The following is a 113,851-nucleotide window of genomic DNA, read 5'->3' on the forward strand; positions in this document are numbered from 1 at the left end:
AGCGGAATTTCAAGGAACTGCGCCGCCCTGATGCAATCCAAGAGGATGTATTGAGGAGCCGCCGGATTGCCGGTGAACAGAATGTCCGGATCGCGCACTGCAATAGGCAACACCGTGCGAAGCGTGATGTCGAGATCATAGTCGCGCGCCATATCGCGATACCGCCCAATTGCCAGATAGGAATAAGGCGAGCGGAAGCTGAAATAGAGGTCTGCTTTTAGTGTCATAATCACCACTATACACAGACGTCACTCCAGCGAAAGCTGGAGTCTAGGGCCGCACACCGAAACGCCTGGCGCTTGAGATCCCAGCTTTCGCTGGGATGACGATACTATCTAAAGAAACACTGCGTCCCGGCATACAGCATCGAAACCGCGCCCTTATCCACGAAACCGCCCATCGCATCGCTGAGCGAAAATTCCTCGCCCAAGGTGCTGCCTTCGATGGGTGCATAACCGGCGACATTGGCCAGCTCATCGGCGGGCATCCCAATTGCGGCGTCTGCGTCGACCTGGATCTTGCCTGCCTCACCCTCAGGCGGCGTGCCGACGTTCCAGCCGACAAGAGCGCCCTCTTGGAAGTTCACGTTAAGCTCTCCCGGATAGCTGGTGATCTCCATCGGCCCTGCTCCGCATTCTTCGATGGTGCCGCGTTCTACAGGTTCGCCGAGCACCTTGGTAAGCAAGCCTTCAACCTCGTTGCGGCCGGCAGCGAAGAAAAAGCTCTCTGATCCTGCAACAAGCCCCTCACCGTGGAGCGCGACGAGGCCCTCGCCCGCGGTATCGACAGGAACATCGCCCGACATACGGTCCGCAGGCGACGGGACCTGTCCACTGTCGCAGGAGCCGAGAGCGAGGATGGCAAGGCCAGTAACAAACGGTCGGCGAAAATTTTCCATCAACATCATTTGAAGCAGACTTTGCCTGCGTCCATGGCTTGCACTTCTTGCCCACCTCCTGAGTCAGAGACGCTGAACGCAAACCCGCCAACGGTTGAGTATTCCGCGCCGAGAGGAGATATGCCACTACGAACAACAAGATGTGAGTTTTCTAAGACATCAAACGATGTTCCTATGCCAACGCCTTCGGCGGTCGCATACTTAGGTTCTCCTCCCAATCCCACTACCCAACCAACGAAGGCCCCGCGCATTATATTCACGGTAAGCCCACCAGAATACTCGACGAGCGTTAGAGTGCCGGGTTCACACGCAGGCTGTTCAAAAACAGCGTTTGGTTCACCTAAAAGCGCACCAAGACCTTCTAGGACCTCAGCTTCTTCGGCACCAAAATTAAAGGTAGTTTGCGCTTCGTCATTAAGACTAAGCCCATCCCCATTGAGCATAATAGCGATATTGTCAGAAATTGGCTTAGCCTCGATAGTCTCATCATTCGCGCCGTTTTCCGAAGCTTCACCGCCGCATGACGCGAGCAAACCGGCCAGAACAAGAGTACCAATTTTCCGCATAAAACTCAGCCCTTTTTGAGGTGACGCCGCCCAAGCAGTTCCGCGATTTGCACCGCGTTCAGTGCTGCGCCTTTGCGAAGGTTATCGGACACGCACCACAGCGCAAGCCCGTTCTCAACTGTTGCATCTTCGCGCACCCGGCTGATGTAGGTGGCGCTGTCGCCTGCCGCCTCGACCGGGGTGACGTAGCCTTCGTCCTCTCGCTTATCGATCAGCATGATGCCGGGGGCCTCGCGCAGGATTTCCTGGGCCTGCTCGGCTGAGATTTCCTTCTCGAACTCGATGTTCACCGCCTCTGCGTGACCGACAAACACCGGCACGCGCACGCATGTGGCGGTGAGCTTGATCTTGGGGTCGAGGATCTTCTTTGTTTCGACTGTCATCTTCCACTCTTCCTTAGTGAAACCATCATCGAGGAAGACGTCGATATGCGGGATGACATTAAAGGCGATCTGCTTGGTGAACTTTGCAGGTTCGACCGGGTCACCGACGAAGATGGCGCGCGACTGTTCGAACAACTCGTCCATCCCCGCTTTGCCTGCGCCAGAGACTGATTGATAGGTGGAGACGACGACGCGCTTGATTGTCGCAGCATCGTGCAAGGGCTTTAGCGCCACCACAAGCTGAGCGGTGGAGCAGTTGGGGTTCGCGATGATGTTCTTGGCAATGTAGCCATCAATCGCATCCGGGTTCACCTCAGGCACGATGAGCGGCACGTCTGGGTCCATGCGGTAAAGCGAGGAATTGTCGATCACCACGCACCCAGCAGCCGCTGCCTTAGGCGCGTATTCCTTCGCAGGACCGGAGCCTGCCGCGAACAATGCAATATCCCAGCCAGCCCAGTCGAAATGTTCGATATTGCGGCATTTGAGCATTTTTCCGCTGTCGCCATATTCAACCTCGGTGCCGTGGCTGCGCGAGGATGCAACCGCTGCGATTTCGTCTGCGGGAAATTCGCGTTCGGCCATGATCTGCATCACTTCGCGGCCAACATTTCCGGTCGCGCCCACGACTGCTACACGGTAGCCCATTGGTGGTATTCCTTCGGTTCAGTCTTAAAGGTGAGAATTCATGGCAGCCGATACACAGGTTTGGCGGCAAAAGGCCAAATATTTCGACTTTCAGGGGCACCAGATTGCCTATTGGACAGGTGAGAATACGTCTGCACGCCCTTTGTTGCTGGTGCATGGCTATCCGACCTGTGCATGGGATTGGGCTGGAGTGTGGGAAACACTGGGTGCCGATCATCGGTTAATCGCTTGCGATATGCTGGGTTTCGGGCTCTCGGATAAGCCTCGTTCTGGGTATTCGATCCACAAACAGGCCGACATTCAAGAGGTATTGTTGGCGCATCTCGGCGTGGGCGAATTTGACGCTCTCGTGCATGACTACGGCGTGTCGGTGGGTCAGGAATTGCTCGCCCGCCAGCAGGACGGATCGGGCGCTGGGGGCTTAGGCAAATGCGTGTTCCTCAACGGCGGCATTTTTCCCGATCAGCACCGCCCCGTACTCATGCAGAAAATCGGTGTGTCGCCTCTTGGATTCCTGCTCGGCCTGCTCATTAGCCGGAACAGCTTCGGAAAAAGCTTCTCTCAAGTTTTCGGCCCGGCCACCAAACCTAGCGCGCAGGAGCTAGACAAATTTTGGAGCTTCATCAGCCACAACTCTGGCAACCGCATCATGCACAAGCTGCTCCACTACATCGCGGATCGGCGCACGCATAAGGCGCGCTGGGAAACGGCTCTGCGCGGTGCTGAGGGCAAGATAGGCCTTATCAACGGCGCGCTTGATCCGGTCTCTGGCAAGCACGCTTACGACAAATGGCGCGAAGTGGTGCCGGGGGCGCTGCATCATTTGCTGCCAACGATTGGTCACTACCCGCAAGTCGAAGCGCCCGATGAGGTGGCGGCTAAGGCGCTGGAGTGGCTCAATACACCCTAACCGTCATCCTGAACTTGTTTCAGGATAACAGCGGCATAGCACCAAGGTTAGAGGGTTATCCCGAAACGAGTTCGGGATGACGCTTTCTACTCCGGCGGCGTCACCCCGTGCGCCTCAAGGAAGCGGAAAATTGAATTCCACATATGCGGTGAAATCTGCTCACCTGACACACGGTGGGTGTAGCCGGGATAGAGCATCATCTCGAAGGGCACATTGTTCTCTTGCATCACGCTGATGAGTTCAGACGAGTTTTCAAACACCACATTGTCATCCGCCATGCCGTGGATGAGCAGCAGCGGATCCGCAATTTTGGTCGCATTTGGGATAGCACTGGCGGTCTCGTATGCCTCAGGCACTTCGCGCGGGTCGCCCATAAAACGCTCTGTGTAGTGCGTGTCGTAAAGCTCCCACTTCGTCACCGGCGCGCCGGAAATGCCTGCTGCGTAAAGCCCCGGATCGGCCTGAAGCTGCTTCAACGTCATGTATCCGCCATAGGACCAGCCATAGAGCGCAAGTTTGTCCCCATCGACAAATGGAAGCGTTTTCAGGAACTCAGCGCCGGTCTTTTGATCAACCACTTCAACCCCGCCCATTGCGCGGTAGATCGGTTGCTCAAAATCCACGCCGCGATTGGCGGTGCCCCGGTTGTCGAGCGCGAAATAGATGTAGCCCTTGTCGACCACAGCCTGCGCGAGCGCCCCGCCCCAGCCTTTGTCGACGATCTGCGGCCCGGGCCCTGAATAGTGGTAGTAGAAAACAGGATATTTCTTGCCGGGCTCCATCTCCGGCTTGAGCATCATGTAGTGAAGCTCGGTCCCGTCTTCCGCCGGGATCGTGCCATATTCCGGCATCGTGTGGCCCAGCAAAAACGGCGTGTAAGGATGGTCCTCACCCAGAGCATTTTCCTCGACCCAAGTGAGACGCTGGCCCAGATCGCCTGCAAGATAGCTTTGCGGAGGCTGGTCAGGCGCGGAACGGCTTACCAGCATTAGCGAGCCCGTCGGGTCCATGCTGGCGGTGTTGGTAAAGTCAGTCTCGGTCAAGCGCTTTGGCTGTGAGGGGCCGGATAGGCTCGCCGAATAGACCTGCTCGGTGAGGACGCCCTCAACGGCGGTGAAGAAGAGCTGGTCTTTGTCCTGATTGATCCCAACGAGCTTTGTCACCGGCTCCTTTAGGCTGGTGAGCTGCATCCAATCGCTGCCATCGAAGCGGTAGAAATTGCCATACCCATCGCGCTCCGACCACCACAGGAGAGAGCCGTTCTTAAGGAAGCGGTAGTTGTCGGAAAGGTTGATCCAATAATTCTCGCGCGCGGCGTTTTCCGTGAACCAAATCTCGCTCTCACCTGTCGCGGGGTCGACCTTGAGCATATCGAGCACGGTCTGCTCGCGGTTCTGGCGCTGGACGTAGAGATTGCCATCTGGCCCCCAATCGACCCGCGCGATGTATATGTCGGTCTCTTCGCCAAGGTCCACATTCACGCGGTTCCCGCCGTCAGGGTTCATCACGTAGAGTTCAACGATTGCGTTGTCTGAGCCCGCAACCGGATAGCGCTGGTCAAATACTTGCGTCCCCGTTGCGCCGATGGCTGCGCGCGTGACGATCCCCACGGGGCTTTCATCAGTGCGCTGCACGGCGAGGCGGGTGTCATCGCCCTTCCACCAATAGCCGGTGAGGCGGCTCATCTCTTCTTGCGCGACAAACTCCGCCTCGCCCCAGCGGATGGTGTCATCCTCCTTGGGAGTAATCGGCGCAGCCTCCCCGCCCACTTCACCGACCCATAATTGCCGGTCGCGGATAAAGGATACGTAGCCCGCGCGAGGGGAAAGCTTGGGGTTGAGTTCGCTCGCCTCAGTGTCGGTCAGGCGCTGCACTTCACCGCCGAGTTTTGCGAAGTATAAATCCCCATCAATCGGCACCAACACGCCAGAGGCATCGCTTGCCCATTGGTAGGTGATGATGCCCTTGAGGTTCCCCACCCGCGCTCGCTCGCGCTGCATCTTCTCGTCTTCGGAAAGCTCCCGGCCTGTGCCGATCGCTTCTGAATCGACCAGCATCGTCCACTGGCGCGTCGTCAGGTCAAAGCCCCAAAGATCATAGCGCGCAGCATCTTCAGCCCGGTTCCTAAGCAGTGTGAGATACCGCCCGTCAGGCGAAAACTGCACACCGCGAGGAGATGAGCCATTCAGCGACGGCGAAGCAAAGACGCGCTCAAAAGTAAGCTCTGTGGTTTCGGTCATGTCAGTTTGGGCCGTGGCTGTAGTGGAAAGGAGTGCGGCAGCGGCTGCGGCAAGAAGTAAGCGCATTCGATAAGTTTCCTCGTCATTGCGACCCCGGACTTGATCCGGGGGTGGCAATCCAGAGCGGATTGCACGACGGCGCTGGATTGCCGCGTCGCTGACGCTCCTCGCAATGACGACGGCGAAAGGCAAGAGGCCCCAATGAAAAAGGGCGGCCCGCAATGGGCCGCCCTTTCAAAAACCTTGTAGGTTCGCTCTTATTTCTTCGGAGCGTTTTCCCGGCGTTCCGCGATACGCGCACGCTTACCGGTGCGGCCACGCAGATAGTAAAGCTTCGCACGGCGCACGACGCCGCGGCGCACCACAGTGATGCTGTCAACGATTGGCGCATACAGCGGGAACACACGCTCCACACCTTCGCCAAAGCTCATTTTGCGCACGGTGAAGTTGGAGCCCATGCCGCGATTTGAACGCGCGATGACCACACCTTCAAAGTTCTGAATACGCTCGCGTTGGCCCTCTTTCACCTTCACGCCGACACGAACGGTGTCGCCTGCGCGAAATGAGGGAATTTCTTTTTCAACCTTGCTGATTTCTTCAGCTTCGATTTGCTGGATCAGGTTCACTGGTCCGTTTCCTTTTTCTTTCGCCGCGCGCCAGAGGCAGACAGGACTGGATCGCCACGATAGCGTTCCCATAAGTCCGGCCTGCGTAACCGAGTGATTTCTTGCGCTTTGGCGTCTCGCCAAGCTGCAACCTTCGCATGATCCCCCGATCGCAGCACTTGCGGGATCGTGCGCCCTTCCCATTCTTGAGGTCGGGTATAGTGGGGATACTCAAGCAGGCCGTCCTCAAACGACTCTTCAGTCCCACTAGAAGCCGCGCCCATTACGCCGGGAAGCAGCCGAATGCAAGCATCAAGTATGGTGATCGCGGCTGTTTCGCCGCCTGAAAGGACGATGTCGGCAAGGCACACTTCCTCGATTTGCGGGCGAGCCTCGAACAGGCGCTCGTCAAAGCCTTCAAACCGGCCGCACAAAATGGTGACACCGGGGCCTGCCGCGAGCTCGCGAATGCGGGTTTGGGTGATGGGTTTTCCGCGAGGGGTCATGGCGAGGACGGGCACGGAAACATCCTCCCCTACCGGGGGAGGTGGCCGCCGCAGGCGGTCGGAGGGGGCGTTTACCTCACCCTGCCCCTCCACCACGCTTCGCGCGGTCCCCCTCCCCGGTCCGGGGAGGATTGAGTCCAAAGCCCGCGCCATCACATCGGCCTTAAGCACCATCCCCGCCCCGCCACCTGCGGGCGTGTCATCGACCTTGCGATGTTTGTCGATGGCAAAGTCGCGAGGGTTAACCGTCTCAAGCGACCAATCGCCGCGCTCAAGCGCCTTGCCTGCAAGGCTCACGCCGAGGGGGCCGGGAAACATCTCCGGGTAAAGAGTGAGGATGGTGGCAGCGAAGGTCATTCAAATGTTCCAACCGCTAACTGATCTTTCCTTTGCTGCCGTCGCTTACACCACCAAGCAATGAGCAGAACCAGAGGCCAAGAACACAAAACAGTAAGCGTGAAACCCAACCAGAACTCTGCAATCGTTAAGACATCAATCAGCGTTTCTCTCGGCTCCCCAAGCCACGCGAATATAACCATGAACTCTAGCGTCACCAATACGGTGATCGCAGAGAGCGACTGAAGCCAAGGCCGCTCGATTGGCCAGAAAAGTGACCAAACGAGGACGCCAATACCGGCAAGAAATGCATTCACCACCCAACCAGCGAAGGCGAGGGGCTCGGAGAAGAATTCAGTCGTGAAGAAGACTAACTCCAATTCACCCCATCCTTCGCCCGCGTATCCACGTTAAGCTCAAACACGTCAGGCCGCGAATAATGCCCGTCGGTATCAAGGCTGGTGAGCCCCTGCCCGCGCTCTGACAGGTCGAGCTCGGCGTGCAAAATCTCCTCGCCCTCGCCCGCCTGCGCCAAAACCCGCGCATCGGGCGCGATAATCATCGAACCACCGCGATTGAGCGCCTCGCCCTCAATCGCCTCGAACAGCTCCTTAGCCTCCGCAGAACCACCGACACGCTCCAGCCCATCGAACAGGTCATCGCGGTGCTGTACCAGCCCTGCGGCGAGGACAAAGCACCGCCCCTCCATCGCATAGTGCCGCGAGGCAATCGCATATTCCTCGCGCACTGTGGGCCACGCGGCGACATGTACCGCCTCGCCCAGATTGTGCATCGCGGCGCGCGCCAGCGGCATCCAGTGCTCCCAGCAGATGAGGTTGCCCACATTGCCCCATTCCGCCTCATGCACGCCCAAGGTCGAACCATCGCCGCGCATCCAGATCAGCCGCTCGCCATGGGTTGGCACCAGCTTGCGGTGGTCCAAGGGCGGCAGGCCGGGGCGGAAGAGCAATTGGTTGTTGTAAAGGCTCGAGCGAAGCCGCTCATGCGCGCCGATGGAGATGCAAGCCCCGCTCTCATCGCACAGCTCCTGCAACGGCAGCAGCCGCTCATCCCCCGGCACTATGGCGTTGTCGAGCATAATCTGGTGACACGCCTGCGTCCCCGGATGGTCCCACAGCGCTGCACCCGGAGCCTCATCGAGCCACAGCGGATAGCCGCCCAGAAACGTCTCTCCAAAGGCCACAAACTGCGCCCCCGCTTCAATCGCCTCGCGCGACAAACGGGCCGCCTTCTCAATACCGCCGGTGAAATCGAGCGGAATGGGAGCGGCTTGGCAAATGGCGACCTTAAGTGTGGTCATTAATTTTCGTCCGTTTTAATTTGATTGGCTCGCTGACGCTCTAGCTTGCGTGAGTAGGTGTATGCTGCAGGGAAACCAGCAAACGCAGACATGGCCAAGGCACCTAATACAAAGGGGACCCAGCTTTCACCCTCTTTAGAAGTGCTTAAGAACGAAGGGAACGCATACAATGAGCCAGCAATTATCGCTGCGATAACTGACCGAATGCCGACGCTAAGACCGCTTACCCAGCGATCCATAATGAACGCGAAAAGGATCGCCACCATTCCGACCAAAGCCAACGCTACGAGTATCGCGAAGAGAACAATTAGGATCATTGTTTAGCTCGTAGTGGCAAGGACTAACCCCCGCAACCACCACAGCCGCCACCACCGCAGCCACTGCCGCCGCCATCGTTGCTGTCGCCCGCGTAACCGCCGTCTCCGCCAGACCCTGCGGTTCGCGCGGCGTGCACGGGCTCCCAAGGTGTACCGACAAGCACTCCGGTTCCGAACAAAGCAACCGCAAAGCCCGCTTCACTGGCTTGCGGGGCGCGCTTCAAACGGTTGCCTTCTTCCTCAAGCGCCTTCACCACTTTCTGACCGGAAATGGTGCGTTTGTTGCCTGTGAAAAAGCGGATCAAACCAAACACAAAGGTGACAGCCAAAAGCACGATCAGGAGGCCAGTGGGCTCGCCTGCGGCCTCTCCTGCCTGTTGGCGATAAATGCCGATGACGAACAACAATGCGTAAGGCAGCGCGGAAAGAAAACGCAGCCGCAGCCGCTCTGATGCGTCCATCATAAGCCCGCGCCGGATAAGCCGCGCCTCGACCCGGTCGGCCTGCGCATTGATGGTCTTGCGCGCCTCGGACGGAGTGAAATCACCCACTTTGGCGAGGACCGCCTGTTCGGCATCGCCATCAGGCTCGTCCCTGCGGCGCACGTTCAGCCTGCCCGTTGCTCCTTCGCGAAGAGAGCCTTTGGCAAAGAGGGAAGAGAGCACCGCTACGCTCAAACGATCCGCGCCGCCGGTCAGAACCGCAACTTCCTCCAAGTCTTCAGTCTCGCCGCGTTTGCCTTGGGGCCGCAAATTGGCCGGGATCCACAGGCCTGCCGCAATGCAGGTCGCGAGCATAACGCCGTAGAAAACAAGAAAGTCGCTGCCAGAATAAGAGCTGAAAATTTCCATCAGAACATTCCTCCGATCAGCACTGTAATCGCGATGCCGAGAACGATCCATCCAAAAGCGCCCAAAATGGCTATCCGCCTGTCTAACACCATGACATCTTTGGGATTAACGCGGACGGCCAGCGGGTCTCTGCCAAATCGCCTTCCGGCACCGGGCCAGATATCGGCAGGCGGTTGCTCGCCGAATGCTTCTTCGTAAGAGCGCAAAGTGTCAGCATATTGGTCGTAATACCGGGTGCGCTCGACCTGCCCTCCTGCGGTGGGCCCGTGGTGGAGGTCCATGCCTAGCACATTGGGGCAAAACTCGCCCCAATAATCGCGGCTAAAAGTGAGGTGCAGGTGCCAGACTTGGTCCACCGCGTCGGACGGCGTGACTTCGTGGGCCACGGTGCAGGCGAGATAACAGAAGCGCTTGTATTCGGTGATGACCCGCTCGGCAAAGGCAGGTGCCCAGCGATTTTCGCGAGCAAGGCGCGCGGCAAAGGTGAAGTCGGCATCGGCCGGGCCAATGCGATAACCTTCGACGCGGTGCCAAAGGTCGGGGTCTGTCAATGCGCTCATGAGGCGCTATTGGTCGGCGAAATCCCCGGCGATGACAAGTCTTTGTGCGTCCCATTCGATCACGGCCTGCTTGGTCATGGGGACCATAATGGTCTTCATGCCCTTCGCTGGCGGGGGATCGAGGACGATTTCAATGATATCGGTCGCGCCGTAGTTCTGGACCGCAGCCACCGTGCCGATCACCCGGCCTTCGTCAGTGTGCGCGGCAAGGCCGATCAGGTCGGCGTGGTAATATTCGTCCTGCTCAAGCTGCGGGAGTTCCTCACGCGGTACGCTAAGCGTGGTGCCGCGCAGTTTTTCCGCGGCCCCGCGCCCCAGCACCTCAGCAAAGCGCGCAACCGCCCCACCCTTGTTGTCGGAGCGGATTTTTGTGAGGGTAAGTTCGCCTGAATTGAATGACTTGTGGGCTTTAAGGGCATCAAGCCCCTCGCCAAGCAATTTGAGGCGAACCTCACCCGCAACTCCATGCGCGCCGGTAACGGCGGCGAGGACAATGGGTTCGCCTGAACTCATGGACAAAACTCCGTTCGCCCTGAGCCTGTCGAAGGGCGCGCGCGATGGCTCGCCTGTGCTTCGACAAGCTCAGCACGAACGGTATTCATCATGGGAAGCTTAGTCTTCCGACTTTTCTTCAGCGGGTGCCTCTTCAGCGGGCGCTTCTTCGGCTGGGGCTTCCGCAGGAGCCTCTGCGACCTCTTCTTCTGGCGCTGCTTCTTCCGCAGGTGCTTCGGCTGCCGCTTCTTCAGCGGCTTTCGCTGCTTCTTCGGCTTCTTTCAGCTTCTCAGCCTTCTCTTCAGCGCGCTCTACGGCTTTCTCGCCGGGCTTGCCTTTGTTGGGGTTCTCGCGCGCTTCACGCTCAAGAATGCCTGCTTTGTCGAGGAAGCGGTGCACACGGTCCGAAGGCTTCGCGCCAACCGAAAGCCAGTGACGCGCACGGTCTTCGTCGAGCTTTACGCGCTCAGGATTGTCCTTTGCGAGCAGGGGGTTGTAGGTGCCGATTTGCTCAAGATACTTACCGTCGCGCGGTGAACGCGAGTCAGAGACGACGATGCGGTAGTAAGGGCGCTTTTTAGCCCCGCCGCGCGAAAGACGGATTGCAACTGCCATTAGAGATTACCTTTCAAGTGTAACTGTCTGTATTTCTAAAGTTCGTAAGCTATTTCTTCTTGGGACCACTAAGGCCGGGAAGACCGGGAGGAAGGCCTCCCATTCCGCCGCCGGGACCACCCATGCCGGGAGGGAGACCGCCCATACCGGGAGGCATGCCGCCACCGCCGCCAGGACCCCCACCACCAAACATGGCAGCAAGGCTTTTCAGGCCGCCCATTTTCTTCAATTGCTTCATCGCTTTGGACATCTCCTGATGCATTTTCAGGAGCTTGTTCACGGTCTGCACATCGGTGCCAGAACCCGCCGCAACACGCTTTTTGCGCTTGGCGTTCATCAGACCTGGCGAGGCTCGTTCTTTGGCCGTCATCGAACCAATGATCGCATCCATATGGACCAGCACCTTGTCGTCCATATTGGACGCCGCGAGGGCTTGTTTGGCCTTTTTCATACCCGGCATCATGCCAGCGAGCATCCCAAGACCGCCCATATTCTGCATTTGCTTCAATTGCATACGCAGATCGTTGAGGTCGAATTTGCCCTTCTCGAAGTTCTCAGCAAGCTGAGCGGCTTCTTCCTCTTTGATCGTTGCCGCCGCCTTTTCGACAAGACTGACAACGTCGCCCATGCCAAGGATACGGTCGGCGACCGAGGCTGGGCGGAAGGTTTCAATCGCGTCGAGCTTTTCGCCTGTCCCAGCAAATTTGATCGGCTTGCCGGTCACAGCGCGCATCGAAAGCGCTGCACCGCCGCGTGCATCGCCGTCCATCCGGGTGAGCACCACGCCGGTAAGCGGGACTTCGCCGGAGAAGCTCTGCGCGACGTTCACCGCGTCTTGTCCGGTGAGGCTGTCGACGACGAGCAGCACTTCGGTGGGCGCTGAGACTTGGCTCACCGCCTTCATTTCGGCCATCAGGGCTTCGTCAACGTGGAGGCGCCCTGCGGTGTCGAGCAGGAGAACGTCGAAGTTCTGGAGCTTGGCGGCTCCCATGGCGCGCCGTGCGATATCAACCGGCTGCTGGCCCTCGACAATTGGCAGGGTCGCGACATCAACCTGTTCGCCCAGAACTTTGAGCTGTTCCTGTGCGGCGGGACGGTTCACGTCCAATGAGGCCATCATGGCCTTCTTGCCGTGCCGTTCGCGGATCAGCTTGCCGAGTTTTGCGGTTGTGGTGGTTTTACCAGAGCCCTGTAGCCCGACCATCATAATGACGACCGGAGGCGCTGCGTTGAAGTTCAGCTCTTCGCCAGCGCCAACCTCATCGCCCTCGCCTGTGAGCATTGCGACAAGTTCATCATGGACGATCTTGACGACTTGCTGCCCCGGAGTGACCGATTTGAGGACTTCAGAGCCCACGGCCTTCTCAGTGACCGCATCAATGAACCGCCGCGCAACCGGAAGCGCCACGTCGGCTTCAAGCAAAGCCACACGCACTTCGCGCATCGCATCGCGGACGTCTTGCTCTTTCAGCGCGCCGCGGCCTTTAAGTTTATCGAATACTCCGCCGAGACGGTCGGATAGGTTATCAAACATTGTTTATACTTCCGACGTTGTAGGCCGCTTGTTTTTTGTGGTCGCGATGCCGAACCGAAAAAGTGGTGCCCACTTTTTCTGACATCACTCCGAGGCCTTTGAGCTTGTCAAAGACGCCGCCTAAGCGATCGGACAGATTGTCAAACATCTTCAACTACTCCTCTCAGACAACATAATGCCGCCTGATAAACGCGAAAAACGCCGGCGGACGAAACCTCGTCGGCCAGCGTGCGGAAATCCTCGACGGATAACCGGCTTTGTATATCTCGAAACGCTGCGCCATGGATTGCCGCGTCGCTTCGCTCCTCGCAATGACGAGGAAGGGAGGCATCGGCTTGTATTTTTCGTCTGGGTGTCGGCGAAAATCGTTCGGATTTGTGACCCGGCGCGCAGCGACCTTAAGGGTCGTGAGCACCGGAAGCCCAAAGCCGGGCGATTTGCAGCCCACCCGGGCGGAAAAGACAAGTCGATGGTGGAGCCTAGCGGGATCGAACCGCTGACCTCAACACTGCCAGTGTTGCGCTCTCCCAGCTGAGCTAAGGCCCCATTTCATCGTCATGTTGGCCCTGTTGCCAAGGCCGACCCCTCGCTTTCGCCCAATTGGGCGTCGCTAGGGAGCGCTCCATTAAGACCGCCCCCTGCGAAACGCAAGAGCAAAATCAGCTATCGTCGCTGCTGTCGTCGTCTTTGGCCGGCTTCACGCCAAGATCATCGTCGCCGCCAAGATCAACGTCGTTATCCGCAGATGCTTCAGCGTCGTCGATGTTCTCGATGTCTTTGAGTTCATCATCTTCATCATCAGCCGCAAGATCGGTGTCTGCTTCGCCAGCCTTTGCCTTTTCAGGGTCATCAATTGGGATCGGCTGTTTGGATTTCAGCACAGGCTCTGGATACCATTTATGGCCATTGGGGCTGGTCACGGGGTTGTCATTGCCAAGATCATAGAAGCGTTCGCCAGTTTCCGGGCATGTGCGCTTGGTTCCCCATTCGGGTTTGGGCATTGGGTCTAGTCCTTATCTGGTCCTGCACATCAAGTCAGGGAGCAAACATGAGAGGGTCAGTTGGGTTCGGGATGTACCGGAATCAAGAGCTCGCTCCAGTGCATTCGAATTTGATTGGCGCGCGCCTTGCCATAGCCCTTGGCCGCTGTCAAAGACCTGCCCCAATATGACTGCCCACACATTTACATCTTCCGCCCCTTTGACCGGCCGTTTGCGCGTGCCAGGCGATAAGTCGATCAGCCACCGTTCTTTGATGTTTGCAGGCGTTGCGGTCGGCGAAAGCCGCATCACGGGGCTGCTCGAAGGCGAAGACGTGCTCGCGACGGCTGCGGCCATGCGGCAATTGGGCGCGCACATAGAGCGGCAAGAAAACGGCGCAGACAGTCCCACATGGGTAGTTCACGGCGCTGGCCTTGGCAGCCTGGTGGAGCCGCGCCAAGCGCTTGATATGGGCAATTCCGGCACATCGACCCGGCTGATGATGGGACTGCTTGCCAGTCACCGGCTCACAGCGACGTTCGTGGGAGACGCGAGCCTTTCAGGCCGGCCGATGGACCGTGTGATCACGCCTTTGAGCCAGATGGGGGCTTCGTTTGAGGCGTCCTCAGGGGGCACTCTTCCCCTGATGCTGAAAGGCGCATTTCCAGCAGTGCCCATCACCTATCACCTTCCTGTGGCGAGCGCTCAGGTAAAAAGTGCGGTGCTGCTTGCAGGCCTCAACACTCCCGGCATCACCCGCGTGATCGAGCCTGTCGCCACGCGAGACCACACAGAGCGCATGCTGACAGGGTTCGGTGCCCAGCTCGAGGTGGGCGAAGAGAACGGCGAGCGCGTTATTGCCATCCACGGCGAGGCGGACCTCAAGCCGGTGGATGTGGAAGTGCCCGGTGATCCCTCCTCCGCCGCATTCTTCCTTGTCGCTGCCAGCATTGTGCCGGGAAGCGATCTTGTGATCGAGAACGTCGGCCTTAACCCGACGCGCGCCGGGATCGTTACCGTGCTGGGGCAAATGGGCGCGGACATCGAGGAATTGAACCTGCGCGAAGTTGGCGGCGAGCCTGTCGCAGACCTGCGCGTGTGCCATGCCCCCCTCACCGGCATTGAGGTCGATCCGGCAATCGTCCCAAGCATGGTGGATGAATTTCCCGCGCTCTTCGTCGCCGCTGCCTTCGCGCAGGGCACAACGGTATGCACCGGCCTTGAAGAGCTGCGCGTCAAGGAAAGCGACCGCATCGCTGTAATGGCCGCAGCCCTCACTGCCGTTGGAGCCCGTATCGCGGAGCAAGAGGACGGCCTCACCATCCACGGCACTGGCGGAGAGCCGCTGCGAGGCACCTCCAATGCGCGTGTCAAAACGCATCTCGACCACCGCATCGCAATGAGCATGGCAATCGCAGGCCTTGCTAGCAAAGACGGCGTTGAGGTGGACGACACCGCGCCGATTGCGACAAGTTTCCCTACTTTCATGGAATTGCTGAAGAGCGCGGCAGGGTGCGCCTGACAGAGACCGGTCATCCTGAACTTGTTTCAGGATACCCCTTGCCGCTAAGTACCGCCCCAAGGAGATGGTTATCCTGAAACAAGTTCAGGATGACGATGAACGCAAATGACCACCCCGCTCGACCTCTACTCCCTTGTCGGCTTCGTCGGCACCGCCTGCATCATTGGTGCCTACGCCTATCTGACATGGGTGGACACGCCCAACCCCTATATCCTTCACGGCACGAACCTGACAGGCGCAGCGCTGCTTACGATTAGCCTCTTGGTTCACACCAATTGGCCAAGCCTTGTGCTCGAAGGGTTCTGGGCAGCGATTGCGCTATTTGGATTGGCGAAGGCCCTGAAGGCCAGAGCTCACAAAGAAAGAAAGGCGGCATCATGATCATCGCCGTCGATGGCCCCACAGCGTCTGGCAAAGGCACAATCGCAAAGCGTCTCGCTGCGCATTTGGGCGTGCCGTACCTTGATACCGGACTTCTTTACCGCGCCGTCGGAAGACAAGTGGCGATCAATGGCGGGGACCCGGACAACGCCGAAGATGCGCTTGCCGCTTGCACGTTTCCCGACAGCTTGCTCGGCGACGAAGTTTTGCGAACAGAAGAAACCGGCAGCCTAGCAAGCCGAGCCTCGGTCCACCCTGCCGTGCGCGAGGCTTTGTTCAAACGTCAGCGCGCCTTTGCTGAGCAGCCCGGAGGCGCGGTCCTTGACGGACGCGATATCGGGACAGTCATTGCGCCTGATGCGGACATCAAACTCTTCATCACCGCAAGCGTGCAATCGCGTGCGCGACGGCGCTGGCTTGAAATGGTTGAGAAGAAACTCGACCACGAAGAGGAAATCCCGCTCGCCGAGATCGAGAAGGATGTGGTCGCAAGAGACGCCCGCGATATCAATCGCAAGGATGCCCCGCTCAAAGCCGCACCAGACGCGATGGTCATAGACACCACCGCCTTTGACCGGGATGCTGCTTTTGAGATGGTGCTCGGTGCAGTTAAACAAGCCCTCTCCGGCAGGTAATTTCTCTTGCCTTTGAGGCGAGTTTCTCCTAGGCGCGCGGCCGTTCCGGACATCTTTATGGGTGAAAAGAACCTTTGCGGAATGCATTCGGCTCCGCAGAGAGATCGGCCTCTTGCCCGCAAGGCCAGCGCAATGGTGCGTCAGGCGGCGGTAAAGACCTCCGGAAAAACCGGTGGCCGGTAACAAACATAACCTGAAGGATTAGCCAAGACTTATGGCAACCTCACCAAACCCAACGCGCGACGATTTCGAAGCGCTTCTTAACGAACAACTCGGCGGCGCCGGCGATCAGGGCTTTGAAGGCCGCGTGGTCATGGGCACGATCACTGCAATCGAAGCAGGTCACGCCGTTATCGACGTAGGTCTTAAATCTGAAGGCCGCGTCAATCTCAAAGAATTCTCGCGCGGCGAAGACGACCACGGCCTTGTAGTGGGCGGTGAAGTCGAAGTGTACGTCGACCGCGTTGAAAACGCAGACGGCGAAGCCATGCTGAGCCGCGACCGCGCCCGCCGCGAGGCGGCTTGGGACAAGCTCGAAAACGAGTTTGGCGAAGGCAAGCGCGTCGAAGGCCGCATCTTTGGCCGAGTCAAAGGCGGCTTTACTGTCGACCTCGACGGCGCTGTTGCGTTTCTTCCCGGCTCACAAGTCGACATTCGCCCTGTGCGCGACGTCAACCCGCTGATGGAAGTGCCGCAGCCTTTCCAAATCCTCAAAATGGACCGCCGCCGCGGCAACATCGTCGTCTCGCGCCGCGCCGTTCTGGAAGAGACTCGCGCCGAACAACGCAGCGAGCTTATCAACGATCTGGCTGAAGGTCAGGTTATCGAGGGCGTCGTCAAGAACATCACCGATTACGGTGCCTTCGTTGACCTTGGCGGCATCGACGGCCTCCTCCACGTCACCGACATGAGCTATAAGCGCGTCAATCACCCCAGCGAAGTGATCGCCATCGGCGACACCGTGAAGGTGCAAATTGTTCGGATCAATGCCGATACACAGCGCATCAGCCTTGGCATGAAGCAGCTTGAAAGCGATCCTTGGGACGGCGTGGCTGCGAAATACCCAATCGGTATGAAACTCACCGGTCACGTCACCAACATCACCGAATATGGCGCATTTGTTGAGCTTGAAGCCGGTATCGAGGGTCTTGTCCACGTCTCTGAAATGAGCTGGACCAAGAAAAACGTACACCCCGGCAAGATCGTCAGCACTTCTCAGGAAGTCGATGTGATGGTTCTCGAAGTCGACAGCGAGAAGCGCCGTATTTCGCTTGGCCTCAAGCAGGCTCAAGGCAATCCATGGGAGGACTTTGCAGAGAAATTCCCAGTGGGCGCGGAAGTCACCGGCGAAGTCAAGAACGCGACCGAGTTCGGCCTCTTCATCGGCCTCGACGGCGATGTGGACGGCATGGTTCACATGTCAGATATCGCATGGGGCATCTCAGGCGAAGACGCACTGGCGCTTCACCGCAAGGGCGAAGAAGTCAAAGCGGTTGTTCTCGACGTTGACGTTGAGAAAGAACGCATCAGCCTCGGCATGAAGCAACTTGAAAAAGGCGCTCCGACCGAAGCAGGCGCAGCCGCTGCTGGTTCGCTTCGCAAGGGTCAAACCGTCACTGTCAACGTGCTCGAAGTGCGCGATGGCGGCCTCGAGGTGCAAGTTGGCGACGACGGTGCAACCGGCTTCATCAAGCGCTCTGACCTTGGCCGCGACCGCGACGAGCAGCGTCCTGACCGCTTCCAAGTTGGCAGCAAGATCGACGCGATGGTCACCGGTTTTGACCGCAGCAAGAAGCCAAACTTCTCGATCAAGGCGCGTCAAATCGCTGAAGAGAAAGAGGCAGTGCAGCAGTTCGGTTCATCCGATTCAGGTGCATCGCTCGGCGATATCCTTGGCGAAGCGCTCAAGGGCAAAGAAGACTAAATCTTCCGCCAGAAAGGCAAACAAAAAAGGCCCGCTCGCGAACATCGCAGGCGGGCCTTTTCTATTGGAGTCAGGGCGTTTAGGGTGCCTCTCAAGAGAAGGATCCCTGCCCCATGTTAGAAGTCCACCAATTCCCCTGCCTCTCCGACAACTACGGATTTCTGCTCCATGATAGCGAAAGCGGCGAGACGGCAGCGATAGATACACCCGATGCCAAGGAGTACCTCAAGCAAGCGCAGGCTAAGGGCTGGACGATCACGCATATCTGGAACACCCACTGGCATCCCGATCACGCGGGCGGGAACGGCGAGATTGTGGAGGCGACGGGAGCAAAGGTCATTGCGCCGCAAGAGGTCGAGAAGCTTTCAGAAATCGGCAATGTGGTTGCGCATGGCGATACCGTCACGCTGGGCGCGCATACCGCTGATGTAATCGACGTCTCGGGCCACACCAATGGCCACATCGCTTTCCATCTGCCCGACAGCGGCATCGCCTTCGTTGGTGACAGCGTCTTTGCGCTGGGCTGTGGGCGGATGTTTGAAGGCGAGCCCAAACAGTTCTGGGATAGTCTTGAACGGATCAAGGCGCTTCCCGGCGATACGATCCTTTATTGCGCTCATGAATATACGCAGGCGAATGCGAAGTTTGCTTTGCATGCGGATCCCGACAATGCCGAACTTCAGGCCTACACCGCTGAGATTGACGACAAACGATCACGCGGCGAGCCGACGGTGCCCACCGTCTTAAAGCGCGAGTTGACCACCAATCCATTCTTAAGAGCCGACGATCCTGCCTTGCAAGCCCGCTGGGGCGGCGATGCACCGCATGAAACCTTTGCCGCGATCCGCGCGGGTAAGGACAACTTCTAACCCTCATGCAGGCCCTACGCGTTGCAGAGCTCTCACCGGACCTTTCCGGGGTCCGTCTGGTCGACATGCCAGAACCCGCACGCGCGCCTGGCGAAGTGCTGGTGCGGGTGCACGCAGCTTCGCTGAACTTCCCCGATCTCCTCATGACCAAGGGAGAGTACCAGTTTAAACCCGAGGTTCCTTTCACCAGCGGGCTTGAGATGGCGGGCGTGGTAATCGAAGCGGATGCAGACAGCGGTTTTGTTCCGGGCGACAAAGTGATCGGCGGCAAAAAAACAGACGCCTTTGCCGAGGTCGCCAGCATCCCTGCACGCGGGCTCTCTCCGCTCCCTGATGGTCTTAGCTTTGCACAAGGCGCGGCAATGGGGGCGGCTTATCAAACCGCTTACACCGGGCTTGCCGAACTCGGCGGCGTGACCGCGGGGCAATGGGTTCTCGTGCACGGGGCGAGCGGGGGCGTTGGTCTGGCCGCTTGCGATGTAGCGAAAGCCATGGGTGCGCGCGTGATCGCTGCGACAGGCATTTCGGCCAAGAGCGAGGCAATTGAGGCCGCCGCCAACCCGGACGCTGTTATCACCGCCGAGGGGCGCTTCCGGGAGCAGGTCAGCGCACTAACGGACGGTAAGCTGTGCGACATAGTGTTCGATCCTGTAGGCGGCGATATATTCGACGAATCGACACGCTGCGTGAGCTTTAACGGCAAACTTATGGTGGTTGGCTTCACCAGTGGCCGGATCGCTGAGTTTGCCACCAACATCCCGCTTATCAAGGGTTTCAGCATTGTTGGCCTTCGCGCTGGCGAATATGCGAGGCGCTTTCCTGAACGGGGTAAGGCTATCAATGAAGCGATCGCCGCATTGGCCACGTCGGGAAGGATCAATCCCACAATCGACCGCACCCTTCCCCTGTCGCGCTGGCGAGAAGGTTTCGATGCAATGGCAGCGCGCCAACTCGTGGGTAAAGTCGTGTTCGAACCGGGCAACTGACACGAAAAAGGCGGCCATCAAGGCCGCCCTTTTTCGTGTCAGCTCTGATGCACAATCAAAGCGATCCGATAACCTCATCAGCCAAAGCCTTGTCGGCCTCTGCGCTGTGTTTGTCGGCAATCAACGTGCGAGACGCTTTAGCAGCGGCATCGACGGCTGCTGTGCGAACCCCGGCAACTGCGTCACGCTCGGCTGCGGCAATCTTGTCTTCCGCCATACGTTTGCGGCGCGCAACCATGGCCTCGCTGTCCGCTTCAGCCTTCGCGAGGATAGCATCTGCCTCGCGCTGAGCGCCTTCCATCATTGCTTCGGCGTCTTTTTCGGCGCCTGCAATTTTCGCGGCATATTCATCACGCAGCGTTTCCGCCTGAGCCCGAAGGTTTTTGGCTTCATCGAGCTGGCTTTTGATTTCTTCGATCTTGGTGTCGAGCCCTCCGGTGAGGAGACCCGGAACCTTCTTCCAAATGAAAACACCGATCAGGATAAGCATCGCAAGCGACACCCACTGATAGGAATCCACACCAAAGGCAGAAGGGCCGTCAGCCAAAAGAAGGAATGGGAGATTAGCCATGGGCCAAAGCTTTCTTCACAGCCGACCGCGCCGAACGCTTGTCGATCTTTGTGCCTGCAAGACGAGAGACGATGTCCTGCGTAGCTTCAAGAGCCACATCCTCGATCTCCGCCATAGCGCTGGTGCGCGCTGCATCAATCTCGGCCTCTGCCTTCTCAAGCTTGGTGTCGAGACGTTTTTGCGCCGCCGCCAGCTTCTTGTCAGATGCGGCTGCCGCTTTGGCCTTGGCCTCTGCGATCAGTGTTTGCGCGCTAGCACGGTTTGCGTTTTCACGCTCGCGCCATGCCTCTTCTTGTTCGTCAGCTGCATCACGCGCTGCTTGAGCAGCCGCAAGGTCATCTGAAATCTGCTTATCGCGCAGACCAACGGTTTCCATCACCTTGGGGACCATGCCCCGGCCGATGAGGAAGAAAGTGATGCCGAAGAAAACCAAAGTCCAGAAGACTTGGCTAGACCAGGTATCAAGCAGTTGAGCTATTTGAGGCATAGGAGATGTCTCAGAACGAAGAGGAAATCAGGATGGGTTGCGCCCTACCAAGCGAACTTGGCAGGGCGTAAACCAATTAGGCAGCCGGGTTGGCGAAGATCAGGATCATCGCAACAACAAACGCCAGCAGGCCGAGAAGTTCGGCAGCCGCAAAGCCGATGAAGAGGCGGCCTTGTTGACCGTCTGCTGCACCCGGATTGCGAAGCGCGCTCTCAAGGAACGAGCCAAAAACATTGCCCACACCGATGGCGGCCATACCGGCACCAATAGCTGCGAGACCTGCACCGATAAGGGCTGCTGAAACAGGATCCATTTTAAAAACTCCTTGGAAAAATCAAAATTCGAAAAAAATCAAAAATTTGCAAAAATCAAATTGGATGAAAGCGTATTGAAAACCTTAGTGCAGATGCTCTGCGTCATTGATGTAAAGCGACGTGAGCAGCGCAAAAACATATGCCTGAATGCCAGCCACCAAGATCTCAAGCGCGCTGATCGCGATCATCAAGAGGAAGCTCGGCGCGGCAACCAGAAGGCTGGTGCCGATGCCGCCGTTCATACCGTCGATGACGAAGCTGGAGAGCACTTTCAAAAGGACGTGGCCTGCCATCATCGCAACGAACAAGCGAAGCGCGAGGCTGAATGGGCGGATGAGGAATGAGAACAGCTCGATCACGAAGATCGCCGGGATCATCACCGCAGGTGTTCCGTGCGGGACAAACAGCGTGAAGAATTTAATGCCGTGCTTCCAAAAACCAACGATCAGAACAATCGAGAAACTGATCGCGGCGAGCACGCCGGTGACGGTGAAATGGCTGGTGAATGTGTAAGCATGAACGCTTGGGATAATGCCAACGGGCACGAGGCCAAGGAGGTTTGCAAACAAGATGAACATAAACAGGCTAAAGACATATGGGACATATTTGCGCCCCTCTTTGCCGATGTTCGCCTCGAGCATATCGTCGATAAAGCCGGTGAAGCTTTCCACCGCCATCTGCCATCGTCCGGGTACAAGCTCACGCTTCATGCCAACGAACACAAAGGCCCAGATGAGCACAACAGTGATAGCCATCCACAAAGCGGAATTGGTGAACGCGATATTGAAGCCAGCGATTTCCCAGGCTTCTGAACCGAACATCGGCTCAACCTGAAACTGCTTCATCGGATCGACTTTGGCTTCCCCATTCAGGTCTGCTTCGCCTGCCACGATCTCTGGTATCCCTAAAACTGTCAAAACGCTTGAGCGGGACTAATTCTTGTCCGGTTCACTCTCGCCGCTTTGCGTGTTTGCTGCGCGAATTATGTTCCTGAAAGCAACGCCGATCCCAAGGAAAAGCCCTACCAACAGACCCCATGGCAATGTGTCGAAGACCCAATCAAAGAGCCATCCCATCACACTGCCGCCAAAGACCCCGCCAAGAAGATTAGCCAGAGCCCGGTTGCCGCTGCGATAATTCGCATCGACCCCTTTGACTTTAGGCTGGGTGCGTTCCTCTTCGCGGCTCTGGGCGGCCTTTAGCCGCGCTTCGAGCGCATCAATTCGCGCATCCTCAACGATGGGTTTCCGGGCGGGTTTCTCTTCGCTCATGCTGACTTCCTAAAAGGCATGCAACGCCCTAAGCAAAGAAAGGTGCCCGCCAAGGGCGTGTGCCCCCTAGAAGAGGGCGATTCTTGAGTCAATGGTGCACTGCGAGAGTTTCCGCAAAGCTATCCAATCAACAGCGCAAATTTAGGGACAAATCGGCAAACGGTCGGGCGCAGCGGCGCTGCGGGTTTTCCACGAGCCATCGGGCGCCTGATACTTCTCGCCCGGCACAGTGCGCGCAATTGCCTGGCACCCTGCTGTGGTCGCATATTGCTCCACGGTCGCATTATTGGACTGCGCTTTTTGTGTGTAGACGGCGCGGCGTTTGATGTTGATATTGTTGACGAGGCTCTGAAGCGCAGGGGTCGCAGAGCCCACAACCCCAAGATAACCGTCAATCTGCTCGCCCACGGTGCCATTGGCCCGGGCAGCAGCATAGGCTGGGTCGCGCTGTGCCGCAGCGGGGCTTGCCATGCCGGTAAAAGCGGCAGCGGCGGCAACAGCGGTCAGCGTGAATTTGCGGATCATGTTCATTTCATTTCCTCCAATCTTCCAACGCGCACCAACTGGCAAAGCTTCAGAAGATATCTGCATTCTCATCAATAGTGTTCTCGGCGTCTTCCGCCAATCTATAAAGCACTTCGGCTTGGATATTGATATTGAGCTCAATCACGATCGGCTCTTCCGGAGCGGCCACGTTGATACACCCGGCAACTGCTAAAAAGCCAAGGCCTGCAAGCCCTGCATTCCATATCCTTCGATCCATTTTCGCTCCCCGACCGATTGTGCGCTTTTCTCTCGCATTCCCGCCCACGGAGGTCAATTTCGCATGTGTCATAGCTGGTCATCGCTTTCTGGAGGTTGAACGACAGGTTCATTGCGGCGTTCAGCTTCGCCGGGAATCGGGTCTTCGCTTGGGCCAGGCGGCGCGGGAGCATCGACGGGCTGGAACGCCCCAATCCCGAGCCGTTGGCGGACATCTTCGCGGTCGAATATGCTGGGGTCGAAAAAGCCGCGCACCACGTGGGCCAGTTGATAGAAATTTTCAGAGCGCACATTGATTTTGAAACGGATCGGCAATTCTGCAAGCTGACGGGTAATGAAGTTTTGGCTGGTGCCCTCGCCCTGTCTCACGCCGTCAATATTGAATTTGGTGACAATCTCGCCTGCCAGATTGCCGTTTAGCTCGATGCTCATCTGATTGTAATCGAGCGAACGCAGGGTCTGAAACGCGTAGTTGGCCACTGTGCCAAGGTCTTCATAACTCAGCTCGCCGACATAAGATACATTGCCCCCCGGTGGGCGCGAGATCAGCAGACCGCCTTGGATCGTGCCGTTGCCCTGTTCATCGAAGATGATCGGAATGGTCCCATCAAACTTGCCCTTAGCACCAAGGTTGGTGAGCTCCATCTGCGTCACAAACGTCGCTGCATCGAGGCCAATAATTTCGAAGATATAGTTTTGCCCCTGCCCGCCGCCGTAATCGAGAACCACCGGCCGCAGAACCAATTCCCCGCCCATGAATGGCCAGCGTCCGTCTTCCAGGGTGATTAACGTCCCGTCGGTGACCGAATAAACAATCCGCCCTCCAAGCGCCTCAATCCCCGGATTGACCGAGACGATAGTGGCCACTTGCGAAGGCGCGGTGGTCAAGCCCAGCAGGTCTGTAAACTCTATTGTCCCTGCAACCCCGCGCACTGGGCCAAAGGCCGCAGCCAAATCAAAGCTTTCGGTTGAGAAAGTGCCTGAGCTGTCCAGCCTGTCTCCTTCCCATTCAATCCTGCCTTCACCTGTGATCACCCCGTCAGCAAAAGCAATAAGTCCCACTGTGAGAGGGGTGAGGTCATCGGGCTGGAACCCATCATCAAAGCGCAATCCGGGAACAGCGATGTCAGCCTGGCCTTTGCCGGACGCAAGATCATGCCGAATTGTTACATCTGTCACCAGGCGTCCGGACTGCGGATTGGTGAGTGAGGTCTCGGCCTGGATGAGCCCATCTGCCAGTGAAAGTGTAGCGCCTTCTGCACGAAGCGGCTCAAACCGCGCCTCAGCGATGATTGCAGGGTCGATGCGTTCAGTGAGGGTGAAACCGCCCTCCGTTACCGTCAGCACATTATCCGTAAAGCTCCACTGCCCGTTCAAATCCGACAGGTCGAGCGGCACAATCTCGAGCGCCGCCGATGCGTCTGCGAAACTGCCGCCGATCCCGTCCTCAAAATTGGCATCCAATACCTCCGCAGAAAACCGGACAGCATTGTCATTCGCGCCGATCTGCGCAGTGAGCGCTTCCAGTCTTGAGGCACCGGGATAGCGTAAAACCGCGCTATTGGCTGCGACCAGAATGGGGCTCTCACCCAAGCTCCCGGCAAGCGCCACATCGCGAAGCTCGGCGGCAATTTCCAGAGCGTCGCCATACCGCACAATCGCCCCGCCTGTACCAGGGCAAACCGACAGCGTCTGGGGCGCAAGCGCAAAATTATACGCCTCTAGTCCCGCAATCTTTGCATCAAGGCACTGCGTCCCAAGCGTTAGCCCGCCGCGGGCGGAATACTGCCCCTCAATCGGCAATTCGAGACTGCGCAGGTTCCCTCCGGGAATCGCACCGCCAGCCCGCATGATGCCATTGAAGCGAACTCGCCCAGACGCATCGCTTCGAGCCTCCAGCCGGGGAAGCCCAATCACATCGTTCCCATCACGAAACTCCGCCATCGTCATCCGAGCCGAAATGCCGCCGCTTGGCGCCGGTTGGAGCCGCGCATTGATCCTTGGCAGGTCAGCGCCTCCTGTGAAAATATTGCCAGTGAGCCCCTGGGCTTGCTGGGTGCCTTGCGTGTTATAGCTCAGCCGCGACAACGCGATCAGTGTGTCCCCGCCCGCGTCGCGCAGCCTCGCCTCTGGAATGACAATCCTGATGCTGCCGCCTGCGGAGCGAACCAGCACATCGCCTGCCAGCACGCTGCCTTTAGCGGCGCTGACAAGCCCCGTCTCCAACTTACGCAGCAATGCCGCCACAAATGTGCCGTCGCTTGCCTCTTGAGCTTGCTTAAGCGCCCCGCCGCCGCTCATCAGCGCGCTAAGGTCAACACCTGCACCGGTAATCCGCGATGACCACTCGCTGCGGGCAAAGCCGTCCGTGCTTCGCAAAGTGCCCTCAGCGCCGATGCTCGCTGCATTGACGAAAGCGGTTCTAAGCGCATCGCCTGTGAGATCATGCCGCACACTAAGCTCGCCGCCAAAAGCCCAAGCAATATTCGCGCTGCCGCCCAGATTTGCGAGCCCCGCATCACCTGCCGCCAACGTCTTGGCCGAGACCGCAAGATCGCCTTCGACTGAGCCAAAATCGTCCCCCAGTGTGAGTTTGGTGCCAATGTCTGCCGCCTCGATCCGGTTGCCTTTGCAATCCGCGCCGCGAATGCGGACCGGACCATCGAAACCAAGGCGGCCATCGGAGGTGGTCAGATCTCCGTAAAGCGTAGCCTCCTCCGCGCCGCAATCATCAAGACCAACTCCCGGTGCGGTCGCGGCCAATTTGCCCGCAAAGCCATCATCAAGACGTCCTGCACCTTCGATTTTGGCACCAATCACGCCGTAGTCACTTTCAATGCGGGCACGCCCATCGACGATTTGCAGGTTCAGCGCAGGCAGTCCGGCAGGTTCGTCGCTTTCGGCAAACAAAAGCGGGTCGAGACTGCCGAAACTGAGTTGTCCGTCCCTGAAGGAACCGTACAATCGGGCGCCTTCAAGTTCGACCCTTCCAATCTCTGGCGGCCCGTAAGTGTACGATATCGCAAGCGTTACCCGCTTGGCGGTAAAGTCTGGCAGCGCGGGATCGCCCACCACCAGATCGGTGATCACCTGACGCCGCGTGCCGATGCTCTCGATGGCATAGGTCGCCTCAAGCCCGTTCTGCGCAAGCGTGTCGTCGATGAGGTTGCCAGCGATCTGCTCCCGGCCCGCCCAGGCAAGCCCCGCAGCCAGCGCAATCAACAGCGCCACCACAATGCTGATCCGCCAACGCCAGCGCTCAGGCCACAGCCTTAGCCGGCTCGCGCCTCCCAAATCGGGCAGATCGGTTTCCGGCTTTACCTTGGACATCAGCTTCCTACCTTGCGCGTCTAGCGTTCAAAGGCAATGATGCAAGCGGTGAAAACTAAAGCTGGATGCGACTATTGCCCCATTCTGATGACGGATTTGACTTTGGTGCCGCCCAAAATGGCGGTGCAAGCGTCACGTCTGATGCTTCCAAATCTGATGCCACTAAATCTGAATGTGGCAAACACGCAGGCGCAGGGCACCGTGAGCGTTTGCGAGAGCGGCTGCTGAAAGGCGGGGCAGAGGCTCTGGCCGATTATGAAGTGCTCGAATTTCTCCTTTTTGCTGCGATTAAACAAGGCGATACCAAACCGATTGCCAAGGCGCTCTTGGCGGAATTTGGATCGCTTTCCGGCGTCTTGAACGCCGATGCTGGCGCGCTCCAACGCACCAAAGGCGTCGGCAAAACCAGCGCGGCGGCTCTAAAAAGCGTTGCCCTTGCCGCGCGGCGCATGGCGCGCAGTGAGCTGAGCGAAAAACCGGTGCTCAGCTCTTGGCAAACGCTCATCGACTATCTCTCCATCGACATGGCCCATCTAAAGGTTGAGCGGGTCCGCGTGCTTTATCTCGACACCAAGAACCGGCTGATTGATGACCACCATGTTGGTGATGGTTCCATTGACGAGGCGGCGATCCACCCACGCGAAGTTATTCGGCGAGCTATGGATGTGGGCGCTGCTGCGCTCATCCTTGTTCACAACCACCCCTCGGGCAATCCTGAGCCAAGCCGCGCCGACATTCAGATCACTCAGAAAATCGCTGAGGCTGGCAGACTGCTCGGCGTAACTTTGCACGATCATATCATTGTCGGGCGAGAGGGGCATGTGAGCCTGCGGGCAAAGGGTCTAATCTAGACACCCGGTGCTGGACTTAAGGAACAGTGCTGTCCCTTAACCTCCAACACCCAGCTGCATAACCCATTGATCTTCAACAACCTTCATGTTGGACGCAAGGAACACTTCCGCGCGCATACGCCAAAATTTTCCCCAAACCGGATTGGGCAATCCTCCTTCAGCGTTCCTCCTTAGGCAGGCCGCCTCATCTCCACTGCGCAAAATACGAGCGATGGGATGATGAAGCCATTTCCCCTAGTAGGAAAGCGACACGTTAGCCCTCTCTGCCAGTGATTAGCCGCACACCGGAATGTTTGGCAAAGAAGCTCCACGCCCAGTTCACAATCACTGTCACCTGATTGCGCGCGCCTGTCAGGAAGCCGACATGGACAACGCCCCACAGCCACCACGCGGCCGCGCCCGACATCTTGATGAAACCGAAATCCGCGACCGCTGATTTGCGGCCAACCGTCGCAAGGCTCCCTTGGTGTTTGTAGGCAAAAGGTCCGGGGCATGCTTTGCCCAGCAATTCGGCCTCAATCACGCGGCTGACATACGCGCCCGCTTGTTTGGCCGCAGGTGCGAGCCCTGGGACGGGATTGCCATCCCACGCCGTGCTGCCCGCAGTGTCGCCAATGGCAAAAATGTTTGCGAACGGGGCACCATTTGCGCTGATCACACGGCACTGAGCGTCAACCTCAGCGCGCCCTGCCCGGTCGGATTTGGCACCCAGCCATTTGGCCGCAGGAGACGCCTCGACGCCCGCTGCCCAAAGGACAGTTTCAGTTCCAAGAATGATGTCATCGTCAATGCGAACATGCGTCGCGGCGATTTCGGTCACACGCCCGCCGGTGCGGATTTCCACGCCGAGGCTTTCCAGCGATTCGGCCGCTTTGGCGGACAATTCTTCTGGAAACGCAGGAAGGATGCGGTCACCTGACTGCACCAGAATCACGCGGGCCGAAGCCGGGTCGATTGTTCGGAATTCACGTTCGACGCTCACCTTGGCAAGCTCTGCGATTGCACCGGCAAGCTCCACCCCTGTGGGGCCCGCGCCTACGATCACAAAGGTGAGCAGCCGCTTGATCCGCTCCTCATCGCCTGACGCCTCCGCTTCCTCAAACGCATTGAGGATGGATGCGCGCACTGCAACGCCGTCTTCGATGGTCTTAAGACCCGGAGCAAATGCGCCCCATTCGTCTTTTCCGAAATAGCTGTGCGTTGCGCCGGTGGCGATAACGAGGCGGTCATATCGGAGCTCTTGTCCGTCCCCATAGCTGAGCGTGCGGGCCTCTGCATCAATGCCGCTCACCTCGCCTTTAAGCACGCGCACATTTCCATCGCCTTTGAACAGCGAGCGGATCGGGGCTGCGATATCAGCGGGGTTCAACGTGGCGGTCGCAATTTGATAGAGCAGCGGCTGGAACAGGTGATAATTGCGCTTATCGATCAAGGTGATGCGCACAGGCAGGCGCTTGAGACGCGCAACAGCTGCGAGCCCGCCAAATCCGGCTCCGACCACAACCACATGCGGCCAGCGTTCAGGGATTTCAGAATAATCGCGGTCGAACAGAATATTCTTCTCAAGCCAGCTGAGAATTGCGCGGTCGGCAGAGAGCACCCCTGCGCCCTTCGATTCGTAAATCGCAAGGAACAGGAACGGGAACAGCGTCACATTGGGATGTGCGCCTGCAATCATAAAGGCCGCGATCAAGAAGAACAGGCTATAGGAGACGATCACCGCGCCAAAACCGGTGAAGAAGAACACAGCTGAAATGATCGCCAGCCAATCGGGGAACCCAGAGAAAATTGTCACCGGAAGCCATGTCATCACCGCGATTGGCGGCTCGATTACACCGGCATGCGTGAGAAGGCTCACGCCCATCCATATCCGCAAAGCTGCCATTATGATGGGCGCCAAATACTCACGCGACCATTCCGATGCCGCAATGGCAGGGCGCGCGAGGGGAAGCGCGGACGACTTGAAGCCCAGAGCCAAAACGCGGTCTAGCGAGAAGGCGCCGGGCCCGTGGAATATGTACCAAACCAGCATCGCGCTTACGATGAGATTGGTTGTGGTGGGGATGTAGACGGCCTGCGAGACGATGGTGAGCGCCGCCATGGCTAAGGCGGCTGGCCGGGTGAACAGACCTATCAGGAGAAGAACGGGCCCGACAAGCTCAATTGCAAGACCGGTCGCCGCTGCATTGGCCGGGCTCAACCAGCTGACTGGATATTCCTGAGCTGCCAAAAACACTGCGGCATCATAATCAGCCGCTTTTACGAGGCCTGAGCGGAGGAACCACATGGCGATGAAAAACCGGATCGCAAGGTCGCTAAACGGCCAGAAGGTTTCAGTCCCTTCCAGATACCATTTCGTCCAGCTTCTGAATGTCACCCGCAGGAATGGCGGGTAACGCTCTTCCTGAAGGCGCACAGGCTTAGGTTCAGGCCTGCGTCCACGCGTTTGCGTGGGTTTGGGTTGAGGCGCTTTGGCTGTCTCGCTCGTCATTAAAAAGTCCTCCTGCCCTACACATTCGCGAGGGCTCCCGTTTCGGTTACAGGTGATAGCGCAGGTTTCTCTCTTGCCAATAGCCGCAGCTCAGAATAGCCGCGCCTCAAAGCCATTCATCCACTTTGAAGGACGCCTCACCCATGGTCCCCCGTTACGCCCGCCCTGCCATGACCGCTCTTTGGGAGCCGGAAGCCAAGTTTCGCATTTGGTTCGAGATCGAAGCGCATGCGACGCAGAAACTGGGCGAGATGGGCGTGGTCCCTGCCTCTGCTGGCAAAGCGCTGTGGGATTGGTGGGCGACAAACCCCAAGATTGACGTCGAGGCGATTGACGCGATTGAGGCAGTGACAAAGCATGATGTGATCGCCTTTCTTACATGGGTGGCTGAGCAAGTTGACGCGGCAGGCTTCACGGGCGAAGCGCGCTTTATGCATCAGGGCATGACGAGCTCCGATGTGCTCGACACGACGCTGGCCGTGCAATTGGCGAAAGCGACCGATCTGCTCTTGGAAGACATTGATGGGCTTTTGGCCGCGATTAAAGCGCGGGCCGAGGAGCACAAATTTACCCCCACCATTGGCCGCAGCCACGGCATTCACGCAGAGCCAGTGACCTTCGGGTTGAAGCTTGCCCAGGCCTATGCCGAATTTGACCGCTGCAAGACCCGCCTCGTCGCCGCTCGCAAGGAGATCGCGACTTGCGCAGTTTCGGGCGCGGTGGGGACTTTCGCCAATATCGACCCAGAGGTTGAGGCTTATGTCGCTGAGCAACTCGGCCTCGAAATCGAGCCCATCAGCACGCAGGTCATCCCGCGCGACCGTCACGCCGCTTATTTTGCGACCCTGGCGGTCATCGCTGGTTCGATTGAACGCCTCGCGGTGGAAGTGCGCCACCTTCAACGCACTGAAGTTTTGGAGGCGGAGGAGTTTTTCTCCAAAGGCCAAAAGGGCTCATCAGCGATGCCCCACAAGCGCAACCCGATCCTGACCGAGAATTTGACGGGCCAGGCGCGCATGATCCGCGCCTATGCCCTGCCCGCGCTCGAAAACGTGGCGCTGTGGCATGAACGCGATATCTCGCACTCTTCGGTTGAGCGTTTCATCGGCCCTGATGCGACGATCACCTTGGACTTCGCGCTTGCCCGGCTTACAGGTGTGGTCGAAAAGCTCCTCGTCTATCCCGACCGGATGCAGTCAAATATGGACGCCATGGGCGGCCTCATCCACTCACAGCGGGTGCTCCTTGCCCTCACCCAAGCAGGCGTAAGCCGCGAAGACGCCTACCGCCTTGTTCAGCGCAATGCGATGAAGGTGTGGGAATCGGGCGGCTCGCTGATGCTGCTCGACCTGCTCAAAGCCGACGAAGAAGTGACAGCGGCCCTCTCCCATGAGCAATTGGAAGAGAAATTCGACCTCGAATACCACTTCAAGCATGTCGAGACGATCTTTGCGCGTGTTTTTGGATAGGCGAGTGTTCGATTAAGCACCGCCAAGCTGGACTTGAGCCCCAAAAGGCCTAGTTTGTATTAACTGGAATAATCAGGAGGGAGCACAAGGCCCCATGCAGATAGTGCGCACCGTTTTGTGGGTCATGCTCGCCTGCGCGATCATGCTCTTTTCATTCCTCAATTGGACCCCGGTTGAAGTGACCTTGTGGGACGGCCTGCTGGTCGAAACCAAAGTGCCAGCGCTTGTAATCCTCGCTTTCCTCTTGGGATTGTTTCCGATGTGGCTTTACCACCGCTCGGTCAAATGGGGTCTCGACCGCCGCATCCGCAGCCTTGAAAACTCGATGAAATCCGCAGCGATTGCGCGAAGCCGCGAGGAGCCTGTGGGCAAGCCTGTTGAAAAGCTTGAGGATAAGACTTCGGCCAAAGATGAAGAAAGCTTGACGCCAGTGGAAGGAGGCACACCATGAGCAATCCGGTCTTCCTCGCGCTGGATGTGCCCCAGATTGAGCCTGCAAAGGCGCTCATCACCAAGGTTAAGGCGCATATTGGCGGGGTCAAATTGGGCCTTGAGTTCTTTTGCGCGCATGGCGGGCACGGCGTGCACGAAATCGCTCATTTGGGCCTGCCGATCTTCCTCGACCTCAAATTTCACGACATCCCCAACACCGTCGCATCCGCGATGATGGCGATTCATGTTTACGAACCCAAAATCGTCACCATCCACGCCAGCGGCGGGCGCGCGATGATGGAGGATGCAAAGGCTGCGGCGGCAGAGGGCTGCAAAGTTGTCGCGGTCACAACGCTGACCAGCATGGACGAAAGCGACCTTGTCTCAACCGGCATCGGCGGAAGCGCCGAGGATCAGGTGATGCGCCTTGCCGAACTCGCCCATGCATCGGGCCTCGATGGAATTGTGTGTTCGGGCCGCGAAGTGGGCAAAGTGCGCAAGCAATGGAAAGACGGCTATTTCGTCGTCCCCGGCCTGCGTCCCGCCGGAAGCGGTGCAGGCGATCAAAAACGCGTCGTCACGCCCCGCAAAGCGCGCGATGACGGCGCAAGCGTCCTCGTCATAGGCCGCCCCATCAGCCGCGCCGAAGACCCGGTGGCCGCTGCAAGAGCGATTGAGGCAACGCTTTAGGCCTCTCTTGCAATGACAATGCAGATCAAGATTTGCGGATTGACCAAACCGGCCAGCATCGCCGCTGCGGCGGATGCTGGTGCGACGCATATCGGGTTCAATTTCTACCCGCCCTCGCCGCGTTATGCCGATGCGCACCTTGCCGCGAAATTGGCGGCCGAAACCCCGAGCTCAGTTCAAAAAGTCGGGGTATTTGTGAACCCTGACGACGCATTCCTTGAAGAGAGCATCACCGCAGGCAAGCTTGATGCCGTCCAATTGCACGGCAAAGAGGATGCGGCGCGGGTTGCCGAGGTAAAGGCACGCTTTGGCCTGCCGGTTTGGAAAGTGCTCAGCGTTGAAACCGCCCAAGATGTGGCGCGTGCGGACGATTTTTCTGATGCTGCCAATTTCCTCTTGTTTGACGCCAAGACGCCAAAGGGTTCTGCGCTTCCCGGAGGCATGGGCCACGGCTTCGATTGGAGCCTTCTGGAGGCTTACAAAGGGCCGCTCCGATGGGGGCTTGCTGGCGGGCTTGATCCAGGCAACGTCGCAGAGGCCATCCGCGCGACCGGCACCGCTCTGGTGGACACCGCGTCAGGCGTCGAAAGCGTTCCCGGGATCAAGGACGTGGACAAGATTGCCGCGTTCTGTAAAGCGGCGCTAAACCCTTAAACCACCTCCGTTCGCCCTGAGCTTGTCGAAGGGCGCGCGTAGGCCAATCGGCTGGGTCCGAGGCAGAGAACAGGCTTCGGAGTCGCAAGACGGCCCTCAGGCCACCGGCTCAGCCCGAACGGACTTTTGTTTTGAACGATCAACCCGACTCCTTCCGCAACCAGCCCGATGCCAATTCTTTCCGGCAGATGCCGGATGACCGGGGCCATTTCGGCGATTTTGGCGGGCGTTATGTCGCTGAAACACTGATGCCGCTGATCTTGGACCTCGAGCGTGAGTATCGCGCGGCGCAGCAAGACCCCGCGTTTCAGGCCGAGTTTGACGACCTGCTCGAGCACTACGTCGGCCGCCCCTCGCCGCTTTATTACGCCGAGCGCCTGACCGAGGAATTGCGCAAAGACGCTGGCGAAGGAATGGGCGCGCAAGTGTGGTTCAAGCGCGACGAGCTCAATCATACAGGCGCGCACAAGATCAACAATTGCATCGGGCAGATTCTGCTTGCCAAACGCATGGGCAAGACGCGGATTATCGCGGAAACCGGCGCTGGGCAGCACGGCGTTGCCACCGCGACCGTCTGTGCGCGCTTTGGCCTGCCTTGCGTGATTTACATGGGCGCAGAGGATGTGGCGCGCCAATCGCCCAATGTCTTCCGCATGAAGCTGCTCGGCGCAGAAGTTGTCCCCGTCACCAGCGGCGGCGCGACGCTTAAGGACGCGATGAACGAAGGGCTTCGCGATTGGGTCGCCAATGTGCACGACACCTTCTACATCATCGGCACCGCCGCAGGGCCCCACCCCTACCCCGAATTGGTGCGCAATTTCCAAAGCGTCATCGGCACCGAAGCGCGCGCGCAAATGCTGGCCCGCGCTGGCCGCCTGCCCGACCTGCTGATCGCGTGCATTGGCGGCGGCTCGAATGCGCTGGGCCTGTTCCACCCGTTCCTGGACGATGCAGACGTGAAAATGCTCGGCGTAGAAGCCGCAGGCCGCGGCCTTGACGGCGACGAACACGCGGCAAGCCTCCTCGGAGGCGCACCCGGAGTGCTCCACGGCAATAAGACCTACCTCTTGCAAGACGCAGACGGCCAGATCACCGAAGGCCACTCGATTTCCGCAGGGCTAGACTACCCCGGCATCGGCCCCGAACACGCCTGGCTCAAAGACACAGGCCGCGTCGAATACACCGCCGTCACCGATGATGAGGCGTTGGAAGGCTTCCAACTGCTCTGCCGCACCGAGGGGATTATTCCCGCGCTAGAGCCCAGCCACGCCCTCGCCGCCGTCGCCAAGCGCGCGCCATTGATGCGCGAGGACGAGATCATTTGCATGAACCTATGCGGGCGCGGCGATAAGGACATTTTCACCGTGGCGGAGAAGCTTGGGGTGGAGATGTGAGCATCTTCACCCACACCCGTCACCCCAGCGAAGGCTGGGGTCCAGAGCGGCAAAGTGCAGTGCTCGCAGCCCTAGATTCCGGCCTTCGCCGGAATGACGAAGGGAGTTACGAAAACCGTCATGCAGAACTCGTTTCAGCATCCATCACTAGGCCCGCGCCAGCGGAGTCAGTGGCTGGATGGACCCTGAAACAAGTTCAGGGTGACGAAGGTGGAGTGTTTGGGGTGGACATGTGAAGCACTGCTGCGAAATGATGCAGTATCATGCTGAATACACGTGTGATCAGCACCCCGATCGCTTTGATTGCCCTGATTGCATGATCCATTGCAGCGAAAGGGACGGGAGCTATGGCCTGATCATTCTTAACGAAGCCGGCGGCGGAGTGATTTCAATTGACCATTGTCCTTGGTGTGGAACCAAACTGCCAGAACGAGAAGAAATTGACCTCACAGAAACCCATGAAAGCTCCAATGACTAGTCGCCTCCAAAACGCCTTTTCCAAACCCCATGCCACATTCGTTGCGTTCATCACCGCTGGTGATGGCGACACCGCTGCCAACCTAGACGCCCTCGTCGAAGGCGGCGCGGATGTGATTGAGCTGGGGATGCCGTTCACCGATCCAATGGCCGATGGCCCCGCTATCCAGGCGGCGAATTTGCGCTCGCTTGGCAAAGGCACCACCACCGCCGATGTGCTGCAATACGCCTATGAATTTCGGACACGCCACCCCGATGTGCCGCTGGTGCTCATGGGCTATGCCAACCCTATGATCCGGCGCGGGCCTGAATGGTTTGCCAAGGCTGCCAAGGGCGCTGGCGTGGACGGCGTTATCTGCGTCGATATTCCGCCTGAGGAGGACGATGCGCTGGGTCCGGCTTTGCGCGATGCTGGCATTTCGCCCATCCGCCTCGCCACCCCGACCACCGATGCAAAGCGCCTGCCGCAGGTGCTCGAAGGGTCGAGCGGGTTTCTCTATTACGTCTCCGTCGCCGGGGTCACCGGGCTACAGCAAGCCGCAGCAGGCTCCATCGAAGAGGCTGTCGCGGCGCTCAAAGCGGCCACCGATATCCCCGTCGCAGTCGGCTTTGGCGTGCGCGAACCGGCACAGGCCGCCGCCATCGCTGCCCATGCAGACGGCGTTGTCGTAGGGTCAGCCTTTGTTGACTTGGTAGGCGAATATGGCGCAGATGCTCCGGCTAAGCTAAAGGAGCTGACGAGCGCGATGGTTGAGGCCATTCGTAAAGCCAGCTAATCCGTCATTGCGAGCCGCGGGCGAAGCAATCCAGTCCTGCCCTTGCAATAAATCGCAACCTTTGGAACTGGATTGCCACGTCGCTTCGCTCCTCGCAATGACGAATTATTGAGGTATTGACTAAGAATGAGCTGGTTAAACCGCGTCCGCAATTCGCTGGGCTTTGGCGATGAGAAGACGAGCACTGAAAAAGACCTTTGGATCAAATGCTCCAATTGTCAGGAAATGCTCTTCGTCTCTGATTATGAGGAAAACCTCCATGTGTGCCCGAAGTGCGATCACCACGGGCGGATCAATGCCAATACGCGCCTGTCATTGCTGCTGGACGATGGATTTGAGGTTCTGCCTATCCCGCAAGTGACCGAAGACCCATTGAAGTTCAAAGATTCAAAAAGATACACCGACCGCCTGAAAGCCGCGCGCGCGAAGAGCCCGCATGCCGATGCCTTCGTGAGCGGATCAGGTGCGATCAACGGCCAGGCGGCTGTGGTCGGCGTGCAGGATTTCTCCTTTATGGGCGGCTCAATGGGTATGGCTGTGGGCGAGGCGTTTTGTCAGGGCGCGCAAAAGGCTCTCGATAGGAAATGCGCGTTCGTCGTGGTGACAGCGGCGGGCGGTGCGCGCATGCAGGAAGGCATTTTGTCCCTTATGCAGATGCCGCGCGCGACCGTGATGACCCGGCGTTTGAAGGCGGCGGGACTTCCCTACATCGTCGTCCTCACCGACCCGACCACGGGCGGCGTCACGGCGAGTTACGCAATGCTCGGCGATATCCATATCGCAGAGCCCGGCTCGCTGATCGGCTTTGCTGGCCAGCGCGTGATCCAAGACACCATCCGCGAGCAATTGCCTGAAGGTTTCCAGCGTGCCGAGTATCTCCACAAGCACGGCATGGTCGATATGGTTGTGCCGCGCAGCGAGCTGAAAGCGCGCCTTGCGACGGTACTCGACTTCCTTCAGCCGGCAGATGAAGCCGCCTAACCTCCCCTATACGGGGAGGGGGACCGCGACGCGCAGCGGCGTGGTGGAGGGGAACCCGCAGATGTTTCACCACTTTTTCTACCTGCCCCTCCACCAGCTTGTCGCTGGTCCCCCTTCCCAGTTTGGGGAGGACTAATGGACTTCGGCAAATCTGACGACCCGCGCGTCCAGGCACAGCTCGACCGGCTAAGCGCACTCAGCGTGCCGCAAGGGCGCTTGGGGCTCGAAACAATCACCGCTCTGATGGAGCGCCTCGGCAATCCGCATCGCAAACTGCCGCCCGTGTTCCATGTCGCAGGCACCAATGGCAAAGGCTCGGTCTGCGCATTCCTTCGCGCGATGCTTGAGGCCGATGGCAAGCGCGTCCACGTCACCACTTCGCCCCACCTTGTGCGCTATAATGAGCGGATCAGGATTGCGGGCAGACTGATCGAGGACGGCCCGCTGGCGGATTTGCTCGAAGAGGTTTTGGATGCCAGTGAGCAAGATGGCGAGGATCTTGCCCCCAGCTTTTTCGAAGTCACCATCGCTGCGGCCTTCCTCGCCTTCAGCCGAACGCCAGCCGATGCCTGCGTGGTCGAAGTGGGCGTAGGGGGTCGTTTTGATGCAACCAATGTGCTGGAACCCGAAGCGCTTGCGGCATGCGGGATTGCGGCGCTGGGGATTGATCACGAGCGGTTCTTGCTGGCGCCCGAGGAAGGTGTGCCAGAAGCGCCGATGGCGCGGATCGCGTTTGAGAAAGCGGGGATTGCGAAGCGGGGTGTGCCGCTGGTGACGCTAGGAGATTTTGAGTACCCCTTAATTTCTCTTCAAGCTATCGAGGACGTAGCGAAGACCTCCGATGCTCAGTGGATTAGAAAAGACGACCAGGCCGGGAATCCAAATTTTGACCACTATCCCAAATGGTGGTCCGGCGGACACGACTCGTACTATTATCTGGATGATCGAACTGGAAGGGTGGACATACCGCGCCCTCGCTTGAAAGGACATCATCAGGCAATTAACGCAGGGCTAGCCGTGGCCATGTTGCTTCATCAAAACAAGATAACCGTCAGCAGTCATGAGGCGCTGCGGCAAGGTGTTGAGGAGGCTTTCTTGCCTGCCCGTCTTCAACGCCTTGGCGATGGGCGTCTCACTTCATTGGCGAATGATCGCGAGGTGTGGCTAGATGGCGGTCACAATGCGAACGCCGCAGAGGTAATTTCGGGCCAGATTGGCTACTATCATCTCATTATCGGAATGATATCTAGCAAGCACCCGAGAGCATTTATGGATCAGATGAATTCTCCGCTGATCCGATCAGTCACCGTTGTTCCAGTGCCCGGTCACGAAAGTCAATTAGCGGCAGCTTTTGACGAAACCGCGCGGGAGGCGACCGACATTGAAGATGCATTGCTCGGCATTCCAAACGACGACTTCCCGGTCCTGATCGCGGGCTCGCTTTACCTTGCTGGCGAAGCTCTGCGGTTGAATGACGAGATGCCGGATTGATCCACTAAGGTTGCAAAGCGTCCGCCTAGGTGGGGGCAACGCCCCCGCCATGGGGTAGGCGGGCGCGGGCTCGCTGCTTCGCAGCATGCCGGGAATAAGGCGAGCAATTGAGATTGAGGTCCGTTCGTCCTGAGCTTGTCGAAGGACGCTCGCAAGGGTGGGTGGGCTTCGGAGTCGAAGACGGCCAAAGGCCGCCGGCTCAGCACGAACGGACCTCAGGTTTGAGTGCCAGCACTCCCCATCGCCTCATCGACAAGGCCTGTGCGCATCATCCACCAGAACAGCGCTATACCCGGAAGCGCTAGCACTGTGGTGAGCAGGTAGAAGTTCACATAGCCAATTCCCTCAATCAGCCCGCCTGCCGTGGTGCCTGTGAGCAAGCGACCCACCACACTCGCGCCAGCGGAGATCAGGGCATATTGCGCCGCCGTAAATCTCAGATCGCAGAGCGCCGAGAAATAGGCGACGACCACCACGCCGCCGTATCCGCTGGCGAAGTTCTCAAACCCGATGGCGCCCGCCATCGCCCAGTTCGAGTGCCCGACCACGGCCAGACCAGCAAAGCTCACATTGGACACCGCCATTAAGATCAGCGCGATCATCACCGAGCGTTTGAGGCCCAATTTCGCGTACAGTATCCCGCCCAGGAATATGCCGATCATATAGGCCCAAAAGCCCAGCCCCACATCGTAAAGCGCGATCTCATCATTGGTGAAACCAAGGTCATCGAACAGCAGGCGGAAGGTGAGATTGGCGAGCGTATCGCCGATCTTGTGAACAAGGATAAAGGCGAGGACGAGCCACGCCCCGTGCCGCCCCAGAAACTCGCGAAAAGGCCCGGCGATGGACTGCCACACATCGGAAACGCCCTTCTTGGCGATGGTGACGGTGCGTCTTGCGGGCTCGCCCTTGATGAGCGCTGTCAGCATGGCCGGGAGCGCGAAGGCGGCGCAAGCGAGATAGCCTGCCGACCAACCGTAACGCGCTGCGACCACCAGTGCGAGCGCACCGGCACCTGCAGCTCCGATACGCCAGCCATATTGGCTCATCCCTGATCCCGTGCCGAGCTGGTCCGGGCGCAAGGTTTCGATCCGGTAGGCGTCGATCACAATGTCAAAAGTGGCCCCCGCGACCCCTACAAGGACCGCAGCGATGATGGTGGCGGTAAGGCTGCTCTGCGGATCGACCAGCGCCAGGTTTACGACAGAGGCGATCACCAGAACGCCGGAAAACAGCATCCACGAAACCCGCTGTCCCATGCGGTTAATGACCGGCAGGCGCACGCCGTCCACCACCCATGCCCAAAACACTTTGAGGTTGTAGACCAGGAAGGCGAGCGTGAAGGCTGTGACGGTTGCTTTGTCGATCCCGTCTTGGGCGAGCCTTGTGGTCAGCGTTGCGCCGATCATCGCATAAGGAAAGCCGGAGGAGACCCCGACAAAGAAGGCCGCGAGTGCCTCTTTCTCAAGGTAGGGTTTTATCGCGCCTAACACCTTACCGCTCCCCGTTCGTCCTGAGCCGGTGGCCTCCGGCCGTCTTCGACTCCGAAGGATGAACCGCGCACGCGCCCTTCGACAGGCTCAGGGCGAACGGGTGTGGTTTGGCTATTCAGCAGCCTGCACCTTCGGCTTAGCCTCAACATCGTCGGTGCCCATCTTGGATTGACGATACCATTCCGCCAGACACAGGACCACGGCGAACAGCCCGATCAGAGTGGTGAGCACGAAGACATCGAAATAGCCCTGATCCTCGATCATTTCGCCCAAAGCGCCCCGCCCCAAAGTGCCCACAAGCAGAGTGAGTGAGGACAAAAGCGCATATTGCACCGCTGCGTATTTCTTCGACACGATGGAGGAGAGCCACGCGATATAGGCGGCACCAGCGATACCGATGGCCAAGTTCTCAAACATGATCGTAAACGCCAACCGGGGCAAAGCGTCGGAGCCGAATGGCGCGATAGTACTGATGAACCAAGAGAAGCCCACCAAGTCGCTGGCCCATTGCATATTGGCTCCACCAACCGCCATATCGGCGTAAAGCAAGTTAGTGAGCGCTGCGAGCAAAGCTCCCAAGGTAAGAGTTAGCATCCGCCCGAGAACCGTGAGCATGAGGCCGCCTAACGCAAGACCGCCGATTATTGCCAAAACTCCAAAGAGCTTAGACGCAAAGGCGACCTCATCATTGGTGTAATTCAGCTCGCCCAGATAAAACGGATAGGCAAACGTCCCCCAGATCGCATCGCAAATCCGGTAGGTCAGGACGAGCGCCAAGATCAAAACAAGCGACCAGCCGATCCGCCCAACAAACTCTACCAAGGGCGCGAGCAATGCGCGGTAAAGGTGATCGACAGCGCCCGATACGCGCGGCGCGGTTTCTCCTGCCAAAATCACTTCCACCCCTTGCGCTTTGCGGCGGTGGAGCATCCCTGCAATTGCCGCTGGTACAACAATGGTCGCTGCAATAATGAACGGTCCCATCTTGGCGGTAAACTCTGTCGGATCGGGCCGCCCGCTTTCATTCAAAGCGAACATGCCAAGCAGGTAATTGGGGTCGATAGCAAACAGCCCCAGATCAAGCACGCCCATCATCGGCACAAAACCGCCAAGTGCGCGGACCATGAAGATGCCAAGGATGGTGAGAGCCCACACCCATAGGCCGACCACCATCCAAAGGAAGCTGCGGCGCACTTCGGGGCGCACTTCTCCGGCGGCATAAAGCTCCTCGATTTCCTCTTCGCTCGTGCTTGCGGTGCTTGCCCGGTCACGGTCGCTGTCAGGCGCAAAGAGCCCTGCGACACCCACCGCAAGGATACTTGCACCAAAGATCATATAGGTTTCTGGCCAACCGATCCTTGCAGCGATGATAAGGCCCAATGCGCCGCCAAAAAGCGAGGCGAGGCGAAAGCCCATTTGGTAGATCGTGGAGAGCATATCGAGCGTGGCTTCCTCGTCCGCCACGTCGATCCGCCAAGCGTTGATGGCAATGTCCTGCGTCGCACTGGCAAGAGCGCCGATCCCGGCGAGGAGCGAAAACCAGCCGAGCTGTGTTTTCGGCTCCAGAAGGCTGAGCGTCACAAGGATGATCCCGAGGCTCAGCTGCATCGGCGCGATCCATTGTTTGCGTTTGCCCAGCTTACGAAGCCCCGGTAAATCGACCTTGTCCACCAAGGGCGACCAGATAAACTGGAAGGCGTAGGCAAGGCCGATCAGCGAGAAGACGCCCATCGTCTCCAGATCCACCTCAGCCTCAGACAGCCAAGCGTAAAGCGTGCCCAGAAACAGTGCGAAGGGCAGCCCGCTGGTGAAACCAAACAGCGCCATATATGCGGATTTCTTATTCCGCAGGGCGCGCAGGACTTCGCGGATGCCGGGTTTCTTTTTGGGTTTTTCCGGCGTTTCATTTGCAACAGCTTCGGTCACGTGATCCCTAATCCCTTTTGATTTCATGCCAAGTGTGGGGCATAACTCGCCGAAGGGAAATAGGGAGAGGCCTATGAACGAAGCAACAACGCAAGATTTGCCCAGCTTAAGCCCAACGCCGGGCCAACTCGCGCTGGCTGAGAGCATTCGTGATGGCAAAGCGCGCCGCCCGGTGGACACCATCGGCACGGTCCCCGCCAGCCGCTACACTTGCCCCGATCACTTTGCGCGCGAGAAAGCGGCGTTGTTTGATCAGCTCCCGCAAGTGCTCGTCCCCTCAGCGCTGCTCCCTAAATCCGGAATGGTGGTGCCGCATGACGACACCGGACGCCCGCTGCTCATCACCCGCGACAATGACGGCAAGGCGCATGTTTTCCTCAATGTCTGCCAACACCGCGGCACGCGGCTGGTCGAAGGCAAAGAGGTTCAATGCGCCAAGCGCATGGTGTGCCCCTATCACGCCTGGACCTATAAGCTCGACGGCAAGCTTCTCGCCCTGCCCCGCCCTGAAACCTTCCCCGGCCTCGACAAATCAGAGCACAGCCTTGTTGAACTTCCCTCGCTCGAAACCGGCGGCCTGATCTGGTTTGCGCCAGTGGAAGGCGCCGATTTCACAGACGCTAAAGCGATCAGCGCCGATTTCGACGCTTTTGGAATGCGAGACCTCCACCTCTTCCGCCGAAAAATCCACCAGGTGAAAGGCAATTGGAAGCTCATCATGGATGCGTTTCTGGAAAGCTACCATGTGACGCGCCTCCATGCGAACACCATCGGCCCCTTCTTTAAAGACGGCGTCACCAGCGGCGATATCGTCGGCCCGCATATGCGCTCTGCCGTTGGGCGTTTGGAGGAAATGGAGGGCGTGGACCTCACCGATATGGACGCCATGCGCCGGGTGATTACCTTTGCCTATCAATTGTTTCCGGCAACCGTGATCGTGCCAAGCCCCGATTATTTGAACATCATGGTCCTTATGCCGCAGTCGCACAATCACACAGTGGTCGAGGACTTTATGCTCATCCCCGAAGAGCCCAAGACCGAGAAGGCCCTTGCCCATTGGGAGAAGAGCTGGAACCTGCTTGATGGCGGGGTTTTTGCCTCTGAAGACTTCCGCGCAGCAGAGCTTGGCCAACAAGGTTTAGAAAGCGGAGCGATCAGGCACCTCACCATGGGAACGCTGGAAAGCGGCATCGCGCGCTTTGATGAGATTGTGCAGGAGCACCTGAGCGCCTAAGGGGCCTTTTATGCCCACAAACCCCAAGAAATCCGAAGATCGCCCTGAAGGCGACCGTATCGCTAAATTGCTCGCCCGCGCAGGTGTGGCGAGCCGCCGCGAGATTGAGCGGATGATTGCCGACAAGCGAATTACGCTTCACGGCAAACCGGTTGAGACGCCTGCGACCTTCCTCACCTCGCTTAGAGGGGTCAGCGTTGATGGTAAGCCTGTGGGCCCGCCTGAACCCGCCCAGCTCTATGCATTCAACAAGCCCACCGGTCTCATCACCGCAGAGCGCGATCCCGCCGGGCGCGCGACGATTTACTCCGCGCTGGTCAACGCCCTTCCCAAGGACACCGGGCGCGTCATGCCGATCGGGCGCCTCGATTTTAACACTGAGGGGCTGTTGCTCCTCACCAATGATGGCGGGCTTAAACGGCTGATGGAGCTTCCCTCCTCCGGCATTCCGCGCACTTACCGCGCCCGTGCTTTTGGCGAAATCGCGCAGGAACAGCTTGAGGCGCTTAGCGAAGGGGTGGAGATCGAAGGCATGCGCTATGGCTCTATCGACGCCAATCTGGACCGCGGGTCTGGCGGAAAGGGTCATAAAAACCACTGGATCGAAATGACCATCACCGAGGGCAAAAACCGCGAAGTTCGCCGGGTGCTCGAATATCTCGGCCTTGAGGTAAACCGCTTGATCCGCGTGGGTTACGGGCCTTTTGCGCTGGGCGACCTTCCGCGCGGTCAAGCGGTGCGCATCAAAAAGGGCGACCTTGATCGCTTTGTCGCGAGCCTTAAACGGGGCGGCCAAAAAGAGGGCCAAAGAGAGGGCCAGAAGGAGAAAAAGCGATAATGCGCATCATCGCAGGCGAATGGCGCGGGCGTAAGCTCACTGCGCCCAAGGGCGACGCGACGCGCCCCACTGCTGACCGCACCCGCGAAACCCTTTTCTCCATGCTCACCAGCCGCCTTGGCAGTTTTGAGGACCTTCGCGTCGCCGACCTTTTCGCAGGCTCAGGCGCACTTGGCCTCGAAGCGCTGTCACGCGGGGCTGCGCATTGCCTTTTCGCCGAACAGGACCGCGGCGCCTTGGACGCCATTCGCGCCAATGTTACGGCTTTGGACGCACGCGCGCGCAGCACCATAGAGACAAGCTCCGTCATGGGCCTTCGCCCTTCGCGCGAGCCTTACGATGTGCTGCTTCTCGACCCGCCTTACCGCACAGGCGCAGGCGAAGTCGCTCTGGACCGTCTCCAGCGGCTCGGCTGGATCAGCGAGAGCACATGGATCGCGCTGGAGACCGCCTTTGACGAGGAGCCTGAGGTCAAGGGTCTTACCATCGAGAAGAGCCGCAAAGTTGGCAAGGGCAGGCTCACGCTGTTTACACGCGAGCCTGCCCTCACACCCGGCACAGACACACCACACACAGGCGAGACGCGGGACTGATGACGCGCCCGTCCCAAAGGACCACTTTGGTGCTGGGAATGCTGTGCAGGGGAGAGGTTTTCACCCTACGATGAAGCGGGCGCGCGTGTCTCAATCTGGGTCCACGCAGCATCGCGCTCTGGCCCGGTCATCGCGGTGAGCGCAATTTTGTCCTCATCGGCAAGCTGCCAAAAGATCATCTGGCGGGGCTCGGACAATTCCCAGTAGTAGGCCTGCGTCTCGGCTGGCCATAGCTCATATTGCACTTGCTGTTCCGCGGACCAGCTGTCGACTTGAGCCTGTTGCTCAGCTGAAAGCTCAGGTGATGACGGCGCAGAAGGTGGCGGGCCAGAAGATGACGGGGCATCCTGAGGCTCTGCGCTAAGCGGAACGGCGGCCACAAAGCCAAAAGTCGCAACCGCGACACCGAAAAGGTACAAATGTGAAATTCGCATGGGATTCTCCTAGAATGAATATTCCCAAGCGATGACGAACGCCCTCTACATCGCACCGGTTTGCCCCCTCGTACAGCCCCCCGCCGTGCCCAGATCGCGCGAGGAACACGCATCAGCGAGAGGTGTTCTGGAAACAGGCCAAGACGATTTATGGGGGACGGCGCGTTACGGATGCGTGCGCGCGGGCACGCAATATGCGAAGTTGCCTTTCCAACATTTGTTCTATACCTGTTCCGGCGATATTATGAGTGCGAACCTTCCCCAATCTGCCTCCGACAGCGCGCCCGAAGCTGGTGCTGGCTCTGGCGTGCCGGCCTATGCTGCGCGTTTGAACCCGCCGCAGCGTGAGGCTGTGCTGACCACGGAAGGGCCGGTTTTGATGCTCGCCGGCGCTGGTACGGGTAAGACAGCAGCGCTGACCGCGCGCATGGCGCATTTGGTGGCGACCAGGCGCGCTTGGCCAAGCCAGATCTTGTGCGTGACCTTTACCAACAAGGCCGCCAAGGAAATGCGCGAGCGGGTCGCCGGGCATTTGGGCGCGCCCGGTGAAGGGTTGCCGTGGCTTGGCACCTTCCACTCAATCTGCGCGAAGATGCTGCGCCGCCATGCGGAACTGGCGGGATTGCAGAGCAATTACACCATCATCGACACCGATGATCAGCTGCGCTTGCTCAAGCAGCTAATCAATGACCATGAGCTTGATGAAAAACGCTGGCCTGCGCGGCAATTGGCGGGATGTATCGACCGGTGGAAGAACCGGGGGCTCAACCCCGACGACCTCGATGCAAGCGAGAACGAAGCCTATGCAAACGGCAAAGGCGCGCAGATGTATGGCGCATATCAGGAGCGGTTGAAGGCACTCAACGCCTGCGATTTCGGCGATCTGATGCTGCATATGCTCAACATATTTCGGAAGCACACCGATGTGCTGGCCGAGTATCAGAGCCGCTTTAAATACATCATGGTGGACGAGTATCAGGACACCAATGCGGTGCAATATCTGTGGCTGCGCCTTCTGGCACAGGCTCACAAAAACATCTGCGTTGTCGGCGATGATGATCAGTCGATCTATTCATGGCGCGGGGCAGAAGTTGCCAATATCCTGCGGTTTGAAAAGGATTTTCCGGGCACAGCCGTGGTGCGGCTTGAACAGAATTACCGCTCCACCCCGCAGATTTTGGGCGCGGCCTCTGGCCTCATCGCCGCCAATTCTGAGCGCCATGAAAAGAGCCTTTGGACACAGGCTAATGGCGGCGACAAGGTCAAGGTTATCGGCGTGTGGGACGCACCAGAGGAAGCGCGCCGCGTCTCCGAAGAGATCGAGCGATTGGAGCGTGAAGGCGCACCGCTTGACCAAGTCGCCATCCTCGTGCGCGCGCAGTACCAAACGCGCGAATTCGAAGACCGCTTTATCCAAGTGGGCATCAACTACCGGATTATCGGCGGTTTTCGTTTCTACGAGCGCGCCGAAATCCGCGATGCCCTCGCTTACCTGCGTGTCATCGCACAGCCGCAAGACGACCTCGCGTTTGAGCGTATCTACAACCAACCCAAACGCGGGCTTGGCTCCAAAACGCTGGAGAAGATGCACATTCACGCGCGCCGGGTGAACCTGCCCTTGGCCGCTGCATCCTTGCAGCTCGCAGACAGCGACGAACTGCCCAAACGCGCCGCCAACACCATCGGCTCTTTGATGCGGCAGTTTTTGGCATGGCGCGAAGCGGCTGAGGTCATGTCGCCTGCTGACCTGCTTCGCCTTGTGCTGGATGAGAGCGGCTATAACGATATGCTCGCGCGTGACCGCTCTGCTGAAAGCGCAGGACGGGCCGAAAACCTCTCCGAACTTGCCCGCGCAATGGAGGAGTATGAGAGCCTCGGCGACTTCCTTGAGCATGTCAGTCTCGTCATGGACAATGACCGCAGCGATGACGAAGAGACCGTCACCATCATGACGATGCACGCGGCGAAGGGTCTGGAATACGACCATGTGTTTTGCGTCGGCTGGGAAGAAGGCGTCTTCCCGTCACAGCGCAGCATAGACGAAGGGGGCCTAGCCTCCCTCGAAGAAGAGCGCCGCCTTGCCTATGTCGCGATCACGCGGGCAAAGCGCAAGTGCATCATCATGCATGCCGCCAACCGCCGGATTTACGGGCAATGGACAAGTTCCATCCCCTCACGCTTTATCGAAGAACTGCCCGAAGAGTTCATCGAGCAAGAAACCACCATGACCGGCGGCGCATCGCTATGGCGCGCGAATTGGAGCGAGAACGAAGACCCCTTCGCCCATGTCGCCCAGCAAAATCCGGGGCGCGCTGAGACCCGCGGTCCGGGATGGCGGCGCGCTGTCTCGTCCGGCTATGAAACACAGCAAAAGCGCCTCGCCGAGCCGGGGCGCTCTGCTGCAAGTTTCGCAAGCCAGCCCCGCTCTGATATCGCAATTGGCGCTATGGTCGAACACGCCAAATTCGGCGTCGGCTGCGTGATTGATCAAGAAGGCAATAAGCTCACCATCCAATTCGAAGAGGCTGGAGAGAAACGCGTCATCGACAGCTTTGTGACGCCGGTTGCCTAAGCGCCAGTAAACTCAAGAGTTTTAGCTAAGAGCTTGGACCAAGCGCTGTGGTTAGGCGTCCGCTCGCTCACTTGGCGGGTGGGCCGCCCGCGACCTTTTGGCAAATGCCTCAAGCGCGGTGACGTTGAGACCGAGGAAAGCGTCACTGTGCGCGCAGCCTTGTAGGGCCTGACCGGCTTTATCGGCGGTGCCGCTGGGGGCACCGCCGATTGCAGCAGCGCAGCAGCAGGCGCTGCGGTGAGCGTTGTGCTCAACACGCTGCTCAATGAACTGGGCGCACCCAAGGACAAAGACCTCAACGGCGATGGCGATTTCGACGATCCGGGCGAGCGCCTGAGACGGACGGAGCTGATAACACTGTTGCGGACACGATTTTTGACGAAGAAGTCTCTGGCCTATTACCCTCGTCGGGTACAACGGCTTCGGGACGACGGTCGCAGCCCGGCGTTGCTTCGCATGACGGGACACTGCCACGGATTGGCGAAGGCGAAACATGGCTGCGCGGAACTCAGGCCAATGCAGGCAAAGTCCCAGCGCAGATAGCTGAGCAACTTGCGGGTCGTCAGTTTAGAGACTTTAACCACTTCCGACAGGAGTTCTGGGAAGCCGTTGCCAATGACCAAGTGTTGAGTAAGCAGTTTGACCCAAGTAACCGTCAGATTATGAGAGATGGAAACGCACCGTTTGCTCCTCTTACCCAGCAAGTAGGTGAACGAGGAAGGTTCGAATTAGACCATAATCAACCTTTGAAAGACGGCGGAAACGTATTCAATTTGAATAATATTATTATACGTACACCACTCAATCACTTAAGAGGTAAGTAATGTGATAAATAGAAATGAATTCAAAATTCTTGTGAGAAAAATGCTTAGTCCAGGTATAAAACAACTCGAGCAAGATAAAATATATCGTCAAATTTGCAATATTTCACCTGATCCAAATTGGTCAGATTATGTTTTTCATTCGACTGAATACCATAATGGCGAGGAGCTAGATATAGACCTGCTTGCGGAAAAGGTTTTCTCCTACAAACCAATTATATTAGGCCCTGTTGACATAAGCTTTGATCCATAGGCGAGCGCTGGCGAGGTTGAGGAAGGTTTCAAAGGATAGTGCAGTCTTGTCGTAGCGAGTGGCGATCCGGCGTGATTGCTTGAGTTTGTTGAACATTCGTTCGACGCGATTGCGGTCACGATAGCGGCGATAGTCGGGATGTTCTGGCACTTTGCGGTTAGCTTTAGGCGGGATGATCGGCAGGATACCGTGCATCAACAGGCTTTCACGGAACCTGTCACTATCATAGCCCTTATCCGCCAAGAGCGCCTTGGGTGTTGGGATGGGTAAGGCCATTAGCGGCTCAGCAGCCGTATGATCCGAAGCTTCACCGCCGCCAGACGCGTTCGGGGTCCTTGGACGTGCTTGTGGACGTGCTTGCCGATGGCTTTGCGGTTCACGCGGCTGCGGGAACGCTTTTAACGGCAACCCAGATAGCAGCGAAGAACGAAAGCCCGCCGCCTGTGCCAAATCCGTGCCAGATGGGGTAGCGATAGGGCATGGTTTTGCTTCGGTAAAACAATGTGCCGATGGTGTAAAAGGTGCCCCCTGCCGCGATGAGCGCGACGCTTAGTGGCGGGAGACCGGCCCAGAAATCGGGCAAGGCGACCAAGGCAAACCAGCCCATCCCAAGGTAGGAGATGAGCGACCAACGGGAATCGGGGTTGCCGCCTGCAAGCTTGAAGACCACCCCGCCGGCTGCAAAAATCCATAAAACGCACAGGATCGCATACCCGCTCCAAGTGTCGCACACTGCAAGCAGCGGGCCAAACACGCCGGCGATTACGACATAGATCGCGGCATGATCCCATTTGCGCAAACGCGGCCGTAGCTCATGCCGGGGCAGCAGGTGGTAGGCAAAAGAAATGCTGATCGAGAATAGCGCCGCGCAGACATAGGCGGCCACCGCCGAAGTCAGCAGCGCATTGCCGGTGTTCAAGGCGCTTTGGATAAGTAGCAGGCTGGCAGGCACAAGGAAGACCACCGAGAGCGCGTGGACAACAAAATCTGCTTTGCGTTCACCAGGTGCTTTGCTGGGATACATTGTCCGGCGCCAACTTGCTGGAAGTGTTACTCGCCAAAGCTCACGTCTAGGAAACCGGGTTTAGGACCGTTCCACTCGCCTGCAGCGACGGGATCACTGTCCTCATCGCGCGGGCTGGACTTACGCGGTTTGCGCGGCTTTTCAGCTTTCGCCTCAACATGGTCTTGTTCGTCGGTGCTGGCGCGCGGTTTGCGGTTCGACCTCTTGGGCTTCTCCTCGCGCTCCTGCTTTTCGGCAGCCCGTTTTTCTTCAGCTGGCTTTTCTTCGGCTGGCTTTTCTTCGGCCCGCTTGCCGCCCTTTTTCGCGCCAGGTTCAGCCAGTTCGACGCGCACATCTTCTTTGCCAAAAGCCTTGACCGGATGGCCGGTAAGTTTTTCAACATTTGAGATAGCCTCTGCATCTTCATCGGATACGAGAGTGAAGGCGCGGCCCTTGGCCCCTGCCCTGCCCGTGCGCCCGATCCGGTGCACATAATCATCCGGATGCCACGGCGTATCGAAGTTAAAGACGTGAGAGACGCCTTTGATATCGAGACCGCGCGCCGCCACATCGGAGGCCACCAGAATATTCACATCGCCCGATTTGAACCGGTCCAGCTCTTTGAGGCGCGAGTTTTGATCCATATCGCCGTGAATCTCGCCGCTTGCAAAGCCGCGCTTTTGCAAATGCTTGTTAAGCTCGCGCACCGTTGTTTTGCGATTGGCAAAGATGATCGCGGTTTCAACCTGATCGTTAGCCAGTAGCCACTCAAGCGTATCGCGTTTCTGGCGGCTTTTCACCGGCACTTTGAACGCTGTAATATCTTTGTTGGTGGTCGCAGCGCGTGCGGTTTCTATCCGTTTGGGATTGTTGAGGAATTTCTTAGCGAGCTTTTCGATCGGGGCCGGCATGGTCGCCGAAAACAGCATTGTCTGGCGCGTCTCAGGAAGCTTGTCGCAAATGAACTCAATATCGGGAATAAAGCCCATATCGAGCATCCGGTCCGCTTCGTCGATGACCAGAAGTTCGCAGCCCGAAAGCAGGATTTTGCCCCGCTCGAACAGGTCCATCATGCGGCCCGGCGTCGCGATCAAAACATCGACCCCGTCATTCAGCGCCTTGATCTGGTCGCCCATCTGAACGCCGCCGATAAGCAGAGCCATTTTGAGATCATGGTTCTGGCCATATTTCTCAAAATTCTCGGCAACCTGAGCGGCCAGCTCGCGTGTGGGTTCAAGAATGAGCGAACGCGGCATAAGCGCGCGGCGGCGCCCTGATGCCATCACATCAATCATCGGCAGCACAAAGCTTGCGGTTTTGCCGGTGCCCGTCTGTGCGATCCCGATCAGGTCCTTCATCATAAGAACAGAAGGGATTGCCTCGGCCTGGATAGCTGTTGGCTCAGTATACCCAGCGGCCTCGACCGCTTGAAGCAATTCTGGAGAAAGGCCGAGATCGGCAAATGTCATAGTCAGCGAAAATGTCCGGATAAAGAAAAGGTGAGCGCACTCAGATTTCGGCAATGCGCCGCACAAATGTGCCACTACCACCAAAACAGCCTCGACCGATTGGCCAAAAAGGCGTCCGGAGTCAAGAATAAGCCCTGTGAAGAATTAGCTCGGGAGGGGGCCTAGTCCTCTGACTTGACGAGGCGCCGCATGCGTTCAACCTCGCATTTGGCACCGCTGCGCGATTGCAGCTTGTCACGGTTTACGCACAGGCGGCCATCTTCGCTTCGCTCGACATAGAAGCCGGAGTAGAAATCGCGGGCCTCACAGCCGCGCTCTAAATTGAGGCTGATGATCCGTTCATCGCGCAGGAACAGCAGCAGGCGATTGCCAGTGCCCGTTTGCACGCCCGCTATTCCTGAGACTGGCAGGCAATTGTCCATTTTGCGTTCTTCAAACGCTTGCGTGACGCCCCGGCGCGGGAGCTGTGCCAAAAGGCTATTGCGTGAGCTTTGCCGCAGAGGGGTGATGCGAATGGTGACGCGCCGCTCAATCCGGTGCTGATTGGCATTTCGCGAGCGGTGAAGAGCATCCAGCCACTGAGACGCGCTCAGCTGCGAGGGCAGCGGGACGGTTTCGGGCTCACTGTGTTTAGGCAGCGAGCCGCGAATTTGCGCTTCTAAATAGGACTGGTCTGAGACGATGCTTGGCGTCTCTTCTGCCTTCGCAGAGCATTGGGCCGCGGGGAATTGGGGCCCGGGGAATTGAGGCCCGGGCAATTGGGGCGTCGAGAGCTGCGCCGCTGATAGCTGGGCTGCCGCGAATTGAGCTGCTGAATATGGGGAATTGGTCGGGGGTGCTGATGACGGAGCGCGCTCTTGTGCGTGCAGCTCATCCCCCTGCACCTCTTCTGCGTGCACCTCGTCCCCGTGCACCTCTTCTGCGTGCACCTGTGCAAACGGCACCAGCAACGCCAGCGAGGCAGCAATCACGTTTAGGCCAGATATGAGGCTAGACATGGAGCCTTCTCATCCCTCTTAAACAAACGTCCCACGAAAGACCCCACCAAAAGTCTTACCCAATCAATGCGTATTGCCTAGCTAAGCTGATTGAACGCTGCCTTAACTTGACGGCCAGTTCCATGCCCCAGACGCCAAACCATTGGTGCATTCGCGTAGATATGTGGCATAGGCGCAACAATGAGCGCGACCATGACTACGAAAACCCCTTTTGTTGCCGAAGCTTCCAAATTGCTTGGCCCCAAAGGCTGGACGACTTTGGCGCAGGACATGGAGCCGTGGCTCACCGATTGGCGCGGGCGCTATTCAGGTTCTGCCATTGGTCTTGCCTCGCCTTCTTCGGCACACGAGGTGTCGCAGCTTGTCAAATTGTGTGCCCGCCATAACGTGCCGATCGTGCCTCAAGGCGGGAACAGCGGCATGGCAGGCGGTGCAACCCCCGATAAAGACGGCGGGTCAATCCTCCTATCGCTGCGCCGAATGAACGCGATCAGATACCTTGATGCAGGCTCTGCCCAGGCGGTGTGCGAGGCAGGGCTTATCCTGCAAACGCTTCACGAAGCGGCAGCGCAGGCGAACCTGCGCTTTCCCCTGACCCTTGGCGGCAAGGGCTCTGCCACAATCGGCGGGCTCATCTCCACCAATGCAGGCGGCACGCAGGTTCTGCGCCACGGGACCATGCGCGCGCAGGTTCTGGGGCTTGAGGCGGTGCTGGCCGATGGCAGCATCTTTAGCGCGCTCACCGCGCTGAAAAAGGACAATCGCGGGTTCGACCTTAAGCAGCTCCTCATTGGCTCAGAGGGCACTTTGGGAATTGTGACAGCGGCGTGCCTTAAGCTTTTGCCAGCGCCAAGATCGCGCGCGGCGGCATGGGTCGGCCTGTCCTCGATTACCGATGCGCGCACGCTTCTTCGCAGGGCCGAGAGCGCGTTGGGCGATGTCCTGGAAGGGTTTGAGGTGGTGCCTGACCATTGCCTCACCAGCGTGCTGGATCACCTTCCTGATGCACGTGCGCCATTGGCACAGCGATACGACTGGTATGCGCTGATCGAATGTATGGGCGTAGAAAAAGACGATTCAGCCTTGCGCGAAATGCTGGAAAATGCCCTCGCAGCTTCCGCTGAGGATGGTCTTCTGAAAGATGCTGTGATCGCCTCAAATGAGCGTCAGGCTGAGGAGTTCTGGACCTTGCGCGATTCCATTTCAGCCGCAGAGCGCGCTCTTGGACCTGCTATGCAGCATGATATTTCCGTGCCAGTTGAGAAAATGCCAGAGTTCATACTGGAAGCCTCCCCTGCGGTAGAGGCGCGGTTTGCCGGAACGCGCGCGGTTGCATTTGGGCATTTGGGCGACGGCAATGTTCATTTCCACATCCTTGCCCCCAAAGGCGCGATCCCGGGCGAATGGGAAGAGACCCACGGCAAAAAGGTTAGCGCCTTTGTCTATGATCTTGTGACGCAGTGGGGCGGCTCGATCAGCGCCGAGCACGGAATTGGCCAGATGAAAGTGGGTGAGCTGGACCGGCTTGGTGATCCGGTAAGCCTTTCGATGATGCGCGCGGTTAAACACGCGCTGGACCCGCAAGGATTGCTTAATCCGGGCAAGCTTCTTCCCAAATGACGCCAATTTCTGCCAAATGTTGTGATCGAATAGTCCTCGTGCTTGCACCTAGGCCCGCGACCGCTTAAAGCGCCTGCCAACTTATGAGCGGAACTTGCCAAATTCGCGCAAATACCGCTTTGGGATACCAATAATTTAGGTTCGAGGAGACTTTCCATGGCCACCGCGCCGCAGCCGCAACTTCCGCTTTTCTATAAAGACTTAATGCCACTCAACAGCCGCGATCACGCGGAATGGAAAGTGGCGAACTTTGAAGACGCATCGTTCATGGCAAGCACCCATGCCATCCCGCTGACGGTGGACGAATTCGTCGATGCCCAGCGTCACTATCCGATTGTCTTCACTGCCAATGACACGCCGCTGCCGATCGCTCTTTTGGGCCTTAATGAAGGAGTGAACACTTTCATTGACGAAAATGGCAAGCTGACCGCCGGCGTTTATGTGCCTGCATATATCCGCCGCTACCCCTTCATCCTCGCAAAGCTGAACGCTGACAGCGAGGATATGTCGCTTTGTTTCGATCCGGAAGCAGGCGTGGTTGGCAAAGACAAGGAAGGCCAGGCGCTGTTCGCGGCGGAAGGCGATGAGAATAAGCCGACCCAGTACACCAATGATGTGCTGGAGTTTTGCCGCCGGTTTGAAACTTCGGGTCAGCGCACCAAAGCCTTCCTCGACCAGCTTGCTGAGATGGACCTGTTGATGGACGGCGAAATCGCGATCACTCGCAATGACATGCCCGACAAGCCATTTGTTTATCGCGGTTTCCGCATGGTGAACGAAGAGAAACTGCGCGATCTGCCAACTGAGAAAGTGGAAGAGCTTAACAAAAGCGGCATGCTTATGCTGATCCACGCGCATCTGTTTTCAATGAACCTTATGCGCGTTGTGTTTGAGCGTCAGAGCGCTCAAGACAAAGTGCCTATGCCAGAGGCTGCGTCTTAACCGGCGATCTCGGCTTTGTAGTGCGGGTTTAATCAAAGCTGGCACACTGCATGAGTCAGACAGAGCAGATTGGGGGACACAGCCACTGCGTTCCCCTCCTTTGTCAGTAATCGCGTCCAAATGCGATGCAATTGGGGCGGTCTACTTCTTGAAAGTAGGCCGCCCTTGGCATATTTAGGCAAATGGAGCGGTTACCCCCTCATGAACCGCTCCGGAATACGCCATTTTTGGCGTGATCCTCCCTGAACCTGGCCACCTCGTGCTTCCCCCTTTTTGCACGAGGTGGCAATTTTTTTGCGGTCATTTGCGGTCAGATGTGGGTGGCAGCTTGCATACACCGAATTGGGGACGCCGATTTGTGGAGGCCTGGTCGCTGGCACCGGATTACGTGCCTCAGCTTTAAGGGGCCCCATTGTGAGAGCCCGGATGAAAGCGATCTGCGGCGGCTATTCCGCAGCTTGAGGTATCTGTCCGCCAGAACCCAATCGCGCCGTCTCAGCGCCCAATATCCGTACCAGGCCGGCGAGCATATTGGCGAGCGATCCTGCGCCCTCAGTCGTTTCAGAAAACTCCGCATCAAGGTACGTGCTGCGGCAAATCTCGATCTGAATTGCGTGAATACCCTTGGACGGGCGGGCGTGCCGATCAAGAACATAGCCGCCTGAATAGGGGCGATTATGCGCCGTTATACAGCCATGATGCTCAAAATACCGAAACGCGTTTGAGGCAATGAGGCGGTCGCACGAAACGCCGTATCGGTCGCCCAGAACAATACGCGCGGGCTCAACCTCACCTTCTTTACGCCGCAAAGGCGGCATGGAATGCAGATCAATGAGAAGCGCCGCGCCCCAAGCGTCTCGTATCCTCTTGAGCTCTTCCTCGAGAAAGGCGTGATATGGCTGATGAATATGTTCAATCCGGCGGCTGATTTCGGCATGCGGCAGCTTTGAGCGCCAAATCTCGCCAAATCCGGACAATCGGCGCGGAACCAGACCAAGCCCGCTGCGCGCACGCGAATTGCCAGATCCTCCAGAACGCATCTGAATACCGAGCGCACGAAAAAAGGACGGTTTGTCAAAATTTCGGGGTTTGGCGACCATGCCCCAGTCGATATCATCGGCTGCCCGGTTCAAATCGAGCATGGCGCGCGGGGCATGTGCGACCAACAAGCCGGTGCCCGTCGCTCTAGCAACCTCCACCCCCACTGCATCAATGCACCGATCTTCCAAACGCAGCTGGCTGTGATCTGCATCGCGCATTTGCGCTGCGATCTCAGATGGATATGCGCGCCCGGCATGCGGCACTGCAATCAGCACAGGAAGCGGCATATGGCGCGGGGCGACATGAACAAACGCCGCTTTGCCCCCATCGTGGGCCCCCTCACCTGAAATTGCGCCGCCTTTGGTTGTCACCAAACCATGCAAGGTGCCATCCCTTGCGTTACGAGGAGCAGGCCAATCGCAAGAAGGTGGGTATTGAGGAAAATCTTCGGCGTGCATAGGCTCACAGTGCTGCCCGCTTTGCCCCAACGAGTCAAAGGCAGAATTCACGAACTTCTGATCAATTTTTGCACCTCATGACGCATGCAACGAAAGCCACTCAAATCTCTCGGCAATATCGGTGCTCACCCGGAATTTTTGCGCTCTCTTGCGTATGCCGCTCAGGAGATTGATCAAAATTGAACGTTTCAAAGTAGGGCACTGATGGTGAAGGCCAAAGATTTCTTAAGTGATTGGCTGTATTGGGAGCGTTATGACAACGCCATCCACCCCGCGAATCCTTCTTGCTGAAGATGAAGAGGCCATGCGCGCCTATCTTGAGCGCGCCCTCACCAAAGCTGGCTTTCACGTCACCACGGTTGATCGCGGAACAGAGGCTGTCCCGCTGCTCGAAGAAGAGCGGTTTGACCTGCTCTTGTCCGACATCGTCATGCCTGAAATGGACGGGATTGAACTGGCACAGCGCTGCGCAGAAGTGAGCCCGCGCACAAAGGTCATGTTCATCACTGGCTTTGCCGCCGTCTCCCTGCGCGCGAGCCGCGAACAGCCTCACGCAAAAGTGCTTTCCAAGCCGTTCCACCTGCGCGATCTTGTGCTTGAGGTGGAGCGTGTCTTTGAAGAACAGCAAGAGGCACGCGTATAGCTCATAAGTTTTCGGCCGCTGTTCAGCGAATCGCTTGCACTCATGTGTGAGCTTCGCTAACGCGCCGCTTCCACACCGCTTGCGGCGTGGGACCTGAGATGATGGTGCGGGCGTATAGCTCAGGGGTAGAGCACTATGTTGACATCGTAGGGGTCCCAAGTTCAAATCTTGGTACGCCCACCATCACTTCTCAAAAGGCGTCGCGATTGCGGCGCCTTTTTGCGTTTGGCGCTGTGTGCTTTAGGGGCGCTCCATGGACGTCTGCGAAAATGATGATTGGGCGCGTGCGGTCTTGGACTTCTGGTTCGAAGAAGTGGAGCCCAAAGACTGGTTTTTAAAAAGCGATGCTCTCGATGCCCGCATTCAATCCCGTTTCGGGGGATCGCATGACCAATTATCTCAAAATTCGCCGGAAGCGTTTTTGAACAGTGCCAAGCAGGCCTTTGGCGCAATCATTCTGTTTGATCAGTTCTCACGCAATCTATTCAGAGACAACCCCAAGGCATTCGCCACCGATCCTCTCGCCCTTTCTGTAGCGCGGGCGGTGATTGCGAAAGGCTGGGACGCTGAAATCAGCGAGGAACAACGCGTCTTTGCTTACCTTCCGTTCGAACATAGCGAGGACCTGACCGATCAAAACACCGCTGTCGCGTTGATTGAACCTCTGCTTGATGGCCGGTATGCGCGTTATGCGCATGAACATCGCGATGTAATCGAACGCTTTGGCCGTTTCCCGCACCGCAACGCAGTGCTCGGGCGCACATCAAGGGCGGAGGAAGAGGCCTATTTGCGTGAGCCCGGAAGCGGGTTTTAGCGCTCAATGGTCAATGGGCCGCGGCCTGAAGTGCATTCCGGCGTGCGCCCCGATTCTCGGCCCATCTCTCGGTCCGACTTGCGCAACGCGGCACCTCTGCTAAAGCCGCTTCTCACTAGGATGGGATCAAACATCCGCACAGTCTAATTTTCGAAATCCCTACGGATGGGAAGGACAGGCTTACGCCCATGCAAAAAATTCAGGTTAAAAACCCTGTCGTCGAGCTCGACGGCGATGAAATGACCAAAATCATCTGGCAGTGGATCCGCGAGCGGTTAATCCTGCCCTATCTCGATTTGGATTTGAAATATTACGATCTCTCGGTTGAAAAACGCGATGAGACCGATGATCAGATCACTATCGACGCCGCTAATGCGATCAAAGAGCATGGCGTTGGCGTCAAATGCGCAACCATCACCCCTGACGAAGAGCGCGTTGTAGAATTTGACCTCAAGAAAATGTGGAAGTCGCCAAACGGCACAATCCGCAACATCCTTGGCGGCGTGGTTTTCCGTGAACCTATTGTGATCGACAACGTCCCGCGCCTTGTTCCCGGCTGGACCGATCCCATCGTTGTTGGCCGCCACGCCTTTGGTGACCAATACCGCGCAACCGACACGCTGATCCCTGGCCCTGGCCGTTTGCGGATGGTTTATGAAGGCGATGATGGCACCGAGATTGATCTCAACGTCTTCGACTTCCCGAGCGCTGGTATCGCCATGGCGATGTACAACCTCGACGATTCGATCCGCGACTTTGCGCGTGCGTCGATGAATTACGGTCTCGACCGCGGCTGGCCGGTGTATCTCTCGACCAAAAACACGATCATGAAAGCCTATGATGGCCGCTTTAAGGATCTGTTCGAGGAAGTGTTCGAAGCTGAATTTAAAGAAAAATTCGCTGAAGCTGGCATCACATACGAGCACCGCCTGATCGACGATATGGTGGCCTCTGCCCTTAAATGGTCAGGCAAGTTCGTGTGGGCGTGTAAGAACTATGATGGCGACGTTCAGTCCGACACCGTTGCACAGGGCTTTGGTTCATTGGGACTGATGACTTCGGTTCTGATGACCCCAGACGGCAAAACCATCGAAGCAGAAGCGGCGCACGGCACCGTCACCCGCCATTACCGCCAACACCAACAGGGCAAGGCAACCTCAACCAACCCCATCGCCTCCATCTTCGCATGGACACGGGGCCTGATGTATCGCGGCAAGTTCGACGACACGCCCGATGTGGTGAAGTTTGCCGAAACGCTTGAGCGCGTGTGCATCGAGACCGTCGAAAAAGGTCAAATGACCAAAGACCTGGCATTGCTGATCGGTCCGGGTCAAAACTGGCTCACCACCGAACAGTTCTTCGAGGCCATCGTGCAAAATCTCGAAACAGAGATGAAAAACTGGAGCTAAACGCTCGGTTTTATCGAAATTCGGGGGCGGCTGTTCGAAAGAACAGCCGCCCCTTTTGTTTTAGTGATATAATGCATTGCAAAGACGGTGGTTTGGGGCAATTTGCATCCGGGCTAAACAGCGACACACGCGCGCTTCAAAGGAACTTATGGCCGGCGAATTAACAATGTCTCCCGTGATGCAGGATGCGCTGGTGATTCTCGGATCAGCAGGGATCGTCATCCCTGTGTTTGCCCGCTTCCGGATAACGCCGATCATCGGTTTCATCCTGATCGGAGTGGCGGTGGGGCCTTTTGGCCTTGGCACGCTCGTCGATAAGGTGCCCTGGCTCCAATATGTGACCATATCCGACCCTGAACGTTTAACGCCTTTCGCAGACTTCGGGATCATCCTTCTGCTGTTCGCCATCGGGTTGGAGCTTTCCTTCAACCGCTTGTGGCAATTGCGCAAACTCGTCTTTGGCCTTGGTAGCCTCGAGCTGCTCATTATCGGGAGCATTTCGGCGGCGTTTTTCGGCCAGTATTCAGGGATGGACACCAACGCGGCGCTTGCGCTCGGCTTTGCCCTTGCCTTCTCCTCCACAGCGATCGTGCTGCCAATCTCCGGCACGCGCAGCCCAGTGGGACGCGCCGCGCTCTCGATGCTCTTGTTCGAAGACATCATGATCGTGCCGATTATCTTTATCCTTGGCGCTCTTGCTCCGGCAGCTGCTGGCGGCGGGATGGATGGGCTCACCGACACCTTGGTCTATGGCGGGCTTGTTATCTTGGCACTCCTTGTCATAGGCCGCTTCGCCCTCCCCCGCCTCTTCAGTCAGGCTGCGCGCACAAAAAGCCCTGAGCTTTTCCTTGCCGCCACCATGCTGGTGGTGATCGGCGCAAGCCTTGCGACATCGGCGACTGGCCTCTCGCCAATCGTGGGCGCTCTAATCGCAGGGCTGCTGATTGCAGAGACCGAGTATCACGGCGAAGTCGAGACGATCATGGAACCGTTTAAGGGGCTTGCGCTGGGCGTGTTCCTTATCACCATCGGCATGTCAGTGGACCTCGCTCAGATCTGGGCGAACCTTGGCGAGATTGTCACGGCGGTTATCGGCGTTCTTGTGTTTAAGGCCATCATTACCGGCACGCTGCTTCGCATGATGGGCGCACGGCGCGGGACGGCTGCGGAAACGGGCGTGCTTATGGCCAGCCCGTCTGAAACCACCTTGATCGTTCTTGCCGCTGCGACAAGCGCCTTTGTCATTGACACCGAAACCGCTCAGTTCTGGCAAATTGTGACCGCCATCGGCCTGACAATCACCCCGCTTCTTGCCCGATTGGGCCGGGTTATTGCGCGCCGAATCGACGCGACACCGGATGCCATGGATGAGGGCGACGATGAGGAGCGCACTATCATCATCGGCGGGGGACGTGTGGGACGGCTTATTGCCGAAATGCTAACTGAGCACGACAAGCCCTATGTTATTCTGGATTCGGACCCCGACGTGATCGACGAGGTGAAGCGCGCAAACTACCGCGCTGCGTTCGGCGATGCGGCCCGGGGCGATGCGCTTACCCGGCTCGGTATCGAAAAAGCGCCATCATTGGTTTTGACCATGGACGAACCGGTGCTGGCACAGCGCCTTGTCTCAAAACTGCGCACACAATATCCTGAACTTCTGATCGTCGTGCGCGCACGCGACACCGATCACGCCGCCCGTCTGTACCGCGCCGGTGCCACCCACGCGGTGCCGGAAACCCTGGAAAGCTCGCTCCAGCTGTCCGAGGCGGTGCTGGTTGACATCGGCGTCGCAATGGGTCCTGTCATCGCCTCGATCCACGAGAAACGCGATCAATTTCGCGAGCGACTGGAGGTCGATGGCGGCCTCAAGGACCGGCCAAAACTCAAAACCTCGAGGAGCGAAGGTTAGGCGTTTTCACGGGTAAGAACCTGTCTGACAGCCGCGATTGCCTCGGCCGCCTTCGAGCCATCAGGACCTCCGCCTTGCGCCATGTCAGGACGGCCGCCGCCGCCTTTGCCGCCAAGCGCCTCAACCCCTGCGCGTACGAGATCGACCGCGCTGAATGTGCCGGTGAGATCATCGGTGACAGCCGCTGCAATGCTTGCCTTCCCGTCATTCACCGCCACAATCGCGGCAACGCCGCTGCCAAGGCGCTGTTTGGTTTCATCGAGCAATGGGCGCAGTTCCTTGGGGCTCAGCCCTTCGAGAACCTGCCCGCTGAACGCGGTCCCGCCCACTTCCTCATCAGCAGACCCCGCAGCATCACCGCCAGAACCACCACCACCAAGGGCAAGCGCTTTCTTGGCTTCGGCGAGCTCTTTTTCAAGCCGCTTACGCTCTTCCATAAGAGCAGTGATCCGGCCCGGCACTTCTTCAGGTGTCGCCCGGATTACGGACGCTGCGGATTTGAGCGCCTCTTCACGCGCCACCAGCCAATTTCGTGCCGCATCCCCGGTGAGCGCTTCGATCCGGCGAACGCCAGAGGACACCGCGCTTTCAGAGATAATGCGCAGCAGACCGATATCGCCGGTTGCCCGAACATGGGTGCCGCCGCACAGTTCAACCGAATAGCTGCGACCTTCCCCGCCTTTGCGCCCCATCGAAAGGACGCGCACTTCGTCGCCGTATTTCTCGCCGAACAGCGCCAAAGCGCCCGCTTCGACCGCATCATCGGGGCTCATCAACCGCGTGCCCACTTCCTCATTGGCAAGGATTTGCGCGTTCACTTCCGTTTCGATTGCAGCGATATCTTCGCTGGAAAGCGCCTTGGGGTGAGAAAAATCGAAGCGCAAACGGTCATCGGCCACCAGCGAGCCTTTTTGCGTCACATGATCGCCCAGCTGACCGCGCAATGCCGCATGGACAAGGTGGGTCGCCGAGTGATTGGCGCGGACCTGATTGCGCCGGGCCACATCCACCTCAAGCTGCACATTGTCACCCACCGTGATTGTTCCAGCGGTGATTTTTGCGTGATGCGCGTGGAGACGGCCCAGCGGTTTGCTCGTATCCGAAACTTCGGCAGCGAGGCCTTCGGGCGCGGAAATTGAGCCGGTGTCGCCGGTTTGTCCGCCGCTTTCGCCGTAGAACGGGGTTTGATTGGTGAGGACGACCACTTCGTCGCCCGCCGACGCAGATTGCACCTCCGCGCCGTCCTTGACGATGGCAACAACGCTGCCCTCGCCCGATGTTGCGGCGTATCCTGTGAACTCGCTTGCGCCTTCGCGGTCTGCGATATCGAACCAGATTTCGTCCGATGCCGCTTCGCCAGAACCCTTCCAAGCCGCGCGCGCTGCCTCTTTCTGGCGCGTCATCGCCGCATCGAAACCGCCGCGATCCACCGCTATGCCGCGCGCCCGCAGCGCATCTTCGGTGAGGTCGTATGGAAAGCCGTATGTGTCGTAGAGCTTGAACGCGGTCTCGCCGTCCAATTCTCCGCCCTCGCCCATATCGCCGGTGGCCTCGTCAAGAAGCTTGAGCCCTTTGTCGAGCGTTCTGCGGAACTGGGTCTCCTCGCGAAGGAGCACTTCTTCGATAAGCGCCTGTCCCCGCCCAAGCTCTGGGTAAGCCTGCCCCATTTCAGTGACGAGCGATGGCACAAGGCGGTGCATCAATGGCTCGTTTGCGCCAAGAAGGTGCGCATGGCGCATGGCGCGGCGCATAATCCGGCGCAGCACATAGCCGCGCCCTTCGTTGGACGGAAGCACACCATCAGCCATCAGGAACGAGGTTGAGCGAAGGTGATCCGCAATCACGCGGTGCGAGCCTTGGTTGTCGCCAGTTGCTGCAACCCCAGTCAGGCCTTCCGATGCCGCGATCAGCGCCTTGAAGGTGTCGGTGTCGTAATTGTCATGGTGCCCTTGCATAACAGCTGCGATCCGCTCGAGGCCCATGCCGGTGTCGATCGAGGGGCTTGGCAGGTCTTTGCGCGTGCCGTCTGCTGCCTGATCGAACTGCATGAAGACAAGGTTCCAGATCTCGATGAACCGGTCGCCATCTTCATCGGGGCTTCCCGGAGGGCCGCCGGGGATATGTTCGCCGTGATCAAAAAATATCTCAGAACAAGGACCGCACGGCCCCGTCTCGCCCATCGACCAGAAATTGTCATTGGTGGCGATGCGGATGATGCGGTCTTCGGGAAGGCCTGCAATCTTGCGCCACAAGTCAAACGCCTCATCATCGGTGTGGAAGACCGTGACCAGAAGCTTGTCCGCCGGGAGCCCCCATTCGCGGGTCAACAGCGTCCACGCATTGTGGATCGCTTGCTCTTTGAAATAGTCGCCAAAGGAAAAATTCCCGAGCATTTCAAAGAAGGTGTGGTGGCGCGCGGTGTAGCCCACATTGTCGAGATCATTGTGCTTGCCGCCAGCGCGAACACATTTCTGCGAGCTGGTTGCACAGGGGCCCGGAGGCGTCTCGAGCCCGGTGAAAACATTTTTGAACGGGACCATGCCTGCGTTCACGAACATCAATGTGGGATCGTTGTATGGGACCAGCGGCGCACTGGGCACGGCGACGTGACCTTCGCCTGCGAAGAAGTCGAGGAAAGAACGACGGATATCGTTGGTAGAAGTCATGTGAGTTGCCGAACCACTAAATGTTACGGGGTGCAGGTAAGCCATGCATAAGGCAGCGACAAGCGAAAGCTGGGACAAGCGAAAGCTGTTGTCTGATTTTTGATCACAGTGTCCACGTTGCAGCACAGCACATTTTTACCCTGCAATAGCACTGGAGAAGTGGGCCTTGCGGGCTACAAATGAAAAACCGGCGAAAAGCCAAGCTTCCACCGAAGGGTGAAAGCGCTTTTGCGCCGGTGTTCCATGTCTCCGGGGGCGGAAGAATTCTCCCGCACTTTGTTTGCCCAAGCTCAGTCCTAGAGCATCACGGGCGCCCGCTTAAGGAGTTAACGCCTCAGTCCGCGTCCGGACCGGTCATCATCTCCTCGGCGACCTCATCGGTTTTACCGCGAATGGCGGCTTCCAATTTGTCGCAAACTTCAGGGTTTTCTTTGAGATAAAGCTTGGAGTTTTCACGCCCCTGCCCAATCCGCACGCTGTCATAAGAATACCAGCTGCCCGATTTCTCAACGATGCCGGCCTTCACGCCAAGATCGAGGATCTCACCAATCTTGGAGATGCCTTCCCCATACATGATGTCAAATTCAACCTGCTTGAAGGGCGGCGCAACCTTGTTCTTGACCACTTTCACACGGGTCGAGTTGCCGATAACCTCGTCGCGGTCCTTGATCTGGCCGGTGCGGCGAATATCGAGGCGAACCGAGGCGTAAAACTTAAGCGCATTGCCGCCAGTCGTCGTCTCCGGGTTGCCGTACATCACACCGATTTTCATGCGCAGCTGGTTGATGAAGATCACCATGCACTTTGAACGGTTGATGGAGCCGGTCAGCTTACGCAGCGACTGTGACATAAGGCGCGCCTGAAGGCCGACGTGGCTGTCGCCCATTTCGCCTTCGATCTCAGCGCGGGGCACAAGCGCCGCAACCGAATCGACCACAAGAATATCAACCGCGTTGGAACGCACCAGAGTATCGGTGATCTCAAGCGCTTGTTCGCCGGTATCCGGCTGCGAGACGATCAGCTCATCAATGTCAACGCCCAAAGCCTTCGCATAAACGGGGTCCAGCGCATGCTCTGCATCCACAAATGCCGCTGTGCCGCCCGCTTTTTGCGCCTCAGCGATAGCGTGCAAGGCAAGCGTCGTTTTGCCAGAGCTTTCCGGGCCATAAACTTCGATCACGCGCCCTTTGGGTAGGCCGCCGATGCCAAGCGCAATATCCAGCCCCAAAGAGCCGGTAGAAATCGATTCAACCTGCATCGCCTCTTTCGAGCCGAGCTTCATCGCGGAACCTTTGCCAAAGGCGCGGTCAATTTGTTGGAGAGCTGCGTCCAGTGCTTTTTGACGGTCCACGTCTTTATCCTTGTCTACCAGCTTAAGTTGCGTAGCCATCGCATGCACTCCTTCGCTTTCATAGGCCGGATTAATGACTTTTAACCGGCCATCATGGGAAAGCACCTTTGCCGCCCCCTGTTGGAATGTATGTATCTGATTTGTTCTCATAGAACAAGGGGGGAACAGAATTTTTTTGAGGTGTATCCCCTTCGCATAGGTAATTGACTCCTATAAGTAATTAGCCCTAGGCTTTGCTGAATTGCATATGGGGTAATTATGGCCGACTCTGATCTAGTAGTTAAATACCAAGGTGGAGATGCTGAGCAGCATAATGTAGAAATGAGAGCACTCGGCCAATCTCTAATTGGCTTTGAGAGAATTATTTCGGACGGTCTGATTTTTCTTGGCGAAGATCGCTTGCCGAGGCGTGGTGAGCGGCACAGGCTTAGAGTTCACGCAAACGAGCCTCGTGTCGGTTCGTCTGAATTTCCTCTCTTCTTGACTCAAGCTGCTGGACTTCTGCCTTTGGGTTGGTGGCTTATGGAGACTGGCGCGGGCGAAGCCGTGAGCTATTTTGCAACTTGGGTTTTCTCAAAACTAGGAGGGCGTGAAGCCGAAGCAAAGGCTGCCTTGGAGGCGATGGAAAAGATGCGAGAAACCGAAGCAAGAGAGCGCGTCGCCCTACGTGAGATTGAAACTAACGAGCAGCTAGAAACGCAGCGTGAATGGTTAAGGCACCAAGCAGCGTGGCGTGATAAGTTATTCACGCTTACCGAGAGGCTTTCAAACCCAGCTATTCAGGCAATTAAGCCGATTGGACCGTCTGTAAATAGCTTCAAACTAAATGGCTCAAAGGCACCGCCGCTGCTTGTCGATCTGCCTACAGCGGACGTTATAAGGACGAAGGGAGAGCTTGAAGTGACTGAGTTGAGGACAATGGATCTTCGAGTTGATGGTATTGTCCACCACAACAAGAAACTGAACGTAGAGAACCCCGAGCATCCAGGCCGCTTTATCTCAGCTGATGTGCGTGACCCTATATTTGAGGTCACTCCAAACGCTTACACCGAAGCGGTTGCAAACAAGGCTATCTTGCGCGTTCAAGCTAAGTTGGGTTATCGCGCGGGCGCACTTCAAAAAATATACATCATGGATTTAGGTGACCAGATTGATAACGCTGCGTGAGGCAATTGAGAAAGGCAAACTCAAGCAGTTTGTCGCCGAGCATAAAGACGAGACCGGCGACCTGAACGCCCTCACTCGGACGGTTGAGGCAATGGCCGGAAAGTCGAAAGAAGCTCCGGCAACATCGCCTCAGGACGATTGCGACGATTAAAGCGATACTCAAACTCTTTGACGTAGCGCTCCAGATACTTGGGGCTCACACTAGTGTGGGTGCCACCAATTGAGCGCTTCAAGTGGCTCCAGAAGCTCTCGATAGCGTTCACCGTCGCGCCTTCGTCTGAAACGTACTCTTCGATGCTGTGATTGACGCTCTTGTGCCAGTAGCCATTGATAGTGCCGAGACCGCCATATGCCACGAGGGTGTCTGTGTGGACCTCAGTGTGAGGGCGGACGTTCTTTACGATATGCGGTAGCAGCGTGCCGCTCTTGCGATCTGCGACAACTTCAGTGACCACGTCACCGCCCTTTTCTAGCATACCAAAGACAACGGCTTTGCCCGCACCGCCCTGACCGTTGCGGCGATATCCGCCAACGAATGTTTCATCGACTTCAACTTTCTTGAATGGGCCGCCAATCGGGCGATCACCGTCCACGTCTGCCATATGCTCACGGATGAGCTTAGCCATGCGCCATGCGGTCTTATAGGTCACGCCTAGCTGGCGTTCCAATTCCTTGGCGCTGACACCGTGGCGAGTGGTGGTGAATAGGTGAATTGCATAGAACCAGAGTTGCAACGGTGTGCGTGTTTTCTCAAAGGGCGTGCCTACGGTTGGGTGCAGGTGGTGGCCGCACCACTGACATGAATAGGCGCGCTCAGCTTTGATGCGGTGCCACTTACTCTCGCGCTTACACTTGGGGCACTCATGCCCTTGACCAAAGCGCACTTCAAACAGGTGATTTAGACAAGTCTCGTCGTCTGGAAACATGCGGAAGAAAGCGGCGGTTGTCAGAGGTTTCGTTGTCATGCCTCATTATATACACGAAATGACTACGTATGGCAAGGGGATACACCCCTTTTTTTGGGGCCCGCCTATTCGGCCTTTGCAGCGGCGCTAGCCTCTTGCATCACCAGGGCTACCTTCTCGGTGATCGCGGCGACGCTGAACGGCTTTGGAAGAAAGTGCATCTGGGGTACGTCAATGTCTTTGCGCAGCGATTCCTCGGCATAGCCTGACATGAAGAGAACCGGTATATCGGGGTTCAGTTGTCTGATCCCGCGCACCATCGCTGGTCCGTCCATACCAGGCATAACGACATCGCTGACCACGATATCAAAGCTGCCATCCTTCTCGAATGCCTCAAGCCCGTCTTCGCCGTCGCAGCACGCTGTGATCTGATAGCCAGCGCGCGCCAAGGCTCGCTCTGCGACCGCGCGCACCATGTCCTCATCTTCGACCAGAAGCACTCTGCCGCCTGCTGACCAATTGGAGGATGCCTCGGGAACCGCAGCTTTCCGGCGCTGGGGCGCTTCGCCTGCGTGGACAGGGAAGTAGATCGTGAAGCGCGCGCCCATTGGGCGATCTGAGGCGTTCATAACATTGTCGGCAAAGACGAAACCGCCCGACTGCTTTACAATGCCGTACACCGTCGAGAGCCCGAGCCCGGTGCCCTTGCCCAGCTCTTTGGTGGTGAAGAACGGCTCGAACAGTTTGGGCAGCACTTCGGCAGGGATGCCGCCGCCATTATCCTGCACAATGAGAACCGTGTAGTCATCGGACGGCAGGATCTCGCTGCCAAACTTGACCACTTCCTGCGACTTGATGCTTCGTGTGAGAAGCGAAATGCGCCCGTTCACCGCCTCCTTGCGCGTGCGGCCATGTGCACCCTTCGTATTGATTGCATCGCGCGCATTGACGGCAAGGTTCATGATCACCTGCTCAAGCTGCTGAGGGTCAGCGCGCACAGGGCCCAGATTGCGGTCGTGCTGAACATAATAATCAATCTTCTCGCCCAGCAATCGTTTGATCAGCGGGCCGACTTCGCTCACTACATCAGGCAGTTGCAGGATTTCAGGTCGCAGAGTTTGCTGGCGTGAGAATGCGAGCAATTGGCGCGTGAGCGAGGCCGCACGGTTGGAGTTGGCGCGTATCTGCTGAATATCGTCATAATCGCTGTCGCCCGGCGTATGGCGCAGCAGCATCAGGTCGCATGTCCCGATGATCGCGGTCAGCACGTTGTTGAAATCATGCGCGACGCCGCCCGCCAATTGACCTACCGCCTGCATTTTGGTGGCCTGTGCGACCTGCCGTTTGAGCTCTGTCTCTTCGGAGCTGTCCGCAAGGCTAAGCAGAACCGCCGCCTCGCCAAGACCGCGCACACCGGCTAGGCCCAGTGACACCGGTTCTTCAGGCTGCGAGCTTAGCCGCACGGCCATATCGCCGCGGCTCGCAGGGCCTCTGCCATAGCGGCGCACCGCGTCAGACAGCGGCGTTTTATCTTCGCGCACCACAAGATCGGTAGGGAATGCGGGAAGCTCGCCAGCGGCTTTGCCGACAGAGCGCAGAAACGCCTCATTTCCAAACAGGAAACGCCCATCGCGGTCTGTCATCGCAAGACCCAATGGCAATTGCGCAAGCAATGCCTCAAGCTGAGCCACGCCCGCCTGCGCCGTTCCGTCCCAGCCGCTGCCAACTCCGACCCCGCTATCGACCAAAAGCATCAGTGTCGCCCCATCTTCTGGAGAAGGCGGCGCGCCTGCCAGGCCCGGCTCTGACAAGGGCACATCTATCAAGGTTTGCGGCGTCCCGCTGCGGCCCTCGCGCGCGAAAAAGATGCGTTCGCGTTCGTCGGCGCGAAGGTATGAGACAAGTGATTGTCCCACCAATGTCGCCGAAGCATCGCCCACCGCTCTTTCCGCAAAGCCCGAGCCGACGCTCCGAATTGTGCCATCACCGATCGTGATCGCAGCCTCGATCCCAGCGCGGCTGAGCAATGCTCCGAAGGTGCCGGTAAGGTCCATTTGGAGCGCTTCTCCGGCGGAGGGGGCAAGCATGCGTTCAAAGCGCCAGATGAGGTGATCCTCGCCCCGCCCGGCGCGCACCGCAGTCACCTTCCACTGACGCAGTTGAATATCGTCAAGCTCGTCGATCACGCTATCGCCGTCACGCCACGCAGTTCGCGCTGCACGGTTCAGCGCCTCAAGAGCCGGACGCTCAGCATTCAGCGCAGGCGGCGCGCTTTCAGTGCCGAATGCTTGAATATAGCTCTGGTTTGCGCACACCAGCCGATTGGCACGGTCAGTGATCGCAATGGCAGCCCCGGAGCTTGCATCCTTTGCCTCAATCGCAGCGAGAGTGACGGACCAATCGGGCGCGGCAATTTCGGTCTTGGCCGGGAATCTGGCAAAGCGTTCTGCTGCCAAAGCGCCGAGCAAAAGGACAATGAGCCCGCCGATATACGCGCCTGTCATGACCGCGCTCGAGGTTGCTGCGAACAGCAGGCCAGCGCTCACCAGAAGTGCGAGCCCTACGCCAGCAATCAGCAATAGGTTTGGCCTGCCCGCAGGCCAAGCGCCTGCGAAGCTGTGTCCGCCCGCGAGCTCAATGCCATTTTTTGACGACATGCCGGCCAATGTCCCAATCGCCTCACTTCTCGCGCAATGTGCCAAGCGGTGCCTAGCTTTGCGTATCCTAGCTTAGACTATTAGTTCGGCCCATGTGTCTGGTCGAGGGGTAGCGCTGCCGAAACGGTGTGTTTTGCCCGTTTGCGTGCGACTTTGCGCGCAACAATGACGCGCCAGATACCGCTAGCGGCGAGATACCCGACCGAAGATGTGACAACGGCGAGGACGAAAAAGCCTACAACCGTGACACCGGCCACTTGGAATGCGTCGACGATATAGTCCCACCACACATTGTCACCGGCCTGCGCCATGACCATTTCAGTGGCCGTTTTATCAATGCGCAGGATGAAATTCCCCACGCGGTTTGCGACCACCGCCCAAAAGGCAATGGTGAACGGGTTGGTCACAAAGGTGACAGCAGCTGCAAGCGGCACATTGGCGCGCGCTGGCCATGCGAGGAACGCTGCGAGGAAAATCTGTCCCACTGGAATAATGAAAGCAGCAAAAAGCCCAAGCGCGACACCGCGCGGAACCGAACGCCGCGTGAATCGCCAGAGTTCCGGGTTTAAGAAACGGTGCGCAATGGGAGCGAGATATCTGTTTTTCGCCATCGCCTCCCGGCTAGGCATAGTGCGGCTCAATCTGTGGGTCATCCAAACCCATGGATTGGGGAAGAAACCCGGAGCAGATCGCGGCTGAGCACCCATTAAGCAGCCTGCTTCTTTTGCGCAGTCAAGTCTGCGTCAAAGCTGAGCTGAAAAAGATGAATCGCTGCCTCCATGATCAGTATATGGGTAGCACGGTGTGTCTGACCAATGGGTGAACCCAAATAATGATAATTTTACGTCTTTTGGAAGGTGCCGCTCATAACTCTTGGACCTACCTGACTCCAAACACCTAAGCCATAAACGCTTAAGAACGCTCACGCATGAGCCGCGCTTTGTCCCGTTTCCAATCACGCTCTTTGACGCTGGCGCGCTTGTCATGGGCTTGCTTACCCTTGGCGAGCGCCAGTTCCACTTTGGCGCGGCCCGTCCGATTAAAATAGATCGACAATGGCACCAAAGTCATGCCCTTGCGCTCAACCGCGCCAAACAGCTTGTTGATCTCGCGCGCATTCAGCAGCAATTTGCGCGGGCGTTTGGGTTCGTGGTTCTGGCGATTGCCGTGGCTGTATTCAGGCAGGTTCGCATTAACGAGCCAAACCTCGCCGTCGCGCACCTCGGCATAGCTTTCCGCAATGGTCGCCTGCCCTGCCCGCAGCGCTTTCACCTCAGTGCCTTGCAGCGCGAGCCCTGCCTCAAACTTGTCCTCGATATGAAAATCGTACCGTGCACGCCGGTTCTCGGCGACGGTTTTAAGCTTATCAAAGGTTTCGGGTTTGGGACGGGCCATGGTGATGGGTCAGATAGGCGCGCATCATATATTTGTCCACGCAGACTAGTCGTGTCTTCCTGTCAGGACGCGAAATACACGCTTCCAAAATCGTGCTTCCATCAAAAGCAATTTCACCACAATCGGCGGCATGCCTTGGGCGACAAGTTCGGCTTCCTTGGGCTCAGACCCATAGAGATAGCGTAGCAGCGCCACAAAGGCGGCCGCCTCTATCGCAATGACAAGGGGAAGTGCTGTCCATCGCAGCCAGCTCAGAAACGGCAGGACTTGCCCTGTGCCCTCAGGCATCAACCAGGCCGCGTAACTGATCCCAGCAGCGGCCAGCGCAAGCGAGCGCAAAATCGCGGCCTTGAGTGTCACGCGGGAGCGAAGATATGCAAAGTACAACAGCGGCAAAATCAGCGCAAAATCGGCCAGGTACACCCGCTCAGTCGCTACTGGATTTGCGAAAGCTTCCGGTGTCAGCGAAAGTTGCCAAGCTGCAAACAAGCAAGGCGCAAGCAGCCAGTAGAACCAGTAACCAGTGAACGTCTTTGTGATCGACTTCGTCATATTCCCCTCACACCAATCCAGCATGCTCCAGCGCCGCATCCACCGCTTCGCGCGACGCTTGCGACGCCTCGACAATGGGCAGGCGCACGCTGGGCGAGAACCATTCCTGCACCCTGCTTAGAGCATATTTCACCGGAGCCGGCGAGGCATCTGAGAACATCGCGTAATGCAGCGGGAAGAGCCGGTCGTTAAGCTCGCGCGCGCGCTTCAGTTCGTTGTTGTTGATCGCCTCTTGGAATTCTGCACACAGGGCTGGTGCAACATTGGCGGTCACCGAAATCGCTCCCCTGCCCCCTGCTGCGTTATGCGGAAGCCACAATTCGTCATTGCCCGACAACTGACAAAAATCGCGGCCAATGCCCATGCGGTGATCGGCAACACGGCTCAGATCGCCGCTTGCATCTTTAATCGCGACGATTTGGTCGGGGTACTTTTTGACAAGTTCCACCACCGTTTCATCTTCGATATCTGTGACAGTGCGGCTGGGCACGTTGTAGAGCACTATCGGCAGATCGGATTTCTCAGCGAGATAGCCAAAATGCGCCATCAATCCGGCCTGACTGGGCCGGTTGTAGTAGGGTGCAACGCAAAGCCCCGCTGCTGCGCCCGCTTTCTTCGCAAAGTTCATATGCAGCGCTGCGTTGCGTGTATCGTTCGACCCGCACCCTGCGATCACCGGCACACGGCCCGCAGCCTGCTCAATGCAAACCTCGATGACGCGGTGATGCTCCGCATTGGAGAGAGTTGAGGCCTCACCTGTCGTCCCGCATGGCACAAGCGCCGACGAACCGTTTTCGATCTGCCAATCAACGAGTTTGCGAAAAGCGCTCTCGTCAAACGATCCGTCGCGAAAAGGAGTCGCTAGAGCGGGAATGGAGCCGCTGAACATTGCTAATCATCCTGTATTGATTCTTTGGTCATTACTCTCGAAAGAAGGCCGTGCGCCCTCTCTCGTTCAGCGCCTACTAAGGAGCCCATCGGCACAATGTCCAGCATGGTCAGAAATTTGCTTACTTCACCCTTCGTTTTGGCTGCCTTGGCTGCGGGCTCAGTGGGAGCATTATCAGCCCCCGCCTGCGCGCAAATGGGGACTTCTGAAAGAGGGGGCAATATGGTCGCCTCGCAGCCGCAATTTGCAGGCGCTGCGATTCGGCGGTGGGAGCAATTGCAGGGACAGGGCACTTACTCTTTTGCCACCTATGCAGGGTTTGCTCTCAAATATCCTGATTTTCCGCGGATGGAGATTATCCGCCGCAAGGCTGAGGGGCGGCTCGACGAAGAAGCCGCTTCGCAAAGCGAGATTCTGGCTTTCTTTGATACGCACGCCCCGCTCTCCAACCCGGCGCGGGCGCGTTATGCTTTGGCGCTTGCGGGCGCTCAGCGAACGGACGCCTTTGACGTTGCCCGCGAGGCATGGCGCGGCGGCGAGATGTCGGGGCCAACAGAAGCGTATCTGACCGGCCTGTTCGGCTCGCGTTTTACTCCCGAGGACCATGCGGCGCGCGTCGACGCTCTGCTTTGGCAGGGCGAGGCAGAAGCGACCGAACGCAACCTTATTAACCTTGACCCTTCACAGCGCGATATGGCTCTGGCACGGTTGGCTCTTGTTCGAGGCTCAACGCCTTCTGCCGCAGGCCTTAGTGTGCCCAACGGCGCGATGAATAATGCAGGGTATGTGTACAACCTTGCCGATTATTACATGAAACGCGGCGACCGAACGAGCGCGATCAACCTTCTGAAAAACCGCCCCGTTTTTGCCTCCCCTGCTTTCAATGCAGAGGAACTTGTGGGCGTCATGCTGACGGCTGCGAAAGCGGCCAATATCTCTGACACAGTTCGGCTCGCCAGCAAGATCGACGATCTGTTTGCGCCGGGGACCGACATTTCCAAAGGCAGCTTCCGCCTGCGTGATCGCTACACTGATCTGATGTGGAAAGGGGCACCAACGCGCTATGGCGTCAAAGTGATGGCGGAGCCGCTGCCCCGTTTTTTTATCGCTACGGCGATGCAGCGCGCACACCTTTGACCAAGTCAAAAGGCTATTTCTGGGCAGGCCGCGCGGCGCGTGCAGCAGGTCTTAGTGCCGATGCAAACCGCTATTTTGAGAAAGCGGCGGAATATCCGCATTACTATTATGGCCAGCTCGCTTTAGAAGCCTTGGGCCGCCCAATGCCGGCTTTTGCCCAGCTTCCGCAGGTTGAGATGGATGCGGCCGCACGCGCCGAATTTGAGGCGCGCCCTCTTGTCAAAGCGATCCGTTCCATCGCCAGCAACCGTCAGAAATGGCAAACCGAGCGCCGTTTCTTCCAAGCGATCGGAGCAAGCGCAAAGACCCCCGAGGATGTCGCCGCCTATGCTGAGCTTGCAGCGCAAACGAACTTGCCCGAAATGGCCGTGGTCCTCGGCATGGAAGCGGGTGCGACCGGCATCAAGGGGGTTGAACGCGCTGGCTTTCCCATCGTGCCAACACCGCGCGTCAATGATTGGACCATGGTTCACGCCATCGCGCGCCAAGAAAGCGAATTTGACCGCACCCGCAAAAGCCACGCCAATGCTATCGGTATGATGCAGCTTTTGCGCAGCACTGCGCGCGAAGAGGCGGGCATTCTGGGCATCCAATATATGAGCGCGAGCCTTACGGAAGACCCGCTCTATAATATAACTTTGGGTGATGCGCATTATGCCCGGCGGATGAGCCTGTATCGCGGTGCATATCCGCTCGCCATTGCAAGCTATAACGCTGGTCCCGGACGCGTGCGCCAATGGGTGCGTTTGAACGGTGATCCGCGTAATGGCGGCATTGACTGGGTCGAATGGATCGAGAAGATTCCGGCCAATTTCGAAACCCGCTATTACGTCATGCGCGTGATCGGCAATGCGGTGACATATTCGCATATGTACCCTGAGCAGGCCGGATTGCCGCGCACGGTCGACCGCTTCCTCCCCTGATGAGCAAGCCTTTAGGTCCGCCCATTACGCCGCAGGGAATGGCGCATCTAAAGGCGCGCTATGACCATTTGCTGGGCAAAGAGCGCCCCGAAATTGTCGAGATCGTCTCTTGGGCGGCGGGCAATGGCGACCGCTCAGAGAATGGCGACTATCTTTATGGCCGCAAGCGGATGCGCGAGATCGACCGCGAGCTTGCCTATCTCTCGCGCCGAATGAAGGCGTGCCGCGTGGTGAAGCCATCCGAGCAGCCTGATAAGGGGCGCGTGTTTTTTGGCGCGAAAGTTGAACTTGCCGATGAAGACGATGAACGAATGCATGTCGAGATCGTTGGCGATGATGAACAAGACGCTGGAAAGGGCCGCATTGGGTGGTCCTCTCCAATCGCGAAAGCGCTCAAAGGCGCGGTCGTCGGGGATTGCAGAACGGTAAAGCTTCCCGGCGGGCTCAAAGAATGGGAAGTGATGGCGGTTCACTATGAGTAAAGCCGCCCTGCCCCTCCTTGCGTTCATCGCCCTGTTGGCCCTCGCCGCCCCCGCTACGGCGCGCGACAGTCTCGGCGTTTATTCCAATTGGGCAGCCTTTCGCGATGACAGCCCCGCGCGCTGCTATGCCATTGCCAAGCCGCGCTCGAGACCGGCAGGCCCCTACGCTACGATTGCCACATGGCCGGGCCAAGGTCTTCGCGGACAGGTCCATATTCGCCTCTCACGAGCGGCTGGCGAAAAGGCCGAAGCCAAACTCACCATAGGCGAGGCTGAATTTGAGCTGGTCGCAAAGGGCCGAAACGCCTGGGCCAAGGACAGCAGCATGGACGCCGCCATTATCGCTGCAATGCGGTCCGCCCCCCGCATGACTGTAGCGGCACGGGGCAGCAATGGTGCGCGTTTCTCTGACCGCTACTCCCTCGCAGGCGCCGCCACCGCAATGGATGCAAGCGTGGTGGGATGTGCTCAACGCGGCTAAGGGCTGACAAACCCCGCACACGCTCTTATATGCGCAGGCCTAGCCATGGCAGACACAAACCTCATGACCATTCCGGGCCAAGTGAACCCGGTTCCCGTTGCGCGTGACATCACGCCGCGCGCTGATGGACGTATTGACCTTATGGGCGTTGCGCGCCCGCGTATTCGTGAGATTTTCGAAGAGGCTGGGCTCGATACGCGCCAAGCCAAATTGCGCTCGAAGCAGGTTTACCACTGGCTCTATCACCGCGGCGTCACCGATTTTGACGCGATGACTGACATTTCCAAGACCATGCGCCCATGGCTGAGCGAACGGTTTGTCATTGGGCGCCCCAATGTGGTCGAGGCCCAGCATTCCACAGACGGGACGCGCAAATGGCTGCTCCAGACTGACGATGGCCATGACTTTGAGATGGTGTTTATCCCCGATGCGGACAGGGGCACGCTTTGTGTGTCCTCACAAGTCGGGTGCACCCTCAATTGCACCTTCTGCCACACAGGCACCATGCGCCTTGTTCGCAACCTCACTCCAGGCGAGATTGTCGGCCAAGTCATGCTCGCGCGTGATGCCTTGGGGGAATGGCCCAAGGGCGTCATGGACGGGCTCGATGGCGATGAAGACAGCGGGCACTACACATCTGACGGACGCCTGCTCACCAATATCGTGATGATGGGCATGGGCGAACCCCTGTACAATTTCGACTATGTTCGCGACGCATTGAAGCTGGTTATGGACGGCGACGGTCTTGCCCTGTCCAAACGCCGCATCACCCTGTCCACCAGCGGCGTTATCCCTGCGATGGAGCGGTGCGGCGAGGAAATTGGCGTGAACCTCGCGGTGTCTCTGCATGCTGTGACCAAGGAAGTGCGCGACGAAATCGTGCCGCTTAACAAGAAATACGGCCTCGAAGACCTGCTTCAGGCCTGTGCCGATTATCCCGGAGCCTCCAACGCGCGGCGCATCACATTTGAATATGTGATGCTGAAGGACAAAAACGACAGCGACGAGGACGCGCATGAATTGGTGCGTCTTCTCAAAAAGTTTGCTCTGCCTGCGAAAGTGAACTTGATACCCTTCAACCCTTGGCCGGGCGCGCAATATGAGTGCTCCACACCAGAGCGCATCAAATCATTTAGCGATATCGTCTTCGAAGGCGGGATCAGCGCGCCGGTGCGCACCCCGCGCGGCCGCGATATTGACGCAGCCTGCGGCCAGCTCAAAACGGCGGCGCAAAAGAAGAGCAGAGCTCAAAGAGACCGGGAAGCGCGAGACCAGTAGGCGCGAGGTTGGGAAGCGGATGAGGGTGAAGCCGAGGCGGCCAGCGTCCAATCTGCAACAACCGTTGTTACCCGGCAACCCCCTGAATTCTCCCTAAGATTGTGCAATTTTGGGCCTCATATGGCGCCAACCGAACACTTGTTGCGTTTTATGCAATCACTTTTCTGTAACAGCTGCCGCCCAAACGGCGAACTGCTTATCGTGACACCAAACAGACTTACCCAAACAGACATACCACGATAGGAAATATTATGAAAAAGACTTTGTCCCTTATGATCGCATCTGCAGCAGTATTGTTCAGCGCCCCAGCTATTGCAGCAGTAGATGTTACCCCAACCGATCAGAATTACTCTGTATCTTCTGAAATTTTCTCAGACGGCTCACAAGACATTTTGGAAGACACCCAAAATCTTGGCCAACGCCGCAGTTTCCGCCGCGGATTTCGTGGACGCAGTCACCGAGGATTTGGCCGTCGTCATGGCAAGTTCGGTAGCCGTCACGGCTTTGTTAAGAAAAAGAGCTTCCGCCATCACGACAGGTTGCACCACGACAAGAAACTTCACGATCACAACCAGCATGTTTTGCACGACAAGCATCACGGCGGAGACCACATCAAGAAAGGCAGCCACGGCGTAAAAGGCAAGTTCTCTCGCAATCACAAAGGCTATTGAGCCTTCCATCCTAGAATTCGAAAGCCCGGCGCAGATTAACGCGCCGGGCTTTTGCTTTGCGTCATGCCGTGCAACAACCGAGCGCACCGAGTGGAGCAACAAGCAGACATTGGCGTGAAGCAAAATATCGACCCTGCCACCTATGATTTTTATCAATCGCGTGCGCCCCATTTTTCCTTAAGCCCCGGGATCAGCCACTCGCGCCATTTGGATCGGTTCCTCGACAGCCTTTGCGAAGGCGCAAAGGTCATGGAGCTTGGTTGCGGCGCCGGGCGCGATGCGGCCCGCATATTGGAACGCGGCTTTGATCTTGATGCAACCGACGGCATTCCGGCGATGGTTGCCAAGGCCAATGAGCGTCACAGCGTCAACGCCCGGTTGATGCGGTTCGATGAACTTGAAGCAGATGCTGAATTTGACGCGGTTTGGGCCCATGCTTGCCTGCTCCATTGCCCGCGCGGCGAGCTACCCGGAGTGCTTGCCCGCATTCACCGCGCGCTCAAACCCGGCGGTTATCACTATGCGAGCTATAAATTGGGGGAGGGAGAGGCCAAAAATGATGGACGGGACCTGCTCGGGCGTTTGCACAATTTCCCCTCATGTGATTGGTTGAACGCAGCCTACAAAGAGGCAGGTTTTGAGCCGGTGCAACAAGACGTTTTCGCAGGCAAAGGCAGCGACGGGACGCAGCGCAATTGGCTTGCGACTACAGTGAGGAAACTATGAAACGAAAGCTCGAGGCGATCTGTACCGGCACCGCCCGCCCCTTTAACGGCGCAGAGCTCAGCGCTTTTGTGAAGCGCCCCCAAACGGGCAAAGTTCAAGTGCTCGAAGAGGGCCTTGCGCCTGATGAACAGGCCGACCGTACCAATCATGGCGGCCCTGATATGGCGCTGCACCTCTATCCGTTTGATCATCACACCTATTGGCGCGGCCGATTGGGCGATATCGAAGTCCTCGATGAGCCGGGTGCGTTTGGTTCAAACCTGTCAGTAAAGAATATCACCGAAGACGATGTTCATATTGGGGACCGCTTTACTCTAGGCAGCGCGCTGATCGAAATTAGCCAGCCGCGACAACCCTGCTGGAAAATCGAACACCGCTTTTCCAGCGTCTGTAAACAGCCCGAAGACGCCAAGGGAATGGTGATGCATATCCTCGAGACTGCGCGGTGCGGCTGGTATTTTCGTGTTATCGAAACCGGAGAGGTGCAAGCGGGCGATAGCTTGGAACGGGTTGAAACCGGCGAGGAGGCATGGCCCATCTCGCGCGCCATGCGGGCTCTGTTGCTTGGCAAAGCGACTACGGACGAATTTGCCCAGCTTGCTGAAATGGAGCAGCTTTCGGCCAAATTGCGCGACCGCGCGAGGGCAAGACTAGGCTAACTGCCCGCCGCCGCTGACGATCTGGCACTTGCCGCCAATCCAGACATCGCCGCCCTCGCCCTGCTCACATTGTGCGTGTTCACATAGGATGAGGCCATTTGCGCCGATCTTGCGGCCTTGCCCCGCGCGGTACGAGCCTTGCGCCAAGCCTTGCTTAAACAGGTGCATCGCGACGCCTGCGTTAAAACTGCCGGTCACAGGGTCTTCGGTTAGATTTTCAAACGTATCAGCAAAGAAAGCGCGCAGTTCCCAATCGCGCTCGGAGCCTGGCTTATGAGGTCCAGCAAGCCCTATATCGGTGCCCAATGGCGCTTTGGAAGCAGGCGTTGCAGCGAGCACATCCGCCGCCGATTTCAGCCGCAAAAGCTGCCATTTGGGGCCGTTCACCACATGCACCGCCTCGACCAATGACGCCTCATCAATGCCAGTTGTGGCAATAGCGAAGGCTCGCTCTTCCTCGGTAAGAGGCTCGTACTTGAGCAATTCTGGAGCTTTGAACGCGAGATTTTCGCCCTGCGCGCGCACTTCGACAAGGCCAATGCCGCATTCTTGTACCACCACCCCTCCGCGCGCCGGTTTTCCGCCTGCGGCAAGCCATGAATGGCACGACCCCAGCGTCGGATGCCCGGCGAACGGCAATTCGCCTCCGGGATAGAAAATCCGCACACGGTAATCCGCGCCTTCCTTGGTTGGGGGCAAAAGAAAAGTCGTCTCTGAAAAGCCGAGCCAATTGGTGAGGGCCTGCATCTCTTCAGCGCTAAGGTCATCCCCGCCATGCACCACGCCAAGCGGGTTGCCCGAAAGCGGCCCGTCACAAAACACATCAACCAAATCGCAATTGGGCAACGTACTCTCCTGTCTAACCTGCTGCCTCTTGTGGCATTGAAGACCCGCTAGGCAAGACGAGAATTTTCTGCTCCATGACAAGCATGCAAAAACCAGCTGTCCTCATCACCGGAAGCGCTACTCGCATTGGCGCGGAAATTGCGCGCGGGTTTGGCTCCACGGGATGGCATGTGGTGATCCACCATCTGACCTCTGATGACGAAGCAGAGGCTTTAGCGGCAACGCTGCCGTCTGCTGAAACGGTGTCGTGCGATCTTGGCGATGACCGGGCCGCCGCCGCGATGATTGCAGATTTGTGCACGCGGCTCCCTGGATTTCGGTGCCTTGTGAACTCTGCCTCGATTTTCCGCTATGACAGTGCGGGCCAAGTGGACGCCGATACGAACCGGGAAGCAATGCAAGTGAACGCGCTAACTCCTGCCCTGATGACGCAGGCCTTCCTTGATGCCGCCAAGGGGGAGCGCCCACTGTGCGCGGTGCAAATCACCGATATGAAGACCGAGAACTCTAATCCCGACTTCTTCAGCTACACCATGTCCAAACACGCACTCGCCTCCACCATCGAAATGTTTGCGATGGAAGCGGGTGATAAGGCGCGCATTTATGGAATTGCGCCCGGAGCCATTTTGGCAAGCCACGACCAGACCGAAAACGAAACCGAAACCTCGCATCGGCTCAATCTGCTGGAGCGCAAAACAGGCTCAGATGAGATTGTGGAGGCGGCGCTGTTCTTAAGCACAGGCGCGCTCAAAAGCGGGTCAACCCTATTCATCGACAGCGGTCAGCACCTGCTCGACCAGCCGCGCGATGTGATTTATCTGGCACGCGGGCAACAGATATGAAACGCCATGCCCTGACAACCCGCATCTGGCACTGGGTGAATGCGATTGCCTTTATCGTGCTGTTTATGTCGGGCCTCAATATCTCGAACGCGCACCGGTTCCTTTATTGGGGCGATTATGGTTATGATCCCTCAGATGCCTGGCTGATCGTTCAACGCTTCCCTGCATGGATGACCATCCCTCAGCGCTATGACCTTGCCGAGGCGCGTGATTGGCACAATCTTTCGGCTTGGGTTTTCGCGCTCGGCCTTCTCATCATGTGGGCGATGAGCCTTATCAACCGCCATTTTTGGCGCGATTTGGCATCCTCGAAAACCGATTGGCACCCACGCAGCTGGATTGCCGCCGCCAAGGAACACGCAAGGCCAGGCGCGTATAAAGACCGCGACTACAATGCGGTGCAAAGGATCGTGTACGGCCTTGTGCTCGCAGTGGGCCTTCCCATGATGATCGCAACCGGCCTTGCGATAAGCCCCGGCTTTGAAGTCATCGCCCCGTGGCTCGCGGATGGGCTCGGAGGCCGGCAGAGCGCGCGTTCGCTGCATTTCCTTGTTGCATGGGGCCTTGCAGGGTTTGTCCTCATCCACCTCATTATGGCCATGTGGTCAGGCCCGCTCACGCAAATCGGCCGAATGATCACCGGCGGTAAGAGGGAGGTTCGCTCCAATGCCTGATATAAAACGCCGCTCTTTGCTCGCAGGGCTTGCCGCTCTGCCAGCCGCCGGATGCACGCAGCTTGCTGACACTGAGGCGGTGGGAAACCTGTTCGATGCCGCCGAGGATTGGCACCGAAAGGCACACCGTACCCTTGCCTCTCGTCAGGCATTGGCGCCCGAATTTTCCCCGGACGAACGCTCGCCCGATATTCGCGGCAATGGCACAGTGCGCATTGATGATTCTGAACTACCGCGCGCAATTTGCGCAAGGCTTTCCCGATTGGCAGCTGGAAGTGCGCGGATTGGTCGAAAATCCGCTCGCGCTTTCGGTGGCTGACCTTAAAGCGCTGCCCCAGCGCACACAGATCACCCGGCATGACTGTGTCGAGGGATGGAGCGCGGTGGCCGAATGGAAGGGCCCGCAGCTGTCCGGCATTCTTGATGCAGCCAAGGTCAGCGAAAAGGCCAACTTCATCGTCTTTCGCTGCGCCGATGTGCTTTATGACCGCGATTATTACGAAAGCGTCGATATGGTCGATGCCTATCATCCGCAAACCATCATCGCGCATGAGCTGAACGGTGAGCCTCTGCCAGAGAAAAACGGCGCGCCTTTACGGGTGCGGATCGAGCGGCAGCTGGGCTATAAACACGCCAAATATCTGACCGCGATCGAGGCGGTGGAGAGTTTTGACGACCTATACGGCGGCAAAGGCGGCTTTTGGGAAGATATCGGCGATTATCAGTGGTATGCCGGAATTTAATCAGGATAGACCCGGTTCATCGCATCCCAGCACACGCCGATAATTTCCTCCAGGACCGCCAGATCAATATCAGCCAGCTTGTTCACATAAACGCAGGACGCACCGGTCTTGTGCTTGCCCATTTTCTCGAGCAATCCGTCGACCTTTTTACCCGTCGCCTCATCGCAATACCGGCCCATAAGATAGAGCGAATGCCTGGCCTTGCGCGGGGAAAAACCTGAACGGCACGCATCGCCCTCCCGGCCGCTTTCATACTTATAATGATAGCTGCCATAGCCGATGATTGTCGGGCCCCACATCTGCGGTTTCTCGCCCGTCACTTTGCGAAACAGCGCGTCCAGAACCTTGGCGTCCTCGCGCTTCGAGGCGGGTTCAACCGCCGCGATAAATTCCTCAGCTGACACCTGCGTTGGCTTGGTCTTATTCTCTGCCACAGCGCTCCCTCCCCGCCCAAGTTTGATGACATGATTGACACAGTAGCACAATTCCCGGCACACCCCCTAAAATCAGCAGAAGGGACCGCGAACACGATGTGGTTGCTAGACAAATTTCTAAACCAAGCGATCAAGCAAGGCCAACTGATCGTCACCGATCATGAGGGCAATGAACACTCTTATGGACCCGGCGGCGAATATGACCCGCTGATCGGGGGCCGTCCGGGGCCCATCCGCATTAGGCTGACGAACAAGAAAGCGGCAGGGCACATCGTGCGCTATCCGCAGATGGGAGCGGGCGAGGCATTCATGTGGGGCTGGCTCGTGGTGGAAGAGCCGCACGATATCCGCGATATGGTCTTGTTCGTGACTATGAATGCAAAGCAAATGGGGGATGAAACCCTCAAAGCCAAAGGGCCTGTTCGCAAAGGGCTACAAAAGGTCAAGGCCGCTTTTGACGGCATCAATTTGCGCAGTTCAGCGCGCTCCAACGCTGAGCACACATATAACCTCACGCGCGAGCTGTATGAGCGATTTCTCGATGAAGACCGCCAATACACCATGGCATATTATCGCGAGGATGATCCAACACAGACAAGCCTTGAACAGGCGCAAATGGACAAGAAGGCGCACCTTGCCGCCAAGATGTTCTTAAAGCGGCCAGAGGACAATGGCGGCAAGCCTATGCGGGTGCTCGATATTGGCTGCGGCTGGGGCGGTTTCGCGCTTTACCTCAACAAAATGTACGATTGCGAAGTCTTGGGCGTGGCGTTGGCACCTGATCAAATCGCATTCTCGAATGAGCGTGCGAAGGAGCTTGGCGTTGATGACAAAGTCAAGTTTGAGCTGTGCGATTACCGCGATGTTGAGGGGCAGTTTGACCGCATCTCATCTGTTGGCCTGCTCGAACACGTTGGCACCATCCACTATCCGCAATTCTTTGAGCACACCAACCGATTGCTTAAAAGCGACGGCGTGATGATTTCGCATTGCTGCGGCCGCAGCGGCGCGCCGGGATACACCGACGCCTGGACCCGCAAATACATCTTCCCCGGCGGATATATCCCCGCCCTTTCCGAGCTTGTCACCGAAAGCGAAAAGAACGGCTGGCAGGTGATGGATGTAGAGGCCATGCGCTTCCATTACAGCCACACGCTTCAGGAATGGTACAACCGCACGGTCATGCACCGCGAAGAGATCACCGAGATGTATGACGAGGTCTTTTACCGCATGTGGCTCTTCTATCTTGCGGGCGCGGAGCAATCATTCCGCAATGGAACATTGGTCAATTGGCAGCTGCAGTATGTGAAGGACCGGGCCGCTATTCCGATGACGCGTGAATATCTCGAGGAGGAAAGCGCAAAGCTCCGGGCGCGCGGCGATATTCCGGACTGGCGCTTTGCCCATGGGCTTAAAGAGGCAGCAGAGTGATCCAATCGAGTTAGCGCTTTTGCCGCTTATTTGAAAAGACTTGTGCGCTTCTCCCTGAGGGCACACGATAACAAGAGGCCGGCGGTCACCGAATGAGAGTGTATGAGTAAGAAACTTCTGAGTTCCTTCCTTGAGAAGGGCGTAAAAAAGGGCCGCCTTGGCGTGGTCTTTGCCGATGGCAGCTCCAGCGTATTTGGCGAGGCTGCCGCTGGCTTTCCAGAGATCGTTGTTCGCTGCGCCGATAAGCGGGTTCCGCGCGATATCATCATGGACCCCCGGCTTGGCGCTGCCGAAGCCTTCATGGATGGCCGCCTGATCATCGAAGAAGGCGATGTGATGGGGCTTGTCACTTTGCTGCGCGCCAACAACGCTTGGGAAAGAGGCGGGAGCATTTCGCCGCCTAAGCTTAGCCGAAAGCTCCTGAACCGCGCGACGTTTGCCTTTGAACAGGTCAACAATGCAATCGGATCAAAGGATAATGTCGCGCATCACTACGACATCGGCAATGACCTTTATGCGCTGATGCTGGATGAAGAGCATTGGCAGTATTCGTGCGCCTATTGGCCGCGGGACGACATGACATTGGGCGAGGCGCAGACGGCCAAGCTTGCGCATATCGCTGCGAAACTGGCGATTGAGCCCGGTCACACGGTGCTCGATATTGGGTGCGGATGGGGCGGTATGTCCATCTTCCTTGCCAAACATCACGACTGCCACGTAACCGGCATTACCCTATCGGAAGAACAAGCCGCGCTTGCGCGTGAGCGGGTTGAGAAAGCGGGCGTATCGGACCGCGTCTCGATCGAACTGGTCGATTACCGCGATTTTGCCGCAGCAGGGCGACGGTTCGACCGGATCGTCTCGGTCGGCATGTTTGAGCATGTTGGAAAGGCCCAGTTCGAGACTTTCTTTAATGCTTGCGCAAACCTGCTCACTGATGATGGGGTCATGCTGCTCCACACCATAGGCCGCATGGGATCGCCGGGCATGACCGATGCCTTTACCCGCAAATACATCTTTCCCGGGGGTTACATCCCGGCGCTTTCAGAGACCATGGCCGCGAGTGAAAAGTACCGCTTAATGGCAACCGATATCGAAATCTTGCGCGTGCACTACGCCAAGACCATTCGCCAATGGTACGCCAACTGCATGGAGCACAAGGACGAGATCATCAAAATGTATGATCAGCGCTTCTTCAATATGTGGACCTTCTATCTTGCAGGCGCTGCGACCGTGTTTGAGTATGGCGGCATGTGCAACTTCCAGATCCAATACACCCGCAACCGGCACGCGTTGCCGCTTTCGCGCGATTATATTGGCGAGGCGGAGAAGGCACTGCTCAAAGGCTAAAGCCCGCTAGGCTGCTTTCTCCCGCCGGCGCACGATAAAGTTATAGATCGGCCCAAACCCAAGCAGCGCTGCACCGACAAAAGGCGCTGCGACCACCCATATCCTGAGGCCTGTAATGCCTTCCGGGCTCGCAATGGTGATACCGGCCGTGCAGCCAAGTCCGATGCAGATCAAAAGCACGCCTGCCACCACGCGGGCGCGCGGCACAGTGCGCCCGCCTCTGATGGGGGTAAAGGTGCGCTCATGGCGCACGAAGAGGCCGATCAACGGCAGGGTCGCAAGGATGTAGACACCAAGCCACAAGGGCCGCGACGCCCACCATTCGCTCGTCCCCGGAACGCTATCAAGACCAACGCCGCCAAGCGCGATCCACACAAACGTCATGACCAGCACGAACGCTGTGAGATGCCAGAGGAATACCGTCATGATCATACCGTTCATAAGCACGGTCGCTGTCCATATCCGCACATTGTCGAGCATGCGCCTGCCCGCAGGCTCCAGCGCGAGCACTAGCCCCACTTGCACCAGGCCAAGCGCCAAAAGCGCGAAAGTCGGCGGGAGTGAGTTTGAGAAGCCATCGGGCGCAGACACCATCGAGACGGGATAAAACCCATAAACTGTGACGCAGATCAGCACGCCAAGGCCAATGACGAACCATGCAAAAGCGAAAAGCGGCTTGTCAAACCTCCCATCCTTCCACGCAAAGCCCAGTTGATGGATCGCGAGAAACACCCAAAGGAAATTGGTGAAGCTGATATAGGGCACACCGTGCTCAAACCGCAGCCAGTCGACGAGCGCGGTTAGAGGGAACAGAACCCCGCAGCTTGCCCAGCCGAACCGCTTCCACGCTCGCATGGCAAGAGGGGTGCAGGCTGTCACCAGGAGATAGACGGCAAGAAACCACACAGGGATCAATGCAGCTTCGGTTGCCATACGGATCTGATCGCGCTGGAAGCCCACTTGTGTGAGGATAACTGCAATCACCGCCCAAACCAGCAGAACCGGGAACGTCGGCGCAATAAGCCGCTGAACGCGGGCAGCCAGCCAATCGCGGTAAATGCCTGTTTGTCCGGGTTCTGCCTTTCGCAAGGTCCCCTCCCAGCTCACCGAATTGGAATATCCGCCCACAAGAAAAAACACCGGCATCACTTGGAAAGCCCAGGTGAGCCAGTGCGTCCACTGCGATATCTCAATGAGGTCGCCGCGTTGCAGGCTGCCTGCCTCATCAACATAGAGCCCCGCCATCAACCAATGGCCAAAGACCACCGCGAGAATGGATACCGCCCGAAGGAAATCGACCCAGCGATTACGCTCTGGCGGCGTCATCTCCGCAAGTCCGCGTGCCTTGTTCCACATAGCCAGCACTGTGATCCCTCCTACTGCCTCTATTACAAAATATTGGTGGTCACTTGCCCCCTTGCAAGTTTAAGGGGCCTTTCAGTTGTGCACTAAGAGACAGCTTCCCTTAGGAAGGCGCTCTTGATTATTAATGAATAAAGGCTCGCAAATGTCGGAAATTAAACGTGTTGTCCTAGCTTACTCTGGCGGCCTCGACACTTCTGTCATCGCCAAATGGCTGAGCACTGAGCGCGGCCTGGAGGTTGTGACCTTCACCGCTGACCTTGGCCAAGGCGAGGAGATCGAACCGGCCCGCGACAAAGCGCGCGCTATGGGCATTCCAGACGAGCACATCTTTATCGAAGACCTGCGCGAAGAATTCGTGCGCGATTTCGTCTTTCCCATGATGCGCGCCAACGCCCGGTATGAAGGCGACTATCTGCTCGGCACTTCGATTGCGCGCCCGCTTATTTCCAAGCGTTTGGTAGAAATCGCCCATGAAACGGGTGCGGATGCCATCGCTCACGGTGCAACCGGCAAAGGCAATGATCAGGTCCGCTTTGAATTGTCCGCCTATGCGCTTGACCCCAGCATCCAGGTGATTGCTCCATGGCGCGAGTGGGATTTGACCAGCCGCACCGCTCTCATCGCGTGGGCAGAGAAACACCAGATCAAGGTTCCAACCGATAAGCGCGGCGAAAGCCCATTTTCGACCGATGCGAACCTGCTCCACACTTCATCCGAAGGCAAAGTGCTCGAGGACCCGTGGGAAGAGACCCCGGACTATGTCTATTCGCGCACCGATCACCCCGAAAACGCGCCTGACACCCCTGAATACATCGAAATCGGTTTTGAGCGCGGTGACGGCGTCTCACTCAATGGCGGCGCGATGTCACCTGCGACCTTGCTTACCGCTCTCAATGATCTTGGCCGCACGCACGGCATCGGCCGCCTTGACCTTGTCGAAAACCGCTTCGTCGGGATGAAATCGCGCGGCATGTATGAAACACCGGGCGGCGAGATTTACGCGGTTGCTCATAGAGGTATCGAGCAAATCACCCTCGACCGGGGCGCAGCGCACCTCAAAGACGAGCTGATGCCGAAGTATGCCGAACTCATCTACAACGGCTTCTGGTATTCGCCTGAACGTGAGATGTTGCAGGCGGCGATTGACCTTTCCCAAGAGAAAGTGACCGGGACCGTGCGTCTGAAACTTTACAAGGGTCTTGCAAGCGTTGTGGGCCGCAAGTCGCCCCATTCGCTCTATTCCGAAGCGCATGTGACCTTTGAGGACGATGCCGGCGCCTATGACCAGCAAGATGCGGAAGGCTTTATCAAGCTGAACGCTCTGCGGCTCAAGCTGCTCGCTCAGCGGGACAGGTAGGCGCGCAGGATAAAGAGCAAACCCGATGGCGCACTGCAGCTTTCGCGAGTCGGGACGGCGTATTGCCCAAACGAGCAACATTTCTAAACCGGCACTTAATGAATAGAACCGGCACCCACTGGCTGTCCGATCAGTAGTCAGTGCCTTTCCGAAGAAGATGCGACAAAATGTTGAGTTGTCCACCGCCGTCCACAAGTGATCTTGGCAAAAGTGGATAAGTCGCTCTTGCACACCTTGCGAAAAACCCCGGTGAAGCGCAATTTCAACATGTCTTCGGGACGATAAAGCTTTCGAAAAAGGGACCGCAAGGACCTGATTTCATGAATGATTTATTGGAACAAAGATATGATTGTAGCTGTCCACGCAGCTCTCGAGAGATGCCGCGCACAAGGCTCACGCCAAGTGCAAAGCAGATCGTTAAGAGAGATGCGAAGCAAAACAATCGTTCAAGGCCGTAATGGTGGCTGGCAATAGCTTTAGGAAATAGCCTTCGGGCGAAAACCGACAAGTGTTTGACTTGCCAATACCAACATAACGGTCTCGGCTATGCTGAGCGGCGAGCTGAGTGAGACAAGGGCTCCGGCCCGGGTTGATCGAGGCCAACGATGCAAAGCAAAGTCGGATGCCGGCGCGAGCGCCGGTGAGGAACCCGCGAAGCAAAGCGGCGAATTTGCGTAGGAAACCCGCAAGGGATGAGCACAAGAATACGCAGCTGGACGCGAGTGAGGCACCGGATGCCAAGTGCGGATCGGGAAAGACTGGAGGAAAGGCTTTGCCGGACCGAAAGTGAAGATCGAAGCGCCCACGCGCAGGTGAGAGTGGGGTCGGCAGCAATGCCGGCCCCATTTGCTTTGAGCGCTATCCCTAGGCCCGCTCAGAAATCCCGCAACCTGCGCCAAAAGGCAGGACGCCGCGCCCTTCCCGCACGGCCAGCGGAAATTCCCCAGTTGGCCATTGGACATTTCTTGGTGTATAGCTGCACAACGATGGGAGAGAGACCGGGCATCCAGAGGGCGCATTCTCAAAGAGAAGCGACCTCATTTCCAGGCGGGAAAATATCTCGCGCGCTTGCGCTTGCGATGTGTCTGACCGTGACGCCTCTTGCGGCTTCATCTGCCCAAACGAACGAGCTAGCGGCGCGCTATGACAACGCTGAGAGCGCAGCTTCACCCCTCACAAACGAAGAAACCTTCAGCGATGCCTTCGCTGGTATTGCTGCCCCGTCCGAGGCCAATATCGCAGAGATAGACCTCGCCTTGCCCAGCACCGCTGTGGACCTGGGATCATTCGATCCTCAGCGCGAGGTCGTCCCCAAAACCAGCGTGCTGCGCAATCTGGGAACGGGCGTCGCATCCTATTATGGTCGCCGTTTTCATGGCAGGCTTACCGCCAATGGCGAGCGCTTCAATATGAACGCGATGACCGCGGCGCACAAAACCCTGCCCTTTGGAACGCGGGTGCGGGTGACAAATCCCCGCAATGGCCGGTCTGTTGTGGTCAGGATCAATGATCGCGGGCCGTTTATTCGCGGACGAGCGATTGATCTCAGCCGAGGTGCAGCCGCAAAACTGGGCTTCATCAGTTCAGGCCATGCCCGCGTAAAGCTTGATATTGTCCGCTAATATCAGCGTCTAAGAACAGGAGGCCGGTGCAGCGCAAACTGCACCGAGCCCATCCCTATTCCGCAGGCGCTTCTTCGGCAGCGGCAGCAGCATCGCCTTCTATCAAGCCTTCACCTTCCATCACGCCGAGCATGCATTCCTCGCCGATTTTGCTCATGGTCTCTTGATTGACGAGGTCGAGCGGGCCCAATTCCTGTTCCTTGATCTGCTCAACCGAGCAATCACAAAAAGGCTGCGCCATGCTTTCAGGCCCGCCCTGACCGGTAAATTCAGCCACGCAAGTTTTTGCAAAATCTTCTGCCACAGCGTCGCTGCTGATCGCATCACCGCAACCGCTCAGCACAATGCCACCCGCTGCAAGCATGGAAAAAGTGATGGTTTTGCTGAAAATTGTCATGAATTTGATCCCCGATTGCAGCGAAATGGCTGTCTCATCGGTACCCTACAGGCTCCTGCCCACCGCGCAATAGCTAGCGTCAATCGCCCCTTTTTCGGATAGGCTGAGGCGTGTGGAGCACTTGGAACACTTGGGACACTTGGGACACTTGCAACACAGTCCCAATGACACGCCCAAACGCGCACATCACTCAAAACCAGCGATAACCGCCTCAGGCAGGTCCTCCTTGCAAGTCACCTGGCCTTGTCGCGCAGTGGCCTTGGGCCTGTTCCTCTCAAGGCGCGGGCCGCGTGATCTCCGCCCAGCGATTCGGTATGCGGAGGGGAGTATATACTACGGCATGATCCCCGTTATGTGCATGCCGATGTTTGTAGTGTGGCAATGGCTGGCGGCGCGCAAATATGCCCAAGCGGGTGGGTGAGGAAGCGCCAAATAGCTAACCCTAACCGTCATCCTGAACTTGATCTGGGATCTGGAGTCGCAAGCGCAGTGCCTAGTCGCCCTAGACCCCAGCCCCAAACCGTCACCCCGGCGAAGGCCGGGGTCCAGAGCCACAAAGCACTGAACGAGAAAGAAGCTGGATCCCGGCCCCAAAGATCACTGGCGCCGGGATGACGAGGTCTATTTTGATTGACCCGAACCACCATCCCCGTTCGTCCTGAGTCGGTGACCTATGGCCGTCTTCGTCTCCGAAGGACGCGCGCGAGCCCGAAGGACAGCCACCAAGTCAAGCCCACCCCCAACCCCTCCCGCTTGCGGGAGGGGAGCGAGACTTACTGAGCCGAAGGCCAAGCTAGTCGCAGCAGGGTGATTTGTCGCGAGCCTTCGTCACCTTAGCGAAGGCAAAACACATAAGAGCAAGTACCGAGACAATTGCAATCGGCGTATTCAAAACAGAGTCTGGTTGCTCTCAAGACGATTTTGCTCGTAACGTCAAAACTATGCTAAAAAGCCTCACCCTAAAAAACTTTCGTGCGTTCAGACACCAACGCTTTTCTTTTGGCAGGTTTAACGTTTTCGTCGGCCCGAATAACTCTGGCAAGTCGAGCGCACTAAGTGCCCTGAACGTAATAGCTCAGACAGTTCTGACATCTGATCTCAACGAGACCCCCTAGTCTTGAATGGAGATTTTGACAGTCTCGGAACCTTTATGGACCTCGTCCATGGAGGGCGTTCGAATACACCCATGGGTATTGAATTGGAATTCGATGATTTTGAGATCAGGGTCGACCTAAAGTATCGAAGTCAAAGAAGAGAAATCGAGATCACCAGATACGAATTGTTCCACAATCACAGATCAGTTTTTCAATATAATTCAAAAAAAGACTCTTTTGACCTGCGCTTAGAAGGCCGAGAGTTTGAGAAAATTCTTCCAAGTCAGAGGAAGACCCGACCGTCATTTCGGAATTTCACTCCTGTACTGCCCAACTTTACAATGATCGCCATGAGAAAGCAGCATGAAGGCCAAACGGAAATTACAGATAAAGCGGTCACAATCCTACGGCGCGCTGAACGCAGCATTAGGATGGCACGCATGGAATTGCGCCGTTCGTTTGTCGTATTTGACTCGTTGAGTCCATTTCGAGTCAAACCCGAGCGCACCTACCTTTATTCTGGAGAAACAGCTGAAAGAATAGGGACTACAGGGGCCAACACAGCTTTGCTAATGGCAAGTGATGCCGCACGGCGTGGATCCGAGAGTAAGGACATACAAGCCTCTGTTTCAAGGTGGTTTGAACTGACTGGTATTGCCAGCTCTATCGAAATCGATAGCATAAGCTCGAGGCATTTCGAGATTGTTCTTGTCGACTTTAATGGTAGCCGACAGAACATATCCGATGTTGGTTTCGGCTGCAGTCAGGTTCTTCCTGTCCTTGCGTCAGCTCTCAATGTCTTCTCAAGCAAACGCCTCGGCAGATCGAACCCGATGTTGATCATCCAAGAGCCCGAAATCCACTTACATCCGAATGCGCAAGCTTCGCTGGGTTCGTTTTTTGCAGGCATTGTGCCCATCGACGGACAGCTATTCATAGAGACCCACAGCGACAATCTTATTTTGCGGCTAGCTCGCCATGTTAGTGACGGGACCATTTCAAACGATGAAATGAAGATTTTCTATTTCCACAAGGTCGAGGGACAGTCGTTAGTGAAAGAAGTTGAAGTATCCGAGCAAGGCTTTTTATCAGAAGAATGGCCCGGTGGCTTCTTTCCTCAACGGCAGTCGGAAAGTCTCGCACTCGCCCAACAAAGTGAGAAAGCAAAAGAGCGGTCTCGCTCGGAGATTCAATTGATGTTCCAGCTTGAGAGCGGGGAATAGAATGCGACCTTTTGCCGTAGATGCGAATGCGATTAATCTCTTTCAGCAAGAGCGTTTCGAGGAACTTGAAGGTCCTGCGCACGAGGCGATTCTCACAATCTTTGAAACTGACTGTATCGCGCTGGATGAAACCGATCTTTGTCTACAGGAGTGGGTTGAGTGTGCGGGTGGCTCATTTCCATTGAACATTCGAGACTGGGCAGCAGACCAGATGGCAATGGGCAGAATACGGAGCTTCCCGCTAGCCTCCAATCAGTGTCGAAAAGCACTGCTTGCGCTCGGCATGCCGCCAGACGACCACAAATGGGTAAGGCTTGCCATAGGATGCGATGGCCGCATCATTGTAACAAATGATATTGATTTTTTCGACCCGACGAAGAAAAAAGCTCCAGCGGCAGTCAAGGCTAGAATTAAGAATAAAGGTTCCGGCCCTTGCAGCAAACAGTTGGAAAAGAAGTTTGGTGTTGAGATCAAACGACTGTGCGATGTTTGCGCTACCTAGAGATTGCTAGCGCCCCTACTCCGCCGCTTCCTTTTGGCGCTCCAACATCGGCCGCAAGTACTGCCCCGTAAAGCTGCGCTCCACCTCGGCCACTTCCTCCGGTGTCCCTGACGCCACCAACTCACCCCCGCGCACGCCGCCATCTGGCCCCAAGTCCAGAATATAATCCGCCGTCTTGATGACGTCCAAGTTGTGCTCGATCACCACCACCGAATTGCCTTGCTCGACCAGGCGGTGGAGGACCTCTAGGAGCTTGCGCACGTCCTCGAAATGCAGGCCCGTGGTGGGCTCGTCTAGGATGTAGAGCGTCTGACCCGTCGAACGCTTGGCGAGTTCCTTGGCTAGCTTCACCCGCTGGGCCTCGCCTCCCGAAAGCGTTGTGGCTTGCTGGCCGACCTTCACATAGCCCAGCCCCACCTCGCACAGCATCGCCATTTTGTCGCGGATGGGGGGGACGGCTTTGAAGAATTCGGCGGCGTCCTCAATCGTCATATCGAGCACGCCCGCGATGGAGTGGCCCTTGAACTTCACCTCCAAAGTCTCACGATTGTAGCGCGCGCCGCCGCATTCCTCGCAGGTGACGTAAACGTCGGGGAGGAAGTGCATTTCGATCTTGCGCACGCCGTCGCCTTGGCACGCCTCGCACCGCCCGCCTTTGACGTTGAAGGAGAAGCGTCCCGGTTTGTACCCGCGCGCTTTGGATTCTGGCAGGCCGGCGAACCAGTCGCGGATCTGGGTGAAGGCGCCGGTGTAGGTCGCGGGGTTGGAGCGCGGGGTGCGGCCGATGGGCGATTGGTCGATCTCGATCACCTTGTCGCAGTGTTCGAGGCCGGTGACCTTGTCATGCTTGCCAGCGATAACGCGCGCACCGTTGAGGGTCCGGGCAGCCGCTGCGTACAGCGTGTCGATGGTGAAGGACGATTTGCCCGAGCCAGAGACCCCGGTGATGCAAGTGAAGGTGCCAAGGGGAATCGAGCCGGTCACGTTTTGCAGATTGTTCGCCTGCGCCCCGTGGACGGTGAGCTTGTGCCCATTGCCCTTGCGCCGCGTCGTCGGCACCGCAATTTCGCGCCGCCCGGTCAGATAGTCAGCGGTGAGCGACTTCTTGGACTTCATGATCTGTTTAAGCGTGCCCTGCGCAACGATCTCGCCCCCGCGGACCCCTGCGCCCGGGCCAATGTCGACGATATGATCAGCGGTGCGGATGGCGTCTTCGTCATGCTCTACGACGATCACCGTATTGCCGAGGTCACGCAGGCGCTTGAGCGTTTCGAGAAGGCGGTCATTATCGCGCTGGTGGAGGCCGATGGAGGGCTCGTCGAGGACGTAAAGCACGCCGCTGAGCCCGCTCCCGATTTGCGACGCGAGACGGATGCGCTGGCTCTCCCCCGGAAAGCGTGCCGCTTGTGCGGTCGAGGTTGAGGTAGTCGAGGCCTACGTTGTCGAGGAAGCCGAGGCGCTCGTTGATCTCTTTGAGGATCGGCTTGGCAATTTGGCTCTGCTGATCGGTCAGGTGATTGTCGAGGTCGAGGAACCACGCCTTAGCATCCGAGACGCTCATCTTCACCGGTTCTGCGATATCGGTGGGGCCGTTTGCGCTGGGGATCTTCACCGCGAGCGATTTTTCATTGAGGCGTTTGCCCCCGCATGCCTCGCAAGGTTGCGATGTTTGGAACTTCGACAGCTCCTCCTGCATCCATGCACTCTCGGTCTGCGCCAGCCGCCGGTTGAGGTTGCCGACAACGCCTTCAAACGCCTTGTTGACGGTGTACTCCTTGCGCCCATCCTTAAACGTCAGCGGCACCGGCATTCCGCCCGTGCCATGCAGGATGATGAGCTGTTGGTCAGGCTCCAAATCCTTCCACTTGGTGGTGATGGTGAAGTCGTACGCCTTAGCCAGTGAGGTCAGCACCTGCATATAATAAGGCGACGGCGGGTTGGACTTCGCCCATGGAGCGACCGCGCCTTGTTTCAGCGTCAGTTCCTCATTGGGGATGACAAGCTGTGGGTCGAACAACTGCTTTTCACCGATCCCGTCGCAGGTCGGGCAAGCCCCTTGAGGTGAGTTAAACGAGAACAGGCGCGGTTCGATTTCCTCGATGGTGAAGCCGCTTACGGGGCAGGCGAATTTTTCGGAAAAGACGATGCGGTTGGCGGGGATCCCTGCCCCTTTCATCGCGCCGCCCGAGCTATCCTCATCCTCGCGCCCTGGAACAACGCCATCGGCAAGGTCGAAATAGGCAAGGCCCTCTGCGAGTTTTAGCGCGGTTTCAAACGAGTCCGCCAGCCGCGTTTGCAAACTGCCGTCGCCCTTGTCCTTCACCGCGATGCGGTCGACGACGACTTCGATGTCATGCTTGAACTTTTTATCGAGCGCAGGCGCTTCCTCAATCGGGTAAAGCTCGCCGTCGATGCGCACACGGGTAAAGCCCGCCTTTTGCCACTCGGCGAGTTCCTTGCGATATTCGCCCTTTCGGCCCCGCACCACGGGCGCGAGCAAATAGGCGCGGGTCCCCTCTGGCAGTTCCATCACCCGGTCGACTATTTGGCTGACCGACTGCGCAGAGATCGGCTTCCCCGTGGCAGGCGAGTACGGCACGCCCACCCTCGCCCACAAAAGCCTCATATAGTCGTAAATCTCAGTCACCGTCGCAACGGTCGAGCGCGGGTTGCGCGACGTGGTTTTCTGCTCGATCGAGATCGCTGGCGAGAGCCCGTCAATATGCTCAACATCGGGCTTTTGCATCATCTCCAGGAACTGACGCGCATAGGCCGACAGGCTCTCAACATAGCGCCGCTGTCCTTCAGCATAGATCGTATCGAAGGCGAGCGAAGACTTACCCGAACCCGAGAGCCCCGTGACCACGATCAGCGCGTCACGCGGCAAGTCGATATCAACGCCTTTAAGGTTGTGCTCCCGCGCACCGCGGACGGATATTTTTGTAAGCGACATAAGTTGGGCGTGTTCCGCAAATGTTCTGTGACGTCAAGGGCGCGTTCAAACCGCGTCCACCCTCATCCCCCGTTTGGAGATGAATGTTGGAGATTGCAACGCGCGGGCGTGCCGATCGTTTCGGCTACAGGCCAATCATTTTAAAGAATTCTTCCACCAGTTCTTGTGCCGCTGCAAGAAGCTTCTTGAACTCAGGAGCTTGCCTGACCGGCGCAAGCGATCCCAGAACGCTCAAAGTCTTTATGCCAAATCCGCCGATATAACGTCCGGACCGTTTCGCGCGGTGGCGGCGTGTTCGAATGCCCCGACTCAAGCGGTCAAATGCGCGCTCCGTTTCCTCAATTACAGCATTATAATTGGCTCATTCGGGCCGCTTCAACTACTCAAAATGGGCGATCCAAAGAAAAATACCCTTAAAGCAACCCATTGATTTTAATACACTCACCCTTAGAAAAAGGGGGGCTACAGGAAATCTGAAGTGCCGCCTTTTTGCGCAATCGTGAATAGATAATGCCTCTTTAGCATTCTCTGGCTCAGCGCCCTCCGGGTCGCAAACGTGAAGGCGCTAGATGTAAGAAGTTATAGAGATGCGGCGCTCCTAACCCGCCGCTCCGGGCTGGTGTATCATTGCTCGCAAGAAGGTTCGTCGCTGCACCCGGCGCCCCTGGCTTGCCGTCAAAGCATGACGCATCAGTCCGGTACCCCTTCCCTCCCCGCTCCATGCAGGGCGGCGCGTTCGACAGCCGGCGCGTTCCGCAGCCGATGCTTTGGATCTGATGGTGATCCGCCTCGCCGCTCATCGCTCTCTGCACATATCTCAGCGGCGCCGCAGGCGTGTGAGAAATCGCCGTTAACCATAGGGCTCGCAGCCGCATTAAGGCCTTGCCGCTAGATGTGCGCAATCGGGACACTGCCCCTCAAGTCCCTCGTCACTTTGATACTCCCCGGATACGCGCAGTGTGCGCTATGAAACGCGAAAAATTCTCTTTTGGTCATAAGCCCATTTTCAAGACGCCTCTTGAGACGCACGGGCGCGCGCCGAATGAATTTGCACGCGCCGAAAGGGACCACGACGAGACAGGCACCAAAGCAGACCGTGCAGCAGCGCTAGCCAGCGCGCCGCGGAATGGGTCGCACGTGGGCGTGAGCGCGCCTTCCACTTTGGCTCATGATGAACTTGCAGCACCCCCAACCCCGTCCGAAACCGATCCAGCGCCCGTCAGCGCTGCAATGAAAGGCGCGCCCAAGAGCTGGTCGCTCAAACGCCGGGTGGCCGCGCTGCTTACGGTTATCGCTATTCCAGCCGTGGCAGCTGCTGCTCCTGATGATTTCGGACAATTGCCCGGAAGCGCTCCGACCGAGGCGGAAATGGTAAGCGAACGCTTGCAAGCCGAATTGGAACGCAACCCCGCCATGCCGTTTGAGCGGCCTGGGATGAGTTTTCCGGGCTCCGCTTTTTCTTCCTTGCAGAACCGCCAGCCGATGCCCTTATCGCGCTGCCTGAACTGGACGCGCTTGCCGACGGCGTCGAGGACGGCATTGGCGAGGCGGGACGTGAGCTTGGCGCTGTGATTGATGCAGGTCCGGGGGCAAATCCGTTCTTCGCAGGCGGCGGCGCAAGCCAGATGCGCGCTCAAAACTGTTTGGCACAGGCGATCTGGTATGAAGCGGCAAGCGAAAGCGAAGCGGGGCAGCGCGCTGTGGCGCAAGTGGTCCTCAACCGCGTCAAACACCGCAATTGGCCGAGCAGCGTGTGCGGCGTTGTCTATCAAGGCTCCAGCCGCCGCACAGGGTGCCAGTTTACCTTCACCTGCGATGGCAGCCTGAGACGCAAAGCGAGCGGACGCACCTGGCACCGGGCGCAGAGGCTTGCTGAAGAAGCGCTCGGCGGCAGCGTATACGAGCCCATCGGCCACGCGACCCATTACCACACGCTTTGGATTAACCCCTATTGGGCCTCAAGCCTTGATCATGTTGGCACTATTGGGGCGCACAGGTTCTATCGCAATCGCGGTGCTGGCGGCCGGAAAGATGCCTTCACTCAAAGCTATGCCGGAGTTGAGCCGGGCGTCAATGCGCGCACGGCAGGCGGTTCGCCCAGCAGCAATGACGCGCTTCCTGGTCTGCCGATGCCAGCAAACGCGCGCTATGCGCCGACCCAGCAGCAGGGCGCGCAAGGAAGGGCACAGACCGGCGCTTCTGCTTCTGGAAGTGTTGGGCAAAGCAGTCCTGCACGAACACCGGATGGTACTGCGGCAGTTAATGGAGCAATTACTGGGCCCGGATCTGTGATCATTCAGCCCGAAGTGTCTGGCGCTGGACAGGTGCGCGACGACTATTCGCGCGCTGGACAGTGGAAGGATAACGCCTCGCGCGTTCAATTGCTTGAAGAAAGACAGCGGCTGGAACGTGAGAATTTTGAGCGGGGCAGCGCCCCCATCGCGGCAGAAAACCCAGTACCCCGCTGATTTCTCGAGCAAATTTCTGCGAACACGTAAATTACGGTTAATATGCTCTCAACCCTAGCTTCACACCAACCTTTAGGCGCTTAGGGGCTATCACGCATCCATCGTTGACCCACCGCCTGCCCAGTGGCCTTTCGAAAAGGGAGGACACCGGCCGCGCCAACCGAGTTTGGACCCAGACGCCCTATGTCAATCCATTTTGCCGCTGCACAAACCGCCGGAACCACGCCTGCGTCGGCTCTCAAAACGAGAGCATTGCTAGCAAGCGCAAGAGCGCGCGTGGCCAATGACAATGTCGATAATAGCAGGCAGCCGGGACACAGCGAACATGTCTTGCGCGCAGCCTTACAGCATTTTGCGACCCATGGGATGGGCGCAGCGAAGGTTGCCAGAGCGCAGGCAGAAAAGGCGTTTTTCCACGGCGACCGGGAAACCTACGACTGGTGGGTACAAATCACACGCACACTCGATCGGCGCATTGCGTCGAGCGTTTCCGGCCAGAACGGGCCGAAAATTTCAACGCTGAAGCCGCCTCACGGATAAAACGCCTCGGCAAGGCCATCCGCATTGGATGCAACAATCGAGAATTTTACAAAAGGTTAACGAGAGTTGACAATCTCTTAACCTTGCCACATGCCTCACGGCATGGCTACTCGGGCGCATCCAGATCACGCAAATCAGGCTGACCAAACAAATCGGTCAGATCACAGCTCCGTCTCAAAAGGCGCAGCTGCATCCTCCTTTCTTCTTCGCGGTAAAGGCGGCGGCGAGGGCGGCACTCTTGACGCGGGCGAGCCAGGAACCGGCACGATATCGCGAGTAACCAGTGACGGCGTTGAGACGCTGCCGGTCGTGCATCCTGACAGGGAACGGCCTGAATTTAATTTCGCCAAAGGGTGGAAACACCTTCGCATTTTGGTGAAAGACAAAGACCGCACCGATGAACTGTTTGGCGTTCTTGATTCCTTGCCATGGCGCAACGTGAATGAGGAAGCGGCGGCGTTCCTTAAGACTGGCCTAGGGCGCCAGATTTACCAATCTGAGCCGTACCTGCCCGACATTCTTGACGATCACGCAACCTTGAGAAAGATGCCAAAGGGCAGCTTTGCTGACACCTATTGCAATTTCATGGAAGCCGAAGGACTGACAGCCGCAGGTCTGATTGAAGAGGCAAATGTCTATCGCCGCGACAACGTAATCCTTGAGGATGGCGTTGAGTGGTACAACAATCGCCTGCGCGACACCCACGATATTCTGCATGTTTTAACGGGTTATGGCCGGGACACCTTGGGTGAGCAATGTCTCCTTGCCTTCCTCTTCGACCAACGCCCGAGCCCTGGCCACCTATTTCTTGGCTGGCTTGGTACGCTGTTGATGAAAGTGAAGATGAAAACCAAGGCTCCGGTTTTTGGTGCATTTTTGCAAGCGCGGCGTGACGGACGTTTGACGCAGCGCATTGTCGAACAGCCAATTCTCGATCTGTTGCCGCTGCCAATGGAAGAGGTGCGGCGCAGGCTCAAGATTCCTGAGCCGAAAATCTATCGCCGAGTGCTTGAAGTTTGGCGCAGCGAGGGCATTGACCCGCACGCGCTGCTTGGAAAAGACGCGACTTAGAATATTCCGGTTCGAAGCGCCGCCGGGCGCCTTTGCTGCATTGTCGCTCGTACGGTCCTTTAATCTTCCCGCAAGAGAAGGCGTAGAGGCGCTGTTAACCACTAAGTGACTTCTTCGCGCTAGGGCAAGGTCCGGGTAGCAGCAGGACGAAGCTCATTTTTAAGCTGGAACATCTATTGTCAGGCCCTCAGGGGGAGGACGCAGTTGACCAAGAGGTTAGGAGAACCTTGGTCGAATCGCTGTATTCCAGCCCTATTAACCTGATAATCGGCGCGGTTGCGACTGTGAGCGCTGCAGGGGTTGCAGCGTGGATTTCCGACTTGTCTGGCCTGTGGATTGCTGCCGTTTTTCTTACGGTTATTGCATTTGTCCGAGTAACAGCATCATTTGGCCTTTCGCGGGATGACTATGACAGTTCGACCACAATGCTCGAATTGACATATGAAATTGGCGCCTTCAGCTTTGCTTTGGCCTTGGGAGCAACCGCTGCCTACACCATCTTGGTAAGCGCCCCCTCTCAAGTCCAAGTGCTTATGGTGGCAAATGCTCTTGGCTACGGAATTGGCGTATCAGCTCGAAATGCGGGCCGCCCTACAATCGCAATTGGGCAGTTGGCGTTCTCCTGCTTGCCCATCGCGATTGCGTCTTTTGCGACGCTGCAGATAGGATACGTGGCGCTGGGCATTACAATCCTACTGCTCATCCCGGCACAAACAGTCATCACACGCCGCATCTTTAGCGAACTGCGCGATTCTATTGCCTCGGCTCAGGCCAATGCTCAACTTGCTCGCAAGATGCAATCACTGGCGCGCACAGACGTCGTGACCGGTCTCGCCAACCGCGCTGGCCTTAACTATGCGGTCGCAGAGACATTGGAACAGGCAACGCCCAATGTGAATCTCGCGCTTATCTGGGTCGACCTTGATCGCTTTAAAGAAGTGAACGATTTGCTTGGCCACCCTGTTGGCGACAAAGTCCTTAAAGGTGTGGCTGAAAGGCTGGTTGACGTGTCGCCTGACGGCAGCACTGTTGCGCGTTTTGGCGGCGATGAGTTCATCGTGTTTTGCCCTATCGACAATGTGAAGCATGCAGAGCTTATCGCTAGCGAAATCCACTGCGAGATCATGTGCCCGATGCGCATCGAAGGCGAGCTGCTGGAAATTCGCGCCTCGCTTGGTGTCGCCCTGCTGCCTGATAATGCGGGTGATGGCGAACAATTGATGCAGCGCGCGGACTTGGCGCTGTATCACGCGAAAGTGGGGGGCCGCTCGCAAACGTGTTTTTACAATCCTTCGATGAGCCGCGATCTTGTGCGCCGGCGCGAAATTGAAGCCGAGCTGCGCACCGCCATCCAGCGCGATGAGCTGTCGATTTTCTTCCAGCCGATTGTCGATCTGGAGACAGGACAGATCAAAAGCTTCGAGGCGCTTGTGCGGTGGTTCCACCCTGAAAAGGGCGAGCTGCGGCCTGACGAATTTATCCCGGTGGCTGAAGAGACCGGCGTTATCGTGACGCTTGGCAATTGGATCACGGTACAGGCTGCGAAAATCGCTGCGAGTTGGCCGGAAGATGTGACCGTTGCGGTCAATTTGTCCCCGCTCCAAATCCGCGCGCCGGGTGCTGCACTCGGGATCAAGAACGCGCTTCGCGAGGCAGGCCTTGCGCCGGAACGTCTCGAGCTCGAAGTGACCGAAAGTCTCTTCATCGAAGACAACCACGCAACGGGGGCCTTCATCGAAGAGCTTTCCGATATGGGCGTGCGCTTTGCACTTGACGACTTTGGAACGGGCTATTCCTCGCTCAGCTATATCAACAACTTCCCCTTCTCAAAAATCAAGGTCGACCGCAGTTTTGTATCCGGCAGTCAAGCCGGGCAGAAAAGCGATGCGATCATCCATGCCGTTGCCAAAATGGGGAACACGCTGGGAATGGATATTGTCGCAGAAGGTCTGGAAACAGCCGAGCAGGTGAGCGCGGTGCGCAAGGCTGGGTGCAATCTGGGTCAAGGCTATCACTTCAGCCGCGCGGTGCCGGATTATCTCGCCGCTATGCTGCTGGCTCAAGAGCGCGAAAACACGCCCCGCCAGATAAGCGCCTAAGCGATCACACCATCCTGTTGAGCATAGTGCGGGTCCGGGCTGCGACCAGGTGCCGCCACGCGGCCGTATTGCGACTGCGAACTGTTTACAAAGATAGATAGCTGATAGGCGCTTTTGTCTGTTGCAACGACTCATTTGCAGGCCTACCCCCGGCGTCTAGACCGGAGCATGGCAGGTTGGGACGGCCGCCTTTTGCGCTTCCTCTCACGTCGCTTCCGTCCCCGCGCAACGTTTGGGAAGGATTACCCCTTTTTATGGCCCGCAACAAAATCGCCCTCATCGGCTCCGGTATGATCGGAGGCACGCTCGCCCACCTCGCTGCTAAAAAGGAGCTTGGCGACATTGTGCTGTTCGACATCTCTGAAGGCATGCCTCAGGGTAAAGCGCTCGACCTGTCGCAGTGCGGCCCGGTTGAGGGGTTTGATGCGAAAGTCACGGGCTCCAACGATTACGCCGATATTGCAGGCAGCGATGTAGTGATCGTGACCGCTGGCGTTCCGCGCAAGCCCGGCATGAGCCGCGATGATCTTTTGGGCATCAACCTCAAAGTGATGAAAGCCGTCGGTGAAGGCATTAAGAACAACTGCCCTGACGCCTTTGTGATCTGCATCACCAATCCGCTGGACGCGATGGTTTGGGCTCTGCGTGAGTTTTCTGGCCTGCCGCATAATAAAGTCGTCGGCATGGCGGGCGTTCTCGACAGCGCGCGCTTTGCGACCTTCCTTGCTTGGGAGTTCGATTGCAGCGTTAAAGACGTCAACGCCTTTGTGCTTGGCGGCCACGGCGACACCATGGTTCCAGTGAAGAGCTACACCACCATTAACGGCATTCCTGTTGACGACTACGCCAAGATCAAAGGCGTGTCGGCCGACCGCATTGACGAAATCGTTGACCGCACCCGCAAAGGCGGCGGCGAAATCGTTGGCCTGCTCGGCAATGGTTCAGCCTACTACGCCCCGGCGACATCAGCTATCGCTATGGCCGAAGCCTATCTGGGCGACCAAAAACGCATCCTTCCATGCGCAAGTTATGTGACAGGCAAATACGGCCTCGACGGCATGTATGTCGGCGTTCCTACAGTGATCGGCGCAGGCGGCACCGAGGAAGTGGTCGAAATCGAGCTTTCGGGCGAAGAGAAAGCCAACCTCAAAGTCTCAACCGACGCAGTCGAAGAGCTGCTTGAGGCGTGTAAGGGTCTGGATAGCTCTTTAGTAAATAACTAGAGTGTGAAATGAGCTTTGATTTGATCATTTTCGACGCTTCAGGCGCACCGGAAGAAGTGAATTCGCGGGATGATTGGCTTGCTTCCATTATTGAAGAGAGCAGCGATATCGATTCCCCGTCCGAATTAAATTCGAGTGGCCTTGAGAGTTTCTATAAGGAAATTACAAAATTATTTCCTGACGTGCGTTTGTCTGGAGTACCGTCTGACATGGATCCAGACTGCGGCTCTGAATACTATTTAACGCAAAAAACAGTCACTATTTGCTTCCGCTGGAACAAGGCCGAAGAAGCTTATGACATCGTTCGCAATATGTGCGTCTCAGTCGGGGTCGGCTTAATGGAAACAAGTACACCTGCCCGTTACTTTCCGGGCGATCCTTTGGGATCACCAACTTCAGGTCGATGGAGAGAGATTTCCAGAGAATTCAGCGATCAAATTAGTGACACCAGTTCGCGCGTTTCGGATGAAAATATTTGATCCGAAACATCTAGTAGCGCTGGCTTGTAATATTTCGGAGAAACAAATGCCCATCCTCATTAACAAAGACACCGGTCACCCCGGCGTAGGCCGGGGTCCAGAATGGCGCGTGCTTCGCTCTGGTTCGCTGGATAACGGCCTACGCCGGCATGACGTTGGTGGCCTTCGCCGGAATGACGGCTGAAATGGAGAAAGGCGGCTTTGTCTACATGATGGCAAGCCGCAAGAATGGGACGATTTACATTGGTGTGACCTCTGATTTGCCCAAACGGGCCTGGGAACACCGGGAGGCAAGAATTGAAGGCTTCACGAAGAAATATGGCTGCAAAATACTCGTCTGGTTTGAACAACACGACACCATTGAAGCGGCCATCACTCGCGAACGCCAAATGAAGGAATGGAAGCGCGCTTGGAAGTTGCGCTTGATTGAAAAGAAGAACCCCAATTGGGACGATTTGTTCGAGTTGGTTTGTAGTTAGCTGGATACCGGCCTTCGCCGGTATGACGAATGAGGATAGCGAATGAGCATTCTGATTAACAAAGACACCAAGGTCATCACCCAAGGGATGACCGGCAACACCGGTACCTTCCACACCCAGCAGGCGCTTGATTACGGCACCCAAATGGTGGCAGGCGTTACTCCCGGCAAAGGCGGGACCGAGCACATCGGCGTGCCGCAATTTAACACCGTGCGCGAAGCGAAAGCTGCGACCGGTGCGACTGCTTCTTGCATTTACGTCCCCCCACCCTTCGCAGCCGATGCGATTTGCGAAGCGATTGAGGCGGAAGTTGAGCTTATCATCTGCATCACCGAAGGCATTCCTGTGCTCGACATGGTGCGCGCCAAGGCCGCTCTCACCGGCTCAAAATCACGCCTCATCGGCCCGAACTGCCCCGGCGTCCTCACCCCTGATGAGTGCAAAATCGGCATTATGCCGGGCTCTATCTTTAAGAAGGGTAGCGTTGGCGTGGTCTCACGCTCGGGCACGCTCACTTATGAAGCCGTGCACCAGACCACTATGGTTGGCCTTGGCCAAACCACGGCTGTCGGCATCGGCGGTGACCCGGTAAATGGCACCAACTTTATCGACGTGCTCGACCTCTACCTTGACGATCCAGAGACCAAGTCGATGATCATGATCGGCGAAATCGGCGGGTCTGCCGAAGAAGAAGCGGCGGAATTCTTGAAGCAAGAAGCTGCCAAGGGCCGCTCGAAGCCAACCGTAGGCTTTATCGCAGGCCGCACAGCGCCTCCGGGCCGCCGTATGGGTCACGCAGGCGCGATTGTGTCGGGCGGTAAAGGCGGCGCAGACGACAAGATCGCTGCGATGGAAGACGCTGGCATCCGCGTATCGCCCTCGCCCAGCGAGCTCGGCACGACGCTCGACGCCATGCTCAAAGAGATGGCGTAGCAACCAAGCGCGAGTCCCCGCGAAGGCGGGGACCTCCCCGAATTTTGCACGAGGTCCCCGCCTTCGCGGGGACTTACAAGGGGCAAAAGGATTGAAAGGAGGCTTCGTTTACACTCTCACCAACCGCAAAGACGGCGTACTCAACATTGGGGTCACCAGCGACCTTGCGACAAGAACTGAGCAACATAGGCTCGGCAAGGTTTCGAGTTTCACCAAGAAGTACAATTGCCATCGTCTCGTTTGGTTTGAATGGTTTGACGACCTCAACAATGGGCAGCGTCAGGAACGGCGCATGAAGAAATGGAACCGGGAATGGAAAATGAAACGGATCGAGGAAAGCAAGCCCGGCTGGGAAGATCTGACCAACGCCATTCCGCACATTAACTGAAGGAGGTTCCCGCCTTCGCGGGGACTCGCAGGCTGATATGAACGAGCAAAGCACAAACTTCATCCCGGAAATGACCGACCAAGAAGGCCCGCAGCCCGGCCCATCTTGGGGCAACGCGAAATGGATGGCTGAAGTCGCCGACGCAGGCGCTGATCTCAATGCCGCAATGGACCCGACGCAGATGTGGTTGGAGGCGAAGGAGACGGTCGGCAAAGCGGCGAAGGCTGATGGTAAATCCGCCGATCCGGCAGCGATTGAGAAGGCGGCGAACCTCTCGATTGCTGCCATGACCCTCGTGCGGCTTTACCGTGTGCGCGGGCATTTGGCTTCGCAGCTTGACCCCCTTGGCATCAGTCAGAAGCGCGGCGACCCGGCTGACCTCACCCTCGCCTTTCATGGGCTCGACGGCAAGGAAGAGGAAGAGGTCTATGTGGGCGGCGTGCTCGGCATGGAGTGGACCACCGTTGGCGCGCTCTACAGGCGTCTGCGCGAGGTGTACTGCGGCAATGTCGGCCTTGAATACATGCACATCGCCGACACCGAAGAGCGGCGTTTCCTGCAAGATAAGTTCGAAAGCCCCGGCAAGACGATTGAATTCACCCCTGAGGGTAAGAAAGCGATCCTAGCGGCTGTCCTTCGCGGCGAAGGGTATGAGGAGTTCCTCGGCAAGAAATATGTCGGGACCAAGCGTTTCGGCCTTGACGGCGGCGAATCCATGATCCCGGCGCTTGAGGCGGTGATCAAGCACGGCGGTTCGGCCGGCGTTCGCCAAATCGTTTACGGCATGGCGCACCGCGGGCGTTTGAACGTGCTCGCCAATGTGATGAGCAAACCGTACAAAGTGATCTTTCACGAATTTTCCGGCGGCACTGCCAATCCCGAAGACGTGGGCGGCTCGGGCGATGTGAAATATCACCTTGGCACCAGCACCGACCGCGAATTTGACGGGATCAGCGTCCACATGTCGCTCACCCCCAACCCGTCTCACCTTGAGACAGTGAACCCGGTGGTTCTGGGCAAAGTTCGCGCGCAGCAGGCGATCCGCGATGACCTTGAGTACAAGGACTCGGTCCTTCCGGTCCTCATCCACGGCGATGCGGCCTTTGCTGGCCAAGGGGTTGTGTGGGAGAGCCTCTCGCTCTCAGGCGTCAACGGCTATGACACCGGCGGCTGCATCCACTTTATCATCAACAACCAGATTGGTTTCACGACCAGCCCGAGGTTTGCGCGCAACTCGCCTTACCCAAGCGACGTTGCAAAAGGCGTGATGGCGCCGATCCTGCACGTCAACGGCGATGATCCCGAAGCGGTAACCTTCGCGTGCAAGCTTGCGATTGAGTACCGCCAGAAATTCCACCGCGATGTGGTGATCGACATGTGGTGTTATCGCCGCTTTGGTCACAACGAAGGCGATGAACCCAAGTTCACCCAGCCGCTGATGTATGACGTGATTAAAAACCACCCCAAGGTGAGCCGCGTGTATGAAGAGCGCCTGATCGCTGAAGGCGTCATAGATGCAGGGCACCGAGAGGCGGTTGCGAAGGAATTCTCCGACCTTCTCGAAGAGGAATTTGAGGCGGCCAAGAGTTACTCCGCCAATGAGGCGGACTGGTTCGGGGGACGCTGGGCCGGTCTTAACAAGCCAGCTGATGATGAAACCGCGCGGCGCAATATTGAGACCGCGATTGAGCCGAAGACCTTCGATGCGCTTGGCCGCACGCTTACCCAGGTTCCCGAGGATGTGACTATTCACAAGACCTTGGCCCGCGTCCTTAAAGCCAAATCTCAAATGTTTGAGAGCGGTGACGGCTTCGATTGGGCCACCGCAGAGGCCCTCGCATTCGGGTCCCTTGTGATGGAAGGCTACAACGTGCGTCTTTCGGGTCAGGATTCCGGACGCGGCACCTTCTCACAGCGGCACTCCGTCTGGGTCGACCAGAAAACCGAGGACAAATACATTCCCCTCACCACCCTGCCCCATGGAAAGTTTGAGGTCTATGACAGCACGCTCTCCGAGTACGGCGTGCTCGGGTTTGAATACGGCTTCGCCATGGCAGACCCCAAAAGCCTCGTCCTTTGGGAAGCGCAATTTGGCGATTTTGCCAATGGCGCGCAGATCATGATCGACCAATATATCGCGAGCGGCGAATCCAAATGGCTACGCGCCAATGGCCTCGTGATGTTGCTGCCCCATGGTTATGAGGGTCAGGGACCAGAACACTCTTCCGCGCGGCTCGAACGCTTCCTGCAATTGTGCGCCAGCGACAATCTTCAGGTTTGCAACATCACGACGCCTGCCAACTATTTCCACGTACTTCGCCGGCAGATGCTGCGCTCATTCCGCAAGCCGCTCGTCATTATGACGCCCAAATCCTTGCTGCGTCACCCAATGGCGAAATCCCCGCGCGAAGAGTTTGAAGGCGACTGGCAATTCAAGCGGATCAAATCTGATCCCGCGATGGAGACGAACACGCCAGCCGATGAGAAGATCAAGCGCGTCGTCCTGTGTTCCGGCAAGGTCGCCTATGACCTTATCGAGAAACGCGATGCGGAGGGTATCGACGATATTTCAATCATCCGTATCGAACAGCTCTACCCCTTCCCCGGCGATCCTTTGGGCGTGCGTTTAAAGCGCATGACCAACCTCAAAGAGGTCATCTGGTGTCAGGAAGAGCCTAAGAACAACGGCGCTTGGTTCTTTGTCGAAAGCCGCATTGAAAAATCGCTCGAACTGGGCGGGCATTTCGGAATGCGCCCCTTCTATGTCGGCCGTGATGCATCGGCCTCACCCGCCACAGGCCTGGCCAAACGCCATGCTGAGCAACAAGCGCGGCTCGTCGCCGAAGCGCTTGGTCTTGCTAAATAATTTTACGCCAATTCAAATTTAGGATTACAGGAAATGGCTACAGAAATCACAGTCCCTCAACTGGGCGAATCGGTCACAGAGGGCTCGATCGGGGAATGGCTCAAACAGCCCGGCGATGCGGTTGCAGTCGATGAACCGATCTGCTCGCTTGAAACAGATAAGGTTGCAGTCGACGTGCCATCGCCTGTCGCTGGCGTGCTGAGCGAGCACCGCGCAGCCGAAGGTGACACGGTCGAAGTGGGCGCTGTTCTTGCAATTATCGAAGCAGGCGCTACCGGCGCTGCGACGGGCGGAGAAGAAGCAGCCCGCAGCCAGCAGGCGCGCGATGTAATGGAAGAGGCTCCCAAAAGCGCCTCAACCGCTGCGCAAACCCTCTCACCTGCCGTGCGCCGTGCGGTGCTGGAACACGGCGTCGACCCCAGCACGATCAAAGGCACCGGCAAAGACGGCCGCCTGACCAAAGAGGACGTGGTCGCGGCTGCCAAGGCCAAGAGCGATCCGGCGCCTGCTGCTCAAACCGGCACTAAGGCGGTCACTGACGTCGGCAATCCGGGCGACGGTAAAGCGACCGGCGAACGCCGCGAAGAGCGCGTCAAAATGACCCGTATGCGTCAGACAATCGCCAAGCGTCTCAAAGGCGCTCAGGAAGAAGCGGCGCTGCTCACCACATTCAACGATGTGGACATGAGCGCGGTCATCGAAGCGCGCACCAAATACAAAGACATGTTCGCAAAGAAGCATGATATCCGCCTCGGATTCATGGGCTTTTTCGCAAAAGCGGCCTGTCTTGCACTCAAAGACGTACCGAGCGTCAACGCCTATATCGAGGGTGATGAAATCGTCTATCACGACTATGTCGATATCTCGGTCGCTGTGTCTGCGCCCAACGGTCTTGTGGTCCCGGTCATCCGCGATTGTCAGGACAAGGGCTTTGCCCGGATCGAGAAAGACATCGCCGATTTTGGCAAGCGCGCGAAAGACGGCACGCTCACCATGGCCGATATGACCGGCGGCACCTTCACCATCTCCAACGGCGGTGTGTTCGGGTCGCTGATGAGCACTCCAATCATCAACCCGCCGCAGAGCGCAGTGCTGGGCCTTCACCGGATTGAGGATCGCCCTGTTGCTGTGAATGGCGAAGTTGTGATCCGTCCGATGATGTACATCGCATTGAGCTATGACCACCGCCTGATCGACGGGCGCGAGGCTGTGACTGCGCTGAAAATCATCAAGGAAGCGATCGAAGATCCAACCCGGATGCTGATCGACCTTTGATCGGCAACCGCCTCACATTGAAACACCGATATTCAGATCCCACCTTCAGTGCAATGGGATCATGGAGCTGAAAATGGCTGACCATAATTACGACTACGATTGCCTTGTTATTGGCGCTGGCCCAGGCGGCTATGTCGCTGCGATCCGCGCGGCGCAATTGGGCTTGAAGACAGCCTGTGTTGAGGCGCGCGAGACGCTTGGCGGTACCTGCCTCAATGTGGGCTGTATCCCGTCCAAAGCGCTGCTTCACGCCTCCGAACTGTTTGACGAAGCGCAAAACGGCCACTTCGCCACATGGGGGATCGAGGCCAAGGCAACCTTCGACCTTTCAAAAATGATGGGCGAGAAGACCAAGGCCGTCGGCGAGCTTACCGGCGGCATCGAATTCCTGTTCAAGAAGAACAAAGTGACCTGGCTCAAAGGCCTCGGCTCGTTCGAGGACGCGCACACGGTCAAAGTCGGTGATAAGACCGTCACGGCCAAAGACATCGTGATTGCAACCGGCTCCAGCGTAACACCCCTTCCCGGCGTTGAAGTCGACAACGCAGGCGGGCGCATCGTTGACTCGACCGGCGCTCTCGAGCTTTCTGAAGTGCCAGAGCATCTCGTCGTTATCGGTGGCGGCGTGATTGGCCTCGAGCTTGGCAGCGTATGGCGGCGACTTGGTGCAAAGGTCACTGTGGTGGAATTTCTCCCTCAAATCCTGCCCGGCATGGATGAGGAAGTGCGCAAGGAAGCCAACAAGATCTTCAAAAAGCAGGGCATGGAAATGATGCTCGGCCACAAGGTCACCGGCGCTAGCGTGAAGGGCAAAAAGGTCGCTCTTACCGTCGAGAAATCCGATGACGGCCCTTCGACAGGCTCAGGACAGGCGCAAACCATCGATGCAAGCCACGTGCTGGTTGCGATTGGCCGGCGTCCGAACACCGATGGCCTCGCGCTTGAGAAAGCGGGTCTTGAGGTGAACAATCGCGGCCAGATTGAAATCGACCACGACTTCCGCACCAAGACCGGCGGCATCTGGGCCATCGGCGACGTGGTCCCCGGCCCGATGCTCGCCCACAAGGCCGAAGACGAAGGCGTTGCGGTCGCTGAAAATATCGCGGGCGAAACCGGCATTGTGAACCACGATGTGATCCCAAGCGTCGTTTACACCACCCCGGAAATTGCAGGCGTTGGCCTTAGCCAAGAACAAGCCATCGAGGCAGCAGGCGGCGATAAGAAAGCTGTCAAAGTCGGCAAATTCCCGATGATGGCAAACAGCCGAGGCAAAGCGAACCGCGACACCGATGGCTTTGTAAAAGTCATCGCCGATGCGGAAACCGACCGCGTGCTGGGCGTGTGGATGATTAACTCGCTTGCCGGCACGATGATCGCGCAGGCCGCGCAAGCGATGGAATTTGGCGCAACGTCGGAAGACATCGCCTACACCTGCCACGCCCACCCCACCCACGCCGAGGCCTTCAAGGAGGCAGCGATGGCAGTTCAGGGTAAGCCTATTCATATGTGATTTGGAGCGAACGAGATGGCCCGAACAGTTGCGATTGTCGGAGCGGGGCAGATTGGCTTTGCGGCAGCGAAAGCGTTTCGGTCACAAGGCTGGGACGTGCGAGTTCTGGCCCGCACCAAGCCCGTCTGGCTGACCCCTGATTTCGCCTTTGAGTCACATGTTCTCGGCGAAGATGCGGCCGCAGCAGGCGACGTCGTCCTCGACACTATCCCTTACGATGAGGAGGATGTGGCGCGCTTCGATCCAGGTAAGGTTGGCAGATACATAGCGGTATCCTCAGCAGCTGTTTACTGTGACGAGCGGGGACGCAGTTTTGAAACGGCGGACTTGGGCTTTCCCGAGATCGCCCATGCCATTGACGAAGGTCAACCCCGTCTATCGCCGGGGCCAGAAACCTATTCGACCAAGAAAGTGCGAATGGAGGACAAGGCCTTGGAAGTCTTTGGCGAGCGCGCTGTGCTGCTTCGGCCAAGCGCGATTTATGGACCTCACTCGCGTCAGCCGCGCGAATGGTGGTTTGTGAAGCGAATGCTCGATGGCCGTAGCCGCATCCCCTTGGCGCACAATGGGGAAAGCCGTTTCCACACCACCAACGCGGATATGATCGGACAGTTCGCGCTCTTGGCTGCTGAGGATAACCTATCGGGCGCGTACAATCTGGCCGACCAAAATGCCCCGTCTGTGCGCGAGATAGCAGAGCATGTAGCCGGGCATTTAGGGTGCAAAACCGAGATGGTGGGTTTCAATGGCCGTCCTCAAAAGACCATTGGGGCAAATCCTTGGGCGATCCCCAGTCCCTTCATTCTATCGAGCGAAAAGGCCGTATCTGCTGGCCTTCGGAGGGGCAATCGAGCCTATGCCCCCGGGCCCTATCTTGATTGGTTGCGCGATCAGCATGGCAAAAACTGGAAAGAGCTTTTCCCCGTGCTCGTAGGTTATGGCTATGACCTGTTCGATTATGAGGCCGAAGACCGGTTTCTTGCCTCACTTTAATTGCGACATGCCCGGCGTGGGCTGAAACGTCATTCTAGCTCTGGACTCAAGTCAATCCATGTGTATTAGTGATGCCATACACCAATACAGGATGTCACACTATGCTGAATACCCGGACACTGCTTCACTCAACGCTTCCCCTCGCGCTGGCCCTGACCCCGTTGGCGGCGCAGGCACAAAGCCAAGAGGAGCTCGCGCAGATCGTTGCAGCCGAAGCGGACAGCGGCGCCTATATGGGCGCTGCTTTGGTCGCAAAAGACGATGAAATTCTGATCAATCGCGGATGGGGGTCTGCGAACCTCGAATGGGATATCGCCAACACCAGCGAAACCCGCTTTCGCATTGGCTCTGTCACCAAGCAATTCACCGCCGTTTCGATCATGCTGCTGCAAGAACGCGGGCTTGTGAATGTCAACGATCCCATCAGCAAGTACATCAAGGATGCGCCCGATGCATGGAACGCGATCACTGTGCGCGACCTTCTCCAGCATACGTCCGGTCTGCCCAATGTGACTACGCTGGAGGATTTTGGAACACAAAAATTCCTGCCAACGTCGCAGGATGAACTGATTGCGATGTTCTCAGACCTGCCGCTCACCTTTGAGCCGGGTTCTCAGTGGGGCTATTCCAATTCCAATTTCGTGCTGCTTTCGCGGATCGTCGAGACCGTTAGCGAAACCAGCTATCAAGATTTCGTCAAAACGAACCTCTTCGACCCGCTTGGCATGGACTCAACCGGAATTGATCGCAGCGCAGAGATCTTGCCAAAACGTGCAGCTGGATACACGCCATCGCAAAACGGCATAGTGAACGCCGAATATATGAATATGGCGATCCCAACAGGGGCAGGAGCGCTCTATTCCTCGACCGGCGATCTGCTCAAATGGCACCGCGGTTTGTTCGGGGGAAAGGTGCTTTCCGAGGAGAGCCTTGCCCAGCTCACGACGCCGAGCGAGTTTGAAGCGGTCCGGGGCGCGAAATATGCGATGGGCCTGCTCGTCACCGATACGCCAGAGGGACGCGCGATCTGGCATGGCGGCGGGATCGAAGGCTTCAATGCATTTCTGGGCTATGACCCGGACACCAAAGCGACGGTTGTCGTCCTTGCCAATTTGAACGGCGGATCGGCAGCAAAGCTGGGCATGGAACTGCTGGAAGCTGCCCGAAAAGAGTGAGCTGGCGCGCGCCAGACAGGCAATGGCTGGACACACCCCAACACTTTTATTGATCCCATCCCCTCTCGCCCATAGAACAGGGCGTGAGAGGATGACGATTTGGCCTACCCAAAACTGACCGACAAGCCCGGTGCGCTTGAAACCGCGGCGGCTGTTCGCGCTGGCGAACTGTCTGTTGCCGAGGCCGTGGACGCAGCGATTACGCGCATTGAGCAGCTTGATGCGGAGATTGACGCGCTGGCTGTGCCGGATTTTGAACGCGCCGCTGAGGCCGCCAAAGCAATGGATCAAGCAGGCCCGCCCAGTGACGCAAGCCCCGATCAGCCGCTTTTCGGCGTGCCGATGACGGTCAAGGAAAGCTTCAATGTAGCGGGCCTTCAAAGCTGCTGGGGGCATAAGAGCCTCACCGACTACGTTCCCACCACCGACAGCGAACTGGTACGCCGTATGAAAGCGGCGGGCGCCGTCATTGTCGGCAAGACCAATGTGCCCGTCGATCTCTCCGATTGGCAGAGCTTCAACCCAGTCTATGGCCGCACCAATAACCCGCACAATACGGAGCGTTCTCCGGGCGGTTCGTCCGGCGG

Annotated in this window: 112 protein-coding genes, 2 tRNA genes and 2 pseudogenes (2 of these 116 cut by a window edge); 66 read left to right on the plus strand and 50 right to left on the minus strand. The window is 57.6% G+C overall.

Annotation, left to right across the window (positions count from 1 at the left end; translation table 11 throughout):
• The 4 genes from AC0V60_RS07020 to AC0V60_RS07035 form a co-directional block, all read right to left on the minus strand.
• Positions 1-227, minus strand: the 5' portion of a protein-coding gene (locus AC0V60_RS07020; protein ID WP_486177781.1) for a DsbA family protein. Its footprint begins 424 nt before the window's first position; 227 of the gene's 651 nt are visible here — the first part of the coding sequence; its start codon is at positions 225-227; the stop codon falls past the left edge of the window.
• 104 nt (positions 228-331) lie between these two features.
• On the minus strand, positions 332-898 hold the full coding sequence (locus AC0V60_RS07025; protein ID WP_486177782.1) for an aspartate-semialdehyde dehydrogenase: 567 nt from the start codon (positions 896-898) through the stop codon (positions 332-334).
• Positions 899-903: 5 nt separating this feature from the next.
• A complete protein-coding gene (locus AC0V60_RS07030; protein WP_486177783.1) occupies positions 904-1,464 on the minus strand; it encodes a hypothetical protein in 561 nt (186 codons plus the stop codon).
• A gap of 5 nt (positions 1,465-1,469) precedes the next feature.
• Positions 1,470-2,495 carry an aspartate-semialdehyde dehydrogenase gene (locus AC0V60_RS07035; protein WP_486177784.1) on the minus strand — a complete coding sequence of 342 codons (1,026 nt, stop codon included), beginning with the start codon at positions 2,493-2,495 and terminating at the stop codon, positions 1,470-1,472.
• A 40-nt stretch (positions 2,496-2,535) separates the two neighbouring features.
• Here AC0V60_RS07035 and AC0V60_RS07040 point away from each other — a divergent pair, with 40 nt between their 5' ends.
• The gene (locus AC0V60_RS07040) at positions 2,536-3,405 is read left to right on the plus strand and encodes an alpha/beta fold hydrolase (protein WP_486177785.1); all 870 of its coding nucleotides are present in this window, start codon (positions 2,536-2,538) and stop codon (positions 3,403-3,405) included.
• 86 nt (positions 3,406-3,491) lie between these two features.
• Here the strand turns inward: AC0V60_RS07040 and AC0V60_RS07045 are convergent, their stop codons facing one another.
• The 14 genes from AC0V60_RS07045 to AC0V60_RS07110 all read right to left on the minus strand — a co-directional run bounded on the left by AC0V60_RS07045 (position 3,492) and on the right by AC0V60_RS07110 (position 13,783).
• Entirely contained in the window at positions 3,492-5,711 is a 2,220-nt protein-coding gene (locus AC0V60_RS07045) for a S9 family peptidase (protein ID WP_486177786.1), read from the minus strand.
• Between the two features lie 191 nt (positions 5,712-5,902).
• On the minus strand, positions 5,903-6,271 hold the full coding sequence (gene rplS / locus AC0V60_RS07050; protein ID WP_486177787.1) for a 50S ribosomal protein L19: 369 nt from the start codon (positions 6,269-6,271) through the stop codon (positions 5,903-5,905).
• Complete coding sequence (gene trmD / locus AC0V60_RS07055; protein ID WP_486177788.1) at positions 6,268-7,113, minus strand: tRNA (guanosine(37)-N1)-methyltransferase TrmD; 846 nt, start codon at positions 7,111-7,113, stop codon at positions 6,268-6,270. The genes rplS and trmD overlap by 4 nt, the downstream gene beginning before the upstream one ends.
• Positions 7,110-7,472, minus strand: a complete 363-nt coding sequence (locus AC0V60_RS07060) for a hypothetical protein (RefSeq protein WP_486177789.1) — start codon at positions 7,470-7,472, stop codon at positions 7,110-7,112. The genes trmD and AC0V60_RS07060 overlap by 4 nt, the downstream gene beginning before the upstream one ends.
• Positions 7,463-8,413 (minus strand): carbon-nitrogen hydrolase family protein, encoded by a 951-nt coding sequence (locus tag AC0V60_RS07065; RefSeq protein WP_486177790.1) that lies wholly within the window; start codon positions 8,411-8,413, stop codon positions 7,463-7,465. The genes AC0V60_RS07060 and AC0V60_RS07065 overlap by 10 nt, the downstream gene beginning before the upstream one ends.
• Complete coding sequence (locus AC0V60_RS07070) at positions 8,413-8,730, minus strand: hypothetical protein (protein ID WP_486177791.1); 318 nt, start codon at positions 8,728-8,730, stop codon at positions 8,413-8,415. The genes AC0V60_RS07065 and AC0V60_RS07070 overlap by 1 nt, the downstream gene beginning before the upstream one ends.
• 23 nt (positions 8,731-8,753) lie before the next feature.
• Positions 8,754-9,581, minus strand: coding sequence for a TIGR04222 domain-containing membrane protein (locus tag AC0V60_RS07075; protein WP_486177792.1), 828 nt, complete (start codon positions 9,579-9,581; stop codon positions 8,754-8,756).
• Positions 9,581-10,141 carry a glycine-rich domain-containing protein gene (locus tag AC0V60_RS07080; protein ID WP_486177793.1) on the minus strand — a complete coding sequence of 187 codons (561 nt, stop codon included), beginning with the start codon at positions 10,139-10,141 and terminating at the stop codon, positions 9,581-9,583. The genes AC0V60_RS07075 and AC0V60_RS07080 overlap by 1 nt, the downstream gene beginning before the upstream one ends.
• Positions 10,142-10,147: 6 nt before the next feature.
• Positions 10,148-10,654 (minus strand): ribosome maturation factor RimM, encoded by a 507-nt coding sequence (gene rimM / locus AC0V60_RS07085; RefSeq protein ID WP_486177794.1) that lies wholly within the window; start codon positions 10,652-10,654, stop codon positions 10,148-10,150.
• Positions 10,655-10,753: 99 nt separating this feature from the next.
• Positions 10,754-11,248 carry a 30S ribosomal protein S16 gene (gene rpsP / locus AC0V60_RS07090; RefSeq protein WP_486177795.1) on the minus strand — a complete coding sequence of 165 codons (495 nt, stop codon included), beginning with the start codon at positions 11,246-11,248 and terminating at the stop codon, positions 10,754-10,756.
• Between the two features lie 49 nt (positions 11,249-11,297).
• The gene (ffh, locus tag AC0V60_RS07095; RefSeq protein WP_486177796.1) at positions 11,298-12,782 is read right to left on the minus strand and encodes a signal recognition particle protein; all 1,485 of its coding nucleotides are present in this window, start codon (positions 12,780-12,782) and stop codon (positions 11,298-11,300) included.
• Entirely contained in the window at positions 12,775-12,930 is a 156-nt protein-coding gene (locus AC0V60_RS07100; protein ID WP_486177797.1) for a hypothetical protein, read from the minus strand. Before AC0V60_RS07100 ends, ffh begins: the two co-directional genes overlap by 8 nt.
• 322 nt (positions 12,931-13,252) lie before the next feature.
• Positions 13,253-13,328 (minus strand) — tRNA-Ala (locus tag AC0V60_RS07105).
• 113 nt (positions 13,329-13,441) lie between these two features.
• Complete coding sequence (locus AC0V60_RS07110; protein ID WP_486177798.1) at positions 13,442-13,783, minus strand: TIGR02300 family protein; 342 nt, start codon at positions 13,781-13,783, stop codon at positions 13,442-13,444.
• Between the two features lie 166 nt (positions 13,784-13,949).
• Between AC0V60_RS07110 and aroA the strand changes: the two genes are divergently transcribed.
• The 6 genes from aroA (at position 13,950) to AC0V60_RS07140 (ending at position 20,079) form a co-directional block, all read left to right on the plus strand.
• The gene (aroA, locus tag AC0V60_RS07115) at positions 13,950-15,284 is read left to right on the plus strand and encodes a 3-phosphoshikimate 1-carboxyvinyltransferase (RefSeq protein WP_486177799.1); all 1,335 of its coding nucleotides are present in this window, start codon (positions 13,950-13,952) and stop codon (positions 15,282-15,284) included.
• Positions 15,285-15,389: 105 nt separating this feature from the next.
• Positions 15,390-15,665, plus strand: a complete 276-nt coding sequence (locus tag AC0V60_RS07120) for a CBU_0592 family membrane protein (RefSeq protein WP_486177800.1) — start codon at positions 15,390-15,392, stop codon at positions 15,663-15,665.
• A complete protein-coding gene (locus AC0V60_RS07125) occupies positions 15,662-16,300 on the plus strand; it encodes a (d)CMP kinase (RefSeq protein ID WP_486177801.1) in 639 nt (212 codons plus the stop codon). Before AC0V60_RS07120 ends, AC0V60_RS07125 begins: the two co-directional genes overlap by 4 nt.
• Before the next feature lie 214 nt (positions 16,301-16,514).
• Entirely contained in the window at positions 16,515-18,224 is a 1,710-nt protein-coding gene (gene rpsA, locus AC0V60_RS07130) for a 30S ribosomal protein S1 (RefSeq protein WP_486177802.1), read from the plus strand.
• A 113-nt stretch (positions 18,225-18,337) separates the two neighbouring features.
• Positions 18,338-19,093 carry a hydroxyacylglutathione hydrolase gene (gene gloB, locus AC0V60_RS07135; protein ID WP_486177803.1) on the plus strand — a complete coding sequence of 252 codons (756 nt, stop codon included), beginning with the start codon at positions 18,338-18,340 and terminating at the stop codon, positions 19,091-19,093.
• Positions 19,094-19,098: 5 nt separating this feature from the next.
• A complete protein-coding gene (locus AC0V60_RS07140) occupies positions 19,099-20,079 on the plus strand; it encodes an NADPH:quinone oxidoreductase family protein (RefSeq protein WP_486177804.1) in 981 nt (326 codons plus the stop codon).
• Between the two features lie 55 nt (positions 20,080-20,134).
• Here the strand turns inward: AC0V60_RS07140 and AC0V60_RS07145 are convergent, their stop codons facing one another.
• From AC0V60_RS07145 to AC0V60_RS07180, 8 genes are all read right to left on the minus strand, one after another.
• Positions 20,135-20,650: a F0F1 ATP synthase subunit B family protein gene (locus tag AC0V60_RS07145; protein ID WP_486177805.1), complete on the minus strand. Its 516-nt coding sequence runs from the start codon at positions 20,648-20,650 to the stop codon at positions 20,135-20,137.
• Complete coding sequence (locus AC0V60_RS07150; protein WP_486177806.1) at positions 20,643-21,137, minus strand: F0F1 ATP synthase subunit B family protein; 495 nt, start codon at positions 21,135-21,137, stop codon at positions 20,643-20,645. Before AC0V60_RS07150 ends, AC0V60_RS07145 begins: the two co-directional genes overlap by 8 nt.
• Before the next feature lie 76 nt (positions 21,138-21,213).
• On the minus strand, positions 21,214-21,450 hold the full coding sequence (locus tag AC0V60_RS07155; protein ID WP_034958026.1) for a F0F1 ATP synthase subunit C: 237 nt from the start codon (positions 21,448-21,450) through the stop codon (positions 21,214-21,216).
• Positions 21,451-21,534: 84 nt separating this feature from the next.
• Positions 21,535-22,323 (minus strand): F0F1 ATP synthase subunit A, encoded by a 789-nt coding sequence (locus AC0V60_RS07160; protein WP_486179459.1) that lies wholly within the window; start codon positions 22,321-22,323, stop codon positions 21,535-21,537.
• A gap of 60 nt (positions 22,324-22,383) precedes the next feature.
• Positions 22,384-22,722, minus strand: coding sequence for an AtpZ/AtpI family protein (locus AC0V60_RS07165; RefSeq protein WP_486177807.1), 339 nt, complete (start codon positions 22,720-22,722; stop codon positions 22,384-22,386).
• Positions 22,723-22,863: 141 nt separating this feature from the next.
• Complete coding sequence (locus tag AC0V60_RS07170; RefSeq protein WP_486177808.1) at positions 22,864-23,247, minus strand: YdbL family probable chaperone protein; 384 nt, start codon at positions 23,245-23,247, stop codon at positions 22,864-22,866.
• A gap of 49 nt (positions 23,248-23,296) precedes the next feature.
• Positions 23,297-23,485: a YnbE family lipoprotein gene (locus AC0V60_RS07175; protein WP_486177809.1), complete on the minus strand. Its 189-nt coding sequence runs from the start codon at positions 23,483-23,485 to the stop codon at positions 23,297-23,299.
• A gap of 68 nt (positions 23,486-23,553) precedes the next feature.
• A complete protein-coding gene (locus tag AC0V60_RS07180) occupies positions 23,554-26,814 on the minus strand; it encodes an intermembrane phospholipid transport protein YdbH family protein (RefSeq protein WP_486177810.1) in 3,261 nt (1,086 codons plus the stop codon).
• Between the two features lie 74 nt (positions 26,815-26,888).
• On the opposite strand from AC0V60_RS07180, the gene radC reads away from it, so the two are divergent.
• Positions 26,889-27,665, plus strand: coding sequence for a RadC family protein (gene radC, locus AC0V60_RS07185; protein ID WP_486177811.1), 777 nt, complete (start codon positions 26,889-26,891; stop codon positions 27,663-27,665).
• A 253-nt stretch (positions 27,666-27,918) separates the two neighbouring features.
• Here the strand turns inward: radC and AC0V60_RS07190 are convergent, their stop codons facing one another.
• A complete protein-coding gene (locus AC0V60_RS07190; protein ID WP_486177812.1) occupies positions 27,919-30,156 on the minus strand; it encodes an FAD-dependent oxidoreductase in 2,238 nt (745 codons plus the stop codon).
• 143 nt (positions 30,157-30,299) lie between these two features.
• On the opposite strand from AC0V60_RS07190, the gene purB reads away from it, so the two are divergent.
• From purB to AC0V60_RS07240, 10 genes are all read left to right on the plus strand, one after another.
• Positions 30,300-31,625: an adenylosuccinate lyase gene (gene purB / locus AC0V60_RS07195; RefSeq protein ID WP_486177813.1), complete on the plus strand. Its 1,326-nt coding sequence runs from the start codon at positions 30,300-30,302 to the stop codon at positions 31,623-31,625.
• A gap of 94 nt (positions 31,626-31,719) precedes the next feature.
• Positions 31,720-32,076, plus strand: coding sequence for a hypothetical protein (locus tag AC0V60_RS07200; RefSeq protein ID WP_486177814.1), 357 nt, complete (start codon positions 31,720-31,722; stop codon positions 32,074-32,076).
• Positions 32,073-32,747, plus strand: a complete 675-nt coding sequence (pyrF, locus tag AC0V60_RS07205) for an orotidine-5'-phosphate decarboxylase (protein ID WP_486177815.1) — start codon at positions 32,073-32,075, stop codon at positions 32,745-32,747. The genes AC0V60_RS07200 and pyrF overlap by 4 nt, the downstream gene beginning before the upstream one ends.
• 12 nt (positions 32,748-32,759) lie before the next feature.
• Positions 32,760-33,401: a phosphoribosylanthranilate isomerase gene (locus tag AC0V60_RS07210; RefSeq protein WP_486177816.1), complete on the plus strand. Its 642-nt coding sequence runs from the start codon at positions 32,760-32,762 to the stop codon at positions 33,399-33,401.
• A gap of 188 nt (positions 33,402-33,589) precedes the next feature.
• On the plus strand, positions 33,590-34,795 hold the full coding sequence (gene trpB / locus AC0V60_RS07215) for a tryptophan synthase subunit beta (protein ID WP_486179460.1): 1,206 nt from the start codon (positions 33,590-33,592) through the stop codon (positions 34,793-34,795).
• Positions 34,792-35,031 (plus strand): hypothetical protein, encoded by a 240-nt coding sequence (locus AC0V60_RS07220; protein WP_486177817.1) that lies wholly within the window; start codon positions 34,792-34,794, stop codon positions 35,029-35,031. The genes trpB and AC0V60_RS07220 overlap by 4 nt, the downstream gene beginning before the upstream one ends.
• Positions 35,028-35,273, plus strand: a complete 246-nt coding sequence (locus AC0V60_RS07225; protein WP_486177818.1) for a DUF6980 family protein — start codon at positions 35,028-35,030, stop codon at positions 35,271-35,273. The genes AC0V60_RS07220 and AC0V60_RS07225 overlap by 4 nt, the downstream gene beginning before the upstream one ends.
• Positions 35,266-36,048, plus strand: a complete 783-nt coding sequence (trpA, locus tag AC0V60_RS07230) for a tryptophan synthase subunit alpha (RefSeq protein WP_486177819.1) — start codon at positions 35,266-35,268, stop codon at positions 36,046-36,048. The genes AC0V60_RS07225 and trpA overlap by 8 nt, the downstream gene beginning before the upstream one ends.
• A 126-nt stretch (positions 36,049-36,174) precedes the next feature.
• Positions 36,175-37,029, plus strand: a complete 855-nt coding sequence (gene accD, locus AC0V60_RS07235) for an acetyl-CoA carboxylase, carboxyltransferase subunit beta (RefSeq protein ID WP_486177820.1) — start codon at positions 36,175-36,177, stop codon at positions 37,027-37,029.
• Between the two features lie 135 nt (positions 37,030-37,164).
• Positions 37,165-38,520 carry a bifunctional folylpolyglutamate synthase/dihydrofolate synthase gene (locus tag AC0V60_RS07240; protein WP_486177821.1) on the plus strand — a complete coding sequence of 452 codons (1,356 nt, stop codon included), beginning with the start codon at positions 37,165-37,167 and terminating at the stop codon, positions 38,518-38,520.
• A gap of 215 nt (positions 38,521-38,735) precedes the next feature.
• Here AC0V60_RS07240 and AC0V60_RS07245 read toward each other — a convergent pair whose 3' ends face one another.
• Together AC0V60_RS07245 and AC0V60_RS07250 are read right to left on the minus strand one after the other, a co-directional pair.
• On the minus strand, positions 38,736-40,013 hold the full coding sequence (locus tag AC0V60_RS07245; protein ID WP_486177822.1) for an AmpG family muropeptide MFS transporter: 1,278 nt from the start codon (positions 40,011-40,013) through the stop codon (positions 38,736-38,738).
• Between the two features lie 111 nt (positions 40,014-40,124).
• Positions 40,125-41,939: an AmpG family muropeptide MFS transporter gene (locus AC0V60_RS07250; protein ID WP_486177823.1), complete on the minus strand. Its 1,815-nt coding sequence runs from the start codon at positions 41,937-41,939 to the stop codon at positions 40,125-40,127.
• 73 nt (positions 41,940-42,012) lie between these two features.
• Between AC0V60_RS07250 and AC0V60_RS07255 the strand changes: the two genes are divergently transcribed.
• Genes AC0V60_RS07255 through rsmD form a run of 3 tightly spaced genes read left to right on the plus strand, consistent with a single transcriptional unit; the run spans position 42,013 to position 44,604 of the window.
• A complete protein-coding gene (locus AC0V60_RS07255) occupies positions 42,013-43,173 on the plus strand; it encodes an aromatic ring-hydroxylating oxygenase subunit alpha (protein ID WP_486177824.1) in 1,161 nt (386 codons plus the stop codon).
• A gap of 10 nt (positions 43,174-43,183) precedes the next feature.
• Positions 43,184-44,011, plus strand: a complete 828-nt coding sequence (locus tag AC0V60_RS07260; RefSeq protein WP_486177825.1) for a pseudouridine synthase — start codon at positions 43,184-43,186, stop codon at positions 44,009-44,011.
• Entirely contained in the window at positions 44,011-44,604 is a 594-nt protein-coding gene (gene rsmD / locus AC0V60_RS07265) for a 16S rRNA (guanine(966)-N(2))-methyltransferase RsmD (protein WP_486177826.1), read from the plus strand. The genes AC0V60_RS07260 and rsmD overlap by 1 nt, the downstream gene beginning before the upstream one ends.
• Before the next feature lie 65 nt (positions 44,605-44,669).
• Here rsmD and AC0V60_RS07270 read toward each other — a convergent pair whose 3' ends face one another.
• Positions 44,670-45,038, minus strand: a complete 369-nt coding sequence (locus tag AC0V60_RS07270) for a hypothetical protein (protein WP_486177827.1) — start codon at positions 45,036-45,038, stop codon at positions 44,670-44,672.
• 244 nt (positions 45,039-45,282) lie between these two features.
• Here AC0V60_RS07270 and AC0V60_RS07275 point away from each other — a divergent pair, with 244 nt between their 5' ends.
• The 3 genes from AC0V60_RS07275 to AC0V60_RS07285 all read left to right on the plus strand — a co-directional run bounded on the left by AC0V60_RS07275 (position 45,283) and on the right by AC0V60_RS07285 (position 48,434).
• Entirely contained in the window at positions 45,283-47,610 is a 2,328-nt protein-coding gene (locus AC0V60_RS07275) for an ATP-dependent helicase (RefSeq protein WP_486179461.1), read from the plus strand.
• A gap of 237 nt (positions 47,611-47,847) precedes the next feature.
• Complete coding sequence (locus AC0V60_RS07280) at positions 47,848-48,153, plus strand: hypothetical protein (RefSeq protein WP_486177828.1); 306 nt, start codon at positions 47,848-47,850, stop codon at positions 48,151-48,153.
• Complete coding sequence (locus AC0V60_RS07285; RefSeq protein WP_486179462.1) at positions 48,150-48,434, plus strand: hypothetical protein; 285 nt, start codon at positions 48,150-48,152, stop codon at positions 48,432-48,434. The genes AC0V60_RS07280 and AC0V60_RS07285 overlap by 4 nt, the downstream gene beginning before the upstream one ends.
• Before the next feature lie 217 nt (positions 48,435-48,651).
• Here AC0V60_RS07285 and AC0V60_RS07290 read toward each other — a convergent pair whose 3' ends face one another.
• The 4 genes from AC0V60_RS07290 to AC0V60_RS07305 all read right to left on the minus strand — a co-directional run bounded on the left by AC0V60_RS07290 (position 48,652) and on the right by AC0V60_RS07305 (position 52,154).
• Positions 48,652-49,134, minus strand: coding sequence for a transposase (locus AC0V60_RS07290; RefSeq protein WP_486177829.1), 483 nt, complete (start codon positions 49,132-49,134; stop codon positions 48,652-48,654).
• Positions 49,061-49,708: a PAQR family membrane homeostasis protein TrhA gene (gene trhA / locus AC0V60_RS07295; RefSeq protein ID WP_486177830.1), complete on the minus strand. Its 648-nt coding sequence runs from the start codon at positions 49,706-49,708 to the stop codon at positions 49,061-49,063. Before trhA ends, AC0V60_RS07290 begins: the two co-directional genes overlap by 74 nt.
• Before the next feature lie 26 nt (positions 49,709-49,734).
• Positions 49,735-51,156, minus strand: a complete 1,422-nt coding sequence (locus AC0V60_RS07300; protein ID WP_486177831.1) for a DEAD/DEAH box helicase — start codon at positions 51,154-51,156, stop codon at positions 49,735-49,737.
• Positions 51,157-51,317: 161 nt separating this feature from the next.
• A complete protein-coding gene (locus AC0V60_RS07305) occupies positions 51,318-52,154 on the minus strand; it encodes a hypothetical protein (RefSeq protein WP_486177832.1) in 837 nt (278 codons plus the stop codon).
• Between the two features lie 192 nt (positions 52,155-52,346).
• Between AC0V60_RS07305 and AC0V60_RS07310 the strand changes: the two genes are divergently transcribed.
• Together AC0V60_RS07310 and AC0V60_RS07315 are read left to right on the plus strand one after the other, a co-directional pair.
• Complete coding sequence (locus AC0V60_RS07310; protein WP_486177833.1) at positions 52,347-53,774, plus strand: FAD-binding oxidoreductase; 1,428 nt, start codon at positions 52,347-52,349, stop codon at positions 53,772-53,774.
• A gap of 156 nt (positions 53,775-53,930) precedes the next feature.
• On the plus strand, positions 53,931-54,716 hold the full coding sequence (locus AC0V60_RS07315; protein ID WP_486177834.1) for a SapC family protein: 786 nt from the start codon (positions 53,931-53,933) through the stop codon (positions 54,714-54,716).
• Positions 54,717-55,162: 446 nt separating this feature from the next.
• Here AC0V60_RS07315 and AC0V60_RS07320 read toward each other — a convergent pair whose 3' ends face one another.
• On the minus strand, positions 55,163-56,128 hold the full coding sequence (locus tag AC0V60_RS07320) for an N-formylglutamate amidohydrolase (protein ID WP_486177835.1): 966 nt from the start codon (positions 56,126-56,128) through the stop codon (positions 55,163-55,165).
• A gap of 340 nt (positions 56,129-56,468) precedes the next feature.
• Between AC0V60_RS07320 and cpdR the strand changes: the two genes are divergently transcribed.
• From cpdR to AC0V60_RS07345, 5 genes are all read left to right on the plus strand, one after another.
• Entirely contained in the window at positions 56,469-56,858 is a 390-nt protein-coding gene (gene cpdR / locus AC0V60_RS07325) for a cell cycle two-component system response regulator CpdR (protein WP_486177836.1), read from the plus strand.
• 108 nt (positions 56,859-56,966) lie between these two features.
• Positions 56,967-57,041: transfer RNA gene (locus AC0V60_RS07330), tRNA-Val, on the plus strand.
• 70 nt (positions 57,042-57,111) lie between these two features.
• Positions 57,112-57,672, plus strand: a complete 561-nt coding sequence (locus AC0V60_RS07335) for a DUF924 family protein (RefSeq protein WP_486177837.1) — start codon at positions 57,112-57,114, stop codon at positions 57,670-57,672.
• Between the two features lie 188 nt (positions 57,673-57,860).
• Positions 57,861-59,081: an NADP-dependent isocitrate dehydrogenase gene (locus AC0V60_RS07340; protein WP_486177838.1), complete on the plus strand. Its 1,221-nt coding sequence runs from the start codon at positions 57,861-57,863 to the stop codon at positions 59,079-59,081.
• 148 nt (positions 59,082-59,229) lie between these two features.
• A complete protein-coding gene (locus AC0V60_RS07345; protein WP_486177839.1) occupies positions 59,230-60,993 on the plus strand; it encodes a cation:proton antiporter domain-containing protein in 1,764 nt (587 codons plus the stop codon).
• Here AC0V60_RS07345 and alaS read toward each other — a convergent pair.
• Both alaS and recA read right to left on the minus strand, forming a co-directional pair.
• The gene (gene alaS, locus AC0V60_RS07350) at positions 60,990-63,659 is read right to left on the minus strand and encodes an alanine--tRNA ligase (RefSeq protein ID WP_486177840.1); all 2,670 of its coding nucleotides are present in this window, start codon (positions 63,657-63,659) and stop codon (positions 60,990-60,992) included. The genes AC0V60_RS07345 and alaS overlap by 4 nt on opposite strands.
• 334 nt (positions 63,660-63,993) lie before the next feature.
• Entirely contained in the window at positions 63,994-65,049 is a 1,056-nt protein-coding gene (recA, locus tag AC0V60_RS07355) for a recombinase RecA (protein WP_486177841.1), read from the minus strand.
• Between the two features lie 219 nt (positions 65,050-65,268).
• On the opposite strand from recA, the gene AC0V60_RS07360 reads away from it, so the two are divergent.
• Positions 65,269-66,177 (plus strand): DUF7946 domain-containing protein, encoded by a 909-nt coding sequence (locus AC0V60_RS07360; protein ID WP_486177842.1) that lies wholly within the window; start codon positions 65,269-65,271, stop codon positions 66,175-66,177.
• Between the two features lie 71 nt (positions 66,178-66,248).
• Here the strand turns inward: AC0V60_RS07360 and AC0V60_RS07365 are convergent, their stop codons facing one another.
• The 6 genes from AC0V60_RS07365 to dapA form a co-directional block, all read right to left on the minus strand.
• Positions 66,249-67,142, minus strand: coding sequence for an IS1595 family transposase (locus tag AC0V60_RS07365; protein ID WP_486177843.1), 894 nt, complete (start codon positions 67,140-67,142; stop codon positions 66,249-66,251).
• 65 nt (positions 67,143-67,207) lie between these two features.
• Complete coding sequence (locus tag AC0V60_RS07370) at positions 67,208-69,739, minus strand: response regulator (protein ID WP_486177844.1); 2,532 nt, start codon at positions 69,737-69,739, stop codon at positions 67,208-67,210.
• A gap of 80 nt (positions 69,740-69,819) precedes the next feature.
• On the minus strand, positions 69,820-70,368 hold the full coding sequence (locus AC0V60_RS07375) for a DUF2062 domain-containing protein (RefSeq protein WP_486177845.1): 549 nt from the start codon (positions 70,366-70,368) through the stop codon (positions 69,820-69,822).
• A gap of 283 nt (positions 70,369-70,651) precedes the next feature.
• Positions 70,652-71,134: an SsrA-binding protein SmpB gene (smpB, locus tag AC0V60_RS07380; RefSeq protein ID WP_486177846.1), complete on the minus strand. Its 483-nt coding sequence runs from the start codon at positions 71,132-71,134 to the stop codon at positions 70,652-70,654.
• Positions 71,135-71,179: 45 nt separating this feature from the next.
• Positions 71,180-71,686, minus strand: coding sequence for a hypothetical protein (locus AC0V60_RS07385; protein WP_486177847.1), 507 nt, complete (start codon positions 71,684-71,686; stop codon positions 71,180-71,182).
• 7 nt (positions 71,687-71,693) lie between these two features.
• The gene (gene dapA, locus AC0V60_RS07390) at positions 71,694-72,575 is read right to left on the minus strand and encodes a 4-hydroxy-tetrahydrodipicolinate synthase (protein ID WP_486177848.1); all 882 of its coding nucleotides are present in this window, start codon (positions 72,573-72,575) and stop codon (positions 71,694-71,696) included.
• A 222-nt stretch (positions 72,576-72,797) separates the two neighbouring features.
• Here dapA and AC0V60_RS07395 point away from each other — a divergent pair, with 222 nt between their 5' ends.
• The 5 genes from AC0V60_RS07395 to rlmN are packed head-to-tail and all read left to right on the plus strand — an operon-like array spanning position 72,798 to position 76,876.
• Positions 72,798-73,712, plus strand: a complete 915-nt coding sequence (locus AC0V60_RS07395) for a hypothetical protein (protein ID WP_486177849.1) — start codon at positions 72,798-72,800, stop codon at positions 73,710-73,712.
• A complete protein-coding gene (locus AC0V60_RS07400) occupies positions 73,709-74,635 on the plus strand; it encodes a lytic transglycosylase domain-containing protein (protein ID WP_486177850.1) in 927 nt (308 codons plus the stop codon). The genes AC0V60_RS07395 and AC0V60_RS07400 overlap by 4 nt, the downstream gene beginning before the upstream one ends.
• Entirely contained in the window at positions 74,635-75,117 is a 483-nt protein-coding gene (locus AC0V60_RS07405; protein WP_486177851.1) for a GreA/GreB family elongation factor, read from the plus strand. Before AC0V60_RS07400 ends, AC0V60_RS07405 begins: the two co-directional genes overlap by 1 nt.
• Positions 75,110-75,598, plus strand: a complete 489-nt coding sequence (locus AC0V60_RS07410; protein WP_486177852.1) for an invasion associated locus B family protein — start codon at positions 75,110-75,112, stop codon at positions 75,596-75,598. Before AC0V60_RS07405 ends, AC0V60_RS07410 begins: the two co-directional genes overlap by 8 nt.
• 45 nt (positions 75,599-75,643) lie before the next feature.
• The gene (gene rlmN, locus AC0V60_RS07415) at positions 75,644-76,876 is read left to right on the plus strand and encodes a dual-specificity RNA methyltransferase RlmN (RefSeq protein ID WP_486177853.1); all 1,233 of its coding nucleotides are present in this window, start codon (positions 75,644-75,646) and stop codon (positions 76,874-76,876) included.
• A gap of 380 nt (positions 76,877-77,256) precedes the next feature.
• Here the strand turns inward: rlmN and AC0V60_RS07420 are convergent, their stop codons facing one another.
• Positions 77,257-77,718 (minus strand): hypothetical protein, encoded by a 462-nt coding sequence (locus AC0V60_RS07420; protein WP_486179524.1) that lies wholly within the window; start codon positions 77,716-77,718, stop codon positions 77,257-77,259.
• On the opposite strand from AC0V60_RS07420, the gene AC0V60_RS07425 reads away from it, so the two are divergent.
• Both AC0V60_RS07425 and AC0V60_RS07430 read left to right on the plus strand, forming a co-directional pair.
• Positions 77,611-78,273, plus strand: coding sequence for a class I SAM-dependent methyltransferase (locus AC0V60_RS07425; protein WP_486177854.1), 663 nt, complete (start codon positions 77,611-77,613; stop codon positions 78,271-78,273). The genes AC0V60_RS07420 and AC0V60_RS07425 overlap by 108 nt on opposite strands.
• Positions 78,270-78,932: an MOSC domain-containing protein gene (locus AC0V60_RS07430; RefSeq protein WP_486177855.1), complete on the plus strand. Its 663-nt coding sequence runs from the start codon at positions 78,270-78,272 to the stop codon at positions 78,930-78,932. Before AC0V60_RS07425 ends, AC0V60_RS07430 begins: the two co-directional genes overlap by 4 nt.
• Here AC0V60_RS07430 and AC0V60_RS07435 read toward each other — a convergent pair.
• Positions 78,924-79,778 (minus strand): PhzF family phenazine biosynthesis protein, encoded by an 855-nt coding sequence (locus tag AC0V60_RS07435; protein ID WP_486177856.1) that lies wholly within the window; start codon positions 79,776-79,778, stop codon positions 78,924-78,926. The two genes, AC0V60_RS07430 and AC0V60_RS07435, sit on opposite strands and share 9 nt — an antisense overlap.
• Before the next feature lie 74 nt (positions 79,779-79,852).
• On the opposite strand from AC0V60_RS07435, the gene AC0V60_RS07440 reads away from it, so the two are divergent.
• From AC0V60_RS07440 to AC0V60_RS07450, 3 genes and pseudogenes are all read left to right on the plus strand, one after another.
• The gene (locus tag AC0V60_RS07440) at positions 79,853-80,620 is read left to right on the plus strand and encodes an SDR family oxidoreductase (protein ID WP_486177857.1); all 768 of its coding nucleotides are present in this window, start codon (positions 79,853-79,855) and stop codon (positions 80,618-80,620) included.
• On the plus strand, positions 80,617-81,294 hold the full coding sequence (locus AC0V60_RS07445) for a cytochrome b/b6 domain-containing protein (protein WP_486177858.1): 678 nt from the start codon (positions 80,617-80,619) through the stop codon (positions 81,292-81,294). The genes AC0V60_RS07440 and AC0V60_RS07445 overlap by 4 nt, the downstream gene beginning before the upstream one ends.
• A pseudogene (locus tag AC0V60_RS07450) lies at positions 81,287-82,037 on the plus strand (molybdopterin-dependent oxidoreductase). The gene AC0V60_RS07445 and the pseudogene AC0V60_RS07450 overlap by 8 nt, the downstream one beginning before the upstream one ends.
• On the opposite strand, the gene AC0V60_RS07455 reads toward AC0V60_RS07450, so the two are convergent.
• Positions 82,034-82,471 carry a DUF1801 domain-containing protein gene (locus AC0V60_RS07455; protein ID WP_486177859.1) on the minus strand — a complete coding sequence of 146 codons (438 nt, stop codon included), beginning with the start codon at positions 82,469-82,471 and terminating at the stop codon, positions 82,034-82,036. The pseudogene AC0V60_RS07450 and the gene AC0V60_RS07455 sit on opposite strands and share 4 nt — an antisense overlap.
• A gap of 96 nt (positions 82,472-82,567) precedes the next feature.
• Between AC0V60_RS07455 and AC0V60_RS07460 the strand changes: the two genes are divergently transcribed.
• Entirely contained in the window at positions 82,568-83,902 is a 1,335-nt protein-coding gene (locus tag AC0V60_RS07460; RefSeq protein ID WP_486177860.1) for a class I SAM-dependent methyltransferase, read from the plus strand.
• Between the two features lie 102 nt (positions 83,903-84,004).
• Complete coding sequence (locus tag AC0V60_RS07465) at positions 84,005-85,252, plus strand: class I SAM-dependent methyltransferase (RefSeq protein ID WP_486177861.1); 1,248 nt, start codon at positions 84,005-84,007, stop codon at positions 85,250-85,252.
• A gap of 6 nt (positions 85,253-85,258) precedes the next feature.
• Here the strand turns inward: AC0V60_RS07465 and AC0V60_RS07470 are convergent, their stop codons facing one another.
• The gene (locus AC0V60_RS07470) at positions 85,259-86,608 is read right to left on the minus strand and encodes an acyltransferase family protein (protein WP_486179463.1); all 1,350 of its coding nucleotides are present in this window, start codon (positions 86,606-86,608) and stop codon (positions 85,259-85,261) included.
• A gap of 151 nt (positions 86,609-86,759) precedes the next feature.
• On the opposite strand from AC0V60_RS07470, the gene AC0V60_RS07475 reads away from it, so the two are divergent.
• Both AC0V60_RS07475 and AC0V60_RS07480 read left to right on the plus strand, forming a co-directional pair.
• Positions 86,760-87,974: an argininosuccinate synthase gene (locus tag AC0V60_RS07475; RefSeq protein ID WP_486177862.1), complete on the plus strand. Its 1,215-nt coding sequence runs from the start codon at positions 86,760-86,762 to the stop codon at positions 87,972-87,974.
• Positions 87,975-89,065: 1,091 nt separating this feature from the next.
• Positions 89,066-89,596, plus strand: a complete 531-nt coding sequence (locus AC0V60_RS07480; RefSeq protein ID WP_486177863.1) for a septal ring lytic transglycosylase RlpA family protein — start codon at positions 89,066-89,068, stop codon at positions 89,594-89,596.
• Between the two features lie 55 nt (positions 89,597-89,651).
• Here the strand turns inward: AC0V60_RS07480 and AC0V60_RS07485 are convergent, their stop codons facing one another.
• On the minus strand, positions 89,652-89,993 hold the full coding sequence (locus tag AC0V60_RS07485) for a hypothetical protein (protein ID WP_486177864.1): 342 nt from the start codon (positions 89,991-89,993) through the stop codon (positions 89,652-89,654).
• A 941-nt stretch (positions 89,994-90,934) separates the two neighbouring features.
• On the opposite strand from AC0V60_RS07485, the gene AC0V60_RS07490 reads away from it, so the two are divergent.
• The 3 genes from AC0V60_RS07490 to AC0V60_RS07500 all read left to right on the plus strand — a co-directional run bounded on the left by AC0V60_RS07490 (position 90,935) and on the right by AC0V60_RS07500 (position 92,812).
• Entirely contained in the window at positions 90,935-91,108 is a 174-nt protein-coding gene (locus tag AC0V60_RS07490; protein ID WP_486179464.1) for an AAA family ATPase, read from the plus strand.
• 71 nt (positions 91,109-91,179) lie between these two features.
• The gene (locus AC0V60_RS07495; protein WP_486177865.1) at positions 91,180-92,310 is read left to right on the plus strand and encodes an AAA family ATPase; all 1,131 of its coding nucleotides are present in this window, start codon (positions 91,180-91,182) and stop codon (positions 92,308-92,310) included.
• Position 92,311: 1 nt separating this feature from the next.
• Complete coding sequence (locus AC0V60_RS07500) at positions 92,312-92,812, plus strand: hypothetical protein (RefSeq protein ID WP_486177866.1); 501 nt, start codon at positions 92,312-92,314, stop codon at positions 92,810-92,812.
• A gap of 15 nt (positions 92,813-92,827) precedes the next feature.
• Here the strand turns inward: AC0V60_RS07500 and uvrA are convergent.
• Together uvrA and AC0V60_RS07510 are read right to left on the minus strand one after the other, a co-directional pair.
• A pseudogene (gene uvrA / locus AC0V60_RS07505) lies at positions 92,828-95,765 on the minus strand (excinuclease ABC subunit UvrA).
• A 124-nt stretch (positions 95,766-95,889) separates the two neighbouring features.
• Complete coding sequence (locus AC0V60_RS07510; RefSeq protein WP_486177867.1) at positions 95,890-96,078, minus strand: hypothetical protein; 189 nt, start codon at positions 96,076-96,078, stop codon at positions 95,890-95,892.
• Between the two features lie 653 nt (positions 96,079-96,731).
• On the opposite strand from AC0V60_RS07510, the gene AC0V60_RS07515 reads away from it, so the two are divergent.
• The 17 genes from AC0V60_RS07515 to AC0V60_RS07595 all read left to right on the plus strand — a co-directional run.
• Positions 96,732-97,337 (plus strand): hypothetical protein, encoded by a 606-nt coding sequence (locus AC0V60_RS07515; RefSeq protein ID WP_486177868.1) that lies wholly within the window; start codon positions 96,732-96,734, stop codon positions 97,335-97,337.
• Positions 97,334-98,233: a cell wall hydrolase gene (locus AC0V60_RS07520; RefSeq protein WP_486177869.1), complete on the plus strand. Its 900-nt coding sequence runs from the start codon at positions 97,334-97,336 to the stop codon at positions 98,231-98,233. The genes AC0V60_RS07515 and AC0V60_RS07520 overlap by 4 nt, the downstream gene beginning before the upstream one ends.
• 183 nt (positions 98,234-98,416) lie before the next feature.
• Positions 98,417-98,773: a hypothetical protein gene (locus AC0V60_RS07525; RefSeq protein ID WP_486177870.1), complete on the plus strand. Its 357-nt coding sequence runs from the start codon at positions 98,417-98,419 to the stop codon at positions 98,771-98,773.
• A 102-nt stretch (positions 98,774-98,875) separates the two neighbouring features.
• On the plus strand, positions 98,876-99,844 hold the full coding sequence (locus tag AC0V60_RS07530; protein WP_486177871.1) for a Coq4 family protein: 969 nt from the start codon (positions 98,876-98,878) through the stop codon (positions 99,842-99,844).
• A gap of 227 nt (positions 99,845-100,071) precedes the next feature.
• Positions 100,072-101,943 (plus strand): putative bifunctional diguanylate cyclase/phosphodiesterase, encoded by a 1,872-nt coding sequence (locus tag AC0V60_RS07535; RefSeq protein WP_486177872.1) that lies wholly within the window; start codon positions 100,072-100,074, stop codon positions 101,941-101,943.
• 254 nt (positions 101,944-102,197) lie between these two features.
• Positions 102,198-103,166: a malate dehydrogenase gene (mdh, locus tag AC0V60_RS07540; RefSeq protein ID WP_486177873.1), complete on the plus strand. Its 969-nt coding sequence runs from the start codon at positions 102,198-102,200 to the stop codon at positions 103,164-103,166.
• 8 nt (positions 103,167-103,174) lie between these two features.
• Positions 103,175-103,645 (plus strand): hypothetical protein, encoded by a 471-nt coding sequence (locus AC0V60_RS07545; protein ID WP_486177874.1) that lies wholly within the window; start codon positions 103,175-103,177, stop codon positions 103,643-103,645.
• A 46-nt stretch (positions 103,646-103,691) separates the two neighbouring features.
• Complete coding sequence (locus AC0V60_RS07550) at positions 103,692-103,829, plus strand: hypothetical protein (RefSeq protein ID WP_486177875.1); 138 nt, start codon at positions 103,692-103,694, stop codon at positions 103,827-103,829.
• Position 103,830: 1 nt separating this feature from the next.
• Entirely contained in the window at positions 103,831-104,124 is a 294-nt protein-coding gene (locus AC0V60_RS07555) for a GIY-YIG nuclease family protein (protein WP_486177876.1), read from the plus strand.
• Positions 104,125-104,166: 42 nt separating this feature from the next.
• The gene (gene sucD, locus AC0V60_RS07560) at positions 104,167-105,057 is read left to right on the plus strand and encodes a succinate--CoA ligase subunit alpha (RefSeq protein ID WP_486177877.1); all 891 of its coding nucleotides are present in this window, start codon (positions 104,167-104,169) and stop codon (positions 105,055-105,057) included.
• Positions 105,058-105,148: 91 nt separating this feature from the next.
• Complete coding sequence (locus AC0V60_RS07565; protein WP_486177878.1) at positions 105,149-105,445, plus strand: GIY-YIG nuclease family protein; 297 nt, start codon at positions 105,149-105,151, stop codon at positions 105,443-105,445.
• Positions 105,446-105,482: 37 nt separating this feature from the next.
• A complete protein-coding gene (locus tag AC0V60_RS07570; RefSeq protein ID WP_486177879.1) occupies positions 105,483-108,311 on the plus strand; it encodes a 2-oxoglutarate dehydrogenase E1 component in 2,829 nt (942 codons plus the stop codon).
• A gap of 33 nt (positions 108,312-108,344) precedes the next feature.
• A complete protein-coding gene (odhB, locus tag AC0V60_RS07575) occupies positions 108,345-109,586 on the plus strand; it encodes a 2-oxoglutarate dehydrogenase complex dihydrolipoyllysine-residue succinyltransferase (RefSeq protein WP_486177880.1) in 1,242 nt (413 codons plus the stop codon).
• A gap of 73 nt (positions 109,587-109,659) precedes the next feature.
• Positions 109,660-111,096, plus strand: a complete 1,437-nt coding sequence (gene lpdA, locus AC0V60_RS07580) for a dihydrolipoyl dehydrogenase (protein ID WP_486177881.1) — start codon at positions 109,660-109,662, stop codon at positions 111,094-111,096.
• A gap of 15 nt (positions 111,097-111,111) precedes the next feature.
• Complete coding sequence (locus AC0V60_RS07585; RefSeq protein WP_486177882.1) at positions 111,112-112,089, plus strand: Rossmann-fold NAD(P)-binding domain-containing protein; 978 nt, start codon at positions 111,112-111,114, stop codon at positions 112,087-112,089.
• Positions 112,090-112,190: 101 nt separating this feature from the next.
• The gene (locus AC0V60_RS07590; RefSeq protein ID WP_486177883.1) at positions 112,191-113,264 is read left to right on the plus strand and encodes a serine hydrolase domain-containing protein; all 1,074 of its coding nucleotides are present in this window, start codon (positions 112,191-112,193) and stop codon (positions 113,262-113,264) included.
• A gap of 99 nt (positions 113,265-113,363) precedes the next feature.
• On the plus strand, positions 113,364-113,851 hold the start of the coding sequence (locus tag AC0V60_RS07595) for an amidase family protein (protein ID WP_486177884.1). 883 nt of this gene lie beyond the right edge of the window; only the first 488 of its 1,371 coding nucleotides appear in the window; its start codon is at positions 113,364-113,366; the stop codon falls past the right edge of the window.

It is taken from the genome of Erythrobacter sp. S259, assembly GCF_057364965.1.

Bases quoted from the DNA above. Each gene is read 5' to 3' on its own strand.
- AC0V60_RS07025 (WP_486177782.1), bottom strand. From the start codon at position 898: ATGGAAAATTTTCGCCGACCGTTTGTTACTGGCCTTGCCATCCTCGCT.
- AC0V60_RS07030 (WP_486177783.1), bottom strand. From the start codon at position 1,464: ATGCGGAAAATTGGTACTCTTGTTCTGGCCGGTTTGCTCGCGTCATGC.
- AC0V60_RS07035 (WP_486177784.1), bottom strand. From the start codon at position 2,495: ATGGGCTACCGTGTAGCAGTCGTGGGCGCGACCGGAAATGTTGGCCGC.
- AC0V60_RS07040 (WP_486177785.1), top strand. From the start codon at position 2,536: ATGGCAGCCGATACACAGGTTTGGCGGCAAAAGGCCAAATATTTCGAC.
- AC0V60_RS07045 (WP_486177786.1), bottom strand. From the start codon at position 5,711: ATGCGCTTACTTCTTGCCGCAGCCGCTGCCGCACTCCTTTCCACTACA.
- trmD (WP_486177788.1), bottom strand. From the start codon at position 7,113: ATGACCTTCGCTGCCACCATCCTCACTCTTTACCCGGAGATGTTTCCC.
- AC0V60_RS07065 (WP_486177790.1), bottom strand. From the start codon at position 8,413: ATGACCACACTTAAGGTCGCCATTTGCCAAGCCGCTCCCATTCCGCTC.
- AC0V60_RS07070 (WP_486177791.1), bottom strand. From the start codon at position 8,730: ATGATCCTAATTGTTCTCTTCGCGATACTCGTAGCGTTGGCTTTGGTC.
- AC0V60_RS07075 (WP_486177792.1), bottom strand. From the start codon at position 9,581: ATGGAAATTTTCAGCTCTTATTCTGGCAGCGACTTTCTTGTTTTCTAC.
- AC0V60_RS07080 (WP_486177793.1), bottom strand. From the start codon at position 10,141: ATGAGCGCATTGACAGACCCCGACCTTTGGCACCGCGTCGAAGGTTAT.
- rimM (WP_486177794.1), bottom strand. From the start codon at position 10,654: ATGAGTTCAGGCGAACCCATTGTCCTCGCCGCCGTTACCGGCGCGCAT.
- rpsP (WP_486177795.1), bottom strand. From the start codon at position 11,248: ATGGCAGTTGCAATCCGTCTTTCGCGCGGCGGGGCTAAAAAGCGCCCT.
- ffh (WP_486177796.1), bottom strand. From the start codon at position 12,782: ATGTTTGATAACCTATCCGACCGTCTCGGCGGAGTATTCGATAAACTT.
- AC0V60_RS07100 (WP_486177797.1), bottom strand. From the start codon at position 12,930: ATGTTTGACAATCTGTCCGATCGCTTAGGCGGCGTCTTTGACAAGCTC.
- AC0V60_RS07110 (WP_486177798.1), bottom strand. From the start codon at position 13,783: ATGCCCAAACCCGAATGGGGAACCAAGCGCACATGCCCGGAAACTGGC.
- aroA (WP_486177799.1), top strand. From the start codon at position 13,950: ATGACTGCCCACACATTTACATCTTCCGCCCCTTTGACCGGCCGTTTG.
- AC0V60_RS07120 (WP_486177800.1), top strand. From the start codon at position 15,390: ATGACCACCCCGCTCGACCTCTACTCCCTTGTCGGCTTCGTCGGCACC.
- AC0V60_RS07125 (WP_486177801.1), top strand. From the start codon at position 15,662: ATGATCATCGCCGTCGATGGCCCCACAGCGTCTGGCAAAGGCACAATC.
- rpsA (WP_486177802.1), top strand. From the start codon at position 16,515: ATGGCAACCTCACCAAACCCAACGCGCGACGATTTCGAAGCGCTTCTT.
- gloB (WP_486177803.1), top strand. From the start codon at position 18,338: ATGTTAGAAGTCCACCAATTCCCCTGCCTCTCCGACAACTACGGATTT.
- AC0V60_RS07140 (WP_486177804.1), top strand. From the start codon at position 19,099: ATGCAGGCCCTACGCGTTGCAGAGCTCTCACCGGACCTTTCCGGGGTC.
- AC0V60_RS07145 (WP_486177805.1), bottom strand. From the start codon at position 20,650: ATGGCTAATCTCCCATTCCTTCTTTTGGCTGACGGCCCTTCTGCCTTT.
- AC0V60_RS07150 (WP_486177806.1), bottom strand. From the start codon at position 21,137: ATGCCTCAAATAGCTCAACTGCTTGATACCTGGTCTAGCCAAGTCTTC.
- AC0V60_RS07155 (WP_034958026.1), bottom strand. From the start codon at position 21,450: ATGGATCCTGTTTCAGCAGCCCTTATCGGTGCAGGTCTCGCAGCTATT.
- AC0V60_RS07165 (WP_486177807.1), bottom strand. From the start codon at position 22,722: ATGAGCGAAGAGAAACCCGCCCGGAAACCCATCGTTGAGGATGCGCGA.
- AC0V60_RS07170 (WP_486177808.1), bottom strand. From the start codon at position 23,247: ATGATCCGCAAATTCACGCTGACCGCTGTTGCCGCCGCTGCCGCTTTT.
- AC0V60_RS07175 (WP_486177809.1), bottom strand. From the start codon at position 23,485: ATGGATCGAAGGATATGGAATGCAGGGCTTGCAGGCCTTGGCTTTTTA.
- AC0V60_RS07180 (WP_486177810.1), bottom strand. From the start codon at position 26,814: ATGTCCAAGGTAAAGCCGGAAACCGATCTGCCCGATTTGGGAGGCGCG.
- AC0V60_RS07190 (WP_486177812.1), bottom strand. From the start codon at position 30,156: ATGACGAGCGAGACAGCCAAAGCGCCTCAACCCAAACCCACGCAAACG.
- purB (WP_486177813.1), top strand. From the start codon at position 30,300: ATGGTCCCCCGTTACGCCCGCCCTGCCATGACCGCTCTTTGGGAGCCG.
- AC0V60_RS07200 (WP_486177814.1), top strand. From the start codon at position 31,720: ATGCAGATAGTGCGCACCGTTTTGTGGGTCATGCTCGCCTGCGCGATC.
- pyrF (WP_486177815.1), top strand. From the start codon at position 32,073: ATGAGCAATCCGGTCTTCCTCGCGCTGGATGTGCCCCAGATTGAGCCT.
- AC0V60_RS07210 (WP_486177816.1), top strand. From the start codon at position 32,760: ATGACAATGCAGATCAAGATTTGCGGATTGACCAAACCGGCCAGCATC.
- trpB (WP_486179460.1), top strand. From the start codon at position 33,590: ATGCCGGATGACCGGGGCCATTTCGGCGATTTTGGCGGGCGTTATGTC.
- trpA (WP_486177819.1), top strand. From the start codon at position 35,266: ATGACTAGTCGCCTCCAAAACGCCTTTTCCAAACCCCATGCCACATTC.
- accD (WP_486177820.1), top strand. From the start codon at position 36,175: ATGAGCTGGTTAAACCGCGTCCGCAATTCGCTGGGCTTTGGCGATGAG.
- AC0V60_RS07240 (WP_486177821.1), top strand. From the start codon at position 37,165: ATGGACTTCGGCAAATCTGACGACCCGCGCGTCCAGGCACAGCTCGAC.
- AC0V60_RS07255 (WP_486177824.1), top strand. From the start codon at position 42,013: ATGAACGAAGCAACAACGCAAGATTTGCCCAGCTTAAGCCCAACGCCG.
- AC0V60_RS07260 (WP_486177825.1), top strand. From the start codon at position 43,184: ATGCCCACAAACCCCAAGAAATCCGAAGATCGCCCTGAAGGCGACCGT.
- rsmD (WP_486177826.1), top strand. From the start codon at position 44,011: ATGCGCATCATCGCAGGCGAATGGCGCGGGCGTAAGCTCACTGCGCCC.
- AC0V60_RS07270 (WP_486177827.1), bottom strand. From the start codon at position 45,038: ATGCGAATTTCACATTTGTACCTTTTCGGTGTCGCGGTTGCGACTTTT.
- AC0V60_RS07275 (WP_486179461.1), top strand. From the start codon at position 45,283: ATGAGTGCGAACCTTCCCCAATCTGCCTCCGACAGCGCGCCCGAAGCT.
- trhA (WP_486177830.1), bottom strand. From the start codon at position 49,708: ATGTATCCCAGCAAAGCACCTGGTGAACGCAAAGCAGATTTTGTTGTC.
- AC0V60_RS07300 (WP_486177831.1), bottom strand. From the start codon at position 51,156: ATGACATTTGCCGATCTCGGCCTTTCTCCAGAATTGCTTCAAGCGGTC.
- AC0V60_RS07305 (WP_486177832.1), bottom strand. From the start codon at position 52,154: ATGTCTAGCCTCATATCTGGCCTAAACGTGATTGCTGCCTCGCTGGCG.
- AC0V60_RS07310 (WP_486177833.1), top strand. From the start codon at position 52,347: ATGACTACGAAAACCCCTTTTGTTGCCGAAGCTTCCAAATTGCTTGGC.
- AC0V60_RS07315 (WP_486177834.1), top strand. From the start codon at position 53,931: ATGGCCACCGCGCCGCAGCCGCAACTTCCGCTTTTCTATAAAGACTTA.
- cpdR (WP_486177836.1), top strand. From the start codon at position 56,469: ATGACAACGCCATCCACCCCGCGAATCCTTCTTGCTGAAGATGAAGAG.
- AC0V60_RS07335 (WP_486177837.1), top strand. From the start codon at position 57,112: ATGGACGTCTGCGAAAATGATGATTGGGCGCGTGCGGTCTTGGACTTC.
- AC0V60_RS07340 (WP_486177838.1), top strand. From the start codon at position 57,861: ATGCAAAAAATTCAGGTTAAAAACCCTGTCGTCGAGCTCGACGGCGAT.
- AC0V60_RS07345 (WP_486177839.1), top strand. From the start codon at position 59,230: ATGGCCGGCGAATTAACAATGTCTCCCGTGATGCAGGATGCGCTGGTG.
- alaS (WP_486177840.1), bottom strand. From the start codon at position 63,659: ATGACTTCTACCAACGATATCCGTCGTTCTTTCCTCGACTTCTTCGCA.
- recA (WP_486177841.1), bottom strand. From the start codon at position 65,049: ATGGCTACGCAACTTAAGCTGGTAGACAAGGATAAAGACGTGGACCGT.
- AC0V60_RS07360 (WP_486177842.1), top strand. From the start codon at position 65,269: ATGGCCGACTCTGATCTAGTAGTTAAATACCAAGGTGGAGATGCTGAG.
- AC0V60_RS07365 (WP_486177843.1), bottom strand. From the start codon at position 67,142: ATGACAACGAAACCTCTGACAACCGCCGCTTTCTTCCGCATGTTTCCA.
- AC0V60_RS07370 (WP_486177844.1), bottom strand. From the start codon at position 69,739: ATGTCGTCAAAAAATGGCATTGAGCTCGCGGGCGGACACAGCTTCGCA.
- AC0V60_RS07375 (WP_486177845.1), bottom strand. From the start codon at position 70,368: ATGCCTAGCCGGGAGGCGATGGCGAAAAACAGATATCTCGCTCCCATT.
- smpB (WP_486177846.1), bottom strand. From the start codon at position 71,134: ATGGCCCGTCCCAAACCCGAAACCTTTGATAAGCTTAAAACCGTCGCC.
- AC0V60_RS07385 (WP_486177847.1), bottom strand. From the start codon at position 71,686: ATGACGAAGTCGATCACAAAGACGTTCACTGGTTACTGGTTCTACTGG.
- dapA (WP_486177848.1), bottom strand. From the start codon at position 72,575: ATGTTCAGCGGCTCCATTCCCGCTCTAGCGACTCCTTTTCGCGACGGA.
- AC0V60_RS07395 (WP_486177849.1), top strand. From the start codon at position 72,798: ATGGTCGCCTCGCAGCCGCAATTTGCAGGCGCTGCGATTCGGCGGTGG.
- AC0V60_RS07405 (WP_486177851.1), top strand. From the start codon at position 74,635: ATGAGCAAGCCTTTAGGTCCGCCCATTACGCCGCAGGGAATGGCGCAT.
- AC0V60_RS07410 (WP_486177852.1), top strand. From the start codon at position 75,110: ATGAGTAAAGCCGCCCTGCCCCTCCTTGCGTTCATCGCCCTGTTGGCC.
- rlmN (WP_486177853.1), top strand. From the start codon at position 75,644: ATGGCAGACACAAACCTCATGACCATTCCGGGCCAAGTGAACCCGGTT.
- AC0V60_RS07425 (WP_486177854.1), top strand. From the start codon at position 77,611: ATGCCGTGCAACAACCGAGCGCACCGAGTGGAGCAACAAGCAGACATT.
- AC0V60_RS07420 (WP_486179524.1), bottom strand. From the start codon at position 77,718: ATGGGGCGCACGCGATTGATAAAAATCATAGGTGGCAGGGTCGATATT.
- AC0V60_RS07430 (WP_486177855.1), top strand. From the start codon at position 78,270: ATGAAACGAAAGCTCGAGGCGATCTGTACCGGCACCGCCCGCCCCTTT.
- AC0V60_RS07440 (WP_486177857.1), top strand. From the start codon at position 79,853: ATGACAAGCATGCAAAAACCAGCTGTCCTCATCACCGGAAGCGCTACT.
- AC0V60_RS07445 (WP_486177858.1), top strand. From the start codon at position 80,617: ATGAAACGCCATGCCCTGACAACCCGCATCTGGCACTGGGTGAATGCG.
- AC0V60_RS07460 (WP_486177860.1), top strand. From the start codon at position 82,568: ATGTGGTTGCTAGACAAATTTCTAAACCAAGCGATCAAGCAAGGCCAA.
- AC0V60_RS07465 (WP_486177861.1), top strand. From the start codon at position 84,005: ATGAGTAAGAAACTTCTGAGTTCCTTCCTTGAGAAGGGCGTAAAAAAG.
- AC0V60_RS07470 (WP_486179463.1), bottom strand. From the start codon at position 86,608: ATGTGGAACAAGGCACGCGGACTTGCGGAGATGACGCCGCCAGAGCGT.
- AC0V60_RS07475 (WP_486177862.1), top strand. From the start codon at position 86,760: ATGTCGGAAATTAAACGTGTTGTCCTAGCTTACTCTGGCGGCCTCGAC.
- AC0V60_RS07485 (WP_486177864.1), bottom strand. From the start codon at position 89,993: ATGACAATTTTCAGCAAAACCATCACTTTTTCCATGCTTGCAGCGGGT.
- AC0V60_RS07490 (WP_486179464.1), top strand. From the start codon at position 90,935: ATGCTAAAAAGCCTCACCCTAAAAAACTTTCGTGCGTTCAGACACCAA.
- AC0V60_RS07495 (WP_486177865.1), top strand. From the start codon at position 91,180: ATGGGTATTGAATTGGAATTCGATGATTTTGAGATCAGGGTCGACCTA.
- AC0V60_RS07500 (WP_486177866.1), top strand. From the start codon at position 92,312: ATGCGACCTTTTGCCGTAGATGCGAATGCGATTAATCTCTTTCAGCAA.
- AC0V60_RS07515 (WP_486177868.1), top strand. From the start codon at position 96,732: ATGAAACGCGAAAAATTCTCTTTTGGTCATAAGCCCATTTTCAAGACG.
- AC0V60_RS07525 (WP_486177870.1), top strand. From the start codon at position 98,417: ATGTCAATCCATTTTGCCGCTGCACAAACCGCCGGAACCACGCCTGCG.
- AC0V60_RS07530 (WP_486177871.1), top strand. From the start codon at position 98,876: ATGGCTACTCGGGCGCATCCAGATCACGCAAATCAGGCTGACCAAACA.
- mdh (WP_486177873.1), top strand. From the start codon at position 102,198: ATGGCCCGCAACAAAATCGCCCTCATCGGCTCCGGTATGATCGGAGGC.
- AC0V60_RS07545 (WP_486177874.1), top strand. From the start codon at position 103,175: ATGAGCTTTGATTTGATCATTTTCGACGCTTCAGGCGCACCGGAAGAA.
- AC0V60_RS07550 (WP_486177875.1), top strand. From the start codon at position 103,692: ATGCCCATCCTCATTAACAAAGACACCGGTCACCCCGGCGTAGGCCGG.
- AC0V60_RS07555 (WP_486177876.1), top strand. From the start codon at position 103,831: ATGGAGAAAGGCGGCTTTGTCTACATGATGGCAAGCCGCAAGAATGGG.
- sucD (WP_486177877.1), top strand. From the start codon at position 104,167: ATGAGCATTCTGATTAACAAAGACACCAAGGTCATCACCCAAGGGATG.
- AC0V60_RS07570 (WP_486177879.1), top strand. From the start codon at position 105,483: ATGAACGAGCAAAGCACAAACTTCATCCCGGAAATGACCGACCAAGAA.
- odhB (WP_486177880.1), top strand. From the start codon at position 108,345: ATGGCTACAGAAATCACAGTCCCTCAACTGGGCGAATCGGTCACAGAG.
- lpdA (WP_486177881.1), top strand. From the start codon at position 109,660: ATGGCTGACCATAATTACGACTACGATTGCCTTGTTATTGGCGCTGGC.
- AC0V60_RS07585 (WP_486177882.1), top strand. From the start codon at position 111,112: ATGGCCCGAACAGTTGCGATTGTCGGAGCGGGGCAGATTGGCTTTGCG.
- AC0V60_RS07590 (WP_486177883.1), top strand. From the start codon at position 112,191: ATGCTGAATACCCGGACACTGCTTCACTCAACGCTTCCCCTCGCGCTG.